The sequence below is a fragment of the Sagittula sp. genome, assembly GCF_052825245.1.
On record NZ_JBRBWD010000017.1, the window covers coordinates 1 to 92,584 of the forward strand.

At 60.9% G+C, this 92,584-nt stretch carries 88 protein-coding genes and 2 pseudogenes; 39 read left to right on the top strand and 51 right to left on the bottom strand.

The window, feature by feature from the left end; genetic code table 11:
- Positions 1–114: 114 nt before the first annotated feature.
- From ACU0DV_RS06385 to ACU0DV_RS06400, 4 genes are all read right to left on the bottom strand, one after another.
- Positions 115–1,011 (bottom strand): SDR family oxidoreductase, encoded by an 897-nt coding sequence (locus ACU0DV_RS06385; protein WP_037931965.1) that lies wholly within the window; start codon positions 1,009–1,011, stop codon positions 115–117.
- A gap of 28 nt (positions 1,012–1,039) precedes the next feature.
- Positions 1,040–1,537: a luciferase domain-containing protein gene (locus tag ACU0DV_RS06390; RefSeq protein ID WP_037931962.1), complete on the bottom strand. Its 498-nt coding sequence runs from the start codon at positions 1,535–1,537 to the stop codon at positions 1,040–1,042.
- An 8-nt stretch (positions 1,538–1,545) separates the two neighbouring features.
- Positions 1,546–2,361, bottom strand: a complete 816-nt coding sequence (locus ACU0DV_RS06395) for a DODA-type extradiol aromatic ring-opening family dioxygenase (RefSeq protein ID WP_037931959.1) — start codon at positions 2,359–2,361, stop codon at positions 1,546–1,548.
- A 63-nt stretch (positions 2,362–2,424) separates the two neighbouring features.
- On the bottom strand, positions 2,425–2,832 hold the full coding sequence (locus tag ACU0DV_RS06400; RefSeq protein ID WP_157802081.1) for a DoxX family protein: 408 nt from the start codon (positions 2,830–2,832) through the stop codon (positions 2,425–2,427).
- Positions 2,833–2,994: 162 nt separating this feature from the next.
- On the opposite strand from ACU0DV_RS06400, the gene ACU0DV_RS06405 reads away from it, so the two are divergent.
- The 8 genes from ACU0DV_RS06405 to ACU0DV_RS06440 all read left to right on the top strand — a co-directional run bounded on the left by ACU0DV_RS06405 (position 2,995) and on the right by ACU0DV_RS06440 (position 11,062).
- Positions 2,995–3,318 carry a winged helix-turn-helix transcriptional regulator gene (locus ACU0DV_RS06405; RefSeq protein WP_027238707.1) on the top strand — a complete coding sequence of 108 codons (324 nt, stop codon included), beginning with the start codon at positions 2,995–2,997 and terminating at the stop codon, positions 3,316–3,318.
- 237 nt (positions 3,319–3,555) lie between these two features.
- The gene (locus tag ACU0DV_RS06410; RefSeq protein WP_036540318.1) at positions 3,556–4,158 is read left to right on the top strand and encodes a TetR/AcrR family transcriptional regulator; all 603 of its coding nucleotides are present in this window, start codon (positions 3,556–3,558) and stop codon (positions 4,156–4,158) included.
- Positions 4,159–4,230: 72 nt separating this feature from the next.
- The gene (locus ACU0DV_RS06415) at positions 4,231–4,782 is read left to right on the top strand and encodes a TetR/AcrR family transcriptional regulator (protein WP_224769550.1); all 552 of its coding nucleotides are present in this window, start codon (positions 4,231–4,233) and stop codon (positions 4,780–4,782) included.
- Positions 4,783–4,795: 13 nt separating this feature from the next.
- Positions 4,796–5,917, top strand: a complete 1,122-nt coding sequence (locus ACU0DV_RS06420; RefSeq protein ID WP_276154497.1) for an efflux RND transporter periplasmic adaptor subunit — start codon at positions 4,796–4,798, stop codon at positions 5,915–5,917.
- Between the two features lie 31 nt (positions 5,918–5,948).
- Positions 5,949–9,029 (top strand): efflux RND transporter permease subunit, encoded by a 3,081-nt coding sequence (locus ACU0DV_RS06425; RefSeq protein ID WP_283984061.1) that lies wholly within the window; start codon positions 5,949–5,951, stop codon positions 9,027–9,029.
- 76 nt (positions 9,030–9,105) lie between these two features.
- Positions 9,106–9,474, top strand: a complete 369-nt coding sequence (locus ACU0DV_RS06430; protein WP_074838771.1) for an acyl-CoA dehydrogenase family protein — start codon at positions 9,106–9,108, stop codon at positions 9,472–9,474.
- A gap of 49 nt (positions 9,475–9,523) precedes the next feature.
- Positions 9,524–10,090, top strand: coding sequence for a biotin transporter BioY (locus ACU0DV_RS06435; protein ID WP_074838768.1), 567 nt, complete (start codon positions 9,524–9,526; stop codon positions 10,088–10,090).
- Between the two features lie 138 nt (positions 10,091–10,228).
- Entirely contained in the window at positions 10,229–11,062 is an 834-nt protein-coding gene (locus ACU0DV_RS06440) for an MBL fold metallo-hydrolase (protein WP_446273485.1), read from the top strand.
- 62 nt (positions 11,063–11,124) lie between these two features.
- Here ACU0DV_RS06440 and ACU0DV_RS06445 read toward each other — a convergent pair whose 3' ends face one another.
- Positions 11,125–11,967, bottom strand: a complete 843-nt coding sequence (locus ACU0DV_RS06445; protein WP_446273486.1) for a hypothetical protein — start codon at positions 11,965–11,967, stop codon at positions 11,125–11,127.
- Between the two features lie 236 nt (positions 11,968–12,203).
- Positions 12,204–12,800: a hypothetical protein gene (locus tag ACU0DV_RS06450; protein WP_416540980.1), complete on the bottom strand. Its 597-nt coding sequence runs from the start codon at positions 12,798–12,800 to the stop codon at positions 12,204–12,206.
- A gap of 530 nt (positions 12,801–13,330) precedes the next feature.
- On the opposite strand from ACU0DV_RS06450, the gene ACU0DV_RS06455 reads away from it, so the two are divergent.
- Together ACU0DV_RS06455 and ACU0DV_RS06460 are read left to right on the top strand one after the other, a co-directional pair.
- Positions 13,331–13,573 carry a type II toxin-antitoxin system ParD family antitoxin gene (locus tag ACU0DV_RS06455; protein ID WP_008336111.1) on the top strand — a complete coding sequence of 81 codons (243 nt, stop codon included), beginning with the start codon at positions 13,331–13,333 and terminating at the stop codon, positions 13,571–13,573.
- A gap of 5 nt (positions 13,574–13,578) precedes the next feature.
- Entirely contained in the window at positions 13,579–13,899 is a 321-nt protein-coding gene (locus ACU0DV_RS06460; RefSeq protein ID WP_017468227.1) for a type II toxin-antitoxin system RelE/ParE family toxin, read from the top strand.
- A gap of 14 nt (positions 13,900–13,913) precedes the next feature.
- On the opposite strand, the gene ACU0DV_RS06465 is transcribed toward ACU0DV_RS06460, so the two are convergent.
- Positions 13,914–14,141, bottom strand: a complete 228-nt coding sequence (locus ACU0DV_RS06465) for a hypothetical protein (protein WP_330628098.1) — start codon at positions 14,139–14,141, stop codon at positions 13,914–13,916.
- 245 nt (positions 14,142–14,386) lie between these two features.
- On the opposite strand from ACU0DV_RS06465, the gene ACU0DV_RS06470 reads away from it, so the two are divergent.
- The 15 genes from ACU0DV_RS06470 (at position 14,387) to ACU0DV_RS06540 (ending at position 27,480) form a co-directional block, all read left to right on the top strand.
- Positions 14,387–14,713 carry a hypothetical protein gene (locus ACU0DV_RS06470; protein WP_010138156.1) on the top strand — a complete coding sequence of 109 codons (327 nt, stop codon included), beginning with the start codon at positions 14,387–14,389 and terminating at the stop codon, positions 14,711–14,713.
- On the top strand, positions 14,670–15,353 hold the full coding sequence (locus ACU0DV_RS06475) for a lytic transglycosylase domain-containing protein (RefSeq protein ID WP_446273534.1): 684 nt from the start codon (positions 14,670–14,672) through the stop codon (positions 15,351–15,353). The genes ACU0DV_RS06470 and ACU0DV_RS06475 overlap by 44 nt, the downstream gene beginning before the upstream one ends.
- A complete protein-coding gene (locus tag ACU0DV_RS06480; RefSeq protein ID WP_054540759.1) occupies positions 15,350–15,640 on the top strand; it encodes a TrbC/VirB2 family protein in 291 nt (96 codons plus the stop codon). The genes ACU0DV_RS06475 and ACU0DV_RS06480 overlap by 4 nt, the downstream gene beginning before the upstream one ends.
- A gap of 9 nt (positions 15,641–15,649) precedes the next feature.
- The gene (locus tag ACU0DV_RS06485) at positions 15,650–15,928 is read left to right on the top strand and encodes a type IV secretion system protein VirB3 (protein WP_009574151.1); all 279 of its coding nucleotides are present in this window, start codon (positions 15,650–15,652) and stop codon (positions 15,926–15,928) included.
- Entirely contained in the window at positions 15,918–18,302 is a 2,385-nt protein-coding gene (locus ACU0DV_RS06490; protein WP_446273487.1) for a VirB4 family type IV secretion/conjugal transfer ATPase, read from the top strand. Before ACU0DV_RS06485 ends, ACU0DV_RS06490 begins: the two co-directional genes overlap by 11 nt.
- Positions 18,299–18,514, top strand: a complete 216-nt coding sequence (locus tag ACU0DV_RS06495) for a hypothetical protein (RefSeq protein WP_446273488.1) — start codon at positions 18,299–18,301, stop codon at positions 18,512–18,514. The genes ACU0DV_RS06490 and ACU0DV_RS06495 overlap by 4 nt, the downstream gene beginning before the upstream one ends.
- A gap of 4 nt (positions 18,515–18,518) precedes the next feature.
- Positions 18,519–19,685 carry a lytic transglycosylase domain-containing protein gene (locus ACU0DV_RS06500; RefSeq protein WP_446273489.1) on the top strand — a complete coding sequence of 389 codons (1,167 nt, stop codon included), beginning with the start codon at positions 18,519–18,521 and terminating at the stop codon, positions 19,683–19,685.
- On the top strand, positions 19,682–20,479 hold the full coding sequence (locus ACU0DV_RS06505; RefSeq protein WP_446273490.1) for a type IV secretion system protein: 798 nt from the start codon (positions 19,682–19,684) through the stop codon (positions 20,477–20,479). Before ACU0DV_RS06500 ends, ACU0DV_RS06505 begins: the two co-directional genes overlap by 4 nt.
- Positions 20,480–20,493: 14 nt before the next feature.
- The gene (locus ACU0DV_RS06510; protein ID WP_446273491.1) at positions 20,494–21,141 is read left to right on the top strand and encodes a virB8 family protein; all 648 of its coding nucleotides are present in this window, start codon (positions 20,494–20,496) and stop codon (positions 21,139–21,141) included.
- Positions 21,138–21,839 carry a TrbG/VirB9 family P-type conjugative transfer protein gene (locus ACU0DV_RS06515; RefSeq protein WP_446273492.1) on the top strand — a complete coding sequence of 234 codons (702 nt, stop codon included), beginning with the start codon at positions 21,138–21,140 and terminating at the stop codon, positions 21,837–21,839. The genes ACU0DV_RS06510 and ACU0DV_RS06515 overlap by 4 nt, the downstream gene beginning before the upstream one ends.
- Positions 21,836–23,161: a TrbI/VirB10 family protein gene (locus ACU0DV_RS06520; RefSeq protein WP_446273493.1), complete on the top strand. Its 1,326-nt coding sequence runs from the start codon at positions 21,836–21,838 to the stop codon at positions 23,159–23,161. Before ACU0DV_RS06515 ends, ACU0DV_RS06520 begins: the two co-directional genes overlap by 4 nt.
- Before the next feature lies 1 nt (position 23,162).
- The gene (locus ACU0DV_RS06525) at positions 23,163–24,197 is read left to right on the top strand and encodes an ATPase, T2SS/T4P/T4SS family (RefSeq protein WP_446273494.1); all 1,035 of its coding nucleotides are present in this window, start codon (positions 23,163–23,165) and stop codon (positions 24,195–24,197) included.
- A 17-nt stretch (positions 24,198–24,214) separates the two neighbouring features.
- A complete protein-coding gene (locus tag ACU0DV_RS06530) occupies positions 24,215–24,634 on the top strand; it encodes a hypothetical protein (RefSeq protein WP_446273495.1) in 420 nt (139 codons plus the stop codon).
- On the top strand, positions 24,634–25,659 hold the full coding sequence (locus tag ACU0DV_RS06535) for a type IV secretion system protein (RefSeq protein WP_394445525.1): 1,026 nt from the start codon (positions 24,634–24,636) through the stop codon (positions 25,657–25,659). The genes ACU0DV_RS06530 and ACU0DV_RS06535 overlap by 1 nt, the downstream gene beginning before the upstream one ends.
- A 369-nt stretch (positions 25,660–26,028) precedes the next feature.
- Complete coding sequence (locus tag ACU0DV_RS06540) at positions 26,029–27,480, top strand: N-acyl-D-amino-acid deacylase family protein (RefSeq protein WP_111733927.1); 1,452 nt, start codon at positions 26,029–26,031, stop codon at positions 27,478–27,480.
- 19 nt (positions 27,481–27,499) lie between these two features.
- On the opposite strand, the gene argE is transcribed toward ACU0DV_RS06540, so the two are convergent.
- The 7 genes from argE to ACU0DV_RS06575 all read right to left on the bottom strand — a co-directional run bounded on the left by argE (position 27,500) and on the right by ACU0DV_RS06575 (position 35,124).
- Positions 27,500–28,660, bottom strand: a complete 1,161-nt coding sequence (gene argE, locus ACU0DV_RS06545; RefSeq protein WP_111733929.1) for an acetylornithine deacetylase — start codon at positions 28,658–28,660, stop codon at positions 27,500–27,502.
- A 3-nt stretch (positions 28,661–28,663) separates the two neighbouring features.
- Positions 28,664–29,605 (bottom strand): DUF6963 family protein, encoded by a 942-nt coding sequence (locus ACU0DV_RS06550; protein WP_111733931.1) that lies wholly within the window; start codon positions 29,603–29,605, stop codon positions 28,664–28,666.
- Entirely contained in the window at positions 29,602–30,588 is a 987-nt protein-coding gene (locus tag ACU0DV_RS06555) for an ABC transporter ATP-binding protein (protein WP_111733933.1), read from the bottom strand. Before ACU0DV_RS06555 ends, ACU0DV_RS06550 begins: the two co-directional genes overlap by 4 nt.
- Complete coding sequence (locus ACU0DV_RS06560) at positions 30,585–31,628, bottom strand: ABC transporter ATP-binding protein (RefSeq protein ID WP_111733935.1); 1,044 nt, start codon at positions 31,626–31,628, stop codon at positions 30,585–30,587. Before ACU0DV_RS06560 ends, ACU0DV_RS06555 begins: the two co-directional genes overlap by 4 nt.
- A complete protein-coding gene (gene nikC / locus ACU0DV_RS06565; protein ID WP_239494653.1) occupies positions 31,628–32,545 on the bottom strand; it encodes a nickel transporter permease in 918 nt (305 codons plus the stop codon). Before nikC ends, ACU0DV_RS06560 begins: the two co-directional genes overlap by 1 nt.
- Before the next feature lie 8 nt (positions 32,546–32,553).
- Positions 32,554–33,474: an ABC transporter permease gene (locus ACU0DV_RS06570; RefSeq protein WP_111733937.1), complete on the bottom strand. Its 921-nt coding sequence runs from the start codon at positions 33,472–33,474 to the stop codon at positions 32,554–32,556.
- 108 nt (positions 33,475–33,582) lie between these two features.
- Positions 33,583–35,124 (bottom strand): ABC transporter substrate-binding protein, encoded by a 1,542-nt coding sequence (locus tag ACU0DV_RS06575; RefSeq protein WP_111733940.1) that lies wholly within the window; start codon positions 35,122–35,124, stop codon positions 33,583–33,585.
- A gap of 145 nt (positions 35,125–35,269) precedes the next feature.
- Here ACU0DV_RS06575 and ACU0DV_RS06580 point away from each other — a divergent pair, with 145 nt between their 5' ends.
- Genes ACU0DV_RS06580 through ACU0DV_RS06590 form a run of 3 tightly spaced genes read left to right on the top strand, consistent with a single transcriptional unit; the run spans position 35,270 to position 37,807 of the window.
- A complete protein-coding gene (locus ACU0DV_RS06580; RefSeq protein ID WP_162685539.1) occupies positions 35,270–36,142 on the top strand; it encodes a MurR/RpiR family transcriptional regulator in 873 nt (290 codons plus the stop codon).
- A 15-nt stretch (positions 36,143–36,157) separates the two neighbouring features.
- Positions 36,158–37,255 (top strand): o-succinylbenzoate synthase, encoded by a 1,098-nt coding sequence (gene menC, locus ACU0DV_RS06585; RefSeq protein ID WP_111733943.1) that lies wholly within the window; start codon positions 36,158–36,160, stop codon positions 37,253–37,255.
- Between the two features lie 60 nt (positions 37,256–37,315).
- Positions 37,316–37,807: an asparaginase domain-containing protein gene (locus ACU0DV_RS06590; RefSeq protein WP_111733945.1), complete on the top strand. Its 492-nt coding sequence runs from the start codon at positions 37,316–37,318 to the stop codon at positions 37,805–37,807.
- A gap of 266 nt (positions 37,808–38,073) precedes the next feature.
- On the opposite strand, the gene ACU0DV_RS06595 is transcribed toward ACU0DV_RS06590, so the two are convergent.
- The 3 genes from ACU0DV_RS06595 to mobC are packed head-to-tail and all read right to left on the bottom strand — an operon-like array spanning position 38,074 to position 42,944.
- Positions 38,074–40,029, bottom strand: a complete 1,956-nt coding sequence (locus ACU0DV_RS06595) for a type IV secretory system conjugative DNA transfer family protein (protein WP_057820994.1) — start codon at positions 40,027–40,029, stop codon at positions 38,074–38,076.
- A complete protein-coding gene (locus ACU0DV_RS06600) occupies positions 40,022–42,370 on the bottom strand; it encodes a relaxase/mobilization nuclease domain-containing protein (RefSeq protein WP_446273496.1) in 2,349 nt (782 codons plus the stop codon). Before ACU0DV_RS06600 ends, ACU0DV_RS06595 begins: the two co-directional genes overlap by 8 nt.
- Positions 42,357–42,944: a plasmid mobilization relaxosome protein MobC gene (mobC, locus tag ACU0DV_RS06605; protein ID WP_446273497.1), complete on the bottom strand. Its 588-nt coding sequence runs from the start codon at positions 42,942–42,944 to the stop codon at positions 42,357–42,359. Before mobC ends, ACU0DV_RS06600 begins: the two co-directional genes overlap by 14 nt.
- A gap of 552 nt (positions 42,945–43,496) precedes the next feature.
- Between mobC and ACU0DV_RS06610 the strand changes: the two genes are divergently transcribed.
- The 7 genes from ACU0DV_RS06610 to ACU0DV_RS06640 all read left to right on the top strand — a co-directional run bounded on the left by ACU0DV_RS06610 (position 43,497) and on the right by ACU0DV_RS06640 (position 52,707).
- Positions 43,497–44,216, top strand: a complete 720-nt coding sequence (locus ACU0DV_RS06610) for a ParA family protein (protein ID WP_446273498.1) — start codon at positions 43,497–43,499, stop codon at positions 44,214–44,216.
- Positions 44,217–44,226: 10 nt separating this feature from the next.
- The gene (locus ACU0DV_RS06615) at positions 44,227–44,859 is read left to right on the top strand and encodes a hypothetical protein (RefSeq protein ID WP_446273499.1); all 633 of its coding nucleotides are present in this window, start codon (positions 44,227–44,229) and stop codon (positions 44,857–44,859) included.
- Between the two features lie 160 nt (positions 44,860–45,019).
- Entirely contained in the window at positions 45,020–45,259 is a 240-nt protein-coding gene (locus ACU0DV_RS06620) for a hypothetical protein (protein ID WP_276153509.1), read from the top strand.
- A 120-nt stretch (positions 45,260–45,379) separates the two neighbouring features.
- Entirely contained in the window at positions 45,380–46,501 is a 1,122-nt protein-coding gene (locus tag ACU0DV_RS06625; protein WP_446273500.1) for a DUF4172 domain-containing protein, read from the top strand.
- A 120-nt stretch (positions 46,502–46,621) separates the two neighbouring features.
- Entirely contained in the window at positions 46,622–50,707 is a 4,086-nt protein-coding gene (locus ACU0DV_RS06630) for an Eco57I restriction-modification methylase domain-containing protein (protein WP_446273501.1), read from the top strand.
- Positions 50,704–51,072, top strand: coding sequence for an ATP-binding protein (locus tag ACU0DV_RS06635; RefSeq protein WP_446273502.1), 369 nt, complete (start codon positions 50,704–50,706; stop codon positions 51,070–51,072). Before ACU0DV_RS06630 ends, ACU0DV_RS06635 begins: the two co-directional genes overlap by 4 nt.
- Positions 51,073–51,090: 18 nt before the next feature.
- A complete protein-coding gene (locus ACU0DV_RS06640; protein WP_446273503.1) occupies positions 51,091–52,707 on the top strand; it encodes a hypothetical protein in 1,617 nt (538 codons plus the stop codon).
- A gap of 9 nt (positions 52,708–52,716) precedes the next feature.
- On the opposite strand, the gene ACU0DV_RS06645 is transcribed toward ACU0DV_RS06640, so the two are convergent.
- The 4 genes from ACU0DV_RS06645 to ACU0DV_RS06660 all read right to left on the bottom strand — a co-directional run bounded on the left by ACU0DV_RS06645 (position 52,717) and on the right by ACU0DV_RS06660 (position 59,795).
- Positions 52,717–52,989 (bottom strand): WGR domain-containing protein, encoded by a 273-nt coding sequence (locus ACU0DV_RS06645; RefSeq protein ID WP_043872320.1) that lies wholly within the window; start codon positions 52,987–52,989, stop codon positions 52,717–52,719.
- 84 nt (positions 52,990–53,073) lie between these two features.
- Positions 53,074–54,006: a DUF2493 domain-containing protein gene (locus ACU0DV_RS06650; protein WP_446273504.1), complete on the bottom strand. Its 933-nt coding sequence runs from the start codon at positions 54,004–54,006 to the stop codon at positions 53,074–53,076.
- 374 nt (positions 54,007–54,380) lie between these two features.
- On the bottom strand, positions 54,381–55,412 hold the full coding sequence (locus ACU0DV_RS06655; protein ID WP_446273505.1) for a DUF7146 domain-containing protein: 1,032 nt from the start codon (positions 55,410–55,412) through the stop codon (positions 54,381–54,383).
- Positions 55,413–55,415: 3 nt separating this feature from the next.
- The gene (locus ACU0DV_RS06660) at positions 55,416–59,795 is read right to left on the bottom strand and encodes a strawberry notch-like NTP hydrolase domain-containing protein (protein ID WP_446273506.1); all 4,380 of its coding nucleotides are present in this window, start codon (positions 59,793–59,795) and stop codon (positions 55,416–55,418) included.
- Positions 59,796–59,971: 176 nt separating this feature from the next.
- Between ACU0DV_RS06660 and ACU0DV_RS06665 the strand changes: the two genes are divergently transcribed.
- Complete coding sequence (locus ACU0DV_RS06665) at positions 59,972–60,265, top strand: hypothetical protein (protein ID WP_238373070.1); 294 nt, start codon at positions 59,972–59,974, stop codon at positions 60,263–60,265.
- Between the two features lie 114 nt (positions 60,266–60,379).
- Here ACU0DV_RS06665 and ACU0DV_RS06670 read toward each other — a convergent pair whose 3' ends face one another.
- The 18 genes and pseudogenes from ACU0DV_RS06670 to ACU0DV_RS06755 all read right to left on the bottom strand — a co-directional run bounded on the left by ACU0DV_RS06670 (position 60,380) and on the right by ACU0DV_RS06755 (position 75,848).
- Positions 60,380–61,459 (bottom strand): hypothetical protein, encoded by a 1,080-nt coding sequence (locus tag ACU0DV_RS06670; protein ID WP_446273507.1) that lies wholly within the window; start codon positions 61,457–61,459, stop codon positions 60,380–60,382.
- A gap of 12 nt (positions 61,460–61,471) precedes the next feature.
- Positions 61,472–61,684 carry a hypothetical protein gene (locus tag ACU0DV_RS06675; protein ID WP_446273508.1) on the bottom strand — a complete coding sequence of 71 codons (213 nt, stop codon included), beginning with the start codon at positions 61,682–61,684 and terminating at the stop codon, positions 61,472–61,474.
- Positions 61,685–61,826: 142 nt separating this feature from the next.
- Positions 61,827–62,846: a nucleotidyl transferase AbiEii/AbiGii toxin family protein gene (locus ACU0DV_RS06680; protein ID WP_446273509.1), complete on the bottom strand. Its 1,020-nt coding sequence runs from the start codon at positions 62,844–62,846 to the stop codon at positions 61,827–61,829.
- Positions 62,839–63,432 carry a DUF6088 family protein gene (locus ACU0DV_RS06685; RefSeq protein WP_446273510.1) on the bottom strand — a complete coding sequence of 198 codons (594 nt, stop codon included), beginning with the start codon at positions 63,430–63,432 and terminating at the stop codon, positions 62,839–62,841. The genes ACU0DV_RS06680 and ACU0DV_RS06685 overlap by 8 nt, the downstream gene beginning before the upstream one ends.
- Before the next feature lie 57 nt (positions 63,433–63,489).
- Positions 63,490–64,134 carry an antitoxin of toxin-antitoxin stability system gene (locus ACU0DV_RS06690; RefSeq protein ID WP_446273511.1) on the bottom strand — a complete coding sequence of 215 codons (645 nt, stop codon included), beginning with the start codon at positions 64,132–64,134 and terminating at the stop codon, positions 63,490–63,492.
- The gene (locus ACU0DV_RS06695; protein ID WP_446273512.1) at positions 64,127–64,546 is read right to left on the bottom strand and encodes a hypothetical protein; all 420 of its coding nucleotides are present in this window, start codon (positions 64,544–64,546) and stop codon (positions 64,127–64,129) included. The genes ACU0DV_RS06690 and ACU0DV_RS06695 overlap by 8 nt, the downstream gene beginning before the upstream one ends.
- 76 nt (positions 64,547–64,622) lie before the next feature.
- Complete coding sequence (locus ACU0DV_RS06700) at positions 64,623–64,820, bottom strand: hypothetical protein (protein WP_127109533.1); 198 nt, start codon at positions 64,818–64,820, stop codon at positions 64,623–64,625.
- 1 nt (position 64,821) lies between these two features.
- A pseudogene (locus ACU0DV_RS06705) lies at positions 64,822–65,061 on the bottom strand (DUF6915 family protein); the annotation flags it as partial.
- Between the two features lie 156 nt (positions 65,062–65,217).
- A complete protein-coding gene (locus ACU0DV_RS06710; RefSeq protein ID WP_446273513.1) occupies positions 65,218–65,655 on the bottom strand; it encodes a hypothetical protein in 438 nt (145 codons plus the stop codon).
- Positions 65,652–67,685: a hypothetical protein gene (locus ACU0DV_RS06715; RefSeq protein WP_446273514.1), complete on the bottom strand. Its 2,034-nt coding sequence runs from the start codon at positions 67,683–67,685 to the stop codon at positions 65,652–65,654. The genes ACU0DV_RS06710 and ACU0DV_RS06715 overlap by 4 nt, the downstream gene beginning before the upstream one ends.
- A gap of 110 nt (positions 67,686–67,795) precedes the next feature.
- On the bottom strand, positions 67,796–69,622 hold the full coding sequence (locus ACU0DV_RS06720; protein WP_446273515.1) for a hypothetical protein: 1,827 nt from the start codon (positions 69,620–69,622) through the stop codon (positions 67,796–67,798).
- Positions 69,619–71,040: a tyrosine-type recombinase/integrase gene (locus ACU0DV_RS06725; protein ID WP_446273516.1), complete on the bottom strand. Its 1,422-nt coding sequence runs from the start codon at positions 71,038–71,040 to the stop codon at positions 69,619–69,621. Before ACU0DV_RS06725 ends, ACU0DV_RS06720 begins: the two co-directional genes overlap by 4 nt.
- 195 nt (positions 71,041–71,235) lie before the next feature.
- Positions 71,236–71,379, bottom strand: a pseudogene (locus ACU0DV_RS06730) (DUF6915 family protein); the annotation flags it as partial.
- Between the two features lie 10 nt (positions 71,380–71,389).
- The gene (locus ACU0DV_RS06735) at positions 71,390–71,881 is read right to left on the bottom strand and encodes a DUF6878 family protein (RefSeq protein ID WP_446273517.1); all 492 of its coding nucleotides are present in this window, start codon (positions 71,879–71,881) and stop codon (positions 71,390–71,392) included.
- A gap of 103 nt (positions 71,882–71,984) precedes the next feature.
- The gene (locus tag ACU0DV_RS06740) at positions 71,985–72,503 is read right to left on the bottom strand and encodes a DNA repair protein RadC (RefSeq protein ID WP_446273518.1); all 519 of its coding nucleotides are present in this window, start codon (positions 72,501–72,503) and stop codon (positions 71,985–71,987) included.
- Between the two features lie 109 nt (positions 72,504–72,612).
- Positions 72,613–73,053 carry a JAB domain-containing protein gene (locus ACU0DV_RS06745; protein WP_446273519.1) on the bottom strand — a complete coding sequence of 147 codons (441 nt, stop codon included), beginning with the start codon at positions 73,051–73,053 and terminating at the stop codon, positions 72,613–72,615.
- A 127-nt stretch (positions 73,054–73,180) separates the two neighbouring features.
- A complete protein-coding gene (locus ACU0DV_RS06750) occupies positions 73,181–74,380 on the bottom strand; it encodes a DUF932 domain-containing protein (RefSeq protein WP_446273520.1) in 1,200 nt (399 codons plus the stop codon).
- Positions 74,381–74,552: 172 nt separating this feature from the next.
- Positions 74,553–75,848: a reverse transcriptase/maturase family protein gene (locus ACU0DV_RS06755; RefSeq protein ID WP_446273521.1), complete on the bottom strand. Its 1,296-nt coding sequence runs from the start codon at positions 75,846–75,848 to the stop codon at positions 74,553–74,555.
- 186 nt (positions 75,849–76,034) lie between these two features.
- On the opposite strand from ACU0DV_RS06755, the gene ACU0DV_RS06760 reads away from it, so the two are divergent.
- A complete protein-coding gene (locus ACU0DV_RS06760; RefSeq protein WP_446273522.1) occupies positions 76,035–76,226 on the top strand; it encodes a hypothetical protein in 192 nt (63 codons plus the stop codon).
- A gap of 61 nt (positions 76,227–76,287) precedes the next feature.
- On the opposite strand, the gene ACU0DV_RS06765 is transcribed toward ACU0DV_RS06760, so the two are convergent.
- The gene (locus ACU0DV_RS06765) at positions 76,288–76,692 is read right to left on the bottom strand and encodes a single-stranded DNA-binding protein (RefSeq protein ID WP_446273523.1); all 405 of its coding nucleotides are present in this window, start codon (positions 76,690–76,692) and stop codon (positions 76,288–76,290) included.
- A 427-nt stretch (positions 76,693–77,119) separates the two neighbouring features.
- Here ACU0DV_RS06765 and ACU0DV_RS06770 point away from each other — a divergent pair, with 427 nt between their 5' ends.
- Positions 77,120–77,440 carry an H-NS histone family protein gene (locus ACU0DV_RS06770; RefSeq protein ID WP_446273524.1) on the top strand — a complete coding sequence of 107 codons (321 nt, stop codon included), beginning with the start codon at positions 77,120–77,122 and terminating at the stop codon, positions 77,438–77,440.
- 89 nt (positions 77,441–77,529) lie between these two features.
- Here ACU0DV_RS06770 and ACU0DV_RS06775 read toward each other — a convergent pair whose 3' ends face one another.
- The 11 genes from ACU0DV_RS06775 to ACU0DV_RS06825 all read right to left on the bottom strand — a co-directional run bounded on the left by ACU0DV_RS06775 (position 77,530) and on the right by ACU0DV_RS06825 (position 91,683).
- The gene (locus ACU0DV_RS06775; protein WP_446273525.1) at positions 77,530–78,522 is read right to left on the bottom strand and encodes an RES family NAD+ phosphorylase; all 993 of its coding nucleotides are present in this window, start codon (positions 78,520–78,522) and stop codon (positions 77,530–77,532) included.
- A 35-nt stretch (positions 78,523–78,557) separates the two neighbouring features.
- The gene (locus ACU0DV_RS06780; RefSeq protein ID WP_446273526.1) at positions 78,558–79,514 is read right to left on the bottom strand and encodes a sce7725 family protein; all 957 of its coding nucleotides are present in this window, start codon (positions 79,512–79,514) and stop codon (positions 78,558–78,560) included.
- On the bottom strand, positions 79,511–80,407 hold the full coding sequence (locus ACU0DV_RS06785; protein WP_446273527.1) for a sce7726 family protein: 897 nt from the start codon (positions 80,405–80,407) through the stop codon (positions 79,511–79,513). The genes ACU0DV_RS06780 and ACU0DV_RS06785 overlap by 4 nt, the downstream gene beginning before the upstream one ends.
- Positions 80,408–80,729: 322 nt before the next feature.
- Complete coding sequence (locus ACU0DV_RS06790) at positions 80,730–80,894, bottom strand: hypothetical protein (protein ID WP_007803240.1); 165 nt, start codon at positions 80,892–80,894, stop codon at positions 80,730–80,732.
- 387 nt (positions 80,895–81,281) lie between these two features.
- Positions 81,282–81,755, bottom strand: a complete 474-nt coding sequence (locus ACU0DV_RS06795; RefSeq protein ID WP_446273528.1) for a hypothetical protein — start codon at positions 81,753–81,755, stop codon at positions 81,282–81,284.
- Between the two features lie 99 nt (positions 81,756–81,854).
- Positions 81,855–84,038, bottom strand: a complete 2,184-nt coding sequence (locus ACU0DV_RS06800) for a ParB/RepB/Spo0J family partition protein (protein ID WP_446273529.1) — start codon at positions 84,036–84,038, stop codon at positions 81,855–81,857.
- A gap of 113 nt (positions 84,039–84,151) precedes the next feature.
- The gene (locus tag ACU0DV_RS06805) at positions 84,152–85,285 is read right to left on the bottom strand and encodes a helix-turn-helix domain-containing protein (protein ID WP_446273530.1); all 1,134 of its coding nucleotides are present in this window, start codon (positions 85,283–85,285) and stop codon (positions 84,152–84,154) included.
- 203 nt (positions 85,286–85,488) lie between these two features.
- On the bottom strand, positions 85,489–86,412 hold the full coding sequence (locus ACU0DV_RS06810; protein WP_067296451.1) for a ParB/RepB/Spo0J family partition protein: 924 nt from the start codon (positions 86,410–86,412) through the stop codon (positions 85,489–85,491).
- On the bottom strand, positions 86,402–87,547 hold the full coding sequence (repA, locus tag ACU0DV_RS06815) for a plasmid partitioning protein RepA (protein ID WP_161489483.1): 1,146 nt from the start codon (positions 87,545–87,547) through the stop codon (positions 86,402–86,404). Before repA ends, ACU0DV_RS06810 begins: the two co-directional genes overlap by 11 nt.
- Before the next feature lie 293 nt (positions 87,548–87,840).
- Positions 87,841–88,725: a recombinase family protein gene (locus ACU0DV_RS06820; protein WP_446273531.1), complete on the bottom strand. Its 885-nt coding sequence runs from the start codon at positions 88,723–88,725 to the stop codon at positions 87,841–87,843.
- Positions 88,726–89,343: 618 nt separating this feature from the next.
- Positions 89,344–91,683 (bottom strand): Tn3 family transposase, encoded by a 2,340-nt coding sequence (locus ACU0DV_RS06825; protein ID WP_446273532.1) that lies wholly within the window; start codon positions 91,681–91,683, stop codon positions 89,344–89,346.
- A 134-nt stretch (positions 91,684–91,817) separates the two neighbouring features.
- Between ACU0DV_RS06825 and ACU0DV_RS06830 the strand changes: the two genes are divergently transcribed.
- Positions 91,818–92,378 (top strand): recombinase family protein, encoded by a 561-nt coding sequence (locus ACU0DV_RS06830; protein ID WP_446273533.1) that lies wholly within the window; start codon positions 91,818–91,820, stop codon positions 92,376–92,378.
- The last annotated feature ends 206 nt before the right edge of the window (positions 92,379–92,584 follow it).

A 92,584-nucleotide genomic window follows, 5' to 3' on the forward strand; every position in this document is an offset into this window, starting at 1 on the left:
CGACCTGGACGATTTCGAGGTCCACGCCCAGTTCGTGTGCCACCGCCCGCACACGCAGCGCATTGGGCGAGAAATTCGCGTTGTAGAGTTTCATGATTTTGTCCGCCTCTATAGTTACTGCGGCGCCCGAAGAAGCACCGCCCGGTTTTCGGTCAGGAAATCGGTAACCGACTGTCCGGACTTGCCGGTGAGCGTCTTGAGATCGTCGCTGGCCACATCAAGGTAGCCTTCGGCGATTGCCTGGTCGAAAGAGACGAAAACACGCGCCATGAACTCGGGCAGGCCATTTGCGATCATCGCCTGCACCATGTCTTCGGCCGGCATCGGAACGTAGGGGATGTCCTTGCCGGCGATGTCCGACAAAAGCGCCGCGATATCGGCCTGGCCGGTGGATTCGGGCCCGGTGATGTCCAGGACCTCGCGGTCGGTCGCATTCATCAGCGCGGCAGCGGCGGCGCGGGCGCAGTCGGCGCGCGTGACGTAACTCGCCCGTCCGTCCCCTGCCGCGGCAAAGAGCTGCCCCATGTCGATCGCCTGCGGTCCGCTCATAAGCAACAGATCCGTGTAAAGGTTGTTGCGAAGGATCGTGTAGCTGGCGCCGCTTTGCTCGATCAGCTTCTCGGTGTTCTGATGATCCTTGCTGAAAGTGATGGGGCTTTCGGGTACCGGGCTGGCAAGCGAGGTATAGACGATGTGGTCGATACCCGCCTCGCGTGCGGCGGTGATCGCATTGGAATGAGCCGCGAGCCGTTTGCCCGGCTCCAGATCGTCGGTGGAGATGATCAGGATCCGCTTGCCGCCCGCGATGGCCGGACCCAGTGTTTCGGGCGCGTTGAAATCGCCTTGGCGAACATCCACCCCCTTGTCCCTGAACTCGGCGAGTTTGTCGGCGTTGCGCGTGACCGCGATGATCGGACCGGCGCCCGCCTCGATCAGTTGATCGATTACCTGGCGTCCAAGCTGGCCGGAGGCGCCTGTGACGATAAATGGTCCGTTCTGAAAGCTTGCCATGGGCGTATTCCTGTTCTTTGAGAGAGAGTCAGCCGTGGATGTGAACCTGCGCGGGGTTGGCCAGCTTGCCGCGGGCGAAGTCCCAGCTCGTTGTCAGGATTTTGATCATGACGTCGACCTCTGACCCATCGCGCGGCGCAAAGGCCATGACGGCATTTGCCGGGATGTGTCCGGCCGACGCCATCGGGTGCGGTTCGCCCCATCCCTTGGCGATGAGTTCATCGACCGCCGCCAGCGGCAGCATCATGTGCGACGAACCGTCATAGGAGGGATGCACATGGGCAAATTCGCGTCCGATCATGAAGGCTTCACGCGGGCCGCAGGCATGCGCCACCGGCAAGACCAGTGCTTCGGCGCCGGGCACCGAGATGCCCGACCGGCAGCGCTCGACGAAGGGCAGGGCGAAGGCCTTCTCCTTGAAAAATGCGTGGATCTCTGCCGAGGAGTTCTGCGACACCTGCTCATGCGGGGCGCAATCGGTGGTGTCGGGGCGCGGGCCCTGCCGCGGGGGAAGTTCGAAGCTCATGGTTGGTCCTATCCAAATCTGAACGCGCTTTCGACCGCGCCCAACACGTGATCCTCGAGGGTCTTCTCCCCCCGATCCGCAAGCGCAGCCCCGGCCACGACGTGCAACGGGATCAGATGTTCCTCGCGCGGATTGGCATCGCGTGCGCCGGGCGCCTGATCCCACTCGGCCAGCATGGCATGGCGCACTGCGGGGTCTTCATGGGTCACCGCACTCGTGAGCCATCGGTCAAAGTCTCCGCCGTTCACCGGGCCGTCCGGTCCGCCCCTCATCGCCCGCATCATCTTGCCCATGTTATGATAGGTATTGCCGGATCCGATGATCAGCACCCCTTCGTCGCGCAAGGGCGCCAACGCGCGACCGACGGCAAGATGCGCCTCGGGGTCGAGATCGTCGCGCAGGCTCAATTGGACGGTGGGGATGTCGGCCTCAGGAAAAGCCACCTTTAGTGGAACGAATACCCCGTGATCGAAGCCACGCGCAGCATCGGCCCCGGTTTGGAATCCCGCGTCTTCTAAAAGTGCGCGTACGCGGGTCGCCAGCGCGGGCTCGCCCGGCGCGGGCCAGGTTAGCTGATAGGTATGCTGCGGAAATCCCTGATAGTCGAACAGCAGAGGCGGGGCGGGGTTGGTCTGCAAGGTAAAGACCCGCTCTTCCCAATGGCCCGAGATCACGAGGAGCGCCTTGGGCCTTGCCGGCAGGCTCGCAGGCAAGTCCTCAAGGAATTTGCGGTGCCGATCCCAGGCGTCAGGCGGGTTCCAGTCCATGAAGAAACAGGGGCCACCCCCATGGGGAACAAACAATGTCGGCTGCTTTTCAGTCATGTTGTCGTCCTTTTAAACCCAAGTCCGAGGCTATGGGCACCCCCGTGGCAACTCCGCAGCAGATCAGATTGGCGCTGCCGGAACTGCCGGTGCATAGGCCGACTTGACCGCACGCACGCGATTGGCGGTCAGCCACGAGACGATCAGGAGTACCCAGGTCGCCAGAGCCGGCGACCAACCCGGATCGCCTGCGCCCACATGGGCCCCGAAGGCGAGCACCAGATGCCAGAACATTGCCGCATAGGCCCAATCTGCCAGCACCGCCGAAGGGCGCCAGAGGATCACAACGGCACCGACGATCTTCAAAATTGCGAGTGGCCAGATGATGTATGTGGGATAGCCCAACACCTCGCGATACATGCCCGCGACCATGTCGTGGGATGAGATGTAGAAGGCCGCCGCACCCAGATAGACCAATGCCACAAGGCCGGTCGCGATCCAGTAGACATATTTTGCCACGTTGTCACTCACTGCCGCTCTCCCGGTTTTCGGCGGGTTGTTAGGCTGCCGTTTTCCATATAGTATCATTAGGTGCCTTGCTTCATCAGTTAAAGTAGGCACTTAAAAGTAACTTACTTTCGTGGGCTGCGAGGGCTATCCACAATGAAAAGCGTCCAACCAGCTTCCTGCCCGATGGAGGCGCTGCTGCGTGTCATCACGGGACCTTGGACGATTTATATCCTTTGGGTTCTGTCCGAACAGGGTCCACAGCGTTTCGGCGCGACCAAACGGCTGGTGCCTGGAATTTCCACCCGGGTCCTGACTGAGAGGCTGAGAATGCTGGAACATGCCGGCGTGGTCTGGCGCGAGCAGGCCATGACCATCCCGCCCGCTGTCACATACGGGCTGACTGAACGCGGCGCGGAGCTGCGCGGTGTGCTGGACACCCTTGGATCCATTGCACGCCGCTGGGAGGCGGAGGGTGCTTTCGACGGGACGGCACGCTCGGCGGAATGATGACGTCCGTCCTGTTCGCGGAATAATCCCGCGCCAGAAAGCACCGCGAACGGAGCACGGCCCGAAGCTCATGACGAATTGAAAGCCGCGTTGGGTATGCCTGACAGGCGGCACTCACTCCGAACGATCCGCCCAGGTTTGCGGCTTGCCGCCACATAAAAATCAATTTACTGTACCGACTAGACGGTACAGTCAAGTTTGAAATCCCGCAATGCTGCACAGGACAGGAAGAGCGAGATGCGCGAGAGAAAAATGGCCGAGGTTTTGTTCGGCGCGCGGGAGGTCTTCTTCCGGTGCGGTTATGAAGGCGCCACCGTCGATGCCATTGCCGCCGAAGGGAAAGTGTCGAAGGCAACAATGTATTCGTATTTCCCGACCAAGGAGCAGCTGTTTCTGAGCGTCGTGGAATCCGAATGCGGTCGGCTTGCGGAAGAGATCCTCCGACCCTTGTCCGCAGGTCCCGAGCCGCGCGCCCAGTTGGAAAAACTTGCCCTGCGCATGATCGATCTCGTTCTGGACGAAACCTACATCCGCCTTCTGCGGACGTGTATCGGTGCCACCGAGATGCTTCCCGAGGTCGGGGAGGTGTATTTTCGTGCCGGACCGAAACGGGCACGCGAACTCATCAGTAAAGTTCTGGAACGCCTTTCCCGGGAAGGCGCGCTTGAGATCGACAACCCCCCGCGTGTTGCGGATCACTTCATACATCTTTGCGTTTCTGGACTGTTGATGCCACGCCTGCTGGCCGTGCAAAGAACAGTCGAGCGGGACAAGCATGCGGCCGATGCAGTCACTGCATTCCTGCGACTCTACGGGAGCGGACATAGAGTAGAGCTCTGAACTGACCTTGCTTTCCGACAACGGGGCAGTGCTCCAAATCTCTCAATAAAATTGCCGAATGGACAGTGAATAATGACCATACAATCCAAAATGCAGGCAAAGAATGCGTCACCAAGGATCCTCGGCGCTGCGCGGGCAATTGCGCACAGAGAGGGCGCGGGAAAGATTACGATCGACGCCGTCGCGCGTGAGGCCGATCTCAGTAAAGGCGGGGTCTTATACAATTTTCCGACCAAGAGAGCGCTTCTTGCCGGGCTGCTTGATGAGATGCTCGCAGAACATCACGAACGCCTGGCATCAGTCCCGGAAGATCGCAGATCCCGCACCCTGCGTGGGCACCTGGAAGCAATCGTGCAAGCCAGAGCCGTCGATGACGACCTCTCGATGGCGATTCTCGCGGCTGCCGCGTCAGATCCGCGGCTGCTCGATCCGCTACGGGCTGAACTGACCGGCGACCTTGAGCGTATCCTGTCCGACACACAAGACACTCCGGGTGCTATGGTTGTCGTCCTAGCGATCCAGGGACTTCGGTTCCAGAAACTTCTGGGCCTTCCCGACGGTGGCGCGGATCTCAGGGGACGCGTCATCGAGCAATTGAGGGCCATGATTAATGAACTCGAATAGAGAGACACGAAGTTTGAAGCGGATCGTTTTTGTTATTGCGGTAGCGGCCGTGTCGGCCGTTGCCGTCCCGTTTGTTTCGCCGTTCCTGACCGATGTGCTGGCGCAGACCGCGACGGACACCCTGGAGGCAGAAGTCGATACAAGGCCTGCAGCGAACGTGGAGCGACCAGTCACGGTCGAAGTGACCCGTGCGCTCAATCGCGTCGTAAGTCAGTCTCGCACCGTTGCAGGCCGCGTTGAACCTGCTCGAACGGTGGACCTTGCGTTTCAGATACCCGGGCAGATCATTCGCCTTGAGGTTGAGCCCGGCGACACGATTCGCGAGGGCGAGGTGATCGCGGAGCTCGACCAAATCGATTTCGAACTCGCCGTCGACCGGGCTCAGGCGTCCTACGACCTGGCGAATTCCGAACTCGCGCGCGCCTCGGGCCTCGCCGATCGTGGCGTGGCGTCCGACGCGCGCCTCGACACGGCCCGCGCGCAGTTCTTCCAGGCAGAAGTCGCGCTCCGCGAGGCCGAGCGGCGCCTGTCCCAAACGAAAATCGTCGCGCCATTCGACGCGATTGTGGCGCGCACCTTCGTTGAAGAATATGTCAACGTCACGTCGACCGCGCCTGTCGCGCGTCTACAGGATGTCAGCGAGATGCGGCTCGTGATCTCCCTGCCAGAGGAACTTGCGGCCATTGCGCGGTCGGCACCCGATGCCTTCGAGATCGTTGCAACTTTTCCGGCTGTTCCGGGTTACACCGCGCCTCTGGTGCTTCGCTCGTTTGCGACCGATGCCGACCGGACGGCGCAGACCTACGACGTGGAATTTGCGATCACGGGTGATATCGACCCGCGTCTTTTGCCCGGAATGACCGCGGATGTGCGCATCTCCATCGCCGCTGAGGAAGATCGCCGGCGCTCCGTGATCGTTCCGGTTTCGGCGGTGGACACGACCAGCCGAACCGAACCGTCCATCTGGATCTACGAAGAAACGTCCGGCCAGGTCGAGCGTCGGACGGTCCGTCTGGGCCTTCCGATCGACAACGAGATCGTCGTTCAGGATGGCGTGGAGGCCAATGAATTGGTTGTTTCCGGCGGCTGGTGGCGGCTCAGGGACAATCAGACCGTGACAGTTTCTGGGCTCTGACCCCGGTTTTCGGCAGGACAAGAATAAAAACATGGCACTCAGCATCACACGAGCGAGCATCGAGCGTCCTGTGGCGGTCTGGCTCACCATCATCTTCTGCGTTCTCGGCGGCTATTGGGGGCTGAATACGGTCGGCCGCCTTGAAGACCCGAGCTTCACCCTCAAGACGGCACTCATCTTCGTGCCGTATCCCGGCGCCACGGCAATGGAGGTTGAAGAGGAGGTCGCAGACGTCGTCGAAAACGCGCTGCAGCAGATGAAGCAGCTCGACCGGGTGGAATCGAAATCGATGCCGGGCATGGCGCAGATCACCGTCGAGATCGAGATGACCTATGGCCCGGACGAGATCCCGCAGGTTTGGGACGAGATGCGCCGCCGCATCAGTGATATCGAGGGGGATCTTCCGGCAGGGGCGCAACCGCCCATCATCAATGACGATTTCGGCGACGTCTATGGCATGTTCTATGCGGTGACGACCGAAGGTCTGAGCCCATCGGAGCAAAGGGACTTGGCCACGACGCTGCGGCTCGGGCTGGTCACTGTCGATGGCGTCGCCAAGGCCGAGGTTCAAGGCCTCTCCGAAGAGGTGATCACCCTCTCGATCCCGTCTGCACGCCTCGAGAAACTGGGCCTTCCGCCGACCCAGATCCTGGGAATTCTCGCAGACGAAAACCAGGTGTTCTTCAACGGCGAGATCACCGAGGGCCCCGCCCGCATCGGCCTGTCCGTTCCGCCGGGCTATATCAGCCCCGAAGGCATAGAGGAGTTGCGGCTGGGCACGGCCGGAAATGTCGGCCAGATCGCCGTCAGCGACATCGCCACCGTCACACGGGAGGCGGCCGAACAGCCCAGCCAGATCATCCGGCAGAACGGCAAGGCGGCCTTCACCCTTGGCGTTTCCGCGTTGACGGACCGAAACGTGGTCGCTGTCGGCCAGGAGGTTTCAGCGCGGCTGGAACGGCTCAAGTCGGAGCTTCCCGAAAGTGTCGAGATCATTCCGATCTACGAGCAGCATGTCGTGGTGGACGAAGCCGTTTCAAGCTTTCTCGTCAGTCTCGGACAGTCGGTCGCGATCGTGGTCGGTGCCCTGATGCTGACCATGGGGTGGCGCGCCGGCCTCGTGGTGGGTGCGACCCTCGGACTTACCGTTTTCTCCACGCTGTTCTTCATGTCGGTGTTCGGGATACAGATGGAACGGATCAGCCTTGGCGCCCTGATCATCGCGATGGGTATGCTGGTCGACAACGCCATCGTCATCACCGAAGGCATGGTGATCGGCATGGCGCGTGGCAAAAGCGCGGAAGACGCGGCGGCCGAGACGGAATCCTCGACGTCCATTCCCTTGCTGGGGGCAACCGTTATCGGGATCATGGCGTTTTCCGGTATCGGGCTGTCGCCCGATGCGACGGGCGAGTTCCTGTTTTCGCTTTTCGCCGTGATCGCCATTTCGCTGCTATCAAGCTGGGTTCTGGCAGTCACGGTCACGCCGTATCTTGGCAAGCTGCTGCTCAAGGCCCCCAAGAACACCTCGGACGATCCCTACAAGGGCCCGTTCTACGGGATTTACCGCGGGGTTCTGTGGACGGCGCTGCGCGCCCGCATCCCGGTCGTTCTGACGATCATCGGGATCACCGTCTGGTCGGTCATGGCTTTCGCCCAGGTCAAGCAGGCCTTCTTCCCCGCCTCGAACACGCCTATTTTCTACGTCGAGTTCCAGATGCCGCAGGGAACCGATATCAACACGACCGACGAAGAGATGCTGCGGCTTGAGCGGATACTTCTGGATGAGGATGCTGTGACCGGGGTAACGGCCCTCGTAGGGCGGGGGGCAAGCCGCTTCATGCTGACATACAATCCGGAACAGGCGGATGCCAGCTATGGCCAGCTCATCGTCCGGGTTGCGGACGCCGCAACGATCCCGGCGATCGCGAGCAGGCTCAACCGGGATTTGCCAGCCGAATTCCCCCACGCTCTGATCCGTGTCGAAGAAATCGTGTTCGGACCGCCGGCCGGTGCCGATGTTGCAGTTCGTTTCTCGGGCCCCGATCCGGTCGTCCTGCGCCAGCTCGCGGATGATGCGATCAGGATATACGAGGAGGCAGGAACCATCACCAATCCGCGCACCAATTGGCGGCAGCGTGAAATCCTTGTCGAACCCGTCGTCGACGAGGCACGAATGCGGCTGGCCGGCGCGACGCGCGGAGCGATTTCGGATACCATCCGCTATGGAACGTCCGGACTGCGCGTTGGCGACCTGCGCGAGGACGACGTGTTGATCCCGATCCAACTCCGGCTTCCCGAGAACGAACGCGACGGGGTCGACCGCCTTCGTGACCTGTCGGTATGGTCCGACGGGGCAGGGGCCTATGTCCCCATGGCCAACCTCGTCGAAAGGTTCGATCCCCGTCTTGTCGAGGCACTCATTCACAGGCGCGACCGAGAGCGGACAATCGCCGCCCTCGGCGGTGCCCGCAGCGATCTCACCGCGGATGAGGCATTCCGAAGCGTCCGCACCGAGATCGAATCCATCCCGCTTCCCGACGGTTATGCAATGGAATGGGGCGGCGAATTCGAAAGTGCGCAGATGGCTCAGGAGTCGCTTGGCAAGCAGCTTCCCCTGGGCTTCCTGGTCATGTTGACGATTTCGATTTTGATGTTCAACAAAGTCCGCCAACCGCTGATCCTGTGGCTCGTGGTGCCAATGTCCGTGACGGGCATGGTCCTGGGGTTGCTGTTCACCGGTCTGCCCTTCACATTTACGGCCCTGCTCGGCTTCCTGTCGCTTTCGGGAATGTTGATGAAGAACGCAATCGTTCTCATCGAAGAGATCGACTTTCTACGTGCACAGGGTGTGCCCGATTACAAGGCGGTGATCGACGGCTCAGTCAGCCGTCTTCGCCCTGTGGTGCTCGCCGCCGGCACGACGATCTTTGGCATGATTCCGCTTCTGCCCGATGCGTTTTTTGCCTCGATGGCGGTGACGATCATGGGCGGCCTCGCCTTTGCTTCGGTCCTGACGCTCGTCGCGGTTCCGGTGCTCTATGCGCTTCTGTTCCGGATACGGCCACCGAAACGGGACGCACAGTCGGACGGCCTAGCGGCGACCGCCTGACACAACGATCCTCCCTAAAATAGGATTTCGAGCCAATTTGAGGATAGCGGAATGGCCCAGAAAAAACAAAACCGGAGTGGATCGTCGCGAAGCTCCGGGAGTCCGACGATCCCAGGGCGCCTCGTGCGGTGTCCTATGGGACAAGCAGGTGGTGCGCCAGCGGCTGGCAGACTGCCAGACGAGGATCGCGGCGGGACGGCAGCTGGTCTATCATGCCGCAGGTCTGGACGCGGCGGGCCACGATTGCGTGCAAGAGGTCTCGATGGTCAAGGCCTATTGCGGCGAACTGGTAAACAGCGTGCTCTACGACTGCGTCCAGTTTCACGGCGGCATGGGCTATATGCGCGAAACCCCGGTTGAACGCATGTCGCGCGACGCCCGTGTTCAGGCCATCGGCGGCGGTGCGAGCGAGGTCATGCTGGAAGAAGTCGCCAAGCGCATGTGAGCTTCCCTATCCAGCAAATCAACGATCTACAGAAACAAGGACGAAACAGATGAATTTGGAAGCCACTCAACGCCAACCGGTCGCAAGACTGACCCGAGAGATCTCAATAATACTCATCGGCACAATACTTCTGACACTATCCGCCAAAATCGCGGTGCCGTTCTACCCGGTACCGATGTCAACACAAACCCTGGTGGTCTTGGGTCTCGGCCTTTTCCTGGGGCCGGTGCGCAGTAGTCTAGTTGTCGCTGCGTACCTTCTGGAAGGTCTGTTTGGCCTGCCGGTTTTCGCTGGCACGCCTCCCGCACCGGCGGGTCTGGCCTATTTTGCGGGTCCCACTGGCGGATTCTTGATTGGGTTTGCGCTCGCGGCGGCGGCTGCAGGATGGATGGTTCAAAAGCTGGCAGGGCTTCCGCCTTCAATCAGAGCATCTGTAGCGGTCCTCTCCGGTTCGATACTTATGTATTGCGCAGGGCTATTCTGGTTGGGTGGCTTTGTCGGCTATGGCGAAAAATTGCTGAACGCCGGGCTTTACCCGTTCCTGCTTGGAGACCTGACGAAGGCAGCAATTGCTGTAGTGCTGTATACAGGTTTCCATAATCGGGGTCACGCTTGACTGCTGGGCTTTGTTGCCTTGTTCCAGCGCCGGTTCTGACCGGCGCTGGACGCCAGCCCGAGGCTTCCAAAGCTATGCAAAGCAAAAGGCGGCTTTGCAAGTCCCAGACTTTTCACTGTCAGAAAGTGGTCGTATTCAATGACAAAACGCAGCATGTTTCACACAGAGCCGGAACCGTGTCGCGCGCGTGCAGAACAGGTGGCCGAGGGAATCCTGAGGATCGTTGCGAGCAATCCCGGGAAGATGACCTATCACGGGACGAACAGCTACATCATTGATACACCTGACGGTCGGTTCATTCTCGATCCGGGTCCAGCAGAAGACAGTGCACATTCCGAAGCAATTGTCGAGAATCTGGGAGGCAACCCGGCCGGAATTCTAGTGTCACACCACCATTCCGATCATTTCGGTGCCGTGCCGGGATTGCGCGAACGGACAGGTCTGCCCGTTTATGTTTCGCGTGCCTTTCCAGACGATGCATTTCAACCCGACGGGTTTTTGGAAGACGGGCAAAGGATTGCCGGTCTTACTGTCCTTCACACACCCGGTCACGCGAGCGATCACCTCTGCTTTGCGAGGCTGGATGGAGTGTTATTCACGGGCGACCACGTGATGAGTTGGAACAGTTCGATCGTCAGCCCCCCTGACGGCAACATGCGTGATTACTGCGACCAGCTTCAACGGCTTATTGATCGCGACGATAGGATCTGCCTGCCGGGTCACGGGCCCGTACTCCAGGATCCGCGCCCTTACATCGAACGGTTACTTGCCAACCGGATGCGCCGCGAGACCCAGATCCTCAAGCATCTCCTAAATACTTCCGATACAGTCCAGAATATCGCCGCTTCAGTCTACAAGAAATCTGACCCGCATATTGCAATGGCCGCCGAAAGGAATGTTGTGGCTCATTTACAGAAACTTCTTTCTGAATCGCGAGTGGCTCAGGAAGAAGGGATCTGGAGGGTAAATTAACATAAACTTCACTATCGGATCTTTACGTTCACACGCAGGGTTTTCCCGGCCCCAAAGCGAGCCTACCTCGAAATCTCGCCTGCCAACACCGCTCGTCCGTGCACCGCTAAGGTTGCTGAGAACCTCTGACACCCAAACTTGCGGATTACATCCAGTACTCGCGCTTCGTAGGCAGCGTGACCGATCAAACGACACAGGTCGGACGCGTGGAACTGGCGGTTCGCAGTCGGGGCGGCTTGCATCTGTCTCAGCAATTCGCGCTCTTTGGGGTCTGCTACCCGTTTCTGCGATGGTTTCACCTCGGGACGAGGCGGAGTCCCTGGCGAATTCCGCCATCGTCGCATAAAGCCAAGCAGGAAGCCGGCCGGCACCTTTCCGTTGCCTCGGGACCGGTTGAAGGCGAGGAAGCGATCCCAGATGACCTGGGTGTCGATGTTCCAGCAGGGCAACGTGGCCTTCGCTGCTTTGATGAGCTCTGCCCAACTGGTCTGAAAAACGTTCGAACTCGCGGTGATGTCGATCAGTCCTGAGAAGATAGTTTTGTTATTATTATCTCTAGATAGTGATGTGTCGCCTTCACCTGACACGAGATCATGGGTTTCACTCTCCTCGTCGAAGGCGGAAAACCGAAAGATCCAGGGCGCGAACTTGCCATTCGGCTTCGCCCGCTCGAGCTGCAACTCCGACGTCTCAAGTTCGCTCAAAAGAACCGAAAGATACTGTCGTGAGACACCCATCTTCTCCGCAAGGGCCGAGAGGGTGAAGGCTGCCGTTCCGCGCGACAAACCGTTGTAGCCATCCTTCCAGGCGATGGCATCGAGGATGAGGGTGGCCAGCTTGTGCGCTGCAACAGAGAGATTTGTCTGCGTGATCCGTCGCAGGATCAGGCCGGTCGTAGGTTCCATGGTCGAGGTCTCCTTGGAGATCCGACGCCATGTCGTGAGACAACAACATTCTTGCCAGCAAAACAACTTTGCTGGTTGCAGGTGTTTTAGCCGTGCGCTAGGAAACTCTTGTTCACGGAGTTTTCTTGCACGGCGTCAGGCTTCACGGTCTGGCGTCGTCTCCTTTTTGGGGGTTTTGCACAGCCTTTCGTGCGGGGTTGTGAGGACGCGCGCGGCAAGACCGCGTGCAGATTTTGTCAGTAGCGAACTTCTTCAGAACCATAGTTCCCGGCGTGATCACGCCAGTCGACGAAGACGGAGCGGTAGAAGTAGCTGCCGCATCCATTCGGGATGCTCAGGCCGGATGCGGCCGGCACTTGGCCCACGTTGGATTTTGTCCATCGGTAATCGCCTTGCACTCCGTAGGACCCCAACCGCGTGGAGTCGCTGCGATTGCAGTCACCATCTCGGTTTTCGTGCTGCCGGTACTGGATGTGATACACGCGAATGCTCCGAACAAAGTCAAAGGCGTCGCCTGAGATGTCGATGTCGGCTTGTTCATCCGCTTGGACGCGAACAAGGGGTATCGGAGTCGATTCCTGCGGTTCGGGCGGATCGCGGAACGTGATCTCATAAAGGCGTTCCATGGGCGACATCGGACTGGGATCGTTTAACGACACACCCATCGGACACCGCCAGATTTGTAAGGGTGGCTCGATCGGCCATGGTGTGATCCGCCGAATGAAGACCGCTCTAGCATGTGCGCAGGGCGCGGAGGCAGGCCAGCCACCCGCAAGGCAGAGGAGGATCGCACAGTCCACCTGATAGGCCTGAGCCGGTGCTGACGAGGCCATTAGTCCGGATATGCTCATTGCCGTGGCCGTGGCCACGCCGTGGATCACGTGCTTCATGATGCCGACTCCATCTATAATGGTGCAGCGATACGAAACACCATTAATGATGGCAAGGAGATTTGATTGATGGTGACCTGCGATTGTTCGCTTGTGTCGCGAGACAGCTTCCAAGATCTGACGCCGGTTTGGGCTCTTGTGGCGTCTTGAAAGCGGCCAAAATTGCGGCTTCATTTCACGTTAGATGCCAAACAAACATTTGCGAAAAAAGGAAAATGTGGTGTTTCCATGCGGCCACGAAAGCGGTCACGGAAGAACAGACCGCATGAGCCCGTCAAACGGCGTGTCGCAGCGCCCATGGTCCCAGGAAGGGCAGTGTCGGAAAACTGTAGGGCTTGGTTCCACGGCTGGAATCCGGGAACGGAAGGGCGGGTGGAGCAACGATCCTATGTTGTGGCCTATGTTGGGATCGAACATGCGCTTGAAGATCTATGGCAGTATCTGATACGATTGAGCATGGATAGGAGAGTCTGATGCCAAACGTCCACCTGACCGAACCGATGCAGAAATATGTGCAGGCGCAGATCGAGTCCGGCGCCTACGCCAATCTGAGCGAAGTCGTGCGCGCCGGCGTAAGGATGCTGATGGAGAAGGATGGCGCGCGGCAGTTCTATGCCCTCAAGGCCGATCTCGAGATGGCAGCCACCCTGGCCGAGAATGGGGATTTCGCCGAGTTCGATGCCCAAGCCTTCGAACCGGATGCGTTTGATCGCTGACCCGAATGACGATTCGGCTTTCCGGACAGGCGAAGTCCGACCTTGAAGAGATACGCACCTACACCGTCGAAACATGGGGCAGGGACCAATGGCTCGTCTATTACCGCCAGTTGGTCACCGCCTTCGAGCGGATCACTGGGGATCCCGACGCGGGCCGGGACAGGAGTCTCTTTGTCCCGGGAATGCGGTCCGTCAATTGCCAGCGACACGTGATCTTCTACAAGCGGCTCGATGCGGCGGATGGCGCGGCAGTCATCCTGCGCATCGTGCATCAGCGCCGCAACATGCCCGCACTCGTCTACTACGAGGATCTCGACGGCGGTTAAGCCCATGCGGTTGCTCAGTCCAATAGCTCGACCAGTCTTCCATAGTCTTCACTGACCTCGCGCGCCTCCTGAAACGCCCGTTGGCGCTCGGCATCAAGACAGCGGAAGTATTCCTGAATGTCGGCAATGTAGCCCTCGAAATCAGAACGCAGCAGATCGGCGTAGGCACGCATGTCTTCTTGCGATTGAGGCAAGAACGGTCGTTCGGGAGGTACGCAGTCCGCCGCTGCGGCTACCGGCATGCTTCCAAGCAGGAGCGCGAACAGCAACGGTGCGTTGCGCGCAATAAACAAGCGCAGGGCAAAACTCCTTTGCCGCCTTTAAGATTATCATTCTGTCGGCTATCACCGTTATCGGAGCAAGGCGAACTTCGTCAACACGTTATTATTGTCTTGCTATCATTAATGTTGTTTTGTATCGCTCACGGTGTTGCGACCCCGTGGGCCTGATACTGCACCCAGGCAGAACAAGGACCCAAGGGAAGGCCATGATAGAAGAAGCCCCGAATGTGGTTACAGAAGACGGACTGCGCGGCTTGCTCGCCGAGGGCTACCTCATTGAGGTGGTCTGCAAGGAGAGAGCAGAGAAGCGCCATAACAGCTGGTACGGTTCGTGGGTCATCCGCGCCGTCGCCACTGATGGGCGTGACGACAAAATGCTCGTCACCAGCCGAAGCGTCCTCAAGCTCCGCGACTTCAAAACCATCGTTGGCCTTGTCAGTTTCCTGGCCGACATGGGCTGTACGACGGCGAGCATCCCACTTGAAGAAGGTGGTCGCGAGCGCCACGCCGCGCCTCCGGTCAAAGGCAGCTGACCGCGCAACTGCGCTCGTCGTTGCTTTGGGTACAGGCGTTTGTTCCGCGCCCCCGGCCCTGGCCGACGGTTTCATCTTTTCGGTTGGCCCAGACGGCCAATTGATTTCCTCTTCTCAAGAGGCAAATGGGCGCCTTTTCCTCTTCGCAGAACCTCGCGTTCCTGACGCGACGAGCGAGACAGCGATCCCGGCTCGATCCGCCGCCCGCGCCACCCCAGAAATCTTCCATGCGATCGAGACCACGGCTCTACGCTATGCCGGGCATGGTGCGCTGCGTCGCGCAGGGCTTTCCGTCACTGATTGGGCGCTCCTTTACCGAGCCAACATCGAAGTCGAGAGCGCATACAATCCGGCTGCACGCAGCCCTGTCGGGGCCATAGGCCTTGGGCAGCTTATGCCGGATACCGCCCGCGATCTCGGCGTGGACCCACATGACATTGCGCAAAACCTCGACGGATCAGCCCGCTACCTGCTGATGATGCTCGACCAGTTCGGCGAGGGCTCTCTGGCCCTTGCGGCGTACAACGCTGGCCCTGAGGCGGTCACACGCCACGGCGGCATCCCCCCTTTTCGAGAAACCCAAGGGCACGTGGCCCGTGTGACTGCCGTGTTTGAGCGGCTCAGAGGAGATCTTTCATGACATCGAGACCTTCGATCGTCGCGCTCGGCGCGATGGCCCTGATCGTGCTGGCGGGTCCAGCGCTTGCGCAGAGCATCGACCTTTCGCCGGTGCAGACCCTGCTTCAAGGCATTGTCGATGCGATCACCGGTCCCTTGGGAATCGTGATCGGAACGCTTGCGCTGATCGGCGTGTTCCTTTCCTGGCTCTTCGGCATCCTCGATTTCCGTCAGGCGCTCTGGGTCGTGGTTGCAATCGCGGGCATCGCCGCAGCACCCACCATCGTCGCCGCCATCTGGACCACCTGAGCTCCATCCATGGCTGACCAGTCCCGCGTGTTCATCGGTCTTCTCAGGCCACCCAAGCTGATGGGCTTGCCGATCATGTACGCCATGGTCTGGCTCTTCGGCTCGACGCTTCTGTTCCTCTGGGTGCAGAGCTGGGTGGTGGCTGTGTTCGCGGGGCTGGCCTGGCCGGCGCTCTGGAAAGCCGCAGACTGGGATCCGAACTTCCTCGATGTCCTGGTGATCACCCTGCAGGAAACCCCGCCCACGACAAACCGCAAGCTTCATGGGGGCGACAGCTATGCCCCGTGATGGAGTAGCCGATGACGTGGGCGACGCCCTCGATCCGCTGACGGCACTGCCGGCATGGGTCAAGGGCGAGAAGCGGCTCTCAATGATGCTGCCCTATGTGAGCCTCGTAAACGACCGAACGATCCGGACACGCGGCAACGAGCTGATGCAATGCATCAGGCTGGAAGGGGTCGACAGCACCACCAGCGAGGACGGGCATCTCGACCGGATCGGCGGGCTCCTGGCAGGCATCGTCGCGCAGGTCGGGACCGAGTTCTCCTTCTACCTGCACAAGGTGTCGAAAGCGGTCGACGTAACCCTGCCGCCCATCCCGGGCGAAGGGTTCGCCGCCGCCATCGACCAGCGCTGGCGCGCGCATCTGGGTCAATCCGGTCTGCGCGACAAGACACTGACCCTGACCGTGCTGAAACGTCCCGAGACCGGCAGCCGTTTGCCCTTCGGCTTGGGCGCGTCTCGTGCCCGGCATGCGGCGGACACGACCCGCCGCTTGCGCAAGCTCGACGAGGTGGTAGGGTTTCTCCTGTCGTCCTTTGATGAGCTGAAACCCCGGATGCTTGCCGCCAGCACCGGCGAGCTTCTGGGCTTCCTCGGCTCGCTCAACACGGGCGAAGAACATCCGCTCTTCCCGAGGTCGCGCCTCGGCGTGATCGCCGAGGACGTGGCCAATACCCGCGTCACCTTCCGAGGCACGACCATCGCCCTGTCCGACGGTTCTGTGGGCGACAAGCTCGGCGCGATCTTCGCGGTGAAAAACTATCCCGCCAAGACCGACAGCCTCATGCTCGACGAGCTGAACCTGCCCGTCGACATGGTGGTCACGCACTCTTTTGTGCCGATCAACGCCAACATCATGGCTGGCCGGATCAAGCGGCAGCTGCGGCTGATGCAAGCCGCCAATGACGGGGCCGTCAGTCTCGCCCAGGAACTGGAACTCGCGCAGGATGATCTGGAATCCAAACGCCTGATCTTCGGCGAGCACCACATGACCGTGGCCGTCTATGCCCGCACCCAGACGGCGCTTGACGATATCGCTGCCGAGATCCGCAACATCTCCGCCACCTCCGGCATCAACCTGATCTCGGAAGCCTTCGGGGCGCGGGCGCATTTCATGGCGCAGCATCCCGGCAATACCGGGGCGCGAAGCCGCAAGGCAGCGATCACGAACCACAACTTCGCCGATCTCGCCACCTTTCACCGCACACCGCTTGGCAAGACTGGTAGGCAAGTGCCGTGGGGCGTGCCGATCACACTCTTCCCGACGCCCGAGCGCAGCGGTTTTCGCTTCAACTTCCACGAACTGGGCGCACCAGATCGCGAGCCCACAGGTGGGCACACGCTGATCCTCGGCCGTCCCGGCTCCGGCAAATCCGTCCTGGCGGCTTTCCTGATGACCATGGCACGGCGGGCAGGTTCGCGGGTCTTGGTATTCGACTATCGCGCGGGCATGGAGATGGCCGTCCGCGCGCTCGGCGGCAGCTATTCGACCGTGCGGGCCGGACGGCCCACGGGCCTCAATCCTCTGCAGACCGAGATCGACATGCGGGGCCAGGCATGGCTTGCTGATTGGCTCGCGAGCCTCTTGGAGCGGCGCGATCGACCGCTGACCCCGATTCAGACCAACCGATTGCAGGAGGTCGTACGCCAGAACGCGAGCGCAGGACATGCGGGCCTGCGGAACTGGTCGGATTTCGCCTCGCTGCTGGTCTCGACCGATGACGAGGGCGATCTCTTCGAGCGTATGCAGGAATGGACGGCTGAGGGCCGCTACGGCTGGATCTTCGGGGCCAATGCCGAGGACAGTTTCAGCATCGACGGTGACGTCGCGGGCTTTGACCTCACCGGCATCCTCGATTCTGAGAGCGAACGGGAACGCATGGCGGTCCTCTCCTACCTCTTCCGCCGGGTCGAGCGGGTGATCGAGGACCGCAAGCCCACCATTATCGTCATCGACGAGGCATGGAAGGCCCTCGACAACGCCTATTTCGCGGAGCGGCTCAGCAACTGGCTGGTGACCGCCCGCAAGCAGAACGCCGTCGTCGTGATGATGACCCAATATGCCAGCCAGCTCGAGCGCACGCGGACCGGCAAGACCATCGTGGAAGCCGTGCCGACCCAGGTGCTGCTGCCCAACATCCGCGCCTCAGCCGCCGACTACGCCATGCTCGGCCTGACCGAGAAAGAGCTCGACGTGCTTCTGGGCGTCGGCTCCGCCTCGCGGCTGGCCCTCGTGCGCGATGACCGGGGTTCGGTCGTGATCGATGCCGATCTCAGCGCCCTTGGCCCCCTCGTGACCATCCTTGGCGGCATGGAGAAGGGCGAGGCCCTTGTCGGCGCCGATTATCGCGAACGTCCTGATTTCTGGAGAGTGACATGACCCGTACCATCATTCGCAGCGTCGTGCTGCTCGGGCTCGGCCTGACCCTGACAGCCTGTGCACAGCATACCCCCCCGCAAGCCAACTGCTTCAATTTTCGCGAGGCTCCTGCGCAGGCAGGAACCGCCACCGCCACGATCTCGACCATGGGGGCGGAGGTCACGCGCCGCGACACGGCCTGCGATTTCGTCCTCTTGAGGGCGGGCGGCTGAGCCAATGCGGACCTGGCTTCCTCTCTCGATGATCGGCTTTGCACTGGCAGGTCCCACGGCGGGGCCAGCGGTCGCCCAAGGCGTGCCGACCTTCGATCTGCGCCTCTTCGCAGAGCGGCAGGCGATCCTCGAGCAGACCGATCGGGACCTGACACTGCAGCAGGACCGGCTAAGCCGCGAGGAGGAACTGGCCGAGATCGAGCGTCAGCAACTCGCCTCCCTCGAAGGACTCATGGATGCCATGTCTCTCGGCTCGGGCGATGTCGCGGGCACCGTGGCTGGGCTCGAGGCGGGGCAGGGGGCGGTTGATGACGTCGAGAGCGCCGCCGCCAGCCTCTATGCGCCCGAGGACAACAACCCGGCCGCAGCCCGGATGTTTGGCGATGCCCGGGAAGGGATCGAGGAGCTGATCATCCGCGCAGCACGCGACACCCATAGTCTGCCCGGAGTCGGCCGCGCGGGCCTTTCGCTCGTGCAATGGCGCTGCCTATTGCAGGCGCTGATCTGGCAGGAGAGCCGTTTCCAGATCGGGGCACGCTCACCCGTAGGTGCCTTCGGACTTACCCAGATCATGCCAGGTACCGCGGGCGATCTCGGGATCTACCCGGCGTATTACGACGATCCCTATCTGCAGGTCACCGGTGGCGCGCGCTACCTCGCCCAGATGCTGAACATGTTCGATGGCAACATCATTCATGCACTCGCCGCCTATAACGCCGGTCCGGGCAATGTGCAGGATTATGGCGGTGTGCCGCCCTTCGCGGAAACCCAGCACTATGTCGTGGTGATCCCGCAGCAGTACAACAGCTACCTCGCGGCCGTAGGCGGCATCGATGCGCTCGGCACCATCGACCCTGTGCTCCTCGCCAACGCGAGTTTCAGCCTCTCGGCCCACGGCGCAGGGGTCTATGGCGACTATTCGCTGGTCTCGGTCCGTGCCGCCGCCCTGCGGGTTCAGGACATCATCACCCGCATTGGTGAGACCGAGGATCTCCACGAGGCCATCGCGCTCAACACCTATGCCCGGGCCGAACTGGCCCGGCTGGTCGCAATCCGAACCCGGATCAAGGCCGCCCGAACCGAGCCACTCAGCGCCGAGCAGATCGCCTTGGCGGCGGCCCAGGCTGCCGAGCGGCAATTCATGGATTTCAGTCAGGAGGATTTGCGTTGAACCTGCGCCTGCCCCGTTCCATTTTCGCCAGTAGCATTGCGCTCGCGCTCGCCCTCAATGTCACCGGACCTGCCGCGGCACAGGGTGTGCCCACGGTGGACACCCAGAACATTGCCCAGGAAATCCGCCAGCTTCAGCAGATGCTGCAGGATTTCGGGATCCAGACCGATCTTCTGGACAATGCGTTGGAGCAACTGGACATGCTGCAAAGCCAGCTCGATCAGCTGAACGAGATGTATGCCTCGCTCACCGGGCCGCGCAGCATCCTCGGGCTTGCCATGGGCGGGGACCTCGACACCTTGCTTCAGGCCAACTTCGAAGACATCCCCGGCCTGATCCGAGGCATCCAGGCGGGCGATTGGAGCGCGCTCATCGGGCCCAATGCCGGGCCCATGCGCACGCAGATGGAACAGGCGCTGGCAAGTGCAGGGTTCGACGAAGATTCTCTCCGCGAAATCGCCACCAGCGGCAATCCGGGAGCTGAAGGCGTGGCCACCCGGGCAACCACAGGTGCTGTGATGTCGGCGGCGGCGCAGAACAGCCACGCAGAGGCGGAACAGTCTCTCGAACGGGTGGAACGTCTGGTCGAGATGATCCCGGACATGGAGGATCTCAAAGCCTCGATGGATCATAACACGCGCGTCACGGCGGAACTCGCCATCGCCATGACCCGGATGTGGGAGCTGGAAACGATCCAAACCCTCGGCGCAGGCAATGCAGGCGTGGTTGATGCCGCCACCGTTGCCGAAGAACGCCGCTACATGGACTTCACCTTGCCGGATCTTGAGCCATGAGTGGGGCAGGGGTGATGACTGCGCGCGAACTCGTGGAAGAGGAACTTGTCTACGGTGCCCTGCGCCGGGAACAGCTTTGGCGGATGATCGGCCTTTCCGGGGCAGGCTTCGGCGTATTCGGCTGTTTGACGGCTGCGGCTGTCGCGCTGATGGTCGAGACGCCGCCGCCCGTAGTTGTACCCTACGATCCAGCGACCGGGATGGCGCTCCCCAATGCCACGGTTGAAACCGTTTCGCTTGCCGAACGACCTGCCGTGATCGAAGCACAAATCTATCGCTACATTCTCGACCGCGAGGCCTACAATCAGCTCGACAACGATCTGCGCGTGCGCCGGGTGCTGGCGCAATCCACCGGGGCGGCCGAGGCCAGCATGCGCGCCATGTGGACCTCCGGGCAGGAGAGCTATCCGCCGACGCGATACGGGGCTGCGGCCGAGATGGCTGTTGAGATCGCCTCGATCACCCTTATTGGCGATAACCGCGCCCAGGTGCGGCTCAGAAAGCGTCTGACAAGCCCGCAAGGGGTACAGGATGGATCGTTCACTGCCACGTTGATGTTCGAATTCCGGCCCGAGCGGACCCGCGCGATCGACGATGTCTGGCAAAACCCTTTCGGTTTCACCGTTACACAATATGCCATCCGATCGGACCGTTCCGAATGACTCGCACTCCAATCTCTGCGCTGCTGGCCGCCGGTATTCTCGCGTTCGCGGGAACGACTGCCTTGGCCGAAACTACGCCCCGCCCAGGTTCTCATGACAATCGCGTGCGCGTCGCGACCTGGACTGAAGGCCAGGTTTACCGTGTCGTCACGACTCTGACCCGCGTCACCACAGTCGAATTCGGTGAGGGTGAAACCATCCGCTCGATCATCGCCGGCGATACGGTCGGGTTTCAATTCGACGGTGTCCCGGGTGGCCGTGCCTTCGCCATCAAACCGACAGCATCTGGCGTCGCCACCAACATCACCGTCTACACCAACCGCCGCTCCTACTACTTCCATGTCGTCGAAGCCCGGGAGACGCCGCATTATGTCGTGCAGTTCCGCTATCCCGAGAGCCGCGTTCAGCCGACCCGCGCGGTCGCGGCCGATGCGCCGAACGCGAACTATGCCGTCAGCGCCCGGGAGGAGTTTACGCCGACGGCCATCTGGGATGATGGCAACTTCACGTATTTCCGCTTCGCACGGAACGCGCCGGTGCCCGCCATCTTCCGATATTCGAACGGAAGGGAACGCGCGGTGAACAGCCACACCTCAAGTAACGGCGTCATCCGCGTGTCTGGCGTCAACCGACAATGGGTCCTTCGCCTTGGCGAAGAAGTGGTTTGCGTCCAAGACGCAGGGCAGGCCGCATCATGACCGAAGGTACGGAAGACCTCGCTGCGCGCCTCGCGGCGCTCGAAGGTTCGACAAGCAAAGCGACGGCAAGCAAGCGGCCTGCGCCGCTTGCCGCGATCCTTGGGGTCGTCGGCATCGCGGCAGCAGGTGGTCTGGCATGGGCTGCCCTGCAGCCGTCGGCAGAAGCACCAATGGCGACCGCCGCGCCGGAAGAGTTCCAAAGTAGCGGCCCCGGATTCGGAGATCTGGCGCCTATTGCTACCCCAGAGCCCAGCCAAGCCCCGCCTGCGGACACAGGTCCGAGCGAGTCGGAGCTGGCGCTGATGGAAAGTCTTGCGACATTAAGAGCGGAACTCGAGGACCTGCGCGCAAGACCGGCCGAGGCTGCAGACAGCGGGGCGGAGCAGGCGATTGCGGACCTGACGGCGCAAATTGCCACCTTACAGGAAGCATCCGCCGAGGCGCAGCGTGCCCTCGAGCGGCAGCTGACCGAGCGGGATCGCGAATTGGATCAGCTCCGAATGGACTTGGAACTTGCACGACTTGCGCCACCAGAGCCGACCTCATTGGGGCCAAGTGAAGAAGAATTGCGGCTGGCCGAACTCGAAAGGCGGCGCGCTGCTGAAGCTGAGGCCCGCGCAGAGCGTATAGCGTCTCCTATGATCGCGTTCTCCGGGATGGGCGCGGGTGCGGATAGGGAGAACACGCTGGAAGCCGCACGTCTGAATGCAGATGAAGCCTTTGTTCGTTCGGGCGCACAACCTGCGCAGGTGACACGTGCCGAAGTGATCGTGAACCCATCGAACACGGTTGTTCAGGGCACCATGATTCAGGCTGTGACAGAGACGGCCCTCGACAGCACACTGCCCGGCGCGATCCGCGCCATCGTCTCGGAAGACGTCCATTCTTTCGATGGAACGCGTATCCTGATCCCGCGCGGCGCACGGCTGATCGGGCGCTACCGCTCCGATGTCGCACTCGCCCAATCGCGCGTTATGGTGGCCTGGGACCGGATCATCTTGCCCGATAATCAGACCGTGCAGATCAGCGCCTTCGGTGGAGACGAACTCGGCCGTACTGGCACCACCGGGTTTGTCGACACCCGTTTCGCGCAACGCTTCGGCTCCGCCGCGCTGATCTCCTTGATCGGCGCCTTGCCTGCGGCTGCAGCGGGTCAAATCGACAGCGAGGCGGCGGCCGATGTTGCGAGTGATGTCGGCACCGACCTGCGCGATAGCACGCAAAGCGTGATGCAGGACTATCTGGCGATCCGGCCAGTGATACATGTCGATCAGGGTACACGGATCACGGTCATGGTTGATCGTGACCTCGAGATTTTCTGACATGGCTGCAAGTTATCTGGAAGCGTCGCTCGACCGTTTCGGCCCCGAGGTCCTGCGCGCCGACACGATCGAGATCTGCATCAATCCCGACGGACAAGTCTGGGGCGAATTCCAGGGCGATCACTTCATGCGAGGTCTCGGCAGCCCGCTGAGCCAGACCGAGATCAAGGACCTCGGCAACCAGATCGCCTCGGCCGCCTCGACGACGCTCAGCACTAAGAAGCCCATTGTCTCGGTCTCGATCCTCTACCGGGACCGACCGATCCGGGCGCAGGTGATCCAGCCCCCGGCCGTCGAGGGCGGCTTCTCCATCTCGCTGCGGTTCTTCTCGGCGCTGCCGCTGAAGGCCATCAAGCTTGGCTTCCTTTATGGCAAGGAGCGCAGCCTCGAAGGCCTGCGCCGCGAACGGAATGCCGCCCTGCGCGATGTGGTGGCCTCCGGCGATATCGATGCCGCCTTGCGGTTCTGCGTCGAGAACAAGCTCAACATGATCGTTTCAGGCGGCACCTCGACCGGCAAGACAGTCGCGGCGCGTAAGATCCTCTCGCTGATCCCGCCAAAGGAGCGGATCATCACCATCGAGGAGGCAGCCGAGCTGCGCCCCGAGCAGCCGAATGCGGTCACGCTGATCGCCGACCGGGACACCGAGGCCCGCAGCGCCGATGTTCTATTGGCCTCGACCCTGCGGATGCGGCCGGACCGGATCGTGCTGGGGGAGGTCCGTGGACGCGAGGCCATGACCTTCCTCGAGGCGATCAACACCGGGCATGGCGGCTCACTCACCACCCTGCATGCGGAGACCCCGCAACTCGCCGTCCGCCGTCTCGCCATTGCCGCGCTCAAGACCGATGTGCCGATGACCTATGCCGACATGGTCGACTACATCGAGGGCTCCATCGACGTGATCATCCAGGCAGGCCGCCATGAAGGCGCGCGCGGCATCACCGAGTTCTTCCTGCCGGGGCAGGTGAGACATCCAGACACGAACACGGCCGGAATCGAGGGCACCAAGCGCCCGGCGGTTGCCGCCGAATGACCCGAAAGGAAACCCCCATGCGCAAAATCACCCTCGCCGCAGTTGTCGCCCTGCTGGCCGCGCCGCTCGCGGCCCAGACCTCTCCCCAGGTCACGAACGATCTCACCGTGACCATCGCGCCCCAGCAGTACCGGATCTGCAACGACCGGCCCGCTCGCCCGACCTGGATGGATGAAGTCCACCCGCGCGAGGCCTACAAGGCGCTGACGTTGATGCGGCTCTACGAGTTGCGGTCCTGGGAGGCGATCAAGGCAACTAGCGACTGCGGCTGTGATGTCCGCTTCCCGTCATGGGATGCTGCCTCCGCCGAGTACGAGGAACGGTTCGCGACAAGCACGCAAGCGGAGCACACTCAGGCCCAATTGGCCCTCCGCAACGAACAGAACCAGATCGCCCGCGACGTCCAGGATATCTGCGAAGCGCAAGGCAACTGGTAATGAGCATCGTCAGCTGGATGGTCGGAACCGCCGACGGCTTCCTTGCCGATGCCGCCGAGTCCCAGTTCGGGGCTGTGGCGAGCAATACCGGCACGATCGTCCTGCTGATGGTCACGCTCTCGCTGATCGGCGTCTGCATCAACATGGCCTTCCAGTTCCGCAGCATGGATGGGGCCAGTTTCTTCTGGTACCTGATCAAGCTGATGCTGATAGGGCTCTTCGCCTTCAACTGGGCCAACTTCAACGCTGTCGCAAATGCAGTCATTGGCGGGCTCGACTATGTGGCGGGCGCACTGATTTCATCAGTCGGGGGCGGCGGGGCGGGCGCTACCTATTTCGCAGCCGAATTCGACCGACTGATTACAGAGTTCAGCCAATACCTTAACGCTATCGGCAACAACCTCAACTGGATGACCGGAGCGATCCTCGGCGGCATTGGCCTGGTGCTCCTCAGCCTTCTCGGCTTCATGACCGGCATCGTACTCATCTTCGCCAAGATGATGCTGACACTCATGCTTGGCCTCGCTCCGATCATGATCGCACTGTCGCTCTTCGACGCGACCAAGGATTTCTTCCATAGGTGGGTTTCGACGACGGTCAGCTATGCCTTCTACCCCATCGTCATCGCAGCTATGTTTTCAACTGTGGTCGGCATGGCAAATTCTCTGTTGGCACAGCTTGGCGATCCTAACTCCGCCGCCAACATCGGATCGCTGGTGCCGTTCTTCGTCATGGTCTTCCTGGCGAAGGGCTTTGTCGCAGCAACGCCCCTGATCGTACGGGGGATTTCGGGCAACCTGATGGTGGTGGCCGCGCCCGCCGTTGTCGCTGGCTCGACCGGGATCATGCGAGGCATCTTCAATACGAACGGCGTCAAGGGCAGATCGCGGATCGGTGCGCTCACGACAGGCGAAGCGATCGGACGAGGTGCGGTGCAGGCGCCTGTGGTTGTGCGGAGCGCTGCGGCGAAGGCAGGTGCGCAAGTGGTCCGGATAGCGGAGAGGGCAAAACGGCTGACAGGATAGACGCCGATGAGCTGCCGTTCGCCAAGGCCTTCGGCAAAGCCCACAATGCGGGACAAAGCGCCATTCGAGTGGCCTGCGTCGAGGAGGGCTTTCGGCACATTGCCGCCCTGCGTGCGCACCTCAGCGAATGGCTCCTTCGAACCTGCAACGCACTTTGATGGTGAGTGAACAAACTAACCAACAATGTGCGTCGATCGAGGAATTATTGTTGCAATGTCCCTGCCGACAACTGATTACAACCTCACGATGGTGGAACCTGCGTTACCTCCGCGTAACCTTTAGAGATGGATCGGCAATCCTTCATGCGCTTACACTGATACCGCATCATTCAGACTGGCCAACTTCGGAGCTCAAAGACAGGAGGTGCCAATGCAGGCAGATCTTATCATTCGCGGCGCGGAGATCATCGACGGTACGGGCGCTCCACGGCGCAAGGGCGATGTGGCCGTCACGGACGATCGCATTGTCGCGACAGGCGATCTGCGGAACTGGTCGGCGGGGCGTGTGGTGGGCGGAAAAAGTCGGGTCGTTGCGCCGGGCTTCATCGATCCGCATGTTCACCATGACGCCGCATTGCTGACCCGCCCGGACATGGAGTTCATGACTTCGCAGGGCGTCACGACGGTGATCAACGGAAATTGCGGTTTCTCCGTCGCCCCGCTGAAGGACACAAGCGCCGTGCCCGAACCGCTGCGCATGGTCGTCGAGGACGAAAACTGCCTTTTTTCGACATTCGCAGCCTACCGCGACCGGCTGATGTCCGAGCCTTCAGCGGTCAATGCCGCCTGCCTGATCGGGCACACGACGCTCCGGATAAACGAGGTGCCGGACCTGGGGCGGCCAGCAGACCCCGGGCAGGTCCAGGCGATGAGCCGCAGCCTCGATCAGGCGCTGGCCGAGGGGGCGATCGGACTTTCGACTGGCACGTACTATCCGCCTTCGCGCGCCGCGCCGATCAGTGAGCTGATCGCACTTGCCCGGATTGCGCAGGCGCATGGCAAACTTTACGTCACGCATATGCGGGACGAAGCCGACCGGGTTGTCGAAGCGCTGGAGGAAACATTTCAAGTGGGTCGCGAAAGCGGCTGCGGCGTCCATGTATCGCACCACAAATGTGCGGGGCTCGCCAACCATGGAAAGTCCGAGATCACGCTGCGGATGATTGACCAAGCCATTAAGACGCAGGACGTCGGGCTGGACACAACGCCCTGGGTCGCCTCCTCGACGATCCTCGATTCAGGTCGCCACAAGCAGGCCACGCGGGTGATGATCGCCGAGAGCGAGCCCCATCCCGAGTTCGCCGGGCGCGACCTCGACGACGTTGCGCGGCTGTGGAACACGGATATCGACGACGCCTTGCAGCGCCTGCTGCCGGCAATGGGCATCTTCTTCATCATGGACGAGGCGGATGTACAGCGGATCATGTCTTATGAGCACACGATGATCTGTTCCGACGGCATACCTGGCGGCTCGCATCCTCATCCGCGGGTCTGGGGAACCTTCCCGCGGGTCCTCGGCCGTTACGCTCGCGACCTAGGCCTGTTCACGATGGAAGAGTCCGTGCGGCGAATGACGTCCATGCCCGCAGACCGCTTCGGGCTGGGAGGGCGGGGTCGTATCGCGGTCGGGGCCTTCGCCGACCTTGTCATATTCGACCCGGCAAACATCTCCGAAGGCGCGACGTTCGAACGCCCCATCGCCCCAGCGAAGGGGATTGACAGGGTCATGGTCAATGGACGCGAAGTCTGGGTCGACGGCCGCAAGACCGGAGCCCGTCCGGGGCGCCCGCTCGAGCAGACCGCGCCGGTCAAAGTGGTCTGACGCGATGTCGGTTCCGCTCTTAGGGCAAGGGTGAGCCGATTTCGAGCGTGTCCAGAACCCGACTGAGGAAAGCATCGCATTGATCAAGTTCGGTCGCCTTAATGTATTCGTCGGCCCTGTGAGCGCGGGCAATATCGCCCGGCCCGCAAACGAGAACTTGAACGCCGAGATCCGCTATGACGCCGCCGTCGGTACCGTAATCGACCTTGCCCTCGGGCCGTTTGCCACCGATGCCGACGAGGAAATCGATGGCGGCCCGACTGTCCATGTCAAAGCCGGGATATCGATTGAATTCTTTGATCTTTACCGACGCCTCGGGCCGTCGCTGAGCCGCATCATCGGCGATCTTCGCGGCGGCACGCGAGATGCGTCCGAGTAAGGCGTCGAGATCCTCCGCCGCGATGTGGCGGATCTCAAATTCGAGCGTTGCGGCCTCCGGTATCATGTTTAGCGCGTCGCCGCCTGAGAGGTTGCCCACGTGGACCGTCGAATAGGGAACGGCATAACCCTCTGCCTTTCGGCCCTTCTCGGCAATTTCCTGCTGCAAGTCCCGCAGCACGCCGATGAAGTCGCAGGCGAGGTGCAGGGCGTTGACGTGGTCGGGCGCGCTGGCGGAATGCCCTGCGGATCCGGTGAACCGGACACGCAGGGATACCTTTCCCTTGTGGCCGTTCACGATCCGCATCGAAGTCGGTTCGCCCACGATACAAAGTTCGGGCAGACCGATCGTCCGGTCGAGCGCGCCTGCCATCTCGGCTATGCCCACGCAGCCGGCTTCCTCGTCGTAGGAAAGCGCAAGCTTCAGTGGCTTCCCGAGTGGGCGCCTCGACGCCTCCGCCATCGCGCGTATCGCCGCGGAGGCAAAGCCCTTCATGTCCGAGGTGCCGCGTCCGTAGATCCTGCCGTCGCGTTCTGTGGCGACAAAAGGGTCGCTGCTCCACGGTTGTCCCGCCGTCGGCACGACATCGAGATGCGCCGAAAGCATGATGCCGCCCGGTCCTGCGGGCCCGGTCGATGCGAAGAGACCCGCGCGACCGCCGCCCGGCGCCTCGAGCCGATGGCACGTCACGCCGAGAGGGGCAAGCAGCGAAATCGCGTAGTCGGTGACCCCGGCATAGGCCTCGGCGGTGAAAACCGAGGGGAAGGCGATCAGCCGGTCTAGTATCTCTCGGGTCTGCATCCTTCATTCCTTGGCTGCAAAGGGAATCCGGGCCTCGGACTGACCGCTCAGCCGGATGATGTGACCGTCTTCGACAAGGACGTTCGGCTCCATCGTCGTGTGGCCGAGCAACTGGCCGTTCCTAACGACGGCGGCACCCAGATAGATGGCCGCGCAGGCATGGCGGCCGGTCAGGATGCGCGCGTCCGTTGTCTTGACCAACATGGCGACGTCGTCCGGCCCAAGGATCACCTGGTTCGCTTCCGACAGGGCAAGCGGTGTACCCGTCCGAACGACGGCATGACCTGCCGGGCTGCTCGGCGGCGCCATTGTCTCGATCGCGATCGCCGCCACGAGCGGGGCGAGATCGGCGGCAGGCCGGATCGCGTTGTGAAGGACGCAGACCGCCGCCTCTTTGGAAGCACGCGTTGCCGTACCGAGATCCGGGCGCGCGGCGACAAGGCTGCTGTTCAGGGCCGCAATGCCCCGTGATGGCCCGAGAGCAATCATGCCCGCATCGGCATCGGGATCCGCGTTAAGGACTCGCTGTAGGGACTGTTCCGCGCTCAGTCCCTCCGCCATAGCTGACAGGACCGCCTCGTTGACGGGTCGGCCATCAGATCCGGGCATATTCGGCAGCCGATGGCCAGTGACAAGGCCAGCCTCAGAGGCGGCGAGGAACTGGCTAAGAGGTGCCGGGCGGTCGGGCCCGCTTGACATCAGCGCCGCGAAGCGCGCCGACGCCACCTCGGGTGGTGGTGGGCCGCCGGTGGTCTCGCCGTCAGTGAACAATGTCGCGGAGCCGCCTCTCTGGGTTTCGGCACGGATGACGCGGCCGTCGGCCGTGAGCACGGCGAAGACGGCGAACCCCCCGATTGCGCCATGGCCAACCGCCTCTGCTGCGGCAAGTGCACGAAACACCGCCAGCCCCGCGTTCGGGCCGGCTGCGCCGATGCCGATAGTCATGCAACCGCCTCGCGCGCTCGGACGTGGCAGGCCACGCGGTGGTCGGATGGCAGCAACGTCGTGTCGGGCATGGCTCTTGCGCAGCCGTCCTCGGCGATCGGGCAACGAGTGCGGAAAGGGCAGCCGGACGGGGGGTCGATGGGGCTTGGCACGTCGCCCTTCAGAACGATCCGCTGGCGGTCCCTTGAGGTCGGATCGGCAATAGGTACAGCTGAGAGAAGCGCCTGGGTGTAAGGGTGTTTGGGATTGCGGAAAATCTCGTCACGCGGTCCGCTTTCCACGAGGCGACCCAGATACATGACCGCCACCCGGTGACTGATGTGTTCCACCACGCTCATGTCATGGGAGATGAAGAGCATCGCGAGACCCATCTCTTTCTGAAGCCGAATCAGGAGATTGATGACCGAGGCCTGGATCGAGACATCGAGCGCAGAGACCGGTTCGTCGGCGATGATGAGGTCCGGTTTTACGACGAGGGCGCGCGCGATCGAAAGGCGCTGGCGTTGGCCGCCGGAGAACTCATGGGCGAACCGGCTCATCTGATCCGGCCGGAGGCCCACTTTGCGGAAGGTTTCTGCGACCACGCGGTCCTTCTCGGCCCCCGAGGCAAGACCGTGAATGGTCAGGGGCTCACCCACGATCGCTCCCGCGGTCATCCGCGGATTGAGCGAGGAGAAGGGATCCTGGAAAATTGTTTGAACCTTTCTCCACACCGGCTTCATGCGGGCGCGGCTCAGGGGTGCGATGTCCCTGCCGTCGATCAGGATGCTGCCTTCGGAAGGATCGTGCAGTTTCATGATCGTCTTGCCGACGGTCGACTTGCCGCAGCCCGACTCCCCGACCAGCGCCAGCGTTTCGCCGGGGCGGATCTGGAGCGATACTCCATTGACGGCCGAGAGAAACTTTTTCGGTCCGAAGAGCCCGCCTTTCACCGGAAACCGCTTCACCAGAGCATTGAGTTCGAGGATGGGGGTGGATGTCATGCCAAGGGCTCCAGCTTTTCGGAATGCCAGCAAGCGGTGAAGTGCCCGGGTTCCGCCTCTTCGAACGGCGGATTCTCGGCCCGGCAGCGGTCGGTCGCGAATCGGCAGCGGTCGGAGAAGCGGCAACCGGGAGGCAGCGCGTCGAGTGAGGGCACAACGCCGGGGATCTCGGCCAGTTCCGCCGATCCGACCGGCCCAGCGTGGCCCAGCACGGGCAGCGAGCGGAGAAGGCCAAGTGTGTAGGGATGCTTCGGCCGGGCAAAGATTCTGTCCACACGGCCCTCTTCCACCTTACGCCCGCAATACATCACAATAACCCGATCGGCCATTTCCGCCACCACGCCCATATCGTGGGTGATCAGAACGATCGACGCGCCGGTCCGGTCGCGGAGATTCCGCATCAGCTCCAGGATCTGCGCCTGGATCGTGACGTCGAGGGCGGTCGTCGGCTCGTCGGCGATCAGGATGCGCGGATCGCATGACATGGAGATGGCGATCATGATCCTTTGCAGCATTCCTCCGGAATACTGGTGCGGATAGTCCTTTAGCCGCGCCTCGGGGGCTGGGATGCTGACGCGGCGCATCATCTCGATGGCGCGTTTTTTCGCTTCTTCGCGGCTGAGGCCGAGATGCTGGATGATGCCCTCGGTCATCTGGCGCCCGATCGAGAGAACAGGGTTGAGAGAGGTCAGCGGCTCCTGAAAGATCATCGAAAGGCCAGCCCCCCGAAGCTTGCGCATTTCGCGATCCGAAAGCGTGGCCAGATCGCGCCCCTCAAACAGGATCCGGCCCTCGGCGATATGCCCGGTCGGGTAGGGCAATAGACCCATGATCGAGAGGGAGGTGACGCTCTTGCCCGAGCCGGACTCTCCCACGATGGAGAGGATCTCGCCCTTCTTCAGGTCGAAGGACATCCCGTCGACCGCGCGAACGCTGCCTTTCTTGCCCCGGAACTCGGTGGAGAGGTCCTGCACGGACAGTACTGTCTCGCGGGAGTCGGCCGCCGGGACCGTGTGTTCAGTTTCGGCTACGTCATTCATCACTTCGCCTTCTGCCTGGGGTCGAGCGCCTCGCGGATCCCGTCACCGAGAAGATTGAATGCCAGCACGGTGACCATGATCGCGAGGCCCGGATAGATCATGATCCAGGACGCCTGCGTGAAATAGTCCCTGCCGGCAGAGAGCATCGCGCCCCATTCTGGTGAGGGTGGCTGCGCGCCCAGTCCCAGAAAGCTAAGACCAGCGGCGGCCAGAACGGCAGAGCTGACGCCCAGCGTGGCGACGACGATGAGCGGCGGAAGGATGTTCGGCAGCAGGTGAATGAAGATCAGCCGCAAGTGCCCGGCACCCGCCACATAGGCGGCGTCGAAATAGGCCTTGTTCCTCTCTACCAGCGTCACCGAGTAGGCGACGCGTGCGTAGAACGGGATCGCGGCTATGCCGACCGCGATCATCGCGTTCGTCAGGCTTGGGCCTAGGACGGCCACTGCGGCAAGGGCGATCAGTGTCTCGGTGAAGGAAAACACGACGTCGACGAGCCGCATCAGGATCCGCTCGACCCAGCCGCCCGCGTATCCCGCGATCAGGCCCATCAGCGTGCCCACCGTCAGCGATATGCCGACCGCGATAACGCCCACCTGGATAGTCAGACGGGCGCCGTAGACGACGCGGCTGAACACGTCGCGGCCGAATTCGTCGGTGCCGAACCAGTAGTCGGCCGAAGGCGGCATCAGCCCCATGCCTGCCCCCATCTGGTCGGAACCGTAGGGCGCGATCCAAGGCGCGAAAACCGCCACGACGATCAGGATGCCGACAAGGACGAGCCCGACCTTCGCCCCACGGTTCGCCGTCGCGGCGCCCAGAACCGCGACCATCCGGCGGCCGAACCCGACGCGGGCCGGCGCGCCGCTGCCCGCGGCGGCGGCGATGTCGATTGCGCTTTTCACTCTCTGCTGCATGCGACCCCCTAGTGCCTGATCCGGGGATCGAGAAAGGCGTAGATCACGTCCATCAGGATCGAGACGAGGACCACAACTATGGCGAACATCAGGATGAAGCCCTGGATCAGCGGGTAGTCGCGCTGGAAGATCGCCTGGATCGCCATTCGTCCGACGCCGTTCCAGCCAAAGACGTTTTCCACCACGATCGCGCCGCCCATCATGTAGGTGAATTGCAGGCCCATCATCGTGACGATCGGCACGAGGCCCGCGCGGAGCGCGTGGCGATAGAGGACCATCGCCTTCGGCAGGCCCTTGGCATGCGCCGTTCGGACGAAATCCTGGTCGAAGATGTCGATCATCGAGGATCGCGTCAGCCGTGCAATTATCGCGGCGTTCGTGAGCCCCAGCGTCACCGCCGGCAGCACGAGATTGGGAAAACCGCTGCCGGCGACCGGGAACCAGCCAAGGTGCACCGCGAAATAGAACAAGAGGATCAGTCCCAGCCAGAAATGCGGCATCGATACGCCGAGGATCGCTGTCGTCATCAGCGTCGTGTCGAGCCAGGTTCCCCGCTTGTAAGCGGCCAGGAAACCGAAGCTCAGCCCGATCGCCGAGGCGATCAGGAGCGCCGAGGACGCCAGGATCAGGGTGTTCGGCAAGCGCAGCAGCAGGAGTTCGAGCACCGGCTGCTCGCCCCGGATGGTCACGCCGAGATCACCCTGAAGAAGGCGCCCGACATAGGAGAGGTACTGCTGATAGAGAGGATCGTTCAGGCCCAGCCTCTCGCGCACGGCCTCGAGCTGCTCGGGCGTCGTGCCCTGGCTCTGGGCATACATGATCTGCACCGGATCGCCGGGGACGAGATGGATCAGCATGGAGACGGCGACAGTGGTGACGAAGATCGTCAGGATCGCGGCGAGAAGACGTTGGATGAGGAAGCGGGCCATGAGAGCGTCGGGTCCTTGCGCAGCGAGAGGGTCGGCGGGCGGCGGGACGCACGCTGCCTGCCGGATAGATGCGCAGGCGAGGCAATCTCCCCCGCCCGCCCGTGACGATCAGCCGGCTTCCATCGCGCTGAACTGCGCGCGGTTGAACGGCCCGATCTTGAAGCCCGGCGTGTCGGCGGAGACGGCGTAGAGCCAGAGCCAGCCCGGCGTGTAGATTGGAACCTGTCCGGCTTCCTCGAGCAGGATCTTGAAGGCATCCTTCACGACCTTCTCGCGCTCGGCGGGATCGACGGCCGTGCGCGTCGCATCGAGGACCTTGTCGAGTTCGGGGGTGTTGAAGCCCTCGTAGGCGCCCGGCGAATGCCACAGGAGGTAGAGGATATCAGGATCAAACCACGTCCAGCCCATCAGGTCCATGTAGCCCGGCCCGTCAGCCTTGTTGTTCTCCTGCGTGTCGCGTGCATTCAGCGTACCGATGTCCATCACCTCGATCGAGGCTTTGATTCCGACCTGCTTGAGCTGGTTCTGAAGCATTTGCAGCATCCGCTCGCGATTGTCCCCGGTCCATGTGGCCAAGATCACCTCCATCGGATTGTCCGGTCCGTAGCCAAGTTCGGCAAGCAGTTCCTTGGCCTTTTCTGGATCGTAGTCCTGATCGTACTGCTTGCAGAATTCCGGATCGTTGCCGAACACTCCGCGCGAGACCGGGCAGTACTGCCGCTCGACCAGATCGCCGTAGACGACCTGGATCGCCATGTCTTTGTTGATGGCATGGCTGACGGCGCGCCGGGCCCGTGCGTCATTGAAGGGCGGGCGGTTCACCGCGAATTGCAGGAACATGTTCTGACCGGTACCCTTGGCGACATGCACCTCGACGGTGTCGTCTTCCTGAAGCGCCTTCACCTCCTGGATCGGCGGGACGATGACGTTCAGTTCACCCGTCCGAAGACCGGCGACGCGGGTCTGCCCCTCCGGCATCGTGCGCACGACCAGACGGTCGGCCTTGGGTGCGCCAGGATTGTCGACCGGTCGGCCACGGTTGACGTAATCGGCGTTGGACTCGAGTACGATCTCCGATCCCTTGGTCCACGACGCCAGTTTCCAAGGGCCGGTACCGATGGCCGATCCAGTGCCAAAATCCGCGGCGTCGGCATTGCTGTCGCAGAGCATCGAGGTGAACTGGTCAGCCATGAAAGGCACCAATGCCCCGAACGGCGTCTCTAGCGTGAACTTCACCGTAAGGTCGTCGATCTTGTCGACCGACGAGATATTGCCCCAGCTTGCCTTTGTCAGGCTCGGGTTGTCGCCGAAGAGCGCGCGATCGGCGGTCCAGATCACGTCGTCGGCATTGAACGGCGATCCGTCATGGCAGACGATGTCGTCGTGCAGGTTGAAGGTGATCTCAGTGCCATCGTCGGAAACATCCCAGCTTTCTGCAAGGTTCGGACCAACGGATCCGTCATCGCCAAATTCCAGAAGCGAATCGTAGATCTGGTACCAGACTTGCCGGGAAAGCGTGGAAGTCGCGCGGTGTGGGTCAAGCGAGTCGATGTCCCCGTCGCGAGCCCAGACAATGTCGCCTGCAGTAGCCCCCGATCCAAGAGAAATCAGCAATGCGCTGATAATAAAGGATTTATACCCCGATCTCATATATGTTCTCCTCTGCTGGATGTAGGAGTTAGCCGGTCTTCGGGCCGGTATCTCCGATAGCGATAGTTTAAGTCTGAAACTAAGATTTCAAGTTGTCAACTTGTTGAAATCTGTGTTTCATGGTTTTTGTAGAATGAGTAAGGCGATGCCCAAGAAACAGTCAGATCATGTTCAGCCGAGAGCAATTGAGCGGCTAATCCGGTCCAAGTACGCGAAGATGCCCGGTTCGGAACGGGCGCTTGCAGACCGTGTGCTCGAGTACCCAAACGAGGTTCTGCTCTACTCGGCGACGGAGCTTGCGCAGAGGGCCGGCGGGTCCAAGGCGGCCGTCTCGCGCTTTGTCAAGCGGCTGGGATATGCCGATTTCCGCGAGATGCAGCGCGAAATTCGCCACGCCCAGACAACTGGCGACCCGATTTTCCTGTCCGCGGTGCCCGAGCGAGGGCCGAACAGCATCTTGAAGCATCTCGAAACCGATATGGCGAACCTTAGAGAAAGCATCGAGCAGATCGATGCGACGGTAATCTTGGAGGTCTCGCACAAGATTCTCTCGGCAAGGCGGGTCGTCTGTCTTGGCTTCCGCAACAGCTACGTCTTTGCAAACTATCTGCGACGCCAGCTTATCCTGATACGTCCCGATGTATCGCTGCTGCCCGGACCTGGGCAGATGTTGATGGAGGATTTCGGCGATCTCGGCCCCGACGATCTTCTGATCGCCGTGGGTCTCCGGCGCCGCTCGGCTCAGCTTGCCCGTGCCATGGAGCTTTTCCGCGAACGCGGCGTGCCGATCGCCTACGTCACCGACCGACGCGCCGTCAGAACCCGCAATCTCGCAACTTGGATATTCGCCTGTCAGGTGCGCGGCACCTCGCTTTTTGATTCCTACGTTGGTGTAATCAGTCTCTTGAACTTTCTCGCGACGCGCACTTATCACGCCTCAGGCCGCAAGGGCCGCGATCGGTTGAGCGATATCGAAGGGATGATGGACGCCCTGGGTGAACTCGATCCGGAAAACTGACGGAAGGCATTGGCCATGAAGATCGATGAGATCTCAGTCTACCACGTCACGATGCCGCTCAAGGCACCGTGGAAAACCTCGTTCAGCGTGGAGACGTCGATCGACACCGTGCTGGTGCGCCTGAAAAGCGGCGATGCGGAAGGCTGGGGCGAGGCCGCGCCTTACTCTGTCCCCCAGTTCTGTCCCGAATGGGCCGCCGGGGCCTTCATACTTATACGGGACGTGTTCGCGCCACTCATAGCCGGACAAGAGGTGGACAGCGGCGCGGCGCTGCAGGACATTCTTGGTCAGTTCAAAGGAAACACGTTCGCAAAGGCGGCGATCGACACTGCCTGGTGGGACCTTTCAGCAAGGCTTGACGACCGTCCGCTGTGGGACATGATCGGCGGCGCGAATGCGGAGGTCGCGGTCGGCGCCGACATTCCGGTGCAGGATAGCCCGGCAGCGCTAGAGGACGCCATGCGCGCGGCCGTCGACGGTGGGTTCAGCCGCACCAAGCTGAAATTCCGACCCGACAGCGGTTACGAAATGGTCGCCTCAGTTCGGGAGAGTTTCCCGGACATGCCCGTCCACATCGACTGCAATTCCGGCTTTACGCTCGACGACATCGCGCTGTTTCGCAAACTCGACACGCTTGGACTGGTAATGATCGAACAGCCGCTTGGCTGGCAGGACCTGATTGACCACAGCAAGCTGCAGAGCGAACTCCGGACGCCGCTCTGCCTCGACGAGACCCTGACGTCCTTAGAGATCACGAGACAGGCCGTCGAGACGGGCGCGACGCGCTGGGTCAACATCAAGCACGGCCGGGTCGGCGGCCTGACAAACGCGATCGCGATACAGCGATACTGCGCCAATCGTGGCATTCCGTGCTGGACCGGCGGAATGTTGGAATCGAATATTGGTCAGGGTGTCTCGCTTGCCTTGGCGACCCTGCCCGGAATGGAATACGCGGCGGATATCTTCCCGGCGGGCCGGCTTTACGAAAGAGATCTCGCGACCGAGCAGATGACCTTCAGCGCCCCCGGCACGATCACGGCCCCGGACCGTCCGGGCCACGGCTTTGCGCCAGATCCCGAACGGCTCGCCGCCTTCATCGTCAGCGCGGGTTAAGGGCATGAAAGCGCGACGCAGCAACTGTCGTTTCCATCAGCGCCATTACGGACGCAGATCGTGAAGGACCTGCGCATCATCGTGACCGGCGGGACGATCGACAAGGTGCACGATCCCCGCACCGAAGGGCTTGCCTTTGCACAGGGCGGAGCAACCCACATACCGGAAATCCTCCGTGTCGGGCGCTGCTATTTTCCGGTCGTCGAACTCCTGATGCTGAAGGACAGCCTGCTATTCGATGACGCGGACCGGCTCGCGATTGTCACGGCAGTCGCTGCCGCCCCTGAAGAGGCAATCGTGGTCACGCACGGCACGGGCACGATGGGGGAGACCGCGCGTCACCTCGAAGGAAGGTGCTCCGGGAAAACCGTTGTTCTGACCGGCGCCATGCGGCCGTTCTCCCTTTTCGCGTCCGACGGAGAGTTCAATCTCGGCGGTGCCGTCGTGGCGGCTCAGTGCCTTTCCCCCGGGGTCTGGGGGGTGATGAACGGAAGGGTGTTTCCCGCGTCCCGGCTTGGGAAGAATGTCGAACAGGGCCGCTTCGACGTCTGATATCGAGGTGGCCGTAGCGGCGGAATACTGGCCGGAAGAAATCTAGGACCGTGTCTCCGAAAGATGAACGAAAGAACTTTGATTGTCCGCTCTGCGGAATCGGCACCCACTGTCTGCGGACCTCCCCTTGAGCAGCTGGGCCGGTTTGGTGTCCGACATAACTTTCTTACTCAGGATATCGGACATTCGCTTGATGGGTATTAGGTCAACTCTGGGCTCGGAACCGCTATTCGCCGGGCCTTGCGCGAAGGTCCGCAGTTGAGAATTCACCCGTGCTCGGCAATTATCGCCCTCGTCGTCTGAACTGCCGAAGCAAGCGCCGTCCGGTCTGTGCTCGTGATACCCAATCCCTCGATATCAAGCGACAGCTGATCCTGGACACCGCCGCTCGCAGCAGCACGAGCCGCGCGGCCGCGGGCCTTCGTTGAACTAAAAGGATCAGTCTTCGATGGCTTCGCCGCGTTTGGGTCCGCGTCCGGCGCGACATTCAACGCCCGCACCTCCTGTAGCTCCAGCTTCAGCTTTTCTACAGTCTCGCGGGTTTCGGACATTTGCCGATCCCGCCGCAGTCTATCCTCGTCCGGATACGGGAAGCTCCCCGATTGACCCGCGTGCAGCACATTCAGGGCAGGGTCCTCGAAATACTTCACCCTTCTCGCGCGGATAGGCATCTGCGCGTCGATCACAAGGATGACCTCATCGAGATCCATGCGTCGGGCCTCATCCTCTGTCAGGAGCGGGGTATCCTCGGTTCGCTCTGAGACGCTGCGCCCTTCGAACGGATTGCGGCCAACAGCGCGGGAGCGGGTTACCACACGCTTGGTGGTCTTGCCGACGGCCTGGCTCAACTCCTCGATCGTCTTCTGCTCTGACGGGGTGAGGTAGAGCTTCACACCCGCGCCGCCTTGAAGCGACCTGCGGGTATTCTCGCCATAGATTTCGTCCAGCGCAGGGATGGTCTGGGTGACGATGGCGAGGTTTCCGCCGAAGGAGCGCAGCGTCTTGATGCTTTCGGCGATGATCGGCATTTTCCCCAGCCGGTCGAACTCGTCGAGCATGATCATCACGGGCCAGGGTTCATCGTCCGCGGGCTCCTGTGCCTGCAGCGAGGCGATCAGGTCTGAGAAAAAGAGACGGATCAGCGGAGCCAACGGGTGGATCATCTCTGACTCGACCACAAGATAGATCGCATGTGGGCTGCGGCGGATTTCCCGGAATGAGAAGTCAGAGGTCGCGGTGGCGGCGTCGATCGCGCGGTTGTCCCAGGTGTCGAGGCCCGATGTCATCAGGAGGGAGAGGTAGGAAGTGAGGGTGTCATTGTTGGTCGATGCCATACGCTCGAAGATCAGTTTGGCCGACTTGTTCTTCACCTCCTGCGAACGCTTCAAGTATTCCTTCTGCTTGTCGCCCCCCGAGGCTGTGATGCGATAGATCTCGCCGATGGTCGGCACGCCGCGCTCGAAGGCGAGAAGGCCCGCTGCCACAAAAAGGTCGATGCCCCCGGCCAAAAGCCCGCTCAGCTTTTCGTTGTCGGTTTGCAGGAAGAGCTTGGCGGTGAGTTTTAGCTCCATCTGCTGCCGGTCAGGGTTGGTCATGGCCGCGATGCGCGCCAGCGGGTTGTAACGGTGGGTCGGTCGATCCCAGTCGGTCGGTGCGAAGCGGAAGACCTTGTCCCCCATGCTGGCGCGGAAGCGCGAGGTCTCGCGGAAGTTCTCGCCTTTCACGTCGAGTACCACGGCAGAGCCTTTGTAGGTGAGCAGATTCGGGATCACAAATCCCACGCCCTTGCCGCGGCCCGTGGGCGCCACGATCAGTGCGTGGGGGAAGGTTTTTGAGACAAGGAACGGGCGCTTGGACTTCGGGGAGCCAAGCTTGCCCAGAAGGAAGCCGCCACCGGGCTTGGCAAAGAAACCGTTCCTCTTCATCTCGCTGCGGGTCTGCCAATGCGTCGTCCCGAAGCGGGTCAATGCATCCCCCAGAAGCGTGACGCTCAGCATCAGCGATGCCAGGCCGAAGCCGCCAAGGATGAGGTTCACCCAGAGGAAGTCCTTCGGCGCAGACTGAGACAGACCCCGATATTCGCGGGCAAGCAGGGTGACGTCGAAACGCGTGGGAGAAAGCCCATAGCGGAACATGACAAAGCCGGTCGCCACGACATAGCCCATGGCGAGACCGACCAGCACGAGGCTCAACACTCCTAAGGCAATCTTGCCTTTATCCATGGGTGATCCCCTTCTCACCATGTGCCGCGGCGTGGCGCGCGCGCTGCGCCTCGATCTGCTCTTCGGCCAGAGCATCGAGAACGCGCTCCATGGCCGGGCCATGCGCGGTGACCTCGCTGCCTTGAAGATAGGTCTTGGCGAGTTCCAGCTGGCGCAGCGGATCCTCGGTGAATGTGTCCAGGACGTCCGCGTTACCGGCCCGCAGTGCGTCGATTGCGTCGGGGCTTAGCCGTTCGTTGACCTGCCGGACGATGTCCTGCTGCTCTGACTCGGAGAGCGGGCCCTCGACGTCGGCGTTTTGCACAAAGGCCATGACCGTTGGCGCGGTCTCTTCCAGATAACGGCGCTCGGCGTAGTCTTGTCGCGCCTGGTCCTCGATCTCGAAACTGCGCTCGCTGATATAGGCACGCGACGCGCCGAGCGAACGAAGGTGGTTGATTTCGCCCCTAACGGCCTGCCCGAATTCGTCATCCGACATCTCCGTGCGATATCGGGCGAGGGTGCGGAGCTCTTCCGTGATCGGACCGAGATGATCCGAAGGATCCCGCAAGGCGAGGTCCATGTCGCCAGCATGAAGCGTGCGGTCCTGCGCCGATACCGCATATTGCGGCGGCATTCGACTGTCAGTCATCTGTTCCCAGGCCATCGAGGCCAATTCGGCATGCTGCGGAGATCTCTGCGCATAGGCGCCGAACGCGACGCGGGCCTCTTCAACCTCCACGGCGCCGGCCCGCCTTACAGACGGGTCGTCGGAGAACGGATGATCGAAATCCGTCCGGCGGAACTGCGCCACCAGCGCCCTGAACGCCTGCCGCTCCGATGGGGCAAAAATGTCGGGCCCGTCCTTCACGAGATCACCCCCTGGTGCCGCCAACCGCTCACCGAGCACTTCCTCAGCGTCATCCACCTCGTCGATCTCGGTTGGCGCGCGAAGGACGCGCACGTCAGTCAGGACATCGCCCAACCGAACATGCACGGCTTCCAGCTTGTCGAGCGCTTCTTCCCGGTCCGCAGGTTTATCGAGATCTAGGTCGCTTGCTTTGGCAATCCCCTGCAGATCCTGTGCCAACCACTGGCGCTCCAGTGCGGCATTGCCTGCCCCTTCCCGCAGGCGCGCGGCCACAGCCTCGACATCGATGCCCGTGCCTTGCAACGCCTCGGCCAGCTTTGGTGCCACCTCTCCATCGTCAAGACGCGCGAGGTGATCTTCACTTAAGTTCGGCCTTGCATAGATGCCGTCCCGGGACGGGGCATCGACCAGGGCGGCGGAGCGATCCCCGAGCGGGTTCAAATGCGCGACCGAGGCCAGAACGTCGGTCAGCTTGCGCTCGATCACCGGCCTCTCGGCCGCCGGCGCCCTGTCGATCGCCGCCTCGATCTGGCGAATGTTCTGAGAAAACTCGGTGATCAGCGTGTCGAACGCTGCTTCGTCTTGGGACATGTAGATGGCTCCGTCAGATTGAATCTGACCGCCACTGGCAAGGATGGTGCTGGCCCGCTCGAGCGCTTCGGCCACGTCGTCGAAATTCGAACGTGACGCCTCCGCCGCGAGCCCACGGTAGATCAACGCCTTGTGCCTGACGGTTTCCAGAGCGGCCCCCAGGTCAGCGCCGGTTCTCTGGCGCTCAACTGGGGGACGACCTTCGTCGCGAGCCTTGTAGATTTCATCGATCTCGGCGCGGTAGGTCGTGACGCCGCGATCCAGACGACGCGTCGCCTCGAGGCGGATCCCATGAACTTGGGCCGCCTCGACCATCGCCTCGCGAAAGGCGTCGTAGTTGAAGTGATGATCCTTCCCGAGAAAGAACATTTCGCCATCCTTGCTGCGGCGGTTCAGAACGATATGCGCATGTGGATGCGCGCGATCTTGGTGTATTGCAGCAATATAGTCGAATTGCGACCCCTCACCTTGAAAGAACCTCTCGCAGACCGCTTGGGTGATATCGCGCACTTCGTCGCCGCTCGTTCCAACCGGGAATGCCATCAGCAGATGCGACGTATGTCCGAGCTTGGGGCTGTAACGCTCGTTCCACTGGTTCTCGAACCGCCGCGCCACTCGGTTGATCTCGGCTTCCGAGAGCTGCTTCTTCCCGTCATGGGTGCCGCGACTGTCGAGGATATGGGTCGACTTCGTCGTGAGATATGTGAGCTGCGCCCGTAGCTGCGCCCCGGTGTGGCAGCCCCCTTTCGAGATAGCCTTGAAGATCGCTGGCGAATAGCCGCGCGCGGCCCGAACCATCTGCGCGCCCTTGGAAAGCCCCTGCCAGGATCCCGAAACTCGGCTCCAGCCGCGGTCAAAGAGCGCCGGGTCGATGCCACGGACCCGGTCACTCCGCGTCATTCTCATCCCTCTCGGCGAGGCCCGCCAAGGCAGAGCTGATCTCAAGGTCCAGCACGCTGCGACGCGCCCGCGACATCTCCTGAACCTGGTCGGCCAGATCGAAGACCAGACCCGCAAGGGCACGGACGTCACGGTGACTTGAGGCCGGGTAGGACAGTCTCTCGCCCCGCACCTTGGCCTCGTTCAGACGTCGCGCGATCTGGTTCACGTTGTTGCCGACCCGGTTGAGCGCGGCGCCGAGGCTGCGCAACTCGTCGCACATCTCGTCGTCGGGCAGGAAGACACCTTCGGCCGCCAGCATCAGGCGGCGCATGGCATCCGAGCGGTGCGCAATCCCGCGCCGCGACAGCGCCGCGTCGAACCGGCGCAGGTCGTCGTCCGAGACCCGGATCCCCACAACCCGCGATCGGCTGCCGTTCGCTGTCTGACGCTCACCCCAGTGGTTCACCACGTTGTAGATCGTCTTCAGGCTGACATCGTAGTGCGCGGCCAACGACGCCGCGGAGACGCCGTTCCGGCGGTCTTGGGCGATGGTCGATCGCTCGATCTCTGACAGTCTGCGACGGCGGGGCATTTTGAAGTTAACGTTCCTATTTCTTGCCAACTTCGTACAAGCCCGCCGACTCCCAACGCAAGTGGAGTCGGCCATAAGGGCTTGTACTCAATGTAGGAAATCGCCCTGCAGGGGGGATTTCCCGTCCTTTGACAAATGGATTGCGCTTCGCGCTCATTGCACCACGCGATGCGGTCTCCGCATCGCGCATCGCGTCTTTTGCGCCCCGTCTCTTGCATCCCGCAAGACGGGTTTTGCCGCGTGCCAACCGTCTCGTGTCACCCGCAGAACGACAAACGCGAGACTGTCTCCCGTCGTCTGGAGCGCGCTATCCGTCACCTGCATTCCGTCCGCAGAACATCGCCAAGCGCATCCCGACATTTGGAGGGTGTGTGGTGCCTCGCGACGAATGCTGAAGGCGCCACGGCAGACGTCGCACGGTCATCGCACAACGCCGCCCGCTGCATGCCAAACGCGGGTCGCATCCCGACTTCTGCTTGACCCCTCCGCCTCATGCGTTTAGCGACGCTTTGGCATTATTGTTGCGATTCACTATTTTTGCGGAGGATCAGAATGCCGAACGAAAATCTTGTGGTGATCGCAGCGATGGCCCGGAAAGGGGGCAGTGGAAAAACGACGCTTTCGCGCGCCTTGATCAGCGCCGCGATCGCCGCCGGACGCAGAGTGATGTTGATCGACACGGACAGCACGAGAGTACTCGGGGCTTGGCATGCTCGGGCGGAAACCGGTGGGCTGAGTTCGCCGCTTCTCTGCTCGGCCATCGTCGAAAGCGTGGCGGGTGTCGAGGATCAGATCGATCAGGTCTACATGGCAGGCACGGCAGACTTCATCTTCATCGATACCGCAGGGGTCGGTGCCGAATGGTCAGACGGCATCGCGGTGCTTGCGGACCACATTGTGACGCCCGTCATGCTGTCAACGTCTGATTTCGATGTCGGAGCGCAGACAGCTGATTGGTTTGAGAAACTGAAATCCCGTGTTGACGACCCCTCTAGCCTTCCGCGCCACCACGTCGTCCTCAACATGGTCGACCCGAAAACGACCCGTGCTGACGCCGCCCTGATTGAAGAAGCGCTCACCCGTTTTCCGGTGATTGAGACCGTCATGATGCGACGAAACACTTACAAGGAGATGGATCAGAAGGGGCTTCTCCACGCCATGGCGCTGGAAAAGCAATCTGATCCAAACCCTCTGATGCGTCCACATGTACGTTATGTCGTCGAGGCGCTCGAGGAGGCGACGGACATCCTCAACAATATTCTTGCTGCGTGAGGACAGTCGATTGCGCAAGAAGATCCCGACCATCACCAGGCCCGACCCAGCCTACGCCGCCACCCTGCAACAGGGTGACCGCGAGATTCCCGGGAAGGAAGATGAGGCAAAGGTCACAGCAACAAAGACAGGCACCCCAGCCGCTGACGTTGACGCTGATCGGCTCGAGTCAGAGCCTGTGCCGGAAGGTACCGTGGCGCCGCGTCAAGTCACCGCGGAAAGCTCTGACCCGCATACCAGCCTGAGAGCTCCCGTATCGGCCCGCGCTTTGAGCCCGACCCGGAAGATCGACATCAGGGTCAACGCACTCGAACGACAGGAAGCAGCGCTCCAGACTTGTGGTGTTGAGCCAGCACATGTGGTGCGTGCCGCCCTGCGCCGTGCAGTCAAAGGCTGGCAACTGTCGCCGGTCTTCGCTGCAGTCACGGAGGAGCGACGCACTCGAAACACGCAGTGGCAGGCCCGGACATCTCTGGCAGTCGATGCGGCCAGCCTGAGTGTCCTCCTTCGGGACCACGACCCCCTCGACGTCTTGAGTAAATGGGCCCTGATCCGCGGCCAGGTGGAACCACGCATATGGGGCGAGATCGACAAAATCTTGGAAGAAATTGCTGTTCGTGCTGCATCGCCGCATGAACCGTAAGATACCTATCTGAAAAGATAACTTGCATTTCGCCGGTGGATTTTCGCCCACCCAGAACGGTTCATCTTGCAGTTGCAGAAACCTAGTCCTAACACCAGCTAACAGGAATTTCAGACCTCAGTGGTGACGAGTTACGAGGTCCATTTAGGAGGAACGCATTATGAACACGAAGCCCCGCCTGACTGGCGAACCGATCATGCGCATCCTCTGCAAGACATCTGAAAATCTGGTTGGCTACCTGTATCAATGGAACAATGGCGACGTGCAGCCAGCATGGTTTGATCGCGCTTTTGCAGACGTTCGTTACGAACCGTTCGTTCAAGCGCCGAAAGAAAACTCCGCCAATCCAGAGATCCCCGGACTGCGTCAGCAAGGTCCGTCGCACCTTGAAAATGCTTAGCTCACGACCTCGCTTCGGTTTGTCGGTCATCCCGTCCTGCAGGTCCTTTGAGCGATAGAGTTGACTTCTATGCCTCAGAAGTGATCTAGATATGAGTTATAGAAAGGATGTCTATAACTCATGGCTTGGAACTGGACGCTGCCCGATTGGCCGGATTTCCGGTATGACGCCTCCGCTCTGGAGCCGTTTGAGCAGAAGTTTCTGCTGTCGTCCGGAGAAATCCTCGGCGCGGTCCATCATGTCAGCCAGCCGGAGCGCGAGCAACTCCGCATCGAACTTCTCAGCGAGGAAGCGATGCAGACGAGCGCCATCGAGGGTGAAATCCTCGATCGGCTCAGTGTGCAATCTTCGCTGCGCCGCCATCTGGGCCTCGATCCGGACAGCTACCCTGCCAAACCGCGCGAACAGGGCGTCGCGGAAATGATGGTCGACGTCTATTCCAGTTTTGCAGAGCCGCTGACGCATGAGACACTGTACCGCTGGCATCGGATGCTACTGTCGCATGACCGTCGGTTGGAAACCATCGGGGCCTACCGACAACACGCCGAGGCGATGCAAATCGTTTCCGGCCGCATTGACCGGCCCACGATCCATTTCGAAGCGCCGCCTTCAGAGCGGGTCATGCCTGAGATGGAGCGATACGCGGATTGGTTCAACAAGACCGGGCCGGGGGGAGCAGAGCCGCTTCCAGCGCTGACGCGCGCAGGGCTAAGCCACCTCTATTTCGAAAGCATCCACCCATTCGAAGACGGGAACGGCCGCTTGGGTCGCGCCCTCGCTGAAAAGTCGCTGGCGCAGAACATTGGCCAGCCGACCCTCATCTCGCTCGCCTTCACCATCGAGAAGGAGCGCAAGGCATACTACGACCAGCTCGAGCAGCATCAAAAAACGCTCGACGTGACCGATTGGCTCGTCTGGTTCGCGGAAGTTGTCTTGAAGGCCCAACAGGCAACACTCGACCGCGTCGGCTTCTTCATCAGCAAGGCACACTTCTACGATCGTCACAGAGACCACTTGAACGAACGCCAGGCCAAGGCCATCGCTCGAGTTTTTCGGGAAGGCCCTGGCGGTTTCAAAGGCGGCCTCAGCGCCGACAACTATCTCAAGATCACCGGAACGTCACGCGCAACCGCAACCCGCGATCTGCAGGATCTGGTCGAGAAAGGTGCGCTCAGCCGAACCGGTGAGCGACGCCATACGAGGTACTGGTTGAACCTGAATGAGCGGAGGCGATCGCATTGACAGAAGTGCGTCCGATCAAACGACACCCTTCCCTTGGCGGGCCGCCCGTCTGGGATTTTTCCAAGTGCACGGATCTGGGGCACCTGCTAAATCTACAAAAAGCAATAAGGAAGTTACGATTTGAGCAGTGAGATCGCAAGCCAGGGAAGCCTATTCACATCTGACTTTCTGACCGAAACCATTCAAGGCGTTTCGGAGTGGAACACCCTCGGGAATGCTGATCTCGACCGTTTCGAAACATCTCTTCGATCGATCTTTGAAAACTTCCCGATTTCCCAGACACCCAACGAAAGTCAGACCGAAGACGATCTGATCTGGCCAATCCTAGAAGCGCTTGGCTGGACACAATCCCTTCGCCAACAAAATCTATCGCCGCGCGGGCGCGAAGACGTGCCCGATGGTTTGCTTTTTGAGAGCGCCGAGACAAAGGCCAAGGCGAACGGCTTTCCCGAAGAGTGGAAGCGATACGAGTTCGGCCGCGCCGTGGTCGAATCCAAGAGATGGGCACGCCCCCTTGATCGCCGCTCCGGCCGGCGCGGGGAAGAAACCGCCCCATCAACCCAGATGCTCCGCTACTTGCGCCGCATCGACGATATCACCAATGGCGCACTACGTTGGGGCATTCTGACCAACGGCTCGAAGTGGCGGCTGTATTTCTCGGGTGCGCGATCGGTATCCGAGCAATTCTTCGAGCTCGACATCGCCGCGATCCTGGACTTGCCAGGGCACAATGAGGGGCTTTTTGCGCTCAATGAGGCTGATCGCCGCCACTGGCTGAAGGTCTTCTACCTTGTGTTCTGCCGCGAGGCATTCGAGCCTGCGGGGGCTGATCCGCGCACCTTCCATGAAAAAGCCCTCGAAGAAGGCAAGTTCTACGAAGAGCGCGTTGCCGAAGACCTCTCAAACAAGGTTTTCGGGGAGGTGTTCCCCGATCTGGTCCGCGCCATCGTCAAGGCCGCGCCCGAGGCTGATCTTCAAGAGGTGCGCGAAGCCGCCCTGATCCTGCTCTATCGCCTCTTGTTCATCCTCTATGCCGAAGACCGCGACCTCTTGCCGGTCAAGGATACGCGCTATGACGATTATGGGCTGCGCAACAAGGTGCGCCTTGATGTCAAAGAACGCAAAGACAATGACGACGTCTTCTCGGATACGGCCGCGCGCTATTGGGGAGCGATGGCCGACCTTTTCCTGGCGATCGATCAAGGCGACGCGTCGATAGGCTTGCCGCCCTACAATGGCGGTCTGTTTGACCAGGGGCGCCATGCGATCCTAACCAATATCCGCATCCCCGATGCAGTCATGGCGCGTGTGATCGACGCACTTTCCTTTGAGCTGACGCCGGTGGGGCGCAAATATATCAACTACCGCAACCTCTCGGTGCAGCAGCTTGGTTCGATCTATGAGCGGCTCCTCGAATACGAGGTGACGCGCGACGGCGAAGATATCACCGTTCAGCCCAACATCTTCGCGCGCAAGGGGTCGGGCAGCTATTATACGCCCGATGACTTGGTGCAGCTCATTCTTACAGAGACCCTTGAGCCGCTTGTGGAAGAGCGAAAACGTGCGTTCAAAGACAAGATCGAAGAGCTAGGGCAAGGGGATCTGCCAGATCATCGCAAGATCGGGCAGCTTAAGCGCCTCGATCCCGCGACCGCGCTTCTTGACCTCAAAATTTGTGACCCGGCTATGGGCTCCGGCCATTTTCTCGTAAGTCTGGTGGACTTCATGGCCGATCAGGTGATTGCAGCCATGGCAGAGGCCGAGCTCGATGCGCCCGAGGAGTGGGGGGACTATATTTCTCCGCTTGGCGAGAGGATCGATACGATCCGCAACACTATCCTTGCTAACGCTGACGAACGGAGCTGGACGATCGACGAGGAGCAACTCGACGATCGGCACATCATTCGCCGGATGGTCCTAAAGCGCTGCATCTACGGCGTCGATAAGAACCCGATGGCAGTCGAACTCGCGAAGGTAGCTCTGTGGCTCCACACCTTCACCGTGGGTGCACCACTGTCTTTCCTGGATCACCACTTGCGGTGCGGGGACAGCCTTTTTGGATCATGGGTCAAGAGCGGTATCGACAAGGCCGCGACATACGGCACACCGCTCCTTCTGCACGAGCCCATGAGACGAGCGCTCCGGGCAGCCTCAAAGATGCAGATTGTCGAAGGTCTGACAGACGCTGAGATCGCCGAGGCGCATCGTTCGGCCGACGTGTTTGCCGAGGTGCAGGAGATGACCGCGCCCCTCGACGCTCTATTGAAATTTATCCACGCGCTGGAATGGATCGGCGTCAAAGACAAGGCAGGAAAAGCCGCGTTGAAAGTCTTTTTCGACGGTCAGTTTGGTGATCCTTTGGCCATTGCCATGGGCAAACGCGATCCCCGGATCAAACGTGACGCCGACAAACGGTTTGCTGAAATACTCGAAGAAGCACGAACTTTGATTGCCGAAGAAAACTTCCTCAATTGGCAGGTCGCTTTCCCTGGTATCTGGTCCGATTGGGAAGATGACCTGCTGAATGGTGGGTTCGACGCAATTGTCGGCAACCCGCCTTGGGACAGGATCAAGCTTCAGCAAGTCGAGTGGTTCGCCGCCCGCCGTCCGGAGATAGCAAGGGTTCAACGCGCCTCCGACCGGAAAGATTTGATCGCCGATCTGCAGAAAGCTGGCGACCCGATCGCAGCGGAGTTCGAGAAAGCGAATGCCCGCGCAGAAACGACCAGCCGGATGGCGAGAAAGGGAGGAGATTATCCTCTCCTTTCCGGTGGCGATACGAATTTCAACTCACTGTTTGTCGAAAGGGCGCGAAAGATAATCGCCCCTGGTGGCATTGTCGGGCTGCTGATCCCATCTGGCATCGCCACGGAAACCAGCTCGCAGGAGTTCTTTTCGCAGCTGATCGAAGGGCATGCCGCGTCCTGCTATTTCGACTTCTTCAACAAGCGGGCCTCCGGACCTCTCTTTTTCCCAGACGTCTACTACCGCTTCAAGTTCAGCGTCCTTGTCTTCTCAGGAGGGGACAAGACTTTCGACCAGTGCCGCTTTGCCACTTTTGTTCGGGACATCGCCGAACTGAAGGACCCCCGAAAAGTGTTCAGCATGGATGTCGATCACTTCAAACACGTCAATCCGAACTCCAAGACCGCACCGGTTTATCGAGCTACCCGGGACCGGGAGATCTCGACCGAGATCTATAACAGGTTTCCCGTGCTCGTAGATCGCTCGTCGGGCGATGAAGTCAAAGCTTGGCCCGTCAAATATGTTCGCATGTATGACATGGCCAACTCTTCGGACCAGTTTCGCACCGCCAAAGAACTTCAGGAGAAGGAAGGCGCTTGGCCTGAAAGCGGCGGTGTCTGGGGCAGCTCACAGGGAACGTGGGTGCCGCTTTACGAAGGCAAGATGGTCCAAGCGTTCGATCATCGCGCGTCCGGCATTACAACCGTTGATGCAAATCTCCACCGCAGTGGCCAAGGAGCCGCGACCACGGAAGAGCAACGGCATGACCCGAACCACGTCATTGCGCCGCGCTACTTTGTACTCGATCCCGGCGACCTGCGCGTTGAGTTGGCGATCAAGGATGTCACATCCACGACGAATGCCCGGTCCCTGATTTCCTGCATCATCCCGCCGTTCGGCGCCGGACACACCCTTCCAATCCTGCGGATCGAAATCGAAGACGCAAAGGAACGTGCGGAAGCCCAAGCCATATTGGCGGCATCGCTCAACAGCACCATGGTCGACTTCGTTGCCAGGACAAAGATCCTGAGCAACCACGCAAGCTGGTACATTCTGGAACAGCTTCCGATGATCCCACGCGCAGAGTTTCAATCGACACGATTTGGCAGCAAGTCCGCGTCGCAGATCGTGTGCGAAACCGTATTGGAGCTGACCTACACCTCCCACGACATGGCACCGTTTGCGCGCGATCTGGGTTACATCGATGACGCAGGGGCAGTCCGCCCCCCGTTTGTTTGGGATGAAAACAGACGTGCAATGCTGCGCGCCAAGCTCGACGCGCTGTTCTTCGTTCTATACGGCCTCACCGGTCGTGACGATGTCCGCTATGTCTTCTCGACCTTCCCAATCGTTGAACGACAAGAGGAAGACGCCTTCGGTGAGTTTCGAAGCCGCGAGCTTTGCCTTGCCTGGATGAACGCGCTCGCCGCCGGAAACCCCAACGCGGAGATCAGGCTATGAGCAACGTCAACGTCAAACGCGCCGTCGAGAACATCCGATCCGGAACTAACGTCTACACCCCGCTAGTCGAAACCATAGTGAACGCGATCCAAGCCATTGAAGCCGCATCCATCGCGAAAGGCCGCGTCGATATTCTCGTGAAGCGGTCGAACCAAGAAGACCTTGAGGGCGGCCAGCCACCTGTCGAGAGTTTCACGGTCATCGATAACGGTATCGGCTTTAACGACGAAAACAGGGATTCCTTCGACACCCTCTACTCCGATCATAAGATCGCGCAGGGCGGCAAGGGGTTTGGGCGCTTCACCTGTCTGAAGTACTTCGACGATTTGCTCATCGAGAGCGTTTTCGAACACGAAGGGGGGTGAACAAAGCGCACCTTCAAAATGGGCAAGCAGACCGACATCATCGTCAACGAAATCATTGAAGACAACCCGGACGGCGACATCGGGTCCCGCGTTACTATGCGGAAGGTGAAACGTGCGTTTCCCGACAAGAAAGTCAAGACGATTGCTCGCACACTGGTGGAACGGCTTCTGCCGTATTTCATCGACGCCGACTATCAGTGCCCAGAGATCGGGATTGCCGAGGAAGACGGAACCGGTCGGATCATCCTCAACAATTTTGTCAGCAATCAGCTTGCCGCGATGATCAAGGAGATTCCGCTCCAAGATGGGAACATCGTCCTCGGATCTGGGGACAAGGAGCAGACTTTTCAGGTTCGCGTGTTCAAGCTTTACTCACCACGAAATCAGAAAAGCAAGATCAGCTTGGTTGCAGACCGCCGGGAGGTCACAGACACGGCAATCCATAGCTTTGTGCCGGAATTCGTGGATGAATTCTATGAAGAAGGATCGCCTGAGGGGGAGGATCGGGATCGCAACTATATCGTAGAGGCGTACGTCTTTGGCCCGTATCTCGATGCCAACGTATCCCTTGAGCGTGGTGGTTTCGATTTTCCAAAGGGCGATGACCTGCTTCATCCTATCTCACAGGCCGAGATCGAACAGGCAGCAGCGCACATCGCACGCGACGCCCTTGGTGACACGATCACCGCGCGCCAGGAGAAAAAGCGCACACAGGTGCGCAGCTACGTTGAGGAGTCGGCACCTTGGCATCGGACAATTGCAGAGGATATTGACCTGTCGTCGATGCCCTACAATCCTACGCCCGAACAGATTGAGACGGTATTTCAGAGGGAGAAGTTCTCTCAGGAAGTCGCCATCAGGCAGCAAGTCGACAAGATGCTCGGCGAAACGGACGCCGCAGGACTCAAAGACGGCCTGCCGAAGATTCTGGATCAGATATCAAGGACCAGCCGAAACGACTTGATCCACTATATCGCGCTGCGGAAGCATGTGCTCACGCTATTTGGAAAGAGCTTTGAACTCACGGACGACCAAAAGTACCCGTCCGAAGGCACCGTCCATGACATCATCTTCCCTCGAAAAGGCGATACCGCAGCCACGGCCTACGAAGATCACAACCTCTGGATCATAGATGAGCGCCTTAACTTCACGTTTTTTGTGCACTCAGACAAACCCTTGGACGGTGGAACGTCTGAGCGTCCCGACCTCCTGGTGTTCGACAAGCCGGTGTTGTTCAGAGGTGACAACGAAGCGAGCAACCCTATCACCGTTTTCGAGTTCAAAAAGCCTGGACGCGATGATTTCGTGAACCCGTCTTCGAAAGAAGACCCGGTACAGCAGATCATCCGATACGTGAACAGCATTAAGAAAGGGAAGTTTAAGACGCCGAAAGGACGCCCAATTCAAGTCGCTGAAAACACCCCATTTTATGGCTACGTAATGTGTGAAATCACAGAGAAGGTGAAAGAATGGCTGAAAATGGAAAAGGACTTCACTCCCATGCCGGACGGCGGGGGATGGTTCAAATGGTTCGGTAACAACAATCTCTACATGGAGGTTTTGAGTTGGGACAAAGTCCTGCGGGATGCCGAGATGCGGAATCGCGTGTTTTTCCACAAGCTGGGTATCGATTGATTGGCAGACCTAGCCGTTTGACCGCGCCTCGTATCCGCGGCGCTTCTTCGTCGCCGTTAGCTTCATGAGCGCCGTGACCGCTCTACCCTCGTCCGGGTGCTGTTCGACTAGCATCTGCCCTCGAAACCCGATACGGCCCCATTCCCGCACGAGGCATGCGCCGCCAAACAGGTCCGGCTGAACGCTCATTCGATAGAAGCGCCGCATGTTGAGAGACGGGTCGATCCGCTTGAGATCGACCGTCGTCGGGAACACTTCCATTTGCTGCGATGTGTCGAACATGTTGTTGATGCCTCTCTCCAAACCACAATATCAAGCGCTCTTCGACGTTTCCACAATGTTCTGTCCCGGATTGAAGTCGGGGGCTCACGCCCCCTTCTCGAACTTCATGACCGGGATGCCGAGCCTCGAAGCCTTGTCGGCGAGGTTTTCCTGGATACCTGTTCCGGGGAAGACAAGGACCCCGACCGGGAGCACATCTAGCATCGCATCGTTTCGTTTGAAGGGCGCGGCCTTGGCGTGCTTGGTCCAGTCAGGCTTGAAGGCCACCTGCGTCACGCCCCTCGCCTCGGCCCATTTGGCGGCGATGAGTTCTGCGCCCTTCGGGCTTCCACCGTGCAACAGGACCATGTCGGGATACTTGGTCCGGACCTGGTCGAGCTTGCCCCAGATCAGGCGGTGATCGTTGAAGTCGGTCCCGCCGGTGAGGGCGACCTTGGGGCCTGCGGGCAACATCACCTCGGTTTCCGCGCGGCGCTTCGCGGCCAGGAAGTCGCGGCTGTCGATCAGCGCTGCGGTCATGTGCTGGCGGTTCACCATCGAACCGGTGCGAGGCCGCCAGGTCGATCCCGTGTGATGGACGAACTCGGATGCGGCGTGATCGCGCATCATGTCCATGCAGTTCCGGCGTTCGATCAGGGTGAGGCCTTCGGCCGTCAGGCGCTCGAGTTCGGTGGATTTCACCTCGGAGCCATCCTGCTCGCGCTGGAGGCGGCGCTGCGCCTGCTCGTTCTCATCGAGCGTCCGCTCGATCCGGGCCGTGGCGCGGTGGAAGAGGTTGACCTGGCCCCAGAGCACCTCTTCGAGGTCGGGTTCTATGCGGGTGTCTTCCAGGGTCGCGACGAGGGCGTCGAAGATGTCGGCGACGGCGACCGCGAGGCGCTGCCCATCGGGCATCGGGCGCGGATCGGGCTCGTCAAAGGGACGGAAGCCATAAAGCTGCAACTCGTCGAGCGCATGGGCGGTCTGGGATGCGGTGTGGGCGGGTTCATACGCGTCGTCGTGGGTGTGGATCGTCATCGGTTTCTTGCCTCCGGGCCTGTCTCATCCGCGCGACAACCCGCGCGGCCTTCATGGGCTGCGAAAGCCGTCATGGGGGACGCCCCTTCACCCCGCCTTTCGGGGCCGGAACGCATGTGGAGGAGGGCGGGGGGCGGCTGATTTGCCTCGCGATGCAAAGGCGGGGCTCGTCCCCGCCGGCGGAAATCAGTCGCCCCCCGACCTTGAAGGGGCGTCCCCTTTGACGGCCGCCTGCCCATCTCTTGAAGGCCGAGCGGGGGACGGGTGGATGAGATTTACCCGGGAAGAGGCAAAGGTGATGATCCACACCCGCGACAGGACTGCAGGACCCCTACCCCCCCCTCTGCCCCTGACCGCCCCCTGCGCGATGCTGCTCAGCCTGACAGGCGATGCCGATCCTCTGGCCCGATCTGCCTTGCCAGATGCTGGCGCAGCGCCTCCTTGCCGTACGCCCGGAGATCATCGTTGAAATCCCCGAGCCGCGGTTCCAGCACCCGAACGGCAATCCCAACCTCAGTGGCTCTGGCGCTCAACCTCTCTGCCGCACGTTGTCCGGCCGGATCGCGGTCGATAGCGATGTAGAGGCGCTGCACTCCCTCCGGCAGCAGGACCGCCCCAAGGTGACTGGACGACAGCGCCGCCCAGACGGGAAGGCCCGGCACTGCCTCGACAAGGGACAGCATGGTCTCGATGCCCTCACCGACCACGAGGATGTCCTCATGCGGGGTCAACCGGACGGCATTGCCGAGGAGGTGACCCATGGCACGCCGCTGCGTCTCGACATCCGCTTTCCCCTGACCGTCAAGAGCCAGCCAGGTGCGATGCACACCCTGCAAAGCCCCTGCCCCATCGGTGACCGCGGCGATCAGCGCCGGTCTGGGGATGCTCCGGGTCTGGCCCTCATCCCGATGCCAGCACTTCGGGTGGAAGCGAAGGGCGCTCATCATGCCGCCTTGGGTGAGGCCCCGGGAGCGGAGGTAGGCGTCGGCAAGCGTGCCTGCGACCGGCACCGAGGCTGCGAACAGCCGCGCCGCCGCAGCTGGTGTGCCACCGGGGGCCTTGGCTTTCCGAGGGCGTGGTACCTCCGGGAGAACCGGCTGCGGACGGCCAAGATGCGCCCGGGCCTCGGCCAGGAGATCGGGAAAGCGCGAGATCCCGGTCCGCTCGCGGATGATGTCGAGGAGATCGCCATGCTCGCCTGTGGCCCCGTCGGCGAACTTGCCGGCGGCGCCCGGTCCAGACGCAGGCCCCGTCAGCCGCACGAAGAGGGAGCGGCCGGGGTTGTTCTGCAGATCGCCCACGATCCAGTAGGACCCTTCCCGCCGTCCGGCGGGAAGGTAGGCGCGACAGACGCCTTCGGCATTCTCCGCAAGTGCGCGGATCACCTCCTCGGTTTCGGAATACATGGCTCAACAACCCCCGCGTGCATGTAGTCCCGTCACAGGACAACGTGCAAGCAGACGACCCAGCACGGCAATGCCGCTGGCATCGGTGGGGCAGAAGAGGCGCAGCTTCCAGCTGATGATCTCCGAGAAGAAGCCATCGGCCTTGAGCCGGTCCTTGGCGACCTCAGTGAACCCAGACAGCTCGATCCGGTTCACGCCCATGACGCGTGAGCGGTGCAACTCCATCCCTTCGGCCAGCCGCACCACGGTCTTTCCCTCCAGCACGAGAGCATGGACCTGCGCCGCCGTGAGTTGCGGCGCGTCATTGGCCAGCGTGGTCGCGACCCAAGCAGGAGAGACCCGGCGACCGATGATGCGCTGACCGTCATCGGTCTGCAGCCGGTAGACGCGGGTCTCATCCTGTGGGAGCTGCTTCCAGATCGGCAGCAGCAGCCCCGCCACGATGTGCAGCGTGGTTTCCGTGAACTCCGGCACTTCAGCCAGTTCTGCCGTCCAGGCTTCAGTGAAGGCCGCGCGGTCGGCTTCCATCCAGTTTGTGTCCTCCATGATCTTGGCCGGAACCGTGCTGGCCTCCGTCGGGCGGACCAGCCGCAGGCGGGGCTCGATGGTGCCGTCGTCCAGCATCAGGCTGGTGGCGGGCACCTGCACCGCGGCGCGACCGGATCGGCTGTTGACCAGCATGCGTGCCTTCGGGTCTTCGAGCCAGTCGAGCGCATCAGCGAGCGCGGTCGGCGTGTTGCGCTGCTTTTGCGCGATGGTCAGGAGCTGGGTTTCTGCGCCGGAGCCGGGATGGGTGTAGATCACACGCGCATCCGTCACCTGAAAGCTCTCGGCGCGCAGCGTCTCGAGCCCGAGGTCGTAGACCCCGGCAGCGATAGCGCCCTCGATTCGCTGATCGAGGAGTTCCTCGAAGACCGAGAAGAGCACGGCCTGCATGTCGATCGTCAGCGCCAGCAGGCGATTGAGGAAGGTCGTGATTGGGGGCAGATCATCCTTCAGCCCATTGTCATCGGTCAGGCTCAGACCGGTGGCATCCTCGAAAGCCCCGAGCGAGCAGCCAGCCACATCGCCGCGATAGATCCGGCGATAAAGCTGACGCAGCGCGTCGCGGGCATAGGGGGACTCGAGGTTGTCCTCGGGCCGGAACAGCCCCTGCCCGCCGGTCTGGCGCTGCCCTCGCGTGATTGCCCCGAGCGTGTCGAGGCGGCGCGCGATGGTCGAGAGGAACCGCTTCTCCGCCTTCACATCGGTGGCCACCGGCCGGAAGAGCGGCGGCTGCGCCTGATTGGTGCGGTTGGTGCGACCAAGACCTTGGATGGCGGCATCTGCCTTCCAACCGGGTTCCAGAAGGTAGTGGACCCGCAGGCGCTGGTTCTTGGCTCCGAGATCAGCGTGATAGCTGCGCCCGGTGCCACCGGCATCCGAGAAGATCAGGATGCGCTTCTGGTCATCCATGAAGGCCGCTGTCTCCGCGAGGTTGGCAGACCCTGCCCGGCTTTCCACGACAAGCCGCGCGGCATGGCCCTCGCCCTTGCGCACGATGCGGCGCGACCGGCCCGTGACTTCGGCCACGAGATCGGTGCCGAAGCGTTGGACGATCTGGTCCAGCGCGCCCGGGACGGGCGGCAGTGAGGCCAGCTTCTCGATGAGCGCATCGCGCCGCCGCGCGGCTTCGCGGCATTCCACAGGCTGGCCTTCGCGTACCACGGGCCGGGACGACAGATTGCCCTCGCTGTCAGTGAAGGGCTCGTAGAGCTGCACCGGGAAGGAATGGGCGAGGTAGTCCATGACATATTCCCGCGGGGTGATGTCGACGCGGATGTCGTTCCATTCTTCAGTCGGGATCTCCGTCAGGCGGCGTTCCATCAATGCCTCTCCCGTCGAGACGATCTGGATGACGGCGGCATGGCCCGCCGTGAGATCAGCGTCGATGGCAGCGATCAGGGTCGGCGTCTTCATCGACGTCAGCAGATGGCCAAAGAAGCGCTGCTTGGCGCTCTCGAAGGCCGAGCGAGCGGCGGATTTGGCCTGGCGGTTCAGAGTGCCGCTGTCACCCGTGATGTTGGCCGCCTCCATCGCGGCCGCAAGGTTGTTGTGGATGATGGCGAAGGCCCCGGCATAGGCATCATAGATGCCGCGCTGCTCAGGCGTCAGCGCATGAACCAGCATCTCGTATTCGACGCCGTCATAGGAGAGCGACCGGGCAGTATAGAGGCCAAGGGACCGCAGGTCGCGCGCGAGGACCTCCATCGCGGCAACGCCGCCCGCCTCAATCGCTTGCACGAATTCCGCGCGCGTCGCGAACGGGAAATCCTCGCCGCCCCAAAGACCGAGGCGCTGCGCATAGGCGAGGTTGTGCACCGTCGTTGCACCGGTGGCCGAGACATAGACCACGCGGGCATTGGGCTGCTTGTGCTGGAGACGCAGACCCGCCCTGCCCTGCTGCGAGGCCGTGACATCGCCGCGCTCACCCTTGCTGCCGGCGGCATTTGCCATGGCGTGGCTTTCGTCGAACAAGATCACACCGTCGAAATCCGCCCCCAGCCAGTCGACGATCTGGTCGACGCGGGATTTCCTGGCCCCGCGCTCCTCTGAGCGCAGCGTTGCATAGGTGGTGAACAGGATGCCCTCGGTCAGCGGGATATCCTTGCCTTGCGCAAAGCGCGACAGCGGCGTCACCAGCAAGCGTTCCTGCCCGAGTGCGGACCAGTCGCGCTGCGCATCTTCCAGCAGCTTGTCGCTTTTCGAGATCCAGAGCGCCTTGCGGCGGCCCTGGCACCAGTTGTCGAGCAGGATCCCGGCCGACTGGCGGCCTTTGCCCGCGCCGGTGCCATCGCCAAGAAAGAAGCCGCGACGGAAGCGGACAGCGTCAGCGGCATCGTCCGGCGCGGCCGAGACCATGTCGCCGGTTTCATCGACAGTCCAAGACCCCGCGAGATACGCGCCATGCGCCTCGCCCGCGTACATCACGGTCTCAAGCTGCGCGTCGGACAGAAGGCCATCGCGCAGGATGGCGGCTGGAAGCTTGGGCCGGTAGCTGGGTTTCGGGGGAGCGACCGAAGCCATGGCCGCTGATTGCACCAGCTTGGTGGGGTGCGGTGCCGCGCCGGGGATGTCGATCGCCTGCAGGCGGAAGGTCTCATAAATGGAATCCGAAAGACGCGCGCTGGCGCCGTCCTCGGTTGCATCGCGCAGGGTATAGGCGAGGTCTGCGGCCTCGATCTGCGGAGCGGTGTTGGTGGTGGGTGTTGCTGGCGTGGCGCGCGACGAGCTGATGCCTGTGCGCGTGGTGCGGGCAGGATTTCCCGGGAAGGGAGAAGTGGGGCCCTGCCCGGCTGGTGCGACCTGCGCCAGTTCGAGGCGCGGGGGGACATGGGCCGTGATCAGCGACAGCAGGCTGGCCACATCGGGTGAAATCGGGCGCGTCAGATCGGCTGTGATGCCGCCCGCCTCGCCACCGCGGCATTTGTCGAAGACCGAGAGGCGGGTTTCAAAGCTGGTGCCGTGCTTGGCGAAGGCCGCACCGGACACGGCACCTGTAAAGACCAGATGCGCGGTCTCGGTCAGGCGGGCGAAGGTCTCGGCCCAAGCGGGCGCATCGGGCGCGAAGCCCGCGCCGGTGATGGCGACCAACCGTCCGCCGGGGGCCAGGCGCGCAAGCGCCGAACGCAGATGCCGGGCTGTCGCCTCGGTGGTGCGGGCGTCGACATTGGCCACCGCCGAGAATGGCGGGTTCATCAGGATGATGCTCGGGCGCAGGTCCGCGTCGAGATGATCGTCGATCTGGGCGGCGTCAAAGCCCGTGACCGGTCGACCCGGAAACAGGCGGCGCAGAAGATCGGCGCGGGTGTCGGCAAGCTCGTTCAGCGCGAGACTGCCACCCGCGATTTCTGCGAGGACCGCCAGAAGGCCCGTCCCAGCCGATGGCTCCAGCACCAGATCGCGCGCGGTGATCTGTGCTGCAGCCATTGCGGCCAGCCCCATGGGCAGCGGCGTCGAGAATTGCTGAAACCGCTCCATCTCCTCGGACCGCCGCGTATGGGTCGGTAAAAGGCCGGACACCTTGGCAAGGATCGGCAGCAGCGCTGCGGGTGATCCAGCCCGGGCCAGAAGCGCGCGGCCAAATTTCCGCAGGAACAAGACCAGCGCTGCCTCGCCAGCTTCATAGGCCAACTTCCAGTCCCAGGCGCCGGTCGCATCAGAGCCGCCAAAGGCGCGCTCCATCTCAACGCGCAGGCGCAGCGCGTCGATCTGGAAACCTTGCGCCAGATCAGTCTGCAGCGCTTCGGCCACCCTCAAGATCGCAGCGGCCGTATCGGGGGACGGGATGGGGACAACAGACGCAAGGGCGCGCTCGGTGGCAAAATGGGCGAGATGGGTCATTGGGAAACTCCGGAATGAGGAACAGGATCAGGCCCGGACACCCTCTTTCGGGCACCCTCAGGCCTGACCTTCCCCGGCCATCCTCTTCCTCTCAAACCCCATGATTTCCGCAGGCGGCTTGCTTTTGTTTCTGTTATGTTCTACTTTAAGAGCCACGCTAAGAAGGGAGATCCCCGATGGAAAGCACCACTTACGCCCTGCCCGCGACGCCAAAGCAGATCGCCTATGCCCGCGCGCTGGCCCTGCGCAACCAGACGCTTCTGCCGTGGGAGGTTCAGCAAGATCGGCGCTCCTTGAGCGCCTGGATCGACGCACAAGCCAAACTGAAGCCGGGCACGCAGGACAGCCGCCCGACGTCAAAGCAGGTCGCCTTTGCCGAACGCCTCGCCCGGATCAAACGCCGTGCCGTGCCGGATGAGTGTTTCCGAGACAAGGGGCTGATGTCGAAGTGGATCGACGGGAACAAGTGAGAGTGATCAGCTGAAAGTCAGTGAAGGGCGCAAAGCCTTGCTCGTGGAAGCTTTGGCGTAATAACCGACTTGTGCGCTGAGCTTTAGAAACAGCGAGTATTCAATGGGAACAGCTTAGGGCTCCGACAGTGTCACGTTCGAAAGCAGATACTCTTCAAGTCGTTCGACCACTCTCAGGCAATAATCTGCAAACCGCTTCACATCCTCACCAATCAGCGTGACGGTCTCACCAGGTTCGTGATCTTCTGAGAAACTCGCATAGTGTTCGTCTGCCACGCCGAGATTGTGGCCGAGAACGTGGCGCTTTTGAATGTTCAGACGCAGATTTTCGATTTCGAGATCGTTCAGGCCGTCAAATGGGTCGATCCCAATCTTGGCAAACACACCCCTACCACGGTCAACATTCTGGAAAGCATTGCCGATCGCTTTTTTGCCGATGAGTTTTTCGACCCTCTCGGGCAGATGCGTGCGAACCAAGTACGCATGAACCGTCTTCAGCGTCGCTTCAAAGGCGGTCAGAACATCTTCATGCGCGTTCCCCATTACGCGATAGGCAATCTCGCTTCTACCCTGTTCATCGAGGTCATCTGCCAGAGCAATCTGCTCCCCAACAATCTCAACCTCGCGACGAAAATGCATCGCTACGTTCGGTGCTCCGCAATCGGGACAGAACAAGGCGAGTGCGTAGACCCCGTAGGATCGACCGCATACTCCGCAATCTAGGCTGCGCAGCAAATCCTCTCGTATCGCAAGCGGCTCAACACGCCGCCGCGGCTTGTGCTCCATCTTCATGGAGATGAGGCCACCTTTTCCAAACTTGCGGTTGAAATCCTTGGCATATTCACCGAGCCAATCGCTCACATCATTTTCGACCAACCAGAGCGCGTGCTTTTTCACCGCCGCAATATCATCAGCGTGTGTGAATTCCTCATCATCAGCCATATGGCCGGAATACGGACAGACCGTTTGCCCCGGCCCCGGCTCGCGACGCATGCGAGACCTGTTAACATCTGAGATCGTACGCTCTTCTGGTGCCTCACCCACTAGGAAGAGACGCGGGGCAGCATCCTCCTTTGGAGAATAATGATACACCTTGCCCGAAGGACTCATTGGCCTGGGCAGCGAAAGTTCCATTCGATCCTGCGTTCCGCCGGTCCGATACTTTTCAAGATTGCGAAGCCTCAAGTCCTTCATGTCCTGCCTCCATCAATCTTCTTTTACGGTCGTGCGAGGGTTACGCTTTGCAACCCCCTCAGTCACGAAACGTCCGGTTTTGGCGCTGCGCGCCGACCCGGTCGCGCCGCCGCCTGTCTTTTCATAGACCGTCGTGTTGGGGCTGCGCTTTCCGTGCGCCGTGGTGACGTAGCGGCCCGTGATTGCGCTGCGGTAATGCCCGTTGCCGCCTGATTTCTTTGCCATGACCTCGGCCTCCATATCGTGTGCCAGAATCGATAACTGACCCAACATATACCATAGACGCCGCTCGGAACAAAGGTGGAACGAACCTCTCACTGCCCGAGAAGCTTTTCGAATAAAACCCGTTCCCATCGGAAAGGCTTCCTCAAGTTTTGAAAGCGGCATTCGCCCTGAGCGCGATCTCAGCACAGCGGTCCATCAAAACATCGAAGGGCTCTGGTGACGTGGCGAAGAGACCATCTGCGACCATCCGGCGGTAATCATCTGCGAGAACAATCAATGCCTCACCGCTTGGGACCAGTTGCAGATGTCCGGCTGTTGCTGCGCTGTAGTTAACTTTTGCGCCATCGGCGGTCTTTTCAGAGAAAAACATCGTCTTATGGCGAGCCACGGCATCCGCGAGCGCCCGATCTTCAGTGGCGGCAGTGGCAATGCCCGCCTCATCTAGCCTAGCAAGGTCGTGCCAGTGCCGCGAGAAGCGATCGCCGCGCAAACGTTTCTGCAAGCAGAAGACGTGGATAGCCGTCGCCTTCTCCCAGAACGTTCGCTCGGCATGCATCACGCGGGGACGAGCAACCGGAAACTCCACGCTTTCGATCACCGACGCGGCATCGCAAACAATGTCGCGCGCTGATGCCGGCTCTCCGGTAGAACGCGCGCCGAATTCCAGCATTACGCTCGGAGAAACGTATCCAGTGCCTTGGGCGAGGTGCGGGTAATCGATGAACAGCTTGTCGCCGTCAATCCGAAGGCCGGCATCGATCCCTTCCCGATCAATTGCCTGCTGCAGGATCGGCTGGATGGTCCCGGCCACCCATTCAGGCAAAGCCTGTCGGACGCGCTTCGACCAGCGCCGCTCTTCGCTGGATGTGGCGGGCATGGCATCTTCACGGCCCTCGAGCAAATCAGGGATCAGCGCCCGGATATCGAATGTCAGATCCACATCCTCGGAAAACCGGTCAATGACCTGGTAGGCCTTCGACAGAGAGGTGCCACCCTTGAAGACGAGGTTTGTGCCGACGGGCGATCCAAACAATTGCTGGATCGCCCAGACCACCCAGACGTCCTTTTCGAGGAGGTGGGCTGGCCGGCCAAGCCGATCGGCTGCAACACCAAGAGCATCCAGTCGGTCTTTGGCAGTGAGGCGCAGGAATGCCTCAGCCATGGACCATCTTTCCGATCAATCGTGCCAGCCAAGTCGGGAACTGCGGCGCGGCGGACACGAGTTCGGTCTTTGCCGTCTCCGTGAGCTTGGATCGCAGGATTTGCAGGACCTTGGGAGCCTCATCCGGCCCGAGCCATGCCAGCGCACGGACGGCCTGGCCCGAGGTCTTGCTCCCAAGGGCCAACTGCCAGCGCGGCGCATGACGCAGTTCGACTGCCTGCCGGCCAAGGTTCAGCACACGGCTTCGTCCCGAGGTGAGGTAAACCGACTTGACCGGCATCTGCGTGGTCAGGCCCAAAGCGTTTGCCGCGGCAGCACCGCTCGGCACGATCGTCTCGCCCCGCTGCACAGCGAGCGCTTCAATCGCCTGTTCAGCGGACGGACTGCGCGGACCAAAGCGTGTCTGGACGGGGCGCATGTAGATGCCGCGGCCAGCGCGGATCAATTCGCCGCGCGCGGCCAGACGCGACAGCGTTTGATCGACCGCCGCGCGCGAGCCGAGGTGCAGCAGGCCCTTCGCTGCCAAGGGCACCCCCTCGGGCAACGTCGTCGCGACATTCATTATGCTCTCGGCCATGCGCTCCATGATCGCTCCTTTGTCAGAAATATACGCAGATTTCTGACAGTTTTCAACCGTGCCGTCTCACCCGAAGCGGCGCCCTCCTTCGGTGAAGGTGTACTCGTTGACGATGATCCCCTCCTCTATGGCCTCGTCCGAGGTCTGGTGGTCGTATTCGGCCTCAAGCTGGCGGTAGAGCCAGCGGGCCAGATCGCGGAGCGCCTCGGTCACGGTCTCCTCGGCGTCTTCGGTCGGCGGCTGCCAGGTCGGGCTGTCGCGCGTGACGTCGATCGACATGGTGAATTCGTGGTAGTAGCGGCCACGATGGCCGACCTCGGCGGCGAGCTGGTAGAAGTTCCGCCGCTGGATGGCCTGCAGCCGGTCGGCGATGCCATGGAGCGTCGCGTCGGTCGGGGCATAGTCCCGCATGCGCGCGGCGGCACCCTTGGCGTGGGACCAATAGCCTTCGAAGCAGGCCCCGTCGCCCTGGCTCCAGAACCCTGAAAACCAGATGCAGGGCTTTGGGCGCGTCTCGCCGCCCATCAGCCGCACAGGCGTGGTTTTGAGCCGGACGCCGAGAATATCGCAGATGCGCTCGAAATCCTCGTAGACCGCGTCCCACCAATCGTCGTGAGGCCCAAGCTCGCGATACCAGCTGCGCGCCTTGTCCTTGGCCGCCTCCGAGAGTTCGGGGAACTGGTAGACGGTGGTGCATATGATTTCAGGCATCCACGTCCTCCCCGTTCAATGCAACGGCCAGCCACTCCTGGCTGCTCGTCCAGCCGATGGATTTGCGGGCACCGAGATCGATTACATGCGCGCCACCTCCGAAAGCGTCGAGGCGCGGCCGGGAGCAGGTCAGGGAATATTGGAACCCCCAGAGGCCGGTGAGATCGAGCTCTTCCGCAAGGCGCAGCACGAAGCGGATGACCGCCTCGACATCGCCGTGCTCGTCGTCATGGATCCAGAGGGTGCTGCCCTCAGGCGCATCCTGGTGCACGAGGTCGAAGCCTGCGACCTCCGGGTCATCGGCGTCCTGATCGGCTTCGCGCAAGCTCTGGAACAGGGCAAGGGCCCGGGCGGCCTTGTCGGGCGTGCCGACGTCGATCAGGCATGAGAAATGGGTGAAGTAATCCGCCATGGGGACCTCCTGAGATTGAGAAACCCGGGCCTTGGGGCCGGGCGCTGGATTGGGATGAAGGGTTGGTTGGAAGCGATCAGCCGGTCGGATTGTCGCCCGATGCCTGCCGCGCGGCATGCGCGCAGAGCATCTGCCGGTAGAAGCGCTTGCGCGCCGTCCGGAAGCTGCGCACGGCGCGCGTGTCGGGGTGCAGCGCCCGGACCGCCGCGCGCAGAACTGTCTGGGGCGATGCCGTCGGCGGCAGACCGAGGCGCAAGTATGCGGGATCAGTCATGTCAACTGACCTCGACCACGGGCGAGGCGAGATGCGGATCGACCAGCGCCTCGATCCGCCCGGACCGGCCCATCCAGGGTTCGGGGCGGATGGCCTTCACCCAGTCGGCGAAACTCGGGATAAAGCCGAGGTCTTCCTTCACGTGCTGTTCGCCGACCCAGCGGGTCGGGATGATGCGCCCGGTCGAGAGCGTGAGGGTCTGGCCGAAGATCGTCTCGGCCATGAATATGCCCTCGGCATGTTATCTGGACAGTCAAGCTGTCTCTTTCTGAAAACCTCCTGCCTTCATTGAGGTTTTCCTGTGCGGCATGGGTGAGACAGTTCATGGGGGCTCCCTCTCTTCTTATCCCTGTTTCACCCCCACCCAGCTCACCTCTTTCTTTTTCTGATCTTGACCTCAGGTGCCGCCCTGGGACGGCGGCCTGAACGGCAGGACATTCGGGTCAGCCCGCGCGATCTGCTCTTCAAGAACCGCGATCAGGCAGCGTTGTTCTTCACCCTCGAGCGCGAGGATCTGGATTTGTTGCGCCAGGGTTTTGACGGTCGCGCGCAACTCGGCCATCTCGCCACCGCGTGCGGCCCGCAGCTCGGCTTTAAGTTCGCGGATACGGGCCTTCAATCCCGCGACAGATCCCGACCGGAACCGCGCCTCCGCCGCACGAAATTCCACGAGAACGGCGGTCGCCCGGTTGGCCGTTGCGCGGCTGACACCGGCCTCGCGCGCGAGATTGGCGACGCTGAGGCGCCCGTCGGTATGGACGGAGGTTCCTTCGAGCAGTCGCATCATGGCGGTGCGCAAGGCGTCTTCGGTCTTCTGACTGACGGGCCGTGTCATACCTTCGGGTCCTCCAAATGAGCGATCAGTCGGCGCTGTCGATCATTGTCCTGTGTGATTGCGACCTTCTGAACCGCCGACAGGGTGTTGCCCTGCAGGAGGCGCTCACCCTCTTCGATCGAGGCCTGCCAAGGCGCAACATGGCGGGCGGTCAGACAGGAATTGGGGCAGCGGTCCGGGCTGCAACGCGAAATCACAGGAGCCGCCGGCCTGTCGTCGGGCCGCAGGCAAAGGGCGCTGGCGGGATCGAAGAAGCAATCATTCAGAAATCCGACATGCAGTGTCTTTCCGAGATGCGCCAGCATCGTTCGCAGGCGCTTCTGATCGAGGATGCGCCCGGGCAGATCGCCGAGGGCGTCCCGTATATGGGCGAACTCCTGCTTGAGGCGGGACGATACCGGGCCGCCGGGCTCGTCACCCTGCAGGTAGGCCTCATAATAGGCGACGACATCGTCCAATTGGCCAAGCGCCCGTTCCTGCTCGACCGCCCGGCGAAAATCGCCATGCGGCGCGCCGGCATAGCCCTCGAACATCGCCACGGAGGCGTGCTTGTACTGGATCTTGCCAGCGATCACGCCGAAGGGGCGGTTCGCGATGTACCATGCGATGGTGCGCCGGAACTGCCGGGTGCTGAAATGCCAAGCGCACCCATCTACATGTGGAATTGCGGGCGGGTTTGCGACCTTTGCATCCAGACCGTCTCGAAACATCTTGATGATCGGCGACGCCTGCGCTGCCAGGTAGTCCGCGGTCCAGTCCCATGGCTTCAGCGAGACCCAGAGGGATCGAAGATCACGGTCGCCGCGCGCTCGACGCGACAGGGCTTCCATGGCCTCGACGGCACGGGCGACCGGCGCGATGGTGATCCAGTCGGCGGAAACACCCGCCGCTTCGCGATGCTTGTAGACGGTGCTCCGCACACGATAGCGCTCTATCAGGTTGTCGGCACTGCGTTCAACCGAAACGCAGCCCGGCTCCATGTCCTGCAACTCGCTGTCGCGCATCCCCGTTAGATACGCGCAGACGATGTAGCAGGCCGCCTGCAGCATCTGCTCTTCATGTGGCAGGCTGTCCGTGTCGAAACGCTCCCGCCAGGGCAGGCCGGTATCGGGATCGAGGGTGATAGGGGTATCCATTCCGCCGACCTCGGTTCCCATCTCACCCACCATCTGGTCCAGCATCCTCACGGTCGCGGTGGAACTACTGAGGTTCCCCGTTTGAGGACAGCCGATCTGAAGGCACATCAGCCTGAAATTATACGCATTGCCTTCCTTAACATCGGGGACACCGCGGGTGGTGTTTGGACGGCGCTCCCAGATTGGCACGCCCCGCCCTTCCGCCCGTCGGGCCTCGAGCCAGGTACGAAGACGGTAGCGAAACCGTTCGTGGCGGGTTTGGCGCGCATCCTCGGCAATGATCTGGGCAGCACGGACTTCAAGGCGATCCAACTCTTCGCGCGCCGCGAGGATATCCGGGGCGAAGACATCGACGTATCGCATAGACCAGTGGAGCAAGACGCCGATGACCGGTTCGGGGATGCGCGGCGTGGTATTCTCCGAGCTCGTCCGGCTCCGACCGCTGACATTGCTTGCCGTGCGCCCACCCCAGGGCAGGAAGGGAATGCCGCCCCCGGTCACCCATGGCCCGAAATGATGGAGGTCGATGGGGACATCGACATAGAGGCGGATCTGTTGCGATGAACGTGCGCCGTCTGCCCCCAGATGCGCCAGATACGCGTCCAGCACTTGCTGGTCGACGCGCCCCAGTTCGACGGAACCGATACGATCGTGCAGGAACTCTCCGAAATGGCACAGGAACAGCAATGTGCCCTTGGCAGTCGAGGGGCCGCAAGGGCCCCGGTAGCTGCGCAGCGGCGCCTGAAGGCGGGCAAGCATATACTCCTTGGCGAGCCGTCGAAGCGCGGGGTCTGCAATGGCCCCGAAATCCACACGAAACGCGGCCGGACGCGCGTTGGCGCGAAACATCGCCGGACTGAGATCCCAGACATCGTCGCCGAAGCGGGACAGCATCGACCGCTCCGATCCCGGTCTGAGCGGTCTGCCTGCGAGGATGTCGGTGTCGTCGGGATGGATTGCCGATGGCAGCGATGGCCTTGCGGTCGTGAAGTCTGGATTTGCTCTCATGCGAGACCCGCCTCCGGGGGAAGGTAGATCTGTGCCGATTGACTGGCTGCGAGCGCGCGCGCGGCGGCGAGATCGGGCTCAGAGAATTGCGGCAATATCTGCGCGACGATCCTGTGGTGGGCCCGCCCGAACTTCGCCAGCCAATCTGCTTCGGACAAAACCTTGCGCTGGTCCACCACGAAATCCAGAAACGTCATCAGCGCGGGAAGCTTGCGGGTGGTGATGACGCCGTTGCGGCATTCGAGGCAGCCCCAGAACGGCACCGGGCAGGCCTCTCCCGAGGTGGCGAACGGGCTGCTGTAGAAGCCGGAACAGCTTGCCAGCCATACATCCTGTTCGCCTGCCAGCAATGCGGGAACATCGGTCGCCAAGCCCTCCGGAAAACCGGGCTGTGCCGAAGACGGAGCTGCCAAGACTTTGGCCTCGGCCTCCTGGGTCAACACGGTAGGTTGCAACGCATCTTCGACAGCGTCCATCAGCGCCTCGGCGATGGTAGCTTCGTGTGTCGGCCGCAAGGCGGGAATGTCCCCATAGTGGTTCGCGGCAACCTCGACGGTATGTCCAACCGCAAACCGGCGCAGCTGACCGCCGGTCTTGCGATACCACGCAGCCTTGTGGGTCTTGCGCAAACGCGAGAGGCAGAGCTTCAACAGCTTCCCGTCATCATCCTGCAACCCATGATGTTTGACCCAGACCTTTCTAGCGGATTGCATCGGCAGAACGACATCGGTCAGGCGGCCGCGGCAGTAATACGTGAAAAGCTGTTCGCTCCCGAGATGACCGCGCGCCGTCGCGGTCCACTGAATTGCGAGGCGCAGGAGGCCGCCCGGGGTGCCTGACCCTCCGTCCCGAACCCGCAGCCGCTTCCACTCGGCATGACGGGCGCGGCGCTTGCAATACTCGATCTCGACATAGCCGCTGGACGGGTTCTTGAGGCAGTCGGCACGCAGGGTCTTGATCGCCTCGATCTCGAGACCGGTCTCCAGCGACAGCAGAACGAACAGAGCAATCAGATCGCCGAGGAGCAGATGCCGCGTGCCATGCATCCTGTCGCTCAGCCCCTCATTCGAAATCCCTGCATAGTTCCGTGCCCCGTAGAGTTGACGAAAAAGGTCGTTCTTGACGGTAATAAAACCGACACGGTCGATCTCCGCGAAGGCGTCCATCTCCAGCCGGTCGATGCGTGTCTCGCAATCCTGTTCAAGCGCCGGACGGAATCGCTGCATGATCGCTGCAACATCGGCACGTGCGGCCGTCTTCAAGGCCACCCGGACACTGTCGCTGTAGGCATCGCGCGGGCGCGGTGGAACACCCGGGCGTGTACTGACATAGAATAATCGGCGGGAAGCCTCGTCGGAAAGGCGGCCTGGTTCTCCCGCATCCGCCAACCGCAGCAGCATCACCACATCTCCCATCTGGTGACGGCGATGGTTGGGATGCTGTCCGCGCTCATCCATCCAGGTGTCGAAGCCTTCGATGGTAGCGACATCAATCTCGGCAAGCGCCTGTACGGATGAGTCTGTCGCATCGAGATAGCGCCAGAACCGATGGATGGCTTCGGCCAATGACATGGCGGTGCGGACGGTGCCGGCGGGACCACCGACCTGACACGCCTGCCAGAGTGCCTGCGTGAAGGACCGCGCAAGCGAATTGCGACCCGGCAAACGCGTAAGGTCCATCGTCGCAGTCCGTCCGGCCAAGGTAATCTCGAAACGGCGGGCGGCGATGGCAATGGCGGCGGCGGGGCCGGGATCGGGAAGATTGTCAGGAAAGCTCGCGCGTCGCCCTGGGCGGGGCTGTGAGACGCGGGCTCTGCCGGTCATTGGTCGTCCGCCATGAGTTCGTCGGTCCAGCGATCCGACGCCGCATCGACGAGTTCCTGCGCCTCGGCAAGGCTGTCGAGATAGATATAGGTGCTGGTGATGTTCGCGTGGCCGAGGAGGTGTTGGAGATGGCGAAGCGGATCGCCAAGCATCTGGCGATAGGCTGCACCATGCGCATCGGTCGGGTTGAAGATCCTGCCCACCTGTTCGCGGATCAGCATCGACAGCATGTTGACCGCGAAAGTGTGCCGCAACATGTGCGGTGTGACGGTGATATCGAGGCCGAAAGCCTGGCACCGTTGGCTTGCCCTGCGAAATGCCACCTCCCAGGTTCCGGACGACACGGGCTGACCGCGCTCCGTGAGCCAGAGCGATGCGTGTTCATCCATCCCATCCGTTGATCGCAGCAGCCGTTGCCGATCTTGCGGACGGAGCCTGGTCAGCGCGATGCGCCGGCCACTGCCATCGATGGCGCTGCGGCCATCGGGTGATATTACGAAGGGGACGACCGGACGAGGCGGCGCCTTGGCGACGGCAACATGGCGCTCGATATCGCAATAATCCCCGATCAGCTTGAGCACACGGCGCGGCAAACGAACACGACGAGGGCGCTCGCCCTTGGTAATCGCGCCCGGCAGATCGAAAGGAAGTATCCGCGAGCTGTCGGAAGACCACCGAGGCAGTTCGTCGATGATCAGGCTACCGGCCTCGCCGAGGCGCATCCCCGTGGCGACGAGCAGTTCCGCAAAGACGGCATTCCGCTCGCCATTGCGACCGCGCCAGGCTCGGTCCGCGGACCCGTCCGGCAGTCTGCCCCTCAGGCCGATATCCCGGAACGCGAGGTAGCGCCCGATATCGACGAATTGCATGTTATGTGGGCGCGCGGCACGTTCCCGCGCCCTGTTGCCCTCAACCACCTTGGGCGCTCCCCGCCCTTGCCCATGACGAAAGGACAGGTCGTATCGAAACGGCGAGGATGCGATCAGGCCTTCTTCGAGCGCCCACCGATACAGTTTGTCGAGCGCCGCGATCGCCCTGTTCCAGCTGGATGCCGAAATCTGGAACGGTGCATCCGACAAACGCCGTGCATGGTGAAACGCGATGACATCGTTGTAATCGGCACGCCAAAGCTGCTTGCCACCACGCCGTTCTTCCAGAAACCGCATCCAGACGAAGATGTCATGGGCGTAGGCGCGCAAACTGTGCCGCGAACGCACCCCCATGGTCGGACAGGCGCGAAAGAACCGGTTCACGTCATGCAAGTAGCTTCCGTCCCGATCCAGAAAGAACGGCATGCCATCCATCAGGCCGATCCTGCCAGCGGCCTCGGTCAAGGACGCGGAAAGATCGACCGGAACGCCTTCGACCGAAACTGGCGCGTGCAGCGCCGATCCGTCGGTGAAATAAAGCTGCACCATCCGTCCTCCAAAGACGTTCGCGTCCCGCAAACGACGCCCGCGACTCCAGTCGCGCTCAAACCGAAACGCCGCCAGCCCCGTCCCTACGGCCCTTTTGGTGGAGAGCGGGCCGGGGCTGGCTCATCTCTCAATCCCAAGGTTCCGAATAACCCGCACCATGCACAGGAATAAGACGCTTCCATAGAGTCAGGATAAGGCATGGTGCCGCAGGGCCCGGTGCCGAAAATCGACGGTGATCTCCTTGCTCTGGTCGAACCATTTATGCACCGCGATGAAATCATCGACCGTGCCACCCCATTTCTTCACTGAGGACAGGGCGTGGTGGTAGGGATGTGCCATCGTCGCCCCCTCAGAAATCGTGCGTGTAGAGTTCGGACGAGGTGAAGCGCTCGTTGAACTCGAGATGGATGCAGCGGGCCGCAGCGTCGAAGCAGAACTCGCCGTAAGCGCCGTCGTTGTTTTCCCAACCGCCATGGGTGTCGGAGAGGAAGTCGTAGGTGAGCTGCTCGACGACATCCTCCAGCGAGAGCTGCCGCATCTCGACCTCGGGGTCATCCCAGGTCAGCGCGGCATAGTCGATCTCGGTCGCGGGAAAATCGACAGCCGTCTCGCCCGCCCAGGCGCCAATGTTTTCGATCTGGCCGCTGTCACCGGCCCCGTCGAAAGTCACGGTGACATGAGTGATGCCGGCGGCCATGAGGCCATCGAACAGGCGGTCTTTGTTGCCCGGGCGCAGGGCGAGGGTCCGGGCGGTGCGTTCGGCATGCGCGGCAAGGATCGCCCCGAAATCGACAGTGGAAGGCCGCAGCGGTGCGGCCAGAGTGGGTTCAGTCTGGGTCATGGATATCTCCGTTCGGTGAGGACAGGTCAGACCCCCCGGGTGGCGCACTCCTCTGCCCCCCGAAGGCTCAAACCCCTCCCATCCCTCCTCTGTCTCTCGGGCGTCACGCCGCGAGCTGCAGCGCCCGGGCGACAAAGGCGCGCCAGAGCGGGTCGACAAGACGGGCATCCAGCAGATCGGCACGGTGACGCAGCCGCTGCGCCAATTCAGGCTCGTGCCAGTCAATGGCACGGCCAGCCTGGGCGCGAAGTTGAACCGCCTCGGTCACGACGGCCCGCGCCTCAAGAGCATTGGCGACAGGGTGGCACCAAGCCAAAGCGCCATGACTGGCGGCCCCGGCAAGAACCAGGCGCTGGTCGCAATCAAGGATGGCCAGAAGCTGCGGCGCTGCATCGGGGCCGTTGTCCTCGGCAAGCTCAAACGTCCCCTGCATGGCATCAGCCAAGGTCGCAAAACGCTCAACGACCACGGGGGCAGCGGTGCCCGACATCAGGGCTGTCGGCGTCCGGTGCATCCGCGTCAGCGCGAAAGGCAGGCTGGGATCAGAAGCGACAGTCGGGCCATTTGGGACAGGACCCATCAGGCGCGCGCTCGGTTGGATCGGCAGGGGAAGGTCAAACATGGCAATATCTCCAACGGCGCGGGAAGCCTCTCTCCCCGCCTCATCCGTCAAAGACCAAACCGCCGCCCTCTTCCTCGAAGGGGCGACGGCAGCAGGTCTGGTGCCACGATCAGAGCTTGCCGAGGGCCCGCAGGCTCAGCTCCGTCCCGGCCCCGACGATGATGTGGTCGTGCAGCGTCAGGCCGAGATACTTGCAGCCCTTCTGGATCTCCTTGGTCATGCTGAGATCGGCCTCAGACGGCGTGGGATCGCCCGACGGGTGGTTGTGGATCAGGATCAGGGCGCTGGCGTTCAGCATCAGTGCCCGCTTGATCACCTCGCGCGGATAGACCGGGACGTGATCGACCGTGCCGGTCGAGAGAAGCTCATCGGCGATGATGCGGTTCTTGCGGTCGAGATAGAGGACATGGAATCGCTCGATCGGCCCACGCACGGTCAGCGCGCAATAATCCATCAGCGCTTTCCAGCTCCCGATCACCGGGTTCTGGCTGAGATAGCGGCCAAGGATGTCGCGGGCCTCAAGGATGACGGTTTCTTCCTGGGGGGTCATGGGAGTTCTCGCTGAAATGCGCACACCGACGCCCCCTGCCCTTTCGGGGCAAAGCCAACGGCGTGCATGTTGAGAAATAGCTGCAGCGACCGCCCCGGTGTCGGGCGATCGCTGCATGGGTGCTTGGTCAGCCGACCCGGTCGAGGAGCTTCTTGGCGCGCCCTTCCATGTCGAGGCGTGCGTCCTGCTGGGTCTTGTCGCGCGCAAGCCGCGTGATGCCCTGCACGAAGTCGAAGATGCTCTCAGGCGGGCGGCCTTCCTCCATCAGCACCTTCTCAATGATCTTGCCAGACTCGGCTTTCGAGAAGCCGCGCTTGCGCAGGAAGTCCGCGCGATCCTCATCGCTGCGCGCCACGACCTGCTGCCGCGCTGCCTTGATGCCGTTCACGAAGCCCTGCGGCGAGGAATTGGCAAACCGCGTCAGCGCCGGGGCCGCCTCATGGGCAAAGCGCGAGGCGGCGTATTTCGAATGCCGGATGCGGATCTCCTGGAAATCCTCGATGCCCCACAGATTCCTGTTTTGACACACCGCCCGCAGGTAGAAGCTCGCCATGCCGAGGGTCTTGGCGCCCACCTCCGAATTCCAGCAGTAGAAGCCCCGGAAGTAGAGATCGGGGGAGCCGTCCGGCAGCTTGCCCGCTTCGATCGGGTTGCGATCGTCGACCAGGAACAGGAAGACGTCGCGGTCCGAGGCATAGAGCGTGGTCGTGTCGCGGCTGATCTCGACATCGGGGTTGTAGACCCCGGTCGACCAATCGAGCACGCCCGGCACCTTCCAGCGCGTGTCGCCGGTTCCATTGCCCGCGATGCGCTGCACCGCCTCGACCAGCTCGTGGTCATGGATGCGGCCATAGTCGGGGCCGGTCACGGCGCGCAGTTCCGTGCGGCCATCCTCGGTCTCGAAGGTTTTGACCTGCTCGGCGCGATGATTGGTCAGGCCATACTGCAGATTGATCCCCGCCAGCGGCGCGGGCAGCTGGCGCAGGTAGGAGGCCGGTGCGCCGACGATGCTTGCAAGCTGGCCGAACGCCCAATGCGTCGGTACGACCGGCTCCTGCGCTTTCGGCAGCATCAGATGCAACCGCTCGGGGTTGTCGCGCGCGGCCTCGACGCGGATGTCCGCCGTCTGCACCACCCGGCTGCGGCTGCGTTCCGACCGGCCTTTCACATTGGCCCAGAGATCGTCGAGCGAGAGATACCGCTCGTCATCCGGCCGGTTGAACCATTCGGACGACACCCGCCCGTTCCGCTCACCCCGGCTCACATCCACTTTCCAGCCACCAGCCCGCGTCGGCTGAACCGGATCCAAAACTTCTACAACGCCCATCGGCTATCTCCCGTGACGGGCGCCGGGAGCCACTCTCCCAACCCTCAACCCGTCACCGGGAAACCGGCACTCCTCTCACTCTCAAAGCCCGGCGCCGACGAGTTAACTTCCGCGACGATGTGAATGCACGATCAGTAAAACGCAATCTGATCCAATAAGAGGAAGAGCAAGTTTACTTGATCTTCTTAAGTTCCTGGATCTCACGTAGCGCGGCGCGTTCAAACCGCTTGATCTGCTGAGTGATCTTTTCGTCACCACCGAATGCGGAGGCGCTGCGCCGTACATAGGAAGAAAAATTTCGCACGATCCGAACACCTTCGTCGTCACGCACCTTCAGGTGGGCGAACCGGCGATACAGGCGCTTGGTGTGTGCCTTAGTCGATTTTCCAGATGCGATATTTCGCTCGGCGATCTTGCGGGTCCGACGCATCGCCCTTTTCATCTTGCGCCATTGGCGAGCGAGGGAGCTTTCGCGAATTGCAGGCCCCGCCTCGTGGAGCGCGAAGCCAAGGTACTGTGCCGCTTTCCCCGCCACGGCGCCCGTGCCCGTAAACTCGGTCCTTTCGGTCTTGTGCGGAGAGATATCCAGCTTCTCTGCCTTGATGAGATCCATGATCTCTGCTTCGGCTGCTGCGGCGTGAGCAGGGTCGCAGATCACCAAGATGTCGTCCGAATAGCGGCGATACAGCGCACCGATGCTGTCGCAGAAAGCGCGTGCAGCCTCGTCGAAGTCAATCATGTATAGGTTCGACGCTGCTGCGCTGATGGGGGTGCCCTGGGGGATGCCTCGCCGATGCCCCTTTGCCAGTTCGGGGTTTGGGTGGAACTTGATGCCATTTGCCTTGAGCTCTTCGACGCTGGCGATCCGGTCCCGGCCATTCCCCTTGAGCCGGGCGGAGAACGTGGCGTTCGCCTTGAGTTCTTCCATATCGACGTAGTGGAAGGCGGTGATCGCCCGAAATACGCGCATCCAGTGTTCGGGAAGTGACGTTACGCCCAGCACTGCCTTTAGGCGGCGCTTCAGGAGCGTGTGGTCAAGATTGTCGAAGAAGCTGCTGACGTCGAACGCCAAGATCGTGACGGGAGCATGGGTCTTGGCAAACGCAAGCACTTCCGCCGAGAAATCGTAGTTGCCGCGACCGAGGGCACGATAGGCCAGAACGTTATCGGACAGACCTGCGGCGTCATAATGGGCGTCCAGAAATTTGTTCAATTCGCTGGCGTAGAACGAAAGAATGCAGGCGTCCCGGTGGGATGCATACTTGATCGGGCGGTCCTTCGAGGTGATCGTCCGTTTCCCCGTCTTCGGGCATTTCTTGTAGCGTTTCTCGGACTTCGTGTAGTGAAGCAGCGGGACAAACGAGTGCTGAATCACGAAGTTCGGGTCCATTACCTTTCTAGCGAACTTCTCACCAACGGGCAGATCGAAATGGCGGTAGCCTCTGGACTTAAACCAATCGAGCGGCATTCAGCCTCCTTATCGCAGAGTTCGGAGGACTGGCCCTGACCCTGGGCTCCGGTTTTTAGGCCGGGCGTCCCCCGAACGCACGCCACCTTCTGTCAGCGTATACGTTCAGCGTCTCACTTCCGAACGCCTCGCAGACACGGGTCTCGAAACGCGAGGTGGTATAATGTAACCGTGGAGGTCCGAGCTATGCTCAGTGTCTCATTCCGTCTGGCTCTGGTCGCAGAGATGCTGTTCGGCATTGTGCTGCCAGATCACCATAAAGAAGTTGACAAGTTCAACGGCCAAACCCGTGAGCCATTTCCCGCGGGCAGTCACTATTTGGTGAGCGAGTTTCGGCAATTCAAGGTTGCCAAAAGACAATTTAGCCAACCGCGTTGATGCCGAGAGTACGAGAAACCGGCGGGAAGTCCCGCCGGGCCCGAAGGGGAGACCCCGTTCCTCAGAACGGGATCTCGTCGTCGCGGTCTACCAGCTCGGGGTTTTCGTTCTCGGTCGACTTCGGGCGGCTCAGGAAGTCGACCTTCTCGGCGATGATCTCGCAGCCGTAGCGGTCGTTGCCCATGCTGTCGATCCACTTGCTGTAGTGGATGCGGCCGTGGACGAGGACCTTCATGCCCTTTTCGCAATGCTCCGCGACCGTCTTGCCGAGGCCGTTGAAGCAGGTGATGCGGTGCCATTCCGTGTCCATGACGCGGTAGCCATTCTCGTCGCGCAGGACGCGACCCTCCGAGAGGCGGGGGCGCGAGGTGGCGAGGCTGAAGTTGGTGATGTTGGTGCCGCCCTGAGTGGTGCGGGTTTCGGGTTTCTGACCGATATTGCCGGCGAGGATGACGATGTTCTGCATGATTAGCTCCTGTGTTTCCTGTCTTCGGGACCGTCCCTTCGACAAGACCCGGAAAAAGCCCGTCGGGTGATGCGTGCACGGTGGACAGCATGGACACCGGAAACCCCCAAAGGACCGGGGTGGAGCGGGCAGGACGCCAGAGGCGGCCAACACGGCCCGGGCTGACGCGGGGTTGCGCGCAGGAGGCCGAACGGGATTAGGGGATTGTCAGTCGAAGGGATGGTCCAGAAGGTAGAGATGCGCGGGGAGCCCATGCCAGAACTTGTCACCCTGCCGATCGGGACAGCCCGACCCCAAGCCCAGCACTCCACTGGCAGCGATGATTATAGTTCATCCAACCCTCGTCACATGCCCCTGCCTACGGGAGTTGCGGGCCCATGCCCCGGCGGGCTATCGATACCGGAACATTCAGGACAGGAGGCATAGTATGGCTGATTACGATCTCGAGGCGTTGTCGCTTCCCGAGCTGAAGAAAATGCAAAAGGACATCGCCAAGGCGATCTCCACCTTTGAGGATCGACAAAAGGCGGAAGCCCGCGCCAAGGTGGAAGCTCTCGCCCGGGATCTGGGCTACTCTCTGGCCGAACTTGTCGGCACCGAGACTAAATCCTCCCGTACGCCTGCAGCGGCGAAGTACCGGCACCCTGAGAACCCGGCGCTCACCTGGTCCGGTCGCGGGCGGAAACCGCAGTGGTTCGTGGAGGAGCTGGAGGAAGGGAAGACCGCAAGCGACCTAGCGATAAGTTGAGTCTATAGGCGACGCGAGCGGCCCGCTGTTTCTATTTGCTCGGTGTGAAAAGTGCTGCGTTGCATCAAATCGAAGTTGGCATCCGTGACTTAACGCACAAATGTGCGATATATTAACGAAAGACTGGCCACTTCATACTCAGCCACTGATTGGGGTGTCGCTGCTTCTGGCAAAAATAACGCAACATTCATCCCTTCACTCAGTGAGCTGCTGTATGCCACACCATCAAACCCGCACTTCTTGATGAACTCGCATAAAAATTGGCTGGGAATGTAGTTGATTGCAGCGCTATCAGGAACGACTGGGGTGGCCAGTTCTTTGCCGAGTATCTCTAGAAAGTCGATGTCTCCACGCAGAAGAGCGATGCTGCCTTCATCCTCTTCCAGAAACGGCGAAACGAGGGTTCTAGGAGCCCGCAGATCAACAATTTTCAAACCAGCTTCGATTACAAACTCGGCAACGCTTACGATCTCGCCTGGCTGTGCGCGCACCTCACAGATCGCTGTCTCGACTGTCGATCCTAGATACAGGTACGGGATCCCTGTCGGATTAGCGCGACCTGAAGTCGCAAGCATTGCCGGAGGCGCTCCCATTTTGTCAATGGGTATTGGCTGTCCGTCTTTCTCTATCCTTGCTCGATACCAAACTTCAGGTTTCTCACCATCGCGCAGAATTAGGTTCGAGAGATGAACCCCCAAGCGTTCAGTGTCGATCACGCTGTCTGGGAAGTAGCGATTGACGTACTTGAGTTCGTCTGTCAGCGCACGCCATCGTTCCAAGCTGTCGGTGCGACAACTCTCTGACAGGCCGAACTGCCCGCGCACGATCTCACCGTCGTCAAAAACCTCCACCAGCAGGATCTGCGCCTGAGCCTCAGAAACATTGGGATTGCTGAACAGTGACCAATCTGCGCTGAGCCACTCAACCAACGACTTCCCTACCTCGGAGCGCGGATAGATCGTCAACAGCAGTTCAAAGTAGTCCGCCAACTCGCGAGCTGATAAAAGCGGTTGGTTCTCTGAGCCACACGTCGGACACGTTCCTGTTTGGGATGATCTTTGGGGGATAATCTGATCGCGCAAGCCTGCGTCCCCAAAACACTCTGGGCAGCACAACATCACTGAACCGGATTATCCTTAAAGTACTTTGCGAAGGTCTCGATATGATGTTTCATCGCGAGCTTCTTCACATAGCCCAGACCCGGATAGTGTCCCTTCTCATGAAGCTCTCTGAACTCAGCAATTGCTGATGTATCGTAGTAACGGTTGTCCGCCGAACCAAGGTGCAAAATCAGCTTCGCAAGCGCTTCAGCAAACTTCCCAGCTGGGTCGGTGGGAGTGTCCTGCCGATCAGACTTAAAATGACGGATGTACATAATATCGTCGTCATCGGTATTTATGTAGGTCAGGTGGATTGCAACTGTGTAAGCAGGTCCTCCAGTTTCTTGATAGTCATCGCCAACCATAAGAAAGTCCGCAAACCCCGTCATCCCCTCCAAACCATAGGTGAGATGCAAGTCTGAAAAAACCTCCACATCGGGATGATCTGCATTCCTTCGCTTCTCGAATCCGTTCCTCAGAAGCACGCGGTGCGGTTGGAATGCAAAATGCTTCTGATACAATTTGCCAGATTTTCCGTCTTCGAAAACGCTACACGCAATACCCGCAACGCCTTCAATTTCTGCTGCCAGAGCCTTCGACTGAGAAAACCCGCTGTGCACCAGTGCAATGTTGTGACCCTGAAAGGTGTTGATGAGCCCGGTTGCTTGTTCGAGCGACGTAGCCTCATCCAACAAAACCCCAACGGTGACTTGCTTATCCTCACTGTGCTTGTCGTTGATCAGGTTCACAAGCTCTGCATTGTAGTCCGAGAAATCCCCGATCCGTGGATTTGCAATCACAATTATGCCCGCCCCCTTTTCAAGAGTGACATCGATTGTCTTATTCAAACCATTGAGCTGCGATTTAACCGGCTCCACTATCGGAACAAAGCCACTTGCGCCTAACGTCAGGGCACTCTCTCTGATCGTAATCAGCTCGTATTGCTTACCCCTAAAATAAGGAAAGTAGATCAACTAGCTGCCCACCCTTTTGCCTCTGCCAAAGGCACATTGAGGACCTCAATTAGATTTCCGAATTCAACGTTTGATATTTTGGTGCTTAGGGCAACAGATTGAAGCGAAGCTGGCAATTCTTGAATGAATTGCGCAAGATGCGTGAGCGTTCTAGTTTTCTTGAGCACTTTCACCATGGCGCGATGGACTTCCGCTGACGTGATAGTGCGAAAGACTTCCAGGTAAGCCTGATACCGTCGGGTATTTGGCACGTCTGGCAGATCATAGCCAAGATCTTTTAGGATAAGGCCCGCCTCCCTCATACTGACAACGTCAAAGATGTTGGCGGCGGATGTACGGTCTGGGATGTTCTGTGCAGCCCGTATCTCGCTGATCTGATATCGGCCAGACAACCTTAGAATACCGACGTCAGAAGGCACCGCATCAAGAATTGAGGCCAGATGGTTCTCACCGACGATCACATTGACAGACGCGAAGACCTTTCGATACTCTTCAATCTGACGCTCCAAGCGCGTTAGACTGTCTCGTTCAGACTTTATTTCGTAGACAGTCCCGGTGCCGTTGAGAATGACCACATCGGCTTTACACCGACCTACACGAAACTCTGTTATCATCGAAGCTGTGTTGAGCGAGTGCGTTCCCAGCAAAACCCTGTGGGTGAGTGCAGCCTTATAGGCATACTCGTGACGAAATTCGGCTTGCCGAAGGTATCCAAACGCGCACTCGAAAGCCTCGCCGATGGTAACGCTCTCAGTGAGTTCGCCGTCAATTCCAGACTCAACAAGCAACCTCGCGAACATTGGCGATTGGCCCGTCTTCGCCAGCTCCTTGATCACAGTTCTAGAAAAGAACCTGCTTACCGCTGATGCACTTATTGCGTTGCAATTATTCATTTTCAGCTTCCTGCCCTCGGCAAACAGTAGCGAAGGTTTCCGAATCTTTAAAGACTCATGTGACGTCTTTCAGAAGAATTCCTACCCAACGAGACCGCCCATCCTAGCCAGAATCGAACGCCCGTCGGGCCCGGGGTGCCCTCATGGTATGACCGCTTTGACTACAAGCGAGCTTCCAGAAACCCTCGTGTGTCCGCACGACGATCTGCGTCAGGTGGCACACCGGCGTTCCTCAGATCAGCACCGCCGATCACTTGGTCGTCGATAGGCCCGGAGGCGCACCTGCGCCGTGCCCGGGACCTCGGGAAGTGAGGCCAAAGCCTCACCCGAAGGGATCGTACTCCGAGACGATCACGACCTCGTCCCCGTCGATTTCATCGGCGGGGACGGCGCCGAAGGTTCCATCCCCTGCCTGGAAGACGACGATCGAGACCATGAGCGTGGCGGCGAGGGAGGCGGCGAAGGCGTGTGCATCTTTGCGGGACATCTGTTTGGCTCCTGTCTTGGAGGCGGGGGACCATCCCCCGCGCGACAGGACCCCGCAGGCCCGAATACTGGCTGACATCACCGGGTGCGTTCGGCTTGCCCGAATCCATCCGGCGGCACGGGCTTGCCCCGTAGTCCGACCCCTCGCGGGTTGATCTCGAAGACGGGATTCGGGCCAAGGGAGGGAATGGCGAGCGGGGGATGGTCCCCCAACGTCAGGAGCCGGTTGTCCTGCTGATGCTTGGAACGCCGCCAGCCTCCCGGCCACGCTCTAGGTTGAAGACTTCTTCTTTGGGGATGGATCCTTTGGCGCCCCGCGAACTCAAAGGACAAGGTTGTGATGGTTGAGAGGCCCGCGCTGAGGCGGGCCCCTCGGTTTCAGTTGGGCTCAGGCGGCCAGGTCCGCGCCCCCTGCGCTTTCGCCCTGTTCATCGCCGACGATTTCAAGCCGCGCGTTGCGGTATCCTTCCTTGGCGATCCAAAGCTCGGCCGCAGTGACGGACTCCGCCAGATGCAGCAGCTCCGTGTTGCCGCCGAAGTCGAGGAGCACACGCACCTGCCCGGGCTTCGGCTCCTCGGCCACCTCGAAGGCGAGGGTGCTGTCAGCAGAATGGCTGCGCATGATGGTCACGAGGATCACCCCGTCCGAGGAGAAGTTGCCCTCATGCAGCGTGAACGACGCGGGAGCCGTCCAGGTCGCGTAAGGCCGGGGTGGTTCCTTTTTCACAAGGCGGCCGACACCGTTCGACCGCTCCCAGGCCGCCAGCTTCTTTGTGAAGCGTGCCGGTGGCTTGGGACTACCGTCGGTGTAGTGAATGAGCGCCCCGAGCGGGGCCGTGTCGATGATGGTTGTTGCAGACATGATTCCTCATTCCGAATGCGAGTAATCGCACTCATCTTATTGATATTGTTACACTATAGGGTGATTGGGGGCGGAATCTCCGCCCCCCGCTGGATCACGCTATTCCGCGGCCAGCATCGACGCGCTTTCAGCAGGCAAGTCATCCGTCAGGAATGCAGGAAGGTCAGCCTCACTGACGCTGTCGGCCACTTCGGCATCGACATCCGCCCCCTGCCCTTCAGCACACTCCTCACCGTCCAGCGCCGCGAGATCGTTCCGGCGAAGGACCTCGGGCAACCAGCCGCTGCCCTTCAGCAAGCGCTCGGCCTCACTGGCCATCTCGCCTTTCTTCAGGTGATCGAGGAGTTGGGCAGTCCCCTCCCCTTTCGCCTCCCGCACGGCCTCGAGGATGCGGGCCTTGGGCACGCGGTTGAGATAGGTGTCGACCGTCGGCTCCCAGCCCGCCTCGACCATATCGAGACCTGTCGCGCGCGCCACGAGATCGGAATGCGCCATACGCCGGGTCAGACCGCCTGCAGAGATGCCTGCCCCGTAGGGGTTCACCTTTTCATGCAGCGCGTTGACGCCGAAGCTGAGGCAATGCGCCAGCAGAGCCAGACGGCTGCCCTGGTCGAGGACCGTCAGATAGTCCCAGAGCGCTGCATCGTCGCCAAGCGGCAGATCGGCTTCCCATTCCGCGTGACGCTCGTCGACCAGCTTGGCCACCACGCTGTCCTTCAGATCGGGCGCCTGCGCCGACATGTAGACGTGACGCACCGAGGCTTCGAGACAGCTGCCCGAAGCAGAGGAGGTGCGGAAGGTGTCCGTCACAAGCTTCAGCAGCAGCAACGTCAACGCTACGTCGGGCGAGCGCCCGATCGCTTCACGCAGCGCCAGCGTCCGGTGGGCCGTCAACTCCATGACCAATCGCTCGGGCAGCGGCTTCAACGACCCGTCATCCTCATCCTCCGGCAAGTCAGCTCCGATCGGCTGGCCACCCGACATGATGACGGTTCCGCCATGAGCGGCACTGACATGGCCATCGGTGAGATCACGATCATCCCCCTGCCCCGCCACCGCAAAATCGGTACCATCCTGGACCGCGGTCTCGTCAACGGGCTCATCCTCTGGACGCACATACCCGCGATAGACTGCCAGAGCGCCGTAGCGGTCGAGCGTGACGAACGCCCCTGCCCGCCCGATCTCCTCCGCGTCGAAGATCAACGGCCGGGTCTCGATCTTTTCCATCTCCGTTTCCAACACGCCAAGCCGCGCTTCGATCTCTTCAGGGATATCATCCTGACCTGCGCATTCTTCTTCCAGTGCCCGGTACTCGGCGAGCAGCTTGGCATGGGCCGCACCTTCGTCATCCGTCATTGGTGCCGGATCGCCGGACAGGGACCGCAGGCCGTGGCTGTAGCCGTAGGGCAGGTCGAGTGCGACCTCGATCCACTTCCAGCCCTCAACCGCAACCGTCTCAGCCTCGGCCTGGAGTTTTTCCGTCACCAGCCGATCGAGCAGGGCAGGGTCTTCGAGCCAACCTCCATCATCGCCTTGGAACAGGTCATGCAGCATCGTGCCGCCCGCCGCTTCATAGTCCTCAACACCCACAAAGACCGCACGCCGGTCTGACGCTCGGACCGAGGTCTCGGTCAGCATGCGCCGGATCTGGAATGGCTCCTTGTTCCAGGATGAATGGATCACATCCCAGACCTGAACCTGACGCGCGTGATCGGGGTTCACGGTGAAGGCCATGAGCTGCTCCAGCGTCATGCCATCCTCGGCATAGATATCAAGCAGGGCAGGGGCGACGGAAGCGAGTTTCAAGCGCTGCTTCACGATCTGTGGCGTCACGAAGAAGGCCGCAGCAATCTCTGCGTCGCTCTGGCCCTTGTCGCGGAGGGACACAAACGCGCGGAACTGGTCGAGCGGGTGCAAGGCGACGCGCTGCATGTTCTCCGCAAGGGAATCGTCCTCGGCCAGGATGTCGGACGCAGCATCGCGCACGATGCAAGGAATGGGCGCGGTCTTCGCCAACCGCTTCTGCTTCACCAGCAGGGACAATGCTTGGAACCGACGGCCACCGGCCGGGATCTCGAACTTGCCGGTCTCGGTCCCATCGTCAGCCAAGACGGGCCGCACGCTCAAACTCTGCAACAGACCTCGGCGGGCGATGTCTTCGGCCAGTTCCTCGACGGACACGCCAGCCTTGATGCGCCGTACGTTGGACTGGCTCAGCACCAGCTTGTCAAAAGGGATATCCCGCGAAGGGGACAGGGTGATGTTCTGGACAGGTTTGGTCATCAGATCTTCTCCACGACGGGCGCCGGAAGCCACTCTCCCGATCTCACTTCCCGTCATCCTCAAACCAACACTCCTTTCCCTCTCACGATCGTTCTTGACCGCGGTCAAGAAGTTCATGTGGGAGCAAGTTGTGTGCGTAGGATCCTTTCGAAATAGGCGTCAGGGTGTTTAATCGTGTCTGCTCTTGCTATCAGGTAGTCGAAGACGAGAAGCAGTTTTCCCGCGCCAGCTTTCTGGATGCCATACCGAAGTTCGTCTTGGCTTATTCTAAGCAATCGACCGAGGTCGTATAGAATGCGGGTAAGGGCTTCTCCTGTCCGTGGCGGTTCTGGGAAAAATCCTGCAACATGGGTGAAATCTTCCCATGCCATGCGTGCTGGGTCTCTGTTCATCGTCGGTTTGGTTTTTGCGGTTTGTTCGCTGCGATTGACCGTAGAGGGAGCAATCTTTTTAATATCTTTTTTTATAGACTCTATGTGCCGGACATTTTGTCCGTTTGTGGCGGGCAGATCGTTGGATTCTGGTGCATAAGGTTGGTGTTCGATAGCTTGTAAATTATCTTCGGAACTAGCTTTTGCTGCGGCATGGTGTTCACCGTAGCTTGCGTCGGTATCGGCTCCGAGGGCTCTAAGTTCCGAGATAACGCTCAGGACTGCATCAACGGTTAGTGTTGCTCGACGCAGGACATTTCTGATCATGTTGAGGGTTGAGAGCTTTGCTTCATCGAAGCGTGTCTGTTGGAGTAGCGAAGCACGTAGGGCCAACGCCTCAGCCTTCAGTGAGCGCAAGCGCTCGCGTTCTTCGGTGAGTTGCAAGGCTTGTGTCGCGAGCGAGCCGTACCTCTGTATCAAGGGTTTCAGGTCGATACCGAAGGCATCTCTGATAACGCCTCCATACCTCAGCGGAAAGCGTTTGCCATTTGCTGAGTTCTTGCGTTCGATCAGTTCAGCAGCTGAGAGGCGTCCCAGGCTGCGTCGAAGTGTTCTCTCATCGAGTCCATTGGCGCGCTCTGAGAGAGAAGCGTTCGATGGGAACACGACAGTGAGCGTAAGTCGCTGGCTGTCCTGAATCTCACGTTCGTTGCGGGGTAGGAAGCTAATGAGCGCGGTCAGAACGGCGAGGTCATTGGTTGTGAGACCGAGCTCCTTCCTCAGTACGCGAACTGGGCCCAGAAGCTCGTAGGGGTTAGGGCAAGGCAAAGATGTCCGTTCCGCCAGGGCGGTTGTTGTTTCAGTTGCATGTCTCATGGTGTTTCGGAAGAAAAAGCTTCCCCGTTCACCGCGAGCGGTGTTGAAATCGATTCGTTTTGGGGGTATCAATCAGGTGTCGAGACTGATTGAGGCCCTTCGGAAGCATCGCTTTCGGGGGGTCTTTCTTTTTCTAGCCGGTCCTCCTTTCGTTCTCTGCTCGTTTCTTTTGATGTCTTGACCGCGGTCAAGACACGGGGTCGTCACTCTGGCCTGTCTTGACCGCGGTCAAGAAGCTCTGTGACCAGCTTCCGGACTGCCTCCTCAACACGAGGGACAAGATCCGCGTCCACATCGATGGTGATGCGGTTGCCTTTTCGGCCGATCTTCACGCGCTCACTGGGACGTGTCTTCTGCGTCGACGATTTGGTCGCTGTCAGCAAGGTAACCGCCGCTTCGAGACGGTCGGGGCCCGGTACGTTGCGAGGGATTTCGCCGGCAACTTCTCGGGCTCTCGCGACGTCTTTCTCGCACAGCCTGAAAAGCTTTTCCCAAACCCGTCGACCAACGCCGTGTGCAGGTCCGATAGCCTGGATTAGTTCCATCGGGATGCCCGTAGCGATACGGTTCATCCGCGAGACGAGCGATTCATCGATCTGAAGTGCCCGATACGCGATCGTTTGAGCGTTCTTGCGCGTTTCGTCGGTTTTCCCAAGTTCTCGAATGATCCCGGCGACAAACAGAGCCCTTTCGATGAACGATGGATCTTGGCGCGCATTATTCTCTACGCCTTGGGCAATGAGAGCTTCCTCGTCGGTCATCTCCATGACCGTAGCGCGCACTTTTTGACCAAGTTGGCGACAAGCGAGAAGCCGACGGCGTCCATAGACGATCTCAAGCGCACCGTCCTCGGTTCGGCGAACCAGCACTGGAACCTTTTGACCGTGCTCGCGGATCGACGAGACAAGCTCATCCAGACCATCGCTTGGATCGATGCGGTCCATGACCGCGGACATCCGTATGGCGGTCGGGTCGATCAGCCGCGTGGCGTGTTTATCCTCTTCGAGCACAGATGCTTGTGCGCGAGCTACTGTCGGGCTCGTTCGCTTCACATCCAGATCCTCGTCCGAAGGCGGCGTTTTGCCCATCGCGTTCTTGAGTGAGTCCCCGAAGACCTTACGCGCCATGGCTACGCCCCCATGCTTTCAGGATTTCGCGTTCGACTTCGTCGGTCACGCGCGAGACGGACTCGATCGCGCGCTCGTAAGTTCTGCGGTTCACATCGCGAGGTTCGACCTCAAAGATGCTCTGCTGGGTGTTCGCAGCATCACCCACGGCTGTTGATTTCAGAAACTCGGCAGACAATACGGCATCCCCGAGGACTGTCCGAAGCAGAGATGAAATCTGCACCTGCGGACCATCCGTATTTTCGTAACGGGTGATCAGAACTCGCACGAAGTTCAGTCCATGTTCCGGGGCGTGTGCCTCTACGACGCCCATCAGGTTGCTAGCCATGCCCAGAAAGCTCGCCAGCGACATGACATCGAGCATCGACGCGTTGAGCGGGATCAGGACCCCGGTCGATGCAAAGAGGGCAGAGATCACAGAGAAGTTCAGCTGCGGTGGGGTGTCAAATATCACCACATCATATCGGTTGAGGACGGGCTCAAGTGCTTCCCGGATGCGGCTATGGAACGTGGTGGCGCCGTGTCTGAAGCTCAAGGCGACCTCAAACTCGTATTCCATGATGTCCATGGATGCCGGGATCAGATCCACGGTCGGGAAGTTCGTTTTGCGAATGATCTCTGCTGCGGGCAATGGATCGTCGGATCGGATAAGATCGTATGAAGTTGGCATATCCGGATCAAGCTCGGGAGTTACCCCGAACAGGTTCGTCAGACTTGCCTGGCTGTCGAGGTCGATCAGCAAGACCCGGTATCCGCGGAGACCCAGTAGTTGTCCTACATGGGCAACAGATGACGTCTTTGCCGAACCACCTTTCAGGTTGAAAATCGTCAAGACCTGACAAGCCTCTCCCGGTCTTCTGTGCGGGTGTTCTTCTGGCTTGATCCTTCCAGTCTCGAGAAGTACGCGTTGTGCCTCGACCATCTCCTCTGCAGAGAAGCTACGGCGGTTGCCGCCCTCCAGAACACCTTCGGGGAAGCCTTCGAGGTTTGACACATGATGGCGGAAGGTGTTCTGATTAATGCGAAGAAGTTCAGCCGCTTCCCGCATGGCGAAGCGGCGGAGACCCTTCTGAGCGTCCGGTGGGAAGGTTTCCTGCGCATGTTCACGCAACCGACTACCAAGCCGCTTGGACATGACTTCAAATCTCTGGGAGGCCCGTATCCCGTTCATCACTGCCCTCAAGTCTTTATTGTTTTGCAAAGCTTAACAGATATTGTGGATAAATCCAGACCAAACCGTTGAGCGGCCTGGGGGCGTTGAAGGCACCCATTTCTGTCGACGGTAAACTGTTAAAAATCAGCGTCTTGGGCGACTGCGCTCTCACGCTACTTCAACACCTCGTTGCCAGCTACGAAGTGACCACAAGATGTATTGTGAGTGCGTACAGAAATCAGTCGGCAGAATCGGATGGACGATTCTCGGGGATCTCAGTCGAGCAACCCCAGCCTCTCGGCCCGCTCCAGCAGCATCTTCACCGACGAAGGCTGCCAGCTTGTTCGCCCGCGGGGCGTGCGCTCGCGCATCGCTTCCAGCCGGGTGCAGATCGCCTGAAGTGTGATGTCGGGATCCGCGCCCTTGATGGCAGCAATAATGGCGGGCAGGCGGTCGTCGGTTTCGCGGCGCCCGGCGCGGGCCAAAACTGTCTCGGGCAGGAAGCCGTCGCGGACATAGGCCTTCACAGCGCGCAAGAGACGGCTTTGAGTCCAGCGACGCGCCTCGGGCAAGGGGCCGTTGATGATGCGCACCACGTCTTCCCAAGCCAAGTCGGGCCGCAGGCGGCGGACGTGGGGCACCCAGTCCTGTGCCGTCTCGTTCAGACGCTCCATATAGCCGTCCTTTCGGGCCAGCCTCACCTTGCGCAGCGCCGCCGGATCCCGCGCGCGCAGGCCCGGATTGCCGCCAACCCGGCCTTTGGTCCGTGCGCTGGCCAGGCCGGCCTTGGTGCGTTCGCGGATCAGGGCGCGCTCGAACTCGGCCGCGGCGCCGAGGACCTGCAGGGTGAACTTGCCCTGCGGAGAGGACGTATCAATCGGATCGGTCAGCGAGCGGAAGAACGCTCCCTTCGCCTCCAGCCGCTCGATCACCTCCAGCAGATGCGAGAGGGATCGCGCGAGGCGGTCGATCCGAACGACGACCAGCGTGTCGCCCTTGCTGATCCGTTCAAGCACCCGCGCAAGCACCGGTCGCGCACGATTGCCGCCCGAGGCCTGTTCTTCGTGGATTTCGGCGCAACCCGCAGATTTCAGGGCCTGCGACTGGGGCAGGGGGGTCTGATCCTCGGTCGAGACCCTAGCGTAACCTATCAGGGGCATCAAAACACGCTTTTTACAGTTTTCTGTATCGTCAATAAACGACCGTTTGTAAGCGAATGCAAGTGCCGGCTCTGTGGGGCTGTTCAGTCCAAAGCCCTTGGTTCCCTTACGCTGAGCGCGATCAGCGAGCTCTCGCAGACCATTGCGCGCACGTGATATATAAAGTGTGCAGGCGCACCCTGACAAAACCCTTGGGTAAAATGCAAAAATGCCATATTTTGCACATATGGAGCCTCAAGCATGTATAAAGTATAATATTTTTGATGATCCTCTTGAGGATGCGGAGGAGCTTGAAGAGACTTCTGAGGACGACCTGTGGTTCCTGCCCGGTCCGATGGAAGAGGAGCCGCATTATCTGCCGCCCGGACCTAGGGCCGAAGTGCGTGAGACCGCTGTTGTCGCGTAGCCCTTAATTGTGAGATGAGAAATCCAACGAAATCAACGGCCACCCTTTGCCTTTAAACATGAGATTATGTCTTTAATTCCGATATTTTGCCCTTAAACCTGAAACAGGGTTCGGCCAGATACTCTATGGAAAGATGCGGAAACTCCGCTCGAAGGCGCTGCAATATCGTATTTAAGGGCAAAATTTGACGTTCAAAGCGTCATGTCTCGGAATTAAGGGCTACGCGACAGCGGCGCGAAGCGGAATCCCAAAAGGTAACACAATGCAAAGACGTGATCCGTCGCGCCGCCAGTGTCCACATGATGCTCTTCGATTGCGACACCCGATTGGTGGCGAAGCAGACCATCCAAAACGAAGGGTGCTTCGCTTTCTGTGGCGGTGATGACGGTCGAGTGGAACGGGCTGAACTGGTCGGAGATGTGGGTGTAGAACTTGAGACCCGGGGTGCGCCCGTATTTCGCGTTGATGTCTGCCGAAGCCTCGCCACGGCCACCGGCCCGGAAGAACTGCCCATCTGAGGAAGACGTCACGCCATCCCCCCAGAGTTTGGCCAGAGGGAGTTCGCGGTGCATGTCGATCAAGCATGCCAAGGCCGCGGAATAGGTCTCTTCGCGCAAATGCCAGTCGTGCGCCCACGCGATTTGCCGGGCGGACAGATTGTGAGTTGCTGCCGCCATGCGAGACACACTCAGATTGACCCCGTCGGCAAGGACAGCGGCAAACAGCGCCTTTTGATCTTCCGCCGGTCTGCCCGAGCAATAGTGGGTGAAGCAATCCGCAAAACCGGTCCAGGCGTTCACTTCCGTCAGCAGGTCGGGGATCTTGATTTGTGGCAATTGCCCGTAAACCAGACGGCTCATGGCCGTGGCGGCTTCGGGCGTTTCGTCTTTGACCGGGGTGATGCTCAGGGTGCCACCCTGAATGGCGGCATCCGGCAGCGTCCCCGCTTCGGCCCGGGCCGCGACACTGGTTATGGCCTCCTCGATCTGCTGTTGCCGTTCTACAAGATAGGTTTCTGCATCCGTCGCAGCGGCGATCGGCAATGATCCATCGGTACGCAAGATCTCGAACGTGGCCTTGGGAATGAGACGATCATCGAAGTTGCGGCGCTGCCGGCTTCCTTCAACCCAGACATCCCCTGCCCGAAGACGATCACGCAGTTCGAAGTAGACGCACAGCTCGTATGCGCGCCGGTTGACCTCCCTCGGCGCCGGGAAGACAAATGGACGCCAGGCCTTCCGGATGAACCCGGTTGGCGGGTTGTCGGGCAGGCTGCGTTTGTTTGCCTCAAACATCACGCGCAAAAGATCTACTGCGCGCAGAAGACTGGCGGCGTTGGCCGCACCTTTGAAGGAGAAGCCCTTTATGATCAGAGGCGCAAACTGACGGGCCGTCTGATATTTTCCGATGAGCTCGGAGTATTTATCGGGCTTTCCGTCTCCCAGGGCCGTTTCAATTGCGGATGTCGCATTTTCGATCTCATCCCAATTGGCCGTGTCCAGCATCCCGTTGAGATCGCCTGTTTGCAGGCGGGCCGTCAGGGCCTCACGGCAGAAGGCTTTGAGAGACTGCAAGGGGCGGATGATGTCCATCAGGAGTTGGGATGCTTTGTCAGAACTTTGTTGTTCGGCCTTTCGAAAGCTTCGGCCCAGCAATTTATCGAACATATCCAGTGCAAGGTCGGTGAGCTGTTCTTCCAGCCGCAAACAGGCGGCCGACAAAAGCGCCCACAACCGTGGCTGTGCCATACGCCGCAGGTTTTGCACCGTGATCCGCAAACCTTCCCCGGCCAGACTGTCGAGAGCCGATGTCGAGATGTTCTGACGCAAACTGGCGGGCAGGCCGATCGCTCGAACCACCATCAGGCGATCAAGAACGGCCTTGATGGACTTGGCGGACGCTGATTTGGGTGCCGCTTTCAGCCAACTCAGCGTCGACACCTCGCCCGATTCAGGTGGTGCAATCAAAGCGCGCAGGGCAGTGTGGTGATCCGGGTGCAGGTCCCCGGTCAGAGCAGAAATCCTGACATTTTCCGCGCGCCGGATCGCATGCCTGACAATCAGTTCAACGGTACGGCGCGCCGGAATCAAGATACGCCGCCGCCTCAGTTCTTCGATCAGTGAAATCGCTAAAGGCTCAGCCCGCGAATCTTCTCCGGCAGATGGTGTCAGCCAATGAACAAGTTCCCGCACGAGGGATCTTGTGAAGGCCTGATATCCGAACCGGGCCATGATTTGCGCGATATGTTCGCGTCGCGTCTGCGGGCGTCGATCATAGACCGCCAGATCGGAAGCACTGGCATCAACCTGATCTGCGAGGAAGGCCAGCATAACGTCGTTGGGCTGCTCTCCAACCTCACGAACCCGCCCGGGATGGCGCAAGTAAGCCAATGACACGGCATAGCCCAGACGGGCGGCCGCGGTTCGCTTTCTGGCGACAGCCTCGATCTCGTCCGGGGTGAGCGTGCAATACATCGCAACCTCTCGATCCTCCAAGGGCGGCGCCATCAGTCGAGACCAAAAACTTGCCGTCAATATTTTTCGCCGCGCCATGAAATACCCTTCTCACATGCATGTCCGTGAAACGCTCGTTTGGCGGAACTCTCGGTTCCGTCCGCCAATATGGCTTGACAACGGGAAGGTGGACAAGTTGATTTAAGGACGGGAAAACGGACAAGGCTGTCTTCATGGCACTGATTGGATATGCGCGGGTCTCGACCGCTGAACAAAAGCTGGAACAGCAAGTGGATGCGCTAAAGGCTGCGGGCTGCGAAACCGTTTTTGAGGATGTTATCTCCGGCGCCAAAGCAGACCGCCCTGGCCTCAATGAAGCTCTGGCCTTTCTGCGCAGGGGCGACGCACTTGTGGTCTGGAAACTCGACCGCCTGGGCCGGTCCATGAAGCACCTGGTGGAGACAGTGACAGACCTCGGAGACCGTGGCGTTGGCTTTAAATCCCTGACCGAGGGCGTGGACACAACCACCACCGGCGGCACCTTGGTCTTCCATCTGTTCGGCGCGCTTGCCCAGTTTGAGCGTGACCTCATTGTCGAGCGCACACAGGCCGGATTGAAGGCCGCCGCAACGCGCGGCAGAAAAGGCGGGCGCAAGCCTGTCGTCACCCCCAAAAAGCTGGAGCAGGCCAGAGCTCATATCAGCGATGGATTGACGGTCCGCGAGGCCGCTGCCCGCCTCAAAATCAGCAAAACCAGCCTCTACAACGCTCTCAAGGACCAGAAACCCGGTTGAAAACGCAGATGTTCTTGGAAAGTTCGCGCGAGCCGGACAATATTGGCACTTTTATGCAGTGACCCCGACCTGGACGATTTCGAGGTCCACGCCCAGTTCGTGTGCCACCGCCCGCACACGCAGCGCATTGGGCGAGAAATTCGCGTTGTAGAGTTTCATGATTTTGTCCGCCTCTATAGTTACTGCGGCGCCCGAAGAAGCACCGC

Excerpts from the sequence above, each read along its gene's own strand:
- ACU0DV_RS06385 (WP_037931965.1), bottom strand. The coding sequence starts at position 1,011 with ATGGCAAGCTTTCAGAACGGACCATTTATCGTCACAGGCGCCTCCGGC.
- ACU0DV_RS06390 (WP_037931962.1), bottom strand. The coding sequence starts at position 1,537 with ATGAGCTTCGAACTTCCCCCGCGGCAGGGCCCGCGCCCCGACACCACC.
- ACU0DV_RS06395 (WP_037931959.1), bottom strand. The coding sequence starts at position 2,361 with ATGACTGAAAAGCAGCCGACATTGTTTGTTCCCCATGGGGGTGGCCCC.
- ACU0DV_RS06405 (WP_027238707.1), top strand. The coding sequence starts at position 2,995 with ATGGAGGCGCTGCTGCGTGTCATCACGGGACCTTGGACGATTTATATC.
- ACU0DV_RS06410 (WP_036540318.1), top strand. The coding sequence starts at position 3,556 with ATGCGCGAGAGAAAAATGGCCGAGGTTTTGTTCGGCGCGCGGGAGGTC.
- ACU0DV_RS06415 (WP_224769550.1), top strand. The coding sequence starts at position 4,231 with ATGACCATACAATCCAAAATGCAGGCAAAGAATGCGTCACCAAGGATC.
- ACU0DV_RS06425 (WP_283984061.1), top strand. The coding sequence starts at position 5,949 with ATGGCACTCAGCATCACACGAGCGAGCATCGAGCGTCCTGTGGCGGTC.
- ACU0DV_RS06435 (WP_074838768.1), top strand. The coding sequence starts at position 9,524 with ATGAATTTGGAAGCCACTCAACGCCAACCGGTCGCAAGACTGACCCGA.
- ACU0DV_RS06440 (WP_446273485.1), top strand. The coding sequence starts at position 10,229 with ATGACAAAACGCAGCATGTTTCACACAGAGCCGGAACCGTGTCGCGCG.
- ACU0DV_RS06445 (WP_446273486.1), bottom strand. The coding sequence starts at position 11,967 with ATGGAACCTACGACCGGCCTGATCCTGCGACGGATCACGCAGACAAAT.
- ACU0DV_RS06450 (WP_416540980.1), bottom strand. The coding sequence starts at position 12,800 with ATGGCCTCGTCAGCACCGGCTCAGGCCTATCAGGTGGACTGTGCGATC.
- ACU0DV_RS06455 (WP_008336111.1), top strand. The coding sequence starts at position 13,331 with ATGCCAAACGTCCACCTGACCGAACCGATGCAGAAATATGTGCAGGCG.
- ACU0DV_RS06460 (WP_017468227.1), top strand. The coding sequence starts at position 13,579 with ATGACGATTCGGCTTTCCGGACAGGCGAAGTCCGACCTTGAAGAGATA.
- ACU0DV_RS06465 (WP_330628098.1), bottom strand. The coding sequence starts at position 14,141 with ATGCCGGTAGCCGCAGCGGCGGACTGCGTACCTCCCGAACGACCGTTC.
- ACU0DV_RS06470 (WP_010138156.1), top strand. The coding sequence starts at position 14,387 with ATGATAGAAGAAGCCCCGAATGTGGTTACAGAAGACGGACTGCGCGGC.
- ACU0DV_RS06480 (WP_054540759.1), top strand. The coding sequence starts at position 15,350 with ATGACATCGAGACCTTCGATCGTCGCGCTCGGCGCGATGGCCCTGATC.
- ACU0DV_RS06485 (WP_009574151.1), top strand. The coding sequence starts at position 15,650 with ATGGCTGACCAGTCCCGCGTGTTCATCGGTCTTCTCAGGCCACCCAAG.
- ACU0DV_RS06490 (WP_446273487.1), top strand. The coding sequence starts at position 15,918 with ATGCCCCGTGATGGAGTAGCCGATGACGTGGGCGACGCCCTCGATCCG.
- ACU0DV_RS06495 (WP_446273488.1), top strand. The coding sequence starts at position 18,299 with ATGACCCGTACCATCATTCGCAGCGTCGTGCTGCTCGGGCTCGGCCTG.
- ACU0DV_RS06500 (WP_446273489.1), top strand. The coding sequence starts at position 18,519 with ATGCGGACCTGGCTTCCTCTCTCGATGATCGGCTTTGCACTGGCAGGT.
- ACU0DV_RS06510 (WP_446273491.1), top strand. The coding sequence starts at position 20,494 with ATGACTGCGCGCGAACTCGTGGAAGAGGAACTTGTCTACGGTGCCCTG.
- ACU0DV_RS06515 (WP_446273492.1), top strand. The coding sequence starts at position 21,138 with ATGACTCGCACTCCAATCTCTGCGCTGCTGGCCGCCGGTATTCTCGCG.
- ACU0DV_RS06520 (WP_446273493.1), top strand. The coding sequence starts at position 21,836 with ATGACCGAAGGTACGGAAGACCTCGCTGCGCGCCTCGCGGCGCTCGAA.
- ACU0DV_RS06525 (WP_446273494.1), top strand. The coding sequence starts at position 23,163 with ATGGCTGCAAGTTATCTGGAAGCGTCGCTCGACCGTTTCGGCCCCGAG.
- ACU0DV_RS06530 (WP_446273495.1), top strand. The coding sequence starts at position 24,215 with ATGCGCAAAATCACCCTCGCCGCAGTTGTCGCCCTGCTGGCCGCGCCG.
- ACU0DV_RS06535 (WP_394445525.1), top strand. The coding sequence starts at position 24,634 with ATGAGCATCGTCAGCTGGATGGTCGGAACCGCCGACGGCTTCCTTGCC.
- ACU0DV_RS06540 (WP_111733927.1), top strand. The coding sequence starts at position 26,029 with ATGCAGGCAGATCTTATCATTCGCGGCGCGGAGATCATCGACGGTACG.
- argE (WP_111733929.1), bottom strand. The coding sequence starts at position 28,660 with ATGCAGACCCGAGAGATACTAGACCGGCTGATCGCCTTCCCCTCGGTT.
- ACU0DV_RS06550 (WP_111733931.1), bottom strand. The coding sequence starts at position 29,605 with ATGACTATCGGCATCGGCGCAGCCGGCCCGAACGCGGGGCTGGCGGTG.
- ACU0DV_RS06555 (WP_111733933.1), bottom strand. The coding sequence starts at position 30,588 with ATGACATCCACCCCCATCCTCGAACTCAATGCTCTGGTGAAGCGGTTT.
- ACU0DV_RS06560 (WP_111733935.1), bottom strand. The coding sequence starts at position 31,628 with ATGAATGACGTAGCCGAAACTGAACACACGGTCCCGGCGGCCGACTCC.
- nikC (WP_239494653.1), bottom strand. The coding sequence starts at position 32,545 with ATGCAGCAGAGAGTGAAAAGCGCAATCGACATCGCCGCCGCCGCGGGC.
- ACU0DV_RS06570 (WP_111733937.1), bottom strand. The coding sequence starts at position 33,474 with ATGGCCCGCTTCCTCATCCAACGTCTTCTCGCCGCGATCCTGACGATC.
- ACU0DV_RS06575 (WP_111733940.1), bottom strand. The coding sequence starts at position 35,124 with ATGAGATCGGGGTATAAATCCTTTATTATCAGCGCATTGCTGATTTCT.
- ACU0DV_RS06580 (WP_162685539.1), top strand. The coding sequence starts at position 35,270 with ATGCCCAAGAAACAGTCAGATCATGTTCAGCCGAGAGCAATTGAGCGG.
- menC (WP_111733943.1), top strand. The coding sequence starts at position 36,158 with ATGAAGATCGATGAGATCTCAGTCTACCACGTCACGATGCCGCTCAAG.
- ACU0DV_RS06595 (WP_057820994.1), bottom strand. The coding sequence starts at position 40,029 with ATGGATAAAGGCAAGATTGCCTTAGGAGTGTTGAGCCTCGTGCTGGTC.
- ACU0DV_RS06600 (WP_446273496.1), bottom strand. The coding sequence starts at position 42,370 with ATGACGCGGAGTGACCGGGTCCGTGGCATCGACCCGGCGCTCTTTGAC.
- mobC (WP_446273497.1), bottom strand. The coding sequence starts at position 42,944 with ATGCCCCGCCGTCGCAGACTGTCAGAGATCGAGCGATCGACCATCGCC.
- ACU0DV_RS06610 (WP_446273498.1), top strand. The coding sequence starts at position 43,497 with ATGCCGAACGAAAATCTTGTGGTGATCGCAGCGATGGCCCGGAAAGGG.
- ACU0DV_RS06620 (WP_276153509.1), top strand. The coding sequence starts at position 45,020 with ATGAACACGAAGCCCCGCCTGACTGGCGAACCGATCATGCGCATCCTC.
- ACU0DV_RS06625 (WP_446273500.1), top strand. The coding sequence starts at position 45,380 with ATGGCTTGGAACTGGACGCTGCCCGATTGGCCGGATTTCCGGTATGAC.
- ACU0DV_RS06635 (WP_446273502.1), top strand. The coding sequence starts at position 50,704 with ATGAGCAACGTCAACGTCAAACGCGCCGTCGAGAACATCCGATCCGGA.
- ACU0DV_RS06640 (WP_446273503.1), top strand. The coding sequence starts at position 51,091 with ATGGGCAAGCAGACCGACATCATCGTCAACGAAATCATTGAAGACAAC.
- ACU0DV_RS06645 (WP_043872320.1), bottom strand. The coding sequence starts at position 52,989 with ATGTTCGACACATCGCAGCAAATGGAAGTGTTCCCGACGACGGTCGAT.
- ACU0DV_RS06650 (WP_446273504.1), bottom strand. The coding sequence starts at position 54,006 with ATGACGATCCACACCCACGACGACGCGTATGAACCCGCCCACACCGCA.
- ACU0DV_RS06655 (WP_446273505.1), bottom strand. The coding sequence starts at position 55,412 with ATGTATTCCGAAACCGAGGAGGTGATCCGCGCACTTGCGGAGAATGCC.
- ACU0DV_RS06660 (WP_446273506.1), bottom strand. The coding sequence starts at position 59,795 with ATGACCCATCTCGCCCATTTTGCCACCGAGCGCGCCCTTGCGTCTGTT.
- ACU0DV_RS06665 (WP_238373070.1), top strand. The coding sequence starts at position 59,972 with ATGGAAAGCACCACTTACGCCCTGCCCGCGACGCCAAAGCAGATCGCC.
- ACU0DV_RS06670 (WP_446273507.1), bottom strand. The coding sequence starts at position 61,459 with ATGAAGGACTTGAGGCTTCGCAATCTTGAAAAGTATCGGACCGGCGGA.
- ACU0DV_RS06675 (WP_446273508.1), bottom strand. The coding sequence starts at position 61,684 with ATGGCAAAGAAATCAGGCGGCAACGGGCATTACCGCAGCGCAATCACG.
- ACU0DV_RS06680 (WP_446273509.1), bottom strand. The coding sequence starts at position 62,846 with ATGGCTGAGGCATTCCTGCGCCTCACTGCCAAAGACCGACTGGATGCT.
- ACU0DV_RS06685 (WP_446273510.1), bottom strand. The coding sequence starts at position 63,432 with ATGGAGCGCATGGCCGAGAGCATAATGAATGTCGCGACGACGTTGCCC.
- ACU0DV_RS06690 (WP_446273511.1), bottom strand. The coding sequence starts at position 64,134 with ATGCCTGAAATCATATGCACCACCGTCTACCAGTTCCCCGAACTCTCG.
- ACU0DV_RS06695 (WP_446273512.1), bottom strand. The coding sequence starts at position 64,546 with ATGGCGGATTACTTCACCCATTTCTCATGCCTGATCGACGTCGGCACG.
- ACU0DV_RS06700 (WP_127109533.1), bottom strand. The coding sequence starts at position 64,820 with ATGACTGATCCCGCATACTTGCGCCTCGGTCTGCCGCCGACGGCATCG.
- ACU0DV_RS06710 (WP_446273513.1), bottom strand. The coding sequence starts at position 65,655 with ATGACACGGCCCGTCAGTCAGAAGACCGAAGACGCCTTGCGCACCGCC.
- ACU0DV_RS06715 (WP_446273514.1), bottom strand. The coding sequence starts at position 67,685 with ATGCTGTCCCGCTTCGGCGACGATGTCTGGGATCTCAGTCCGGCGATG.
- ACU0DV_RS06720 (WP_446273515.1), bottom strand. The coding sequence starts at position 69,622 with ATGACCGGCAGAGCCCGCGTCTCACAGCCCCGCCCAGGGCGACGCGCG.
- ACU0DV_RS06725 (WP_446273516.1), bottom strand. The coding sequence starts at position 71,040 with ATGGTGCAGCTTTATTTCACCGACGGATCGGCGCTGCACGCGCCAGTT.
- ACU0DV_RS06735 (WP_446273517.1), bottom strand. The coding sequence starts at position 71,881 with ATGACCCAGACTGAACCCACTCTGGCCGCACCGCTGCGGCCTTCCACT.
- ACU0DV_RS06740 (WP_446273518.1), bottom strand. The coding sequence starts at position 72,503 with ATGTTTGACCTTCCCCTGCCGATCCAACCGAGCGCGCGCCTGATGGGT.
- ACU0DV_RS06745 (WP_446273519.1), bottom strand. The coding sequence starts at position 73,053 with ATGACCCCCCAGGAAGAAACCGTCATCCTTGAGGCCCGCGACATCCTT.
- ACU0DV_RS06750 (WP_446273520.1), bottom strand. The coding sequence starts at position 74,380 with ATGGGCGTTGTAGAAGTTTTGGATCCGGTTCAGCCGACGCGGGCTGGT.
- ACU0DV_RS06755 (WP_446273521.1), bottom strand. The coding sequence starts at position 75,848 with ATGCCGCTCGATTGGTTTAAGTCCAGAGGCTACCGCCATTTCGATCTG.
- ACU0DV_RS06760 (WP_446273522.1), top strand. The coding sequence starts at position 76,035 with ATGCTCAGTGTCTCATTCCGTCTGGCTCTGGTCGCAGAGATGCTGTTC.
- ACU0DV_RS06765 (WP_446273523.1), bottom strand. The coding sequence starts at position 76,692 with ATGCAGAACATCGTCATCCTCGCCGGCAATATCGGTCAGAAACCCGAA.
- ACU0DV_RS06770 (WP_446273524.1), top strand. The coding sequence starts at position 77,120 with ATGGCTGATTACGATCTCGAGGCGTTGTCGCTTCCCGAGCTGAAGAAA.
- ACU0DV_RS06785 (WP_446273527.1), bottom strand. The coding sequence starts at position 80,407 with ATGAATAATTGCAACGCAATAAGTGCATCAGCGGTAAGCAGGTTCTTT.
- ACU0DV_RS06790 (WP_007803240.1), bottom strand. The coding sequence starts at position 80,894 with ATGTCCCGCAAAGATGCACACGCCTTCGCCGCCTCCCTCGCCGCCACG.
- ACU0DV_RS06795 (WP_446273528.1), bottom strand. The coding sequence starts at position 81,755 with ATGTCTGCAACAACCATCATCGACACGGCCCCGCTCGGGGCGCTCATT.
- ACU0DV_RS06800 (WP_446273529.1), bottom strand. The coding sequence starts at position 84,038 with ATGACCAAACCTGTCCAGAACATCACCCTGTCCCCTTCGCGGGATATC.
- ACU0DV_RS06805 (WP_446273530.1), bottom strand. The coding sequence starts at position 85,285 with ATGAGACATGCAACTGAAACAACAACCGCCCTGGCGGAACGGACATCT.
- ACU0DV_RS06810 (WP_067296451.1), bottom strand. The coding sequence starts at position 86,412 with ATGGCGCGTAAGGTCTTCGGGGACTCACTCAAGAACGCGATGGGCAAA.
- repA (WP_161489483.1), bottom strand. The coding sequence starts at position 87,547 with ATGTCCAAGCGGCTTGGTAGTCGGTTGCGTGAACATGCGCAGGAAACC.
- ACU0DV_RS06820 (WP_446273531.1), bottom strand. The coding sequence starts at position 88,725 with ATGCCCCTGATAGGTTACGCTAGGGTCTCGACCGAGGATCAGACCCCC.
- ACU0DV_RS06825 (WP_446273532.1), bottom strand. The coding sequence starts at position 91,683 with ATGGCGCGGCGAAAAATATTGACGGCAAGTTTTTGGTCTCGACTGATG.
- ACU0DV_RS06830 (WP_446273533.1), top strand. The coding sequence starts at position 91,818 with ATGGCACTGATTGGATATGCGCGGGTCTCGACCGCTGAACAAAAGCTG.